General features: G+C 40.6%; 83 protein-coding genes, 3 tRNA genes, 1 pseudogene and 2 riboswitches (2 of these 89 only partly in view). Of the genes and pseudogenes, 50 read left to right on the forward strand and 37 right to left on the reverse strand.

Translation table 11 applies throughout. The features are described from left to right. The 3 genes from AC0SAP_RS00955 to bioA form a co-directional block, all read right to left on the reverse strand. Positions 1-270, reverse strand: partial view of an amidohydrolase gene (locus AC0SAP_RS00955; RefSeq protein WP_473382421.1) — the beginning only. 1,437 nt of this gene lie to the left of the window's left edge; 270 of the gene's 1,707 nt are visible here — the first part of the coding sequence; the start codon lies at positions 268-270; its stop codon lies off the left edge, out of view. Between the two features lie 158 nt (positions 271-428). Next, a complete protein-coding gene (locus AC0SAP_RS00960; RefSeq protein WP_473382422.1) occupies positions 429-1,379 on the reverse strand; it encodes an alpha/beta fold hydrolase in 951 nt (316 codons plus the stop codon). Positions 1,380-1,447: 68 nt separating this feature from the next. Further along, a complete protein-coding gene (bioA, locus tag AC0SAP_RS00965; RefSeq protein WP_473382424.1) occupies positions 1,448-2,821 on the reverse strand; it encodes an adenosylmethionine--8-amino-7-oxononanoate transaminase in 1,374 nt (457 codons plus the stop codon). A 454-nt stretch (positions 2,822-3,275) separates the two neighbouring features. Here bioA and AC0SAP_RS00970 point away from each other — a divergent pair, with 454 nt between their 5' ends. From AC0SAP_RS00970 to AC0SAP_RS00985, 4 genes are all read left to right on the forward strand, one after another. Continuing rightward, entirely contained in the window at positions 3,276-4,631 is a 1,356-nt protein-coding gene (locus tag AC0SAP_RS00970) for an aminotransferase class I/II-fold pyridoxal phosphate-dependent enzyme (RefSeq protein ID WP_473382977.1), read from the forward strand. Beyond that, positions 4,624-5,589: a methyltransferase domain-containing protein gene (locus AC0SAP_RS00975; RefSeq protein WP_473382426.1), complete on the forward strand. Its 966-nt coding sequence runs from the start codon at positions 4,624-4,626 to the stop codon at positions 5,587-5,589. Before AC0SAP_RS00970 ends, AC0SAP_RS00975 begins: the two co-directional genes overlap by 8 nt. A gap of 104 nt (positions 5,590-5,693) precedes the next feature. Next, on the forward strand, positions 5,694-6,413 hold the full coding sequence (gene bioD / locus AC0SAP_RS00980) for a dethiobiotin synthase (protein ID WP_473382428.1): 720 nt from the start codon (positions 5,694-5,696) through the stop codon (positions 6,411-6,413). A gap of 372 nt (positions 6,414-6,785) precedes the next feature. Continuing rightward, positions 6,786-8,066 (forward strand): PLP-dependent transferase, encoded by a 1,281-nt coding sequence (locus AC0SAP_RS00985; protein WP_473382430.1) that lies wholly within the window; start codon positions 6,786-6,788, stop codon positions 8,064-8,066. Positions 8,067-8,099: 33 nt separating this feature from the next. On the opposite strand, the gene AC0SAP_RS00990 is transcribed toward AC0SAP_RS00985, so the two are convergent. After that, on the reverse strand, positions 8,100-8,780 hold the full coding sequence (locus AC0SAP_RS00990; RefSeq protein ID WP_473382431.1) for a response regulator transcription factor: 681 nt from the start codon (positions 8,778-8,780) through the stop codon (positions 8,100-8,102). A gap of 429 nt (positions 8,781-9,209) precedes the next feature. Here AC0SAP_RS00990 and AC0SAP_RS00995 point away from each other — a divergent pair, with 429 nt between their 5' ends. From AC0SAP_RS00995 to AC0SAP_RS01005, 3 genes are all read left to right on the forward strand, one after another. Continuing rightward, complete coding sequence (locus AC0SAP_RS00995) at positions 9,210-9,647, forward strand: TOBE domain-containing protein (RefSeq protein WP_473382433.1); 438 nt, start codon at positions 9,210-9,212, stop codon at positions 9,645-9,647. Positions 9,648-9,896: 249 nt separating this feature from the next. Then, complete coding sequence (locus AC0SAP_RS01000; RefSeq protein WP_473382435.1) at positions 9,897-10,358, forward strand: META domain-containing protein; 462 nt, start codon at positions 9,897-9,899, stop codon at positions 10,356-10,358. Between the two features lie 88 nt (positions 10,359-10,446). Continuing rightward, on the forward strand, positions 10,447-11,064 hold the full coding sequence (locus AC0SAP_RS01005; protein WP_473382436.1) for a class I SAM-dependent methyltransferase: 618 nt from the start codon (positions 10,447-10,449) through the stop codon (positions 11,062-11,064). Between the two features lie 120 nt (positions 11,065-11,184). Here the strand turns inward: AC0SAP_RS01005 and AC0SAP_RS01010 are convergent, their stop codons facing one another. Beyond that, a complete protein-coding gene (locus tag AC0SAP_RS01010) occupies positions 11,185-12,528 on the reverse strand; it encodes an SLC13 family permease (protein ID WP_353623180.1) in 1,344 nt (447 codons plus the stop codon). Positions 12,529-13,110: 582 nt separating this feature from the next. Here AC0SAP_RS01010 and AC0SAP_RS01015 point away from each other — a divergent pair. The 7 genes from AC0SAP_RS01015 to AC0SAP_RS01045 all read left to right on the forward strand — a co-directional run bounded on the left by AC0SAP_RS01015 (position 13,111) and on the right by AC0SAP_RS01045 (position 21,622). Then, complete coding sequence (locus AC0SAP_RS01015) at positions 13,111-13,650, forward strand: HdeD family acid-resistance protein (RefSeq protein WP_286479206.1); 540 nt, start codon at positions 13,111-13,113, stop codon at positions 13,648-13,650. Positions 13,651-13,788: 138 nt separating this feature from the next. Then, positions 13,789-13,913, forward strand: a riboswitch (FMN riboswitch). A gap of 433 nt (positions 13,914-14,346) precedes the next feature. Next, positions 14,347-15,582 (forward strand): bifunctional diaminohydroxyphosphoribosylaminopyrimidine deaminase/5-amino-6-(5-phosphoribosylamino)uracil reductase RibD, encoded by a 1,236-nt coding sequence (ribD, locus tag AC0SAP_RS01020; RefSeq protein ID WP_473382438.1) that lies wholly within the window; start codon positions 14,347-14,349, stop codon positions 15,580-15,582. After that, the gene (locus AC0SAP_RS01025; protein ID WP_473382440.1) at positions 15,583-16,212 is read left to right on the forward strand and encodes a riboflavin synthase; all 630 of its coding nucleotides are present in this window, start codon (positions 15,583-15,585) and stop codon (positions 16,210-16,212) included. Positions 16,213-16,281: 69 nt separating this feature from the next. Beyond that, the gene (gene ribB, locus AC0SAP_RS01030; protein ID WP_473382441.1) at positions 16,282-17,523 is read left to right on the forward strand and encodes a 3,4-dihydroxy-2-butanone-4-phosphate synthase; all 1,242 of its coding nucleotides are present in this window, start codon (positions 16,282-16,284) and stop codon (positions 17,521-17,523) included. A 258-nt stretch (positions 17,524-17,781) separates the two neighbouring features. Next, the gene (gene ribH, locus AC0SAP_RS01035; protein WP_286479215.1) at positions 17,782-18,246 is read left to right on the forward strand and encodes a 6,7-dimethyl-8-ribityllumazine synthase; all 465 of its coding nucleotides are present in this window, start codon (positions 17,782-17,784) and stop codon (positions 18,244-18,246) included. A 180-nt stretch (positions 18,247-18,426) separates the two neighbouring features. Further along, positions 18,427-21,102, forward strand: a complete 2,676-nt coding sequence (acnA, locus tag AC0SAP_RS01040) for an aconitate hydratase AcnA (RefSeq protein ID WP_286479216.1) — start codon at positions 18,427-18,429, stop codon at positions 21,100-21,102. 298 nt (positions 21,103-21,400) lie between these two features. Further along, complete coding sequence (locus AC0SAP_RS01045) at positions 21,401-21,622, forward strand: glycine zipper 2TM domain-containing protein (protein ID WP_473382443.1); 222 nt, start codon at positions 21,401-21,403, stop codon at positions 21,620-21,622. A gap of 130 nt (positions 21,623-21,752) precedes the next feature. On the opposite strand, the gene AC0SAP_RS01050 is transcribed toward AC0SAP_RS01045, so the two are convergent. Further along, complete coding sequence (locus AC0SAP_RS01050) at positions 21,753-22,787, reverse strand: CNNM domain-containing protein (protein ID WP_473382445.1); 1,035 nt, start codon at positions 22,785-22,787, stop codon at positions 21,753-21,755. 295 nt (positions 22,788-23,082) lie between these two features. Between AC0SAP_RS01050 and AC0SAP_RS01055 the strand changes: the two genes are divergently transcribed. Then, positions 23,083-24,546, forward strand: a complete 1,464-nt coding sequence (locus AC0SAP_RS01055) for a catalase (protein ID WP_473382447.1) — start codon at positions 23,083-23,085, stop codon at positions 24,544-24,546. Positions 24,547-24,883: 337 nt separating this feature from the next. Here AC0SAP_RS01055 and nhaA read toward each other — a convergent pair whose 3' ends face one another. Both nhaA and cobB read right to left on the reverse strand, forming a co-directional pair. Next, complete coding sequence (gene nhaA / locus AC0SAP_RS01060; protein ID WP_473382449.1) at positions 24,884-26,044, reverse strand: Na+/H+ antiporter NhaA; 1,161 nt, start codon at positions 26,042-26,044, stop codon at positions 24,884-24,886. Between the two features lie 225 nt (positions 26,045-26,269). After that, entirely contained in the window at positions 26,270-27,061 is a 792-nt protein-coding gene (cobB, locus tag AC0SAP_RS01065; RefSeq protein WP_473382451.1) for a Sir2 family NAD+-dependent deacetylase, read from the reverse strand. Between the two features lie 286 nt (positions 27,062-27,347). Between cobB and AC0SAP_RS01070 the strand changes: the two genes are divergently transcribed. Both AC0SAP_RS01070 and AC0SAP_RS01075 read left to right on the forward strand, forming a co-directional pair. Continuing rightward, positions 27,348-27,527, forward strand: coding sequence for a hypothetical protein (locus tag AC0SAP_RS01070; protein ID WP_473382453.1), 180 nt, complete (start codon positions 27,348-27,350; stop codon positions 27,525-27,527). Continuing rightward, positions 27,484-27,699, forward strand: a complete 216-nt coding sequence (locus AC0SAP_RS01075; RefSeq protein WP_473382455.1) for a hypothetical protein — start codon at positions 27,484-27,486, stop codon at positions 27,697-27,699. The genes AC0SAP_RS01070 and AC0SAP_RS01075 overlap by 44 nt, the downstream gene beginning before the upstream one ends. Here the strand turns inward: AC0SAP_RS01075 and AC0SAP_RS01080 are convergent. Beyond that, the gene (locus AC0SAP_RS01080; RefSeq protein ID WP_473382457.1) at positions 27,696-28,319 is read right to left on the reverse strand and encodes a CopY/TcrY family copper transport repressor; all 624 of its coding nucleotides are present in this window, start codon (positions 28,317-28,319) and stop codon (positions 27,696-27,698) included. The genes AC0SAP_RS01075 and AC0SAP_RS01080 overlap by 4 nt on opposite strands. A 237-nt stretch (positions 28,320-28,556) precedes the next feature. Here AC0SAP_RS01080 and AC0SAP_RS01085 point away from each other — a divergent pair, with 237 nt between their 5' ends. From AC0SAP_RS01085 to AC0SAP_RS01115, 7 genes and pseudogenes are all read left to right on the forward strand, one after another. Beyond that, positions 28,557-29,318 carry a GntR family transcriptional regulator gene (locus AC0SAP_RS01085; RefSeq protein ID WP_473382458.1) on the forward strand — a complete coding sequence of 254 codons (762 nt, stop codon included), beginning with the start codon at positions 28,557-28,559 and terminating at the stop codon, positions 29,316-29,318. Between the two features lie 448 nt (positions 29,319-29,766). Then, positions 29,767-30,576, forward strand: coding sequence for a sulfite exporter TauE/SafE family protein (locus AC0SAP_RS01090; RefSeq protein WP_286479236.1), 810 nt, complete (start codon positions 29,767-29,769; stop codon positions 30,574-30,576). A gap of 859 nt (positions 30,577-31,435) precedes the next feature. Further along, positions 31,436-34,732 (forward strand): helicase-related protein, encoded by a 3,297-nt coding sequence (locus tag AC0SAP_RS01095; protein ID WP_473382460.1) that lies wholly within the window; start codon positions 31,436-31,438, stop codon positions 34,730-34,732. Positions 34,733-34,766: 34 nt separating this feature from the next. Next, entirely contained in the window at positions 34,767-35,441 is a 675-nt protein-coding gene (locus tag AC0SAP_RS01100) for a DUF4391 domain-containing protein (RefSeq protein ID WP_473382461.1), read from the forward strand. A 145-nt stretch (positions 35,442-35,586) separates the two neighbouring features. Then, positions 35,587-37,512 (forward strand): site-specific DNA-methyltransferase, encoded by a 1,926-nt coding sequence (locus AC0SAP_RS01105; protein ID WP_473382462.1) that lies wholly within the window; start codon positions 35,587-35,589, stop codon positions 37,510-37,512. Positions 37,513-37,521: 9 nt separating this feature from the next. Further along, entirely contained in the window at positions 37,522-40,590 is a 3,069-nt protein-coding gene (locus AC0SAP_RS01110) for a type III restriction-modification system endonuclease (protein ID WP_473382464.1), read from the forward strand. 95 nt (positions 40,591-40,685) lie between these two features. Beyond that, positions 40,686-41,104: pseudogene (locus AC0SAP_RS01115) on the forward strand (transposase). A 68-nt stretch (positions 41,105-41,172) separates the two neighbouring features. Here AC0SAP_RS01115 and AC0SAP_RS01120 read toward each other — a convergent pair. The 4 genes from AC0SAP_RS01120 to AC0SAP_RS01135 all read right to left on the reverse strand — a co-directional run bounded on the left by AC0SAP_RS01120 (position 41,173) and on the right by AC0SAP_RS01135 (position 46,381). After that, positions 41,173-42,360 carry a M20 metallopeptidase family protein gene (locus tag AC0SAP_RS01120; protein ID WP_473382465.1) on the reverse strand — a complete coding sequence of 396 codons (1,188 nt, stop codon included), beginning with the start codon at positions 42,358-42,360 and terminating at the stop codon, positions 41,173-41,175. Between the two features lie 143 nt (positions 42,361-42,503). Next, positions 42,504-44,036 carry an AbgT family transporter gene (locus tag AC0SAP_RS01125; RefSeq protein ID WP_473382466.1) on the reverse strand — a complete coding sequence of 511 codons (1,533 nt, stop codon included), beginning with the start codon at positions 44,034-44,036 and terminating at the stop codon, positions 42,504-42,506. 448 nt (positions 44,037-44,484) lie between these two features. After that, entirely contained in the window at positions 44,485-45,288 is an 804-nt protein-coding gene (locus AC0SAP_RS01130) for an integrase core domain-containing protein (RefSeq protein ID WP_473382468.1), read from the reverse strand. Between the two features lie 130 nt (positions 45,289-45,418). Continuing rightward, positions 45,419-46,381: an AEC family transporter gene (locus AC0SAP_RS01135; RefSeq protein WP_473382469.1), complete on the reverse strand. Its 963-nt coding sequence runs from the start codon at positions 46,379-46,381 to the stop codon at positions 45,419-45,421. Positions 46,382-46,811: 430 nt separating this feature from the next. Between AC0SAP_RS01135 and AC0SAP_RS01140 the strand changes: the two genes are divergently transcribed. The 4 genes from AC0SAP_RS01140 to AC0SAP_RS01155 all read left to right on the forward strand — a co-directional run bounded on the left by AC0SAP_RS01140 (position 46,812) and on the right by AC0SAP_RS01155 (position 51,201). Continuing rightward, positions 46,812-47,516, forward strand: coding sequence for a hypothetical protein (locus AC0SAP_RS01140; RefSeq protein ID WP_473382471.1), 705 nt, complete (start codon positions 46,812-46,814; stop codon positions 47,514-47,516). Positions 47,517-47,602: 86 nt separating this feature from the next. Next, a complete protein-coding gene (locus AC0SAP_RS01145; RefSeq protein WP_109201074.1) occupies positions 47,603-47,947 on the forward strand; it encodes an ArsR/SmtB family transcription factor in 345 nt (114 codons plus the stop codon). 137 nt (positions 47,948-48,084) lie between these two features. After that, complete coding sequence (gene arsA / locus AC0SAP_RS01150) at positions 48,085-49,836, forward strand: arsenical pump-driving ATPase (protein WP_473382473.1); 1,752 nt, start codon at positions 48,085-48,087, stop codon at positions 49,834-49,836. Positions 49,837-49,917: 81 nt separating this feature from the next. Next, positions 49,918-51,201 carry an arsenic transporter gene (locus AC0SAP_RS01155; protein WP_473382474.1) on the forward strand — a complete coding sequence of 428 codons (1,284 nt, stop codon included), beginning with the start codon at positions 49,918-49,920 and terminating at the stop codon, positions 51,199-51,201. A gap of 814 nt (positions 51,202-52,015) precedes the next feature. Here AC0SAP_RS01155 and AC0SAP_RS01160 read toward each other — a convergent pair. Beyond that, positions 52,016-52,729 (reverse strand): GntR family transcriptional regulator, encoded by a 714-nt coding sequence (locus tag AC0SAP_RS01160; protein WP_473382476.1) that lies wholly within the window; start codon positions 52,727-52,729, stop codon positions 52,016-52,018. Between the two features lie 29 nt (positions 52,730-52,758). On the opposite strand from AC0SAP_RS01160, the gene lhgO reads away from it, so the two are divergent. Continuing rightward, positions 52,759-53,973 (forward strand): L-2-hydroxyglutarate oxidase, encoded by a 1,215-nt coding sequence (lhgO, locus tag AC0SAP_RS01165; RefSeq protein ID WP_473382477.1) that lies wholly within the window; start codon positions 52,759-52,761, stop codon positions 53,971-53,973. A gap of 201 nt (positions 53,974-54,174) precedes the next feature. Here the strand turns inward: lhgO and AC0SAP_RS01170 are convergent, their stop codons facing one another. The 7 genes from AC0SAP_RS01170 to serC form a co-directional block, all read right to left on the reverse strand. Continuing rightward, a complete protein-coding gene (locus tag AC0SAP_RS01170) occupies positions 54,175-55,122 on the reverse strand; it encodes a magnesium transporter CorA family protein (RefSeq protein ID WP_473382478.1) in 948 nt (315 codons plus the stop codon). 87 nt (positions 55,123-55,209) lie between these two features. After that, the gene (locus tag AC0SAP_RS01175) at positions 55,210-56,160 is read right to left on the reverse strand and encodes a magnesium transporter CorA family protein (protein WP_473382480.1); all 951 of its coding nucleotides are present in this window, start codon (positions 56,158-56,160) and stop codon (positions 55,210-55,212) included. Between the two features lie 164 nt (positions 56,161-56,324). Then, the gene (locus AC0SAP_RS01180) at positions 56,325-57,260 is read right to left on the reverse strand and encodes a magnesium transporter CorA family protein (RefSeq protein WP_473382481.1); all 936 of its coding nucleotides are present in this window, start codon (positions 57,258-57,260) and stop codon (positions 56,325-56,327) included. A gap of 490 nt (positions 57,261-57,750) precedes the next feature. Further along, positions 57,751-57,977: riboswitch (M-box (ykoK) riboswitch) on the reverse strand. A gap of 78 nt (positions 57,978-58,055) precedes the next feature. Further along, entirely contained in the window at positions 58,056-59,903 is a 1,848-nt protein-coding gene (locus tag AC0SAP_RS01185; RefSeq protein WP_473382482.1) for an ABC transporter ATP-binding protein, read from the reverse strand. Between the two features lie 271 nt (positions 59,904-60,174). After that, complete coding sequence (mnmA, locus tag AC0SAP_RS01190; RefSeq protein WP_286479276.1) at positions 60,175-61,272, reverse strand: tRNA 2-thiouridine(34) synthase MnmA; 1,098 nt, start codon at positions 61,270-61,272, stop codon at positions 60,175-60,177. Between the two features lie 313 nt (positions 61,273-61,585). Continuing rightward, positions 61,586-63,754 carry a carboxy terminal-processing peptidase gene (locus AC0SAP_RS01195; protein ID WP_473382484.1) on the reverse strand — a complete coding sequence of 723 codons (2,169 nt, stop codon included), beginning with the start codon at positions 63,752-63,754 and terminating at the stop codon, positions 61,586-61,588. A 416-nt stretch (positions 63,755-64,170) separates the two neighbouring features. Beyond that, positions 64,171-65,271: a 3-phosphoserine/phosphohydroxythreonine transaminase gene (serC, locus tag AC0SAP_RS01200; RefSeq protein WP_473382485.1), complete on the reverse strand. Its 1,101-nt coding sequence runs from the start codon at positions 65,269-65,271 to the stop codon at positions 64,171-64,173. 455 nt (positions 65,272-65,726) lie between these two features. On the opposite strand from serC, the gene clpP reads away from it, so the two are divergent. The 14 genes from clpP to sstT all read left to right on the forward strand — a co-directional run bounded on the left by clpP (position 65,727) and on the right by sstT (position 82,748). Beyond that, complete coding sequence (gene clpP, locus AC0SAP_RS01205) at positions 65,727-66,335, forward strand: ATP-dependent Clp endopeptidase proteolytic subunit ClpP (RefSeq protein WP_094568053.1); 609 nt, start codon at positions 65,727-65,729, stop codon at positions 66,333-66,335. Between the two features lie 170 nt (positions 66,336-66,505). After that, positions 66,506-67,819, forward strand: a complete 1,314-nt coding sequence (gene clpX / locus AC0SAP_RS01210) for an ATP-dependent Clp protease ATP-binding subunit ClpX (RefSeq protein WP_473382486.1) — start codon at positions 66,506-66,508, stop codon at positions 67,817-67,819. Positions 67,820-67,917: 98 nt separating this feature from the next. Then, a complete protein-coding gene (gene rnt / locus AC0SAP_RS01215; RefSeq protein WP_094568055.1) occupies positions 67,918-68,589 on the forward strand; it encodes a ribonuclease T in 672 nt (223 codons plus the stop codon). A gap of 62 nt (positions 68,590-68,651) precedes the next feature. Further along, positions 68,652-70,220, forward strand: a complete 1,569-nt coding sequence (gene gshA / locus AC0SAP_RS01220; protein ID WP_473382488.1) for a glutamate--cysteine ligase — start codon at positions 68,652-68,654, stop codon at positions 70,218-70,220. A gap of 229 nt (positions 70,221-70,449) precedes the next feature. Continuing rightward, positions 70,450-71,499 carry a TerC family protein gene (locus AC0SAP_RS01225; protein ID WP_304441098.1) on the forward strand — a complete coding sequence of 350 codons (1,050 nt, stop codon included), beginning with the start codon at positions 70,450-70,452 and terminating at the stop codon, positions 71,497-71,499. Positions 71,500-71,561: 62 nt separating this feature from the next. Then, entirely contained in the window at positions 71,562-72,881 is a 1,320-nt protein-coding gene (locus AC0SAP_RS01230) for an NCS2 family permease (RefSeq protein WP_109235463.1), read from the forward strand. A gap of 121 nt (positions 72,882-73,002) precedes the next feature. Next, complete coding sequence (locus tag AC0SAP_RS01235) at positions 73,003-75,069, forward strand: FUSC family protein (RefSeq protein ID WP_473382489.1); 2,067 nt, start codon at positions 73,003-73,005, stop codon at positions 75,067-75,069. 188 nt (positions 75,070-75,257) lie between these two features. Beyond that, the gene (mraZ, locus tag AC0SAP_RS01240) at positions 75,258-75,758 is read left to right on the forward strand and encodes a division/cell wall cluster transcriptional repressor MraZ (protein WP_286479298.1); all 501 of its coding nucleotides are present in this window, start codon (positions 75,258-75,260) and stop codon (positions 75,756-75,758) included. A gap of 36 nt (positions 75,759-75,794) precedes the next feature. Then, positions 75,795-76,661, forward strand: coding sequence for a glutamate racemase (gene murI / locus AC0SAP_RS01245; protein WP_473382491.1), 867 nt, complete (start codon positions 75,795-75,797; stop codon positions 76,659-76,661). Between the two features lie 61 nt (positions 76,662-76,722). Further along, positions 76,723-77,256, forward strand: a complete 534-nt coding sequence (locus tag AC0SAP_RS01250) for a hypothetical protein (RefSeq protein ID WP_286479303.1) — start codon at positions 76,723-76,725, stop codon at positions 77,254-77,256. A 325-nt stretch (positions 77,257-77,581) separates the two neighbouring features. Continuing rightward, positions 77,582-80,140 carry an aminopeptidase N gene (gene pepN / locus AC0SAP_RS01255; protein ID WP_473382493.1) on the forward strand — a complete coding sequence of 853 codons (2,559 nt, stop codon included), beginning with the start codon at positions 77,582-77,584 and terminating at the stop codon, positions 80,138-80,140. A gap of 44 nt (positions 80,141-80,184) precedes the next feature. Next, complete coding sequence (locus AC0SAP_RS01260) at positions 80,185-80,784, forward strand: nitroreductase family protein (protein ID WP_473382494.1); 600 nt, start codon at positions 80,185-80,187, stop codon at positions 80,782-80,784. A 137-nt stretch (positions 80,785-80,921) separates the two neighbouring features. Next, on the forward strand, positions 80,922-81,434 hold the full coding sequence (gene ruvX, locus AC0SAP_RS01265) for a Holliday junction resolvase RuvX (protein ID WP_473382496.1): 513 nt from the start codon (positions 80,922-80,924) through the stop codon (positions 81,432-81,434). A gap of 75 nt (positions 81,435-81,509) precedes the next feature. Continuing rightward, positions 81,510-82,748 (forward strand): serine/threonine transporter SstT, encoded by a 1,239-nt coding sequence (gene sstT, locus AC0SAP_RS01270; protein ID WP_473382498.1) that lies wholly within the window; start codon positions 81,510-81,512, stop codon positions 82,746-82,748. Positions 82,749-83,256: 508 nt separating this feature from the next. Here the strand turns inward: sstT and AC0SAP_RS01275 are convergent. The 4 genes from AC0SAP_RS01275 to AC0SAP_RS01290 form a co-directional block, all read right to left on the reverse strand. Continuing rightward, complete coding sequence (locus AC0SAP_RS01275; protein WP_094568066.1) at positions 83,257-84,726, reverse strand: DEAD/DEAH box helicase; 1,470 nt, start codon at positions 84,724-84,726, stop codon at positions 83,257-83,259. 618 nt (positions 84,727-85,344) lie between these two features. Continuing rightward, positions 85,345-89,421 carry an ATP-dependent RNA helicase HrpA gene (gene hrpA / locus AC0SAP_RS01280; protein ID WP_473382500.1) on the reverse strand — a complete coding sequence of 1,359 codons (4,077 nt, stop codon included), beginning with the start codon at positions 89,419-89,421 and terminating at the stop codon, positions 85,345-85,347. 105 nt (positions 89,422-89,526) lie between these two features. Next, positions 89,527-89,805, reverse strand: a complete 279-nt coding sequence (locus tag AC0SAP_RS01285) for a SlyX family protein (protein WP_473382502.1) — start codon at positions 89,803-89,805, stop codon at positions 89,527-89,529. Positions 89,806-89,937: 132 nt separating this feature from the next. Then, a tRNA-Gly gene (locus AC0SAP_RS01290) sits at positions 89,938-90,013 on the reverse strand. Between the two features lie 380 nt (positions 90,014-90,393). Here AC0SAP_RS01290 and AC0SAP_RS01295 point away from each other — a divergent pair. Beyond that, entirely contained in the window at positions 90,394-91,278 is an 885-nt protein-coding gene (locus AC0SAP_RS01295) for a class II glutamine amidotransferase (RefSeq protein WP_473382503.1), read from the forward strand. Positions 91,279-91,371: 93 nt separating this feature from the next. Here AC0SAP_RS01295 and AC0SAP_RS01300 read toward each other — a convergent pair. Together AC0SAP_RS01300 and AC0SAP_RS01305 are read right to left on the reverse strand one after the other, a co-directional pair. Beyond that, positions 91,372-91,447: transfer RNA gene (locus tag AC0SAP_RS01300), tRNA-Gly, on the reverse strand. 153 nt (positions 91,448-91,600) lie between these two features. Continuing rightward, a tRNA-Gly gene (locus tag AC0SAP_RS01305) sits at positions 91,601-91,676 on the reverse strand. Between the two features lie 370 nt (positions 91,677-92,046). Between AC0SAP_RS01305 and dsbD the strand changes: the two genes are divergently transcribed. Beyond that, on the forward strand, positions 92,047-93,879 hold the full coding sequence (gene dsbD / locus AC0SAP_RS01310) for a protein-disulfide reductase DsbD (RefSeq protein ID WP_473382505.1): 1,833 nt from the start codon (positions 92,047-92,049) through the stop codon (positions 93,877-93,879). Positions 93,880-94,026: 147 nt separating this feature from the next. Here dsbD and murA read toward each other — a convergent pair whose 3' ends face one another. After that, on the reverse strand, positions 94,027-95,301 hold the full coding sequence (gene murA, locus AC0SAP_RS01315; protein ID WP_473382506.1) for a UDP-N-acetylglucosamine 1-carboxyvinyltransferase: 1,275 nt from the start codon (positions 95,299-95,301) through the stop codon (positions 94,027-94,029). Beyond that, on the reverse strand, positions 95,301-95,540 hold the full coding sequence (locus AC0SAP_RS01320; RefSeq protein ID WP_473382508.1) for a BolA family protein: 240 nt from the start codon (positions 95,538-95,540) through the stop codon (positions 95,301-95,303). The genes murA and AC0SAP_RS01320 overlap by 1 nt, the downstream gene beginning before the upstream one ends. 450 nt (positions 95,541-95,990) lie before the next feature. Here AC0SAP_RS01320 and AC0SAP_RS01325 point away from each other — a divergent pair, with 450 nt between their 5' ends. Further along, positions 95,991-97,751: a hypothetical protein gene (locus tag AC0SAP_RS01325; protein ID WP_473382509.1), complete on the forward strand. Its 1,761-nt coding sequence runs from the start codon at positions 95,991-95,993 to the stop codon at positions 97,749-97,751. Between the two features lie 257 nt (positions 97,752-98,008). Here AC0SAP_RS01325 and AC0SAP_RS01330 read toward each other — a convergent pair whose 3' ends face one another. From AC0SAP_RS01330 to AC0SAP_RS01355, 6 genes are all read right to left on the reverse strand, one after another. Then, positions 98,009-98,785 (reverse strand): succinate dehydrogenase iron-sulfur subunit, encoded by a 777-nt coding sequence (locus AC0SAP_RS01330; RefSeq protein ID WP_094568074.1) that lies wholly within the window; start codon positions 98,783-98,785, stop codon positions 98,009-98,011. A 45-nt stretch (positions 98,786-98,830) separates the two neighbouring features. After that, on the reverse strand, positions 98,831-100,633 hold the full coding sequence (gene sdhA / locus AC0SAP_RS01335; protein WP_286479328.1) for a succinate dehydrogenase flavoprotein subunit: 1,803 nt from the start codon (positions 100,631-100,633) through the stop codon (positions 98,831-98,833). Between the two features lie 68 nt (positions 100,634-100,701). Continuing rightward, on the reverse strand, positions 100,702-101,103 hold the full coding sequence (gene sdhD, locus AC0SAP_RS01340) for a succinate dehydrogenase, hydrophobic membrane anchor protein (RefSeq protein WP_109235481.1): 402 nt from the start codon (positions 101,101-101,103) through the stop codon (positions 100,702-100,704). 9 nt (positions 101,104-101,112) lie between these two features. Continuing rightward, a complete protein-coding gene (gene sdhC, locus AC0SAP_RS01345) occupies positions 101,113-101,502 on the reverse strand; it encodes a succinate dehydrogenase, cytochrome b556 subunit (protein WP_109235482.1) in 390 nt (129 codons plus the stop codon). A gap of 147 nt (positions 101,503-101,649) precedes the next feature. Then, complete coding sequence (locus AC0SAP_RS01350; protein WP_473382512.1) at positions 101,650-103,671, reverse strand: MacB family efflux pump subunit; 2,022 nt, start codon at positions 103,669-103,671, stop codon at positions 101,650-101,652. After that, a complete protein-coding gene (locus AC0SAP_RS01355; protein WP_473382513.1) occupies positions 103,671-104,870 on the reverse strand; it encodes an efflux RND transporter periplasmic adaptor subunit in 1,200 nt (399 codons plus the stop codon). The genes AC0SAP_RS01350 and AC0SAP_RS01355 overlap by 1 nt, the downstream gene beginning before the upstream one ends. 726 nt (positions 104,871-105,596) lie before the next feature. On the opposite strand from AC0SAP_RS01355, the gene AC0SAP_RS01360 reads away from it, so the two are divergent. Then, entirely contained in the window at positions 105,597-106,499 is a 903-nt protein-coding gene (locus AC0SAP_RS01360) for a hypothetical protein (protein ID WP_473382515.1), read from the forward strand. Between the two features lie 144 nt (positions 106,500-106,643). Here AC0SAP_RS01360 and secA read toward each other — a convergent pair whose 3' ends face one another. Both secA and proB read right to left on the reverse strand, forming a co-directional pair. Further along, on the reverse strand, positions 106,644-109,412 hold the full coding sequence (gene secA, locus AC0SAP_RS01365) for a preprotein translocase subunit SecA (RefSeq protein ID WP_473382516.1): 2,769 nt from the start codon (positions 109,410-109,412) through the stop codon (positions 106,644-106,646). Positions 109,413-109,631: 219 nt separating this feature from the next. After that, positions 109,632-110,780 (reverse strand): glutamate 5-kinase, encoded by a 1,149-nt coding sequence (gene proB, locus AC0SAP_RS01370; protein WP_286479340.1) that lies wholly within the window; start codon positions 110,778-110,780, stop codon positions 109,632-109,634. A gap of 720 nt (positions 110,781-111,500) precedes the next feature. On the opposite strand from proB, the gene leuC reads away from it, so the two are divergent. The 3 genes from leuC to alaS form a co-directional block, all read left to right on the forward strand. Further along, a complete protein-coding gene (leuC, locus tag AC0SAP_RS01375; protein ID WP_473382518.1) occupies positions 111,501-112,907 on the forward strand; it encodes a 3-isopropylmalate dehydratase large subunit in 1,407 nt (468 codons plus the stop codon). Positions 112,908-112,925: 18 nt separating this feature from the next. Further along, on the forward strand, positions 112,926-113,582 hold the full coding sequence (gene leuD / locus AC0SAP_RS01380; RefSeq protein ID WP_094568083.1) for a 3-isopropylmalate dehydratase small subunit: 657 nt from the start codon (positions 112,926-112,928) through the stop codon (positions 113,580-113,582). Between the two features lie 445 nt (positions 113,583-114,027). Continuing rightward, positions 114,028-115,343 carry the 5' portion of an alanine--tRNA ligase gene (gene alaS, locus AC0SAP_RS01385; protein WP_473382520.1) on the forward strand. It continues 1,291 nt past the right edge of the window, so the window shows 1,316 of its 2,607 coding nt (coding positions 1-1,316); it begins with the start codon at positions 114,028-114,030; its stop codon lies beyond the right edge, outside the window.

Consider the following 115,343-nt stretch of genomic DNA (forward strand, 5'->3'; position numbering starts at 1 on the left):
CGAAAGAGATTGATAATCTAAATTGCAGCCTGAAAGTTGTAATCCGCCCCAGAAAGGATGAAGGTGGGAATCGATAATTCCCGGCATTAACATCTTGCCGGCAAGATCGATCTGCTCTGTTTCTGTACTGATATATGGTTTGAGCGAATCTAAAGTCCCTGTAGCAAGTACTTTGCCATCTTTGAAAGCGATTGCGTCGGTGATCTGATTCGCTGCATCTGCGGTAAAGATTGCGCCGTTGTAGTAGATTTTATCTGCGAACTGAGTCATATCGTCTCCCTATTGTTGATCTATTAAGTTGACCTGTTAAGTTCTACTCTATTAGTTATGAGATTATGCGTCATGATCATTAGTTTCATTATTGGTTGATGATGAATTGATTGATGATGACACTATTGTTTTGAGAAATTATTAATCCTTATTAATCCCTATTGGGAGATCAGCTCCTTGAGGAGAAGAATTAACTTTTTAGGGTCTTCTTCTGGTAGAAGATGATCAGCATCAATCTCTCCTCCATTACTACTTTCATTGAGTGCTGAAAAAGCGGCTTGAGAGCTCAGTTGAAAGATAGCCCGTGAATTTTTCCCCCAAAGAATAGTGATAGGAACCCTCTCATTGAGTCTTTGTAACATCTCTGCGGTAAAGGGGAGAGGATCTTTTTGGGTTAAGAGCTTATTGAGGGTATGTCGATTATCCTCCTTAATCTCTTGAATCGACTCCGATTGCTCTTTAAGGGAGAAGGGTGCATTTTTACAGGCGGCTATAAAGTGATCGATCGCTTTCGTCTCTTCATCTCGGCGAAAAGCACGAATGATCGGGCTCATCATCTTGGCGATATCCCGGGTAAATTGTTGATGCATCTCTTCAGAGATTCCGTAACTTGGGATAATCAATTCATAGAGGATAAGCCCGGCAAAGAGCGAGCTCGCAGAGGATAATCGATCTTGCGATTGCGCTTTATGCGCTGCTAAGAGTGCAACATGACAGGCATAAGACCATGCGATAACAATATATTGTCGATGAGGCTTTCCCTCTTTTTCATTGAGTGCTTGGCAAAAGGTGAGTACTTCTTTGCCATGGCGATCGGTATCAAAGGGGATTGCTGTTTCACTATTTTGCCCAAATCCTGAGAGCGTTAAAGCATAACAATCATATTGGGGAAATGCAGTGAGATAAGGTATCCACGTACGCGCATCCCCTAAAATCCCATGAAGAAAGAGAAGCGCCGGCTTCTCATCGCTCTTGACTCCCTGTTGATGGCTTTGACATTGAAGATAGGAGAGGGATAGCTGCTGATGATGTTGCTCATCTTGATTATTTTGACCATCTTGATTGCCTTGAGGATCGATCTCAATTGTTAAAGTCTTAGCATTAATCATTTCGGTTTCTCTTTGAGGTGTGAATGTTTGAGATATTGAGGTTTCTGTTAGCTAGAGAGCATTCACTACTACTCAACAAACTCTGAAAAATCTTCCCGATTGAGGAGATCCACTAAGGCTGATGTCAGCTCTCCGAGCTCCTCTTTATTGGTAATAAAGGGGGGCATAATATAGACCAGACGATTGAAGGGGCGAATCCAAACACCGCGATCGACAAAATATTTCTGAATACGTGCTTGGTTGACAGGACGTTTTAATTCGACAACGCCTATTGCGCCTAAAACACGGACATCTTCAATATGGGGATTCTCTCTCAATGGATTTAAAAGCTCCTCTTTGAGCTGCTTCTCAATGCGGGAGACATTCTCTTGCCAATGACCACCCTCTAATAGGGAGAGGTTCGCATTCGCTGCGGCACAGGCTAAGGGATTACCCATAAAGGTGGGGCCATGCATAAAGCATTTCGCCTCGCCTTGACTAATTGTCTCGGCGACATGGCGCGTTGTTAAAACTGCAGAGAGCGTTAAGTATCCACCGGTTAATGCTTTTCCAAGACAGAGAATATCGGGAACGACGTCGGCATGTTCACCTGCTAAGAAGCGACCCGTACGACCAAATCCGGTAGCGATCTCATCAAAGATGAGCAGTACACCACTCTGATCACAAAGTTCCCGGAGGACTTTAAGATAATTAGGATGGTAGAAGCGCATGCCACCGGCACCTTGTACAATGGGTTCAGCAATGACAGCAAAGAGCTCATGGTGATGTTTTGTAAAGAGCGCTCGTAGATTATCTGCGGCTGAATCGTCCCAAGGTTCATCAAAGCCGATGGTAAAGGTGTCGGCAAAGAGGTGATTAGGGAGATAATCACCATAGATAGAGTGCATCGAGTTTTGTGGATCACAAACAGACATCGCACCAAAGGTATCTCCATGGTAGGCGTGGGAGAGTGAGAGAACGCGATGGCGTGGTTTTTCAGCTCTTCCTTCACGCTTTGCGGCTAAGCTCTCTTTCGCTTGCCAATATTGAAAGGCCATTTTTAGGGCAACTTCAACAGCAACAGAGCCTGAATCGGCAAGAAAGACACACTCCAGTGCTTCAGGTGTTAGCGCGATCAACTTTTTAACAAGATCTACAGCAGGTTGATGGGTAATGCCACCAAACATCACATGAGAGACCTTCTCCAGTTGTGCTTTAATGGCTTCATTCATCACAGGATGGTTATAGCCATGGAGTACCGCCCACCAAGAAGACATCCCATCGATAAGTTCCCTTCCATCTTCTAGGCGTAATTTCACCCCTTCTGCCGAAGTAACCGGATAGCAAGGAAGTGGCTCACTCATTGAGGTATAAGGGTGCCAGATATGTTGGGTATCAAATGTTAAATCGATAGAATCAAAAAACGTATCGTGACCTTGTAAGGATTTTTTTTCTTGTTTCATCTTCTTCTCTTTAGGTTGATGGTTTGTGCTGCGATAAATCATCCACTTATCATCCATTTATCATCCATATGTTATCTATTTATTATCCACTTACTTTCCATGATCAATCTCTGTAAAGAGTGTGGTGTATTGCTGATAGAGCGGAGAGCTAAATGAGATTTACAGCTCAAGTGATAGAGCTCTATGGTACTATAAATAAGATTTTTGATAACACTTTTAGGCTTCAATCTCACCTGAAGAGCATCGTAGGTTAATGCAGGGATCCCATCAGATCCCCTAGGGGTTCATTAGAGATTCATTAGAACTTATAAGGGGTATAAAGGGTTATAGGGGGAATAACTTATCAAGATGTTTTTCAAGATAGCATTCAAGATAATATATTTTTAGGAATCGATAGGAATCGCCATTGATAAACCTTAGCAATGATTGCTAGAGCGTTTTCTCAATGGCTTTTATGGTTATGTGGAAAGAAAGAATTAGAAAAGCGCTCGAGCAACAACGACTCGATGATCGTTATCGGCAGAGAGTTGTCTGTCATGCGCAGGGAAGTAGTATCAATATTGAAGTTGAAGAGGTAACATATCTCAACTTCTCTTCTAATGATTATCTCGGTTTAGCGCACCATCCTCAATTAGTTCTTGCTGCAGCTTATGGTGCAGAACATTATGGTGTGGGAAGTGGTGGTTCGCCTCATGTAACAGGATTTAGTCGCCCACTTGCACTATTGGAAGAGCGATTGGCAGATTGGTTGGGGTATGAAGCTGCGATTGTCTATCCTTCTGGATTTACAGCTAATCAAGCAGTGATCAAGGTGCTGATTGAGAAAGGGGATCTCATTATTGCTGATCGACTCTCTCATGCATCACTTATGGAGGCTGCTATCTTATCTCCCGGACGATTGCATCGCTTCAAGCATAATGATCTGCAATCATTAGAGAGTTATCTCGAACGTTATAGTGTTTCTTCATTTGATCCTTCATCTGACGCTTCATCTCTTGATACTTCCTCTTTACCAACACCACTTAAAACGCCACTTAAACTAGTCGTTACAGAAGGGCTTTTTAGTATGGATGGTGATGGCGCTCCTCTTAGTGAGATAGCGAAGGTAGCGGCTAATTATGGAGCGCTTTTAATGGTGGATGATGCACATGGGATTGGCATTATCGGTGATGAAGGGAGAGGAAGTTGTGATCAAGCCGGCATTAAGCCAGATATTCTTATTGTGACTTTTGGAAAAGCATTGGGTTGCAGTGGTGCGGCGGTCCTTCTCTCTGATGAGCTTGCTGAGTACTTTACTCAATTCTCTCGCCCATTAATCTATAGTACGGCGATTCCACCTATGCAGGCAGAGATCTTAAATGAGGCGATCACCCTTATTCGCTCTGATGAAGGGGAGCAGCGTCGAGAGAAGCTTGCGGCGAATATTGCTTATTTCCGCACTCGTATGGGAGATATGCTTGCTACTTTAAAGGAGAGATTTAGTCGTGATTTTACGCTATCTCCCGGAGTTAATGAGTTTAATGCGCTCCCTTTTCCTTACCTTATTCCCTCCGAGAGTGCTATTCAGCCATTAGTGATTGGGGAAGATTCAGTGGCATTGAAGTTATCAAGACTATTGAAGAATCATGGGATCTGGGTTTCGGCGATTCGGCCACCGACCGTTCCCCCTAAAAGTGCGCGTCTCCGTATTACTATTACCGCAGAACATCAACAATCGATGATCGATTATCTTATTGATCAATTAGAAGAGTCGCTCATTATCCTTTTAACTCAACAGAACGATGAAGCGGTGGGAGTGCTAGATGTGTAGTTTGATAGATCGTGTAGCAAAGCCTGAGGTGCAGAAAAAATTTGGCACCTATGCGGCACAATATGATTCTGTTGCCGTTGTTCAACGGGAAATTGCAGATCGCTTAATGACTCGATACCTATTGCCGGCACTTCTTCCTTCAAGTGATAAGGAAAGTGGTAAGAGCGGTAATAGGGAAGATAAGGTGAGGGAGTCTTCTCATCCCATCAAAATTTTGGATGCCGGTGCCGGAACAGGCTATCTCGGGCGCGCACTGAGGGCCGCATTGGTCACTGCTCCTATCGTAAATTCAAATAGTATCGCAAATAGTATCGAGGGAGCTATAGATACGGATCAATCATCTATTACCGATGATCCTTCTTCGACAAAAATGCTGTTGAAACATCAAATAGAATTGACCGCTTTCGATCTTGCGCCAGAGATGCTATCGATGACAAAGGCGCAAGGGGGCTATCAGACATTTGTGGAAGGGGATATTGAGCAGATCGGCAAGACTTTTTCGGCTGCCTCTTTCGATTTTACAATGAGTAGCCTTGCGGTGCAGTGGTGCCATAGTCTTCAGCAGGCATTGATCGGATTACAAGGAGTGACTCAACAAAGACTCTTTGTGACAACATTGCTCGATGGCACATTACAAGAATTAGAGAATGCTTTTAAGGCCGTTGACGATCAACAACATATCCTTCCTTTTCTCTCCCTTGAGGAGGCGAGTCATATTGTGACGCAATTGGGGGGAGAGTTGGTTCATTATGAGAAGGTGATGTGCTTTCCAACTTTAAAGGCGCTCTTTAAGAGTTTACGTTCAATAGGTGCATCGGCATTGCCGGCGCGTCGAAAGGGGTTGATGGGACGAAATGATTTTTTAAAGATCGATCAATATTTTCAGCAACTCGGTGCCTATCAATTAACTTATCATGTGGCTGAAATTATCTTGCCAGGCAGTAGTGATAGAGATTAGGCTGAGATTAGGAAAAGAAGTTAGGCGAAGAAATTTAAGTTGTAGCAGCGTTAATATCGATAATTACAATATGGAAGAGCAATATGGAAGAAGGGAGAGATAAAATGGCGCAAGAGAAACAAGTAGAGAATCATCAACAATGGTTTATTACCGGCACCGATACTGAGATTGGTAAGACCTATGTTTCAACGCTTCTGCTCAAAGCGCTTAATCGGCAGGGGGCAAAAGCAAATGGTTATAAACCTGTCGCATCTGGTGCCGCTAAGACGCCATTAGGTATTAAAAATCCGGATGCTTATTCATTACTGAGAGCCTCTTATTGTGATCTCGATTATGAGTGGGTCAATCCTTACTTCTTTCCTGAAGAGGAAGCGCCCCATATTTTGGCAGAAAAAGCGGGGAAAGCGATTGAGTTTGAGGTGATGAATCGTGGTTTAGCGCTTCTTGCGAGTAAGGGGAAGATCACATTGGTGGAAGGGGCTGGAGGCTGGTATACACCTTTGAGCTTCAAGCGTAGTTATAGCGATTGGGTCATTGAGAATCGGCTCCCTGTCATTGTTGTTGTGGGTTTAAAGCTTGGTGTGATCAATCATGCGCGTCTAACCTTTGATGCCATTGAGGCGGCTGGTTTAGAGATTACCGGCTGGATTGCAAATCATCTCTCTGATTCTTCCTCATTACCTAACTATATTGCCGGCATTCAAGCATTTACCGACATTCCCATGATTGGGGAAGTTCCCTATCAAGCCGCAACAGATCCGGCAGTGATGGAGAAAGTAGATCAATATTTCGATCTCGATCCACTACTGAAGGGAGTAGCGTGATAGGGCAATCAATAGAGTCGTGAACATATCTTTAAAAGATATTTAAAGAGGATTGATAGTGTTGATTTTATTGCCCTTTTTTTAAAAAATACTTGCATGCTTAATTGATTCCACATACTTTAGATAGTTCTCTTGATAACGCTTTCTTTCACTCGCTATAGGGGAGAGAGGCTCATATCTGGATGAAAAAGGGCGTTTATGATATTGATAGGGTTGATGGGCGCAGTAGTCGATCGCTACTCATTAAAGGAAATGATATCGATAGCTATGCGTGGCGGTCATGGAGTATCAATTGTCAATCAGCGGTTATTAGGCACAATGAACAGAATAATAGAGTCCATTTGAGGATGGGAGTAGGGGGAGATATTAAGAATGACAAAGCAAACAGAAAAAGAACAACAAGTATCTACATTAGGGTTTACCAGCAAAATTCTCAATAGTGATAAAAATCATCCTGATATTCACCGATCAATGAATACCCCTATTTATCGAAGTGCTGCTTATGGATTTCCAAATGCTGAAGCGATTGCGGCTGCTTTCCAAAATCGGGAGCATACCCCCTCACATACCTATTCTCGCATCAGTAATCCTACGGTTGAAGCGTTAGAGAATAAGATTAAAGCGATCTCAGGAGCGAGAGATGTCATGATGCTCAGTAGTGGCATGGCGGCAATTTCTAATACCTTTATGGCACTTGCTTATGCTGGCAGTAATATTGTCACCTCTCCCCACCTCTTTGGAAATAGCTTCTCCTTTTTCCAATTTACTTTGGCGGAATTTGGAGTTGAAGTTCGTTTTGTCAATACAGATTCTCCGGCCGAGATTGAAGCTGCGATCGATGAGAATACCGTAGCATTTTTTTGTGAACTTGTGACCAATCCTCACCTTGAAATTGCCGATTTAACCAAGATAAAGCCAATTTTAGTCCGTAAAAAGGTTCCCTTAATTGTCGATACGACTGTTGTTCCTTGGTGTGATTTTGATGCAAGAGCATGGGGAATTGATATTGAGGTTGTCTCCACCACAAAGTATATTTCAGGGGGCGCGACCAGTGTGGGCGGTGCAATCCTCGATTATGGAACCTTTGATTGGTCAGCAAATAGAAGATTAGCGAAAGTGACAAATCCCGAGCCATTTAGCCCTTTTATGTTTAAAATTAAGCGAGAGATCGCCCGTAATTTTGGGGCCTGTCTCGATGCAGATAGTGCTTATGCCCAAATTATGGGGTTAGAGACGCTTAAATTACGTTATCAGGCGATGGGGGAGAGTGCTTATCAATTAGCACAGTTTTTAGAGCAGGAGGCGCAGGTTAAAGCGGTCAATTATCCCAAACTCCCATCATCTTCTTATAAAGCTTTGAGTGATCAATTCTTTAAAAAGTATCCAGGTGCGATGTTAACCTTCAATCTTGCTTCCAAAGAGGCCTGTTTCCAGCTGATGGATGCCTTAAAAATAATCCGTAGAGCTACCAATCTTTTTGATAATCGTACATTGATTATCCATCCGGAATCGACCATTTACGGCACCTTTTCCCCGGAGTTGAAAAAGTTAATGGGGATTGATGAGACGCTACTTCGTCTCTCTGTGGGGCTAGAAGAGTTAGAAGATCTTAAAGCAGATCTTCTTTCTGCGCTGGCAAAACTCTCTTTATAGATCGGTTGCCTCATACCGACTACTTCATATCAACTATTTCATGAGCTCATGACGAACCGCATAGACAGCCGCTTCAACGCGGCTCGATACGGAGAATTTCTTTAAGATATTTTGGACGTGAACCTTTACGGTACTCTCTGATATATGGAGCGCACGGGCAATCTCTTTATTGCTATCCCCTTTAACGAGGTAGGCTAAAATCTCCTCTTCACGGGGGGTTAGTGTCGCGAAGAGAGAGTGCTTATCACTCTCTTCTTGTGGTGTTAAAATTTGAGTCACCAGATCGATAAAGGCTTGCCGATCGACACTTCTGCTTAAGGCGTAGTAACGCTCAATCGGTGCTAGTTGGTGGCGTATCTTTTCTGAAAGTATCTGCTCATGAGCCGCATCAGTGCTATTTTTCTGTGGGTTTCCGATAGAGAATCTCTTTGTCACACCTTCCACCCAGAGAATAATGACCATATCAGGCGATTGAGCGGTGAGATTTTCAAATAACTGTCGCTCTTTTGCACTATTGAGATAGTGTGCATCGATTAAGAGCAGCTCAATCTCAAACATGGTAGCAGGAAGAGAGGTTAAGGATTCAGCCACGACTACCGATGGGCTATTGATCTCTATCTCATTTCTTAAAAGAAAGTCGATTCGTTCACGAAAGAGACGATTAGGGTCGATTAGAACAATCTTGGGCTCTTGTATCACTACACTCTTTTTCATAATAAATTTGGGATTCCTCTCTATCATTGATCGCTCTCCAATCATCTTAGGTTATTTTCCTTAAATTATTTATTAGATCACCATTAGATCAATTATTAGGTTATCCATTAGATCATTTATGAGATTATTTATGAGATTATTTATTAGTATCATCTCGTAATTTAACAATCTTGGAGTAGCGCCTCTCTCTTATGCTATCTCTTTTCTAAATCAATATTTCTTCAATTTTTTCCATAAGTTATGAGATATCGATCGATTCTGTCATAAAGCGGGATCATTATAACCGATTATTCCCAATCTATAACAGCCTTATTGGAGCGTTATCTATCTATAGGGGATTAGGGAGAGAGATGATATTATTAATGACTCGTATGATATCTCGTATTACATTTTGACTATATCGAATTAGATTGAAAAGGAAGGTTTTATATGAGAGCAGTTTCTGCCCGTAATCAGCTTCGTGGTAAGGTGAGCGCTATTATCGAAGGAAGTGTTAATAATGAGGTGATTATTACTTTAGATAATGGTGATGAGATCGTGACTGTTATCACTAAACAGAGTTGTGAATCTTTGGGAATTGTCCCTAGTAAAGTGGTCATCTCCGTGATCAAAGCACCTTGGGTTGTTTTAGCACAAGCAGATGGCAATCTTCGTTTTTCTGCACGTAATCAGTTCTTAGGGCGCGTTGAGAAGTGTGTGAAAGGCGCGGTTAATAGTACTGTCCACTTTGTCACAGAGAAGGGCCTTGGTTTAACAGCAGTGATTACCAATGAGAGCTTTGATGAGATGGAGATTAAAGAGGGCGTAAAAGTTATCGGCCTTATTAAAGCATCTAGCATTATTGTTGCGACAGAGAAAGAGGCTTAAGTAATATAAAGCGAATATAAAGCGGTAGAGATAGAGGGGGAGAAAGATTCTAAAAAAGTAAAGAGATTGTGTATAATCTTTTATTGCTTTAATCTTTACATATTAATATTAGAGAGCATTAGCGGTTTAGGTGCTATTTTCGATACTAATGATCAGTAAGAGATAGCGTGTTACTACTATTTTATTCGATCAAATAGTTGAATCGGATTGAATCGAATTGAATTATATTGAGTTAATAAGGAATCAGAGATGAAAAAGCTTTTATTAGGTGCTGCGGTTCTCTTTGTTGTAGCGGCATGTTCATCAAAAGGAATTACGCCTATGAGCCAATTAGATACAAAAATTGCAACAGTTCCAGAATTGCAACATCATGATTATCAATTAGTATCTGTGAATGGTAAAGCCTTCGAAGCAGGTAAAAATGAAGCGGCGCCAACAATTGCATTTAGTCAAGATATGCGTGTAACAGGAACAATGTGTAATAACTTCTTTGGTCAAGCAACGCTCTCTAATCGTGGTGTTTTACGTGCTCAAGGTGTAGGAATGACTCGTATGCTCTGCACAGACCCTCTTCTTAATCAACTCGATAGTGACATTGCTCAGCTCTTAGAAAATGGTGCTGAAGCAGTTGTTTCTGCTGATGGTCAATTCTTAAGATTATCAAATACAACGACTCAATTAGAGTTTAAACTCGTTGATAAAGTCAAATAGTTATCGTTTCTAGTTTATGCTGGAAAAGTTAAGTTAATGGGGAGGTGATCTATAATAGATCACCTTTTTCATCAATGAAGGAGTAGATATGAAATCACATTGGAATGAGCGTTTCTCTCAAGAAGCTTATCTCTATGGAAAGGCACCGAATCAATTTATTCGTGAGATCAATCAGAAGATCAATCTTAAAGGGGATATTTTAGCGATCGCAGAGGGAGAGGGAAGAAATGCTCTCTATATCGCTAAAGAGGCTGTCGCCGCCGAAGAGCCGATTAAAATTGAGGTGTGGGATTATTCTGATGTGGCACTAGAGAAGATCAATCAACGCAAGGAGGATCTTCCTATTGAGACAAGAGAGGTGGATTTAACAGAAGTGATCTGGCCGGAAAATCGTTATGATGCGGCGATCTGTGTTTATGGACACTTTGCCAAAGAGATGCAAGAAAAGGTCTTCCAAGGCTTACGTCAAAGCGTTAAATCTGGTGGGTGGATTGTTGGGGAGGTCTATTCAGAAGAGCAGATTCCTTATCAATCTGGAGGCCCTCGAAATCAAGATTATCTCTACTCTCCATCACTCTTTACAAGGCTCTTTGCAGAGGATTTTATTCGCCATCTCTATGTCGGAGAGGTTATGCGTGAAGAGGGAGCATTACATCGAGGAATCTGTCACGTTATCCAATTTGCGATTCAGCTGCGCAAAGCGTAATAAAAAGAGGAGCAATATCATTATTGCTCCTCTCCCGCTTTCTTATAGAGAAGAGCTGATTTAAGAAGAAGGTTAGCGTAGAAATCAGCATAAAAACTCGTATAAAAATTCGTATAAAAATTAGAGTAGGAAGAAGTAAGCATAGATGGTTAAGATACCAACACAGCAGAGGTTGAGAATACCGCCGGCGAACATCATATCGCGCTGTTTTAAGTGACCAGTACCGAAAACAATGGCATTTGGTGGTGTTGCGATTGGCAACATAAAGGCACATGAAGCACCTAAGCCGATCATCAATACTAATACCTCTTCTGGCATTCCCATCTCTGCAGCTACTGCGGCAAATACCGGTACTAAAAGTGCAGCTGATGCGGTATTACTGGTGAATTCAGTAAGGATAATAATAAAGATCACAACAATAAAGATGACCACTAAAGGATGTGAGCGGCCAAAGAGATCAGCAACTGTATTGCCTAAGATCTCTGAAGCGCCTGAGCTTCCTAATACGGCACTTAAGGTTAATCCACCGCCAAAGAGGAAGAGAACTCCCCAATCTGTATTTTCAGAAACCTCTTGCCATGAAGCTAAGCCTAAAACTACTACGGCAATAGCACAGGTAATTGCAACATATGTATCAGGAGAGCTGATCCCGAGATGCTTTTGAATGTAAGAGCCGCTAATCCATGCAATTGCTGTGACGATAAAGAGTACCGTGGCAATAATACGGGGAAGGGTCCAAGGAATAACCTCATCTGTGACATTGATTCGCATATTGAGCTTTGGCTTAAAGATAATGTAGAGCACAATAAACATCACTGGCATTAAGACAACCATCATAGGAATTCCTACTAGGAACCAATCATCAAAACTATAGTTGAGTGCTTTTGCTGCGATCGCATTAGGAGGCGATCCCACCAATGTTCCAAGTCCGCCGATACTTGCGGAGTAGGCAATTCCGAGCAAGATAAAGATAAAAGTCCCGCGCTCTTTAGAGAAATCGAGATTACTCATAATCCCAAGTGCAAGTGGAAGCATCATTGCCGCCGTTGCTGTATTACTAATCCACATCGATAAGCCGGCAGTGACAAAGAAGAGAGAGAAGACGGTGACACCAAGATGTCCTTTGGAGAGACGAATCATAAAGAGGGCGATCTTTCTATCAATTTTTTGCATATGAAGCGCAGTTGCCAGGGCAAATCCTCCAAAGAAGAGGAAGATGATAGGATCTGCAAAACTCGTTAATGAGCTTTTTAGAGTGATCGACTCCGGTACCCCTAACAGAACTGCAGAAAGCGGCACTAGTAGTGCTGTGATCGTGGTATGAACAATCTCTGTTAACCAGAGAGCACCGATAAAAAAGAGAATCACAAGCCCTTTATTAGCTTGCTCTGTAAAGGGAAGAAAGCGATAGATGACAGCACAAATAGCTACTATAATCGCGATCCCCACGACAGATTTAATCACCTTTGCTAGATTGAAACGAGATAGCTCCTCAGCTAGCAAGTCTGGATTTTGTGCGGAACTTGCCACAGTATACTCCTTTAATATTAATAAATAATAGGTATAAAAATAGTCACACCTTACTGATCATTCTATTGAAATAGATATTGTTATTGCTTTAAGCATCGATCTTTATAGTGGATCGTGATCACGATTGCAAACATCTATCTAATAATTTGCCAGAAACTTGCGAAGTATCTATGAGATATTGTGCAATTTTAACGTGAATTTATTACTTTTATGACAGAGAGATCACCGCCTTTATGCTCCTTTATATTCCTTTATGATAAGGTATGAAGCTTATCTTTCGCCTCAATATCTCTGCTATGTTTGACCTTAGTAACAGGTGAAAGAATTATCGCGAATTATCATATATATATCTGTAATAAATTGTTATAATCTACGAATATTTTTATATATCTTTCATATTCGATTTATACGTGACTTATACGTAGTTTATATATGATTTGTATGTGATCTGTATGCACGTGGTGTGCATTTTATCTACATTTTTATAACAGCTATACTCTTAGGGAGTTTTACAAAATGGAAAGAGCAATTAAGAATTGGTGGATGTGGGTCTTGATGGGGATTCTCTACATCATTATGAGTGGTTATCTATTTATCAGCCCCTTAACAAGTTTTATTGTCTTATCACAATTTATGGTAGCGTTCTTCTTTGTAACGGGGATCTTTGAAGTGATCTATTCACTGACCAATAGACATGTAGAAGGTTGGGTCTTCAATCTTATTATGGGGATTTTACAGGTCTTTATCGGTGCTTATCTCATTAAACATGCTAATGAAGGCCTACCAGAGATGATGATGATCTTCCTCTTTATGTTCTGGTTAATCTTTTACGGTATCTCTGCTATCACTTTCTCATTTAGTCTTAAGAAAATGGGGGTTGATAGCTGGTGGTTAACATTAGTTATTGGTATTTTAGGACTTCTTTTAGGGCTCTCAATGTCTTACTCACCGCTTAATAGTATCTCGATTATTACTACATTGATTGGTGCATATGCTTTAGTAGCAGGGATTTATAGCCTCTTCTTCGGTTTTGCAATCCGCCGCCACAGAGCATAATCTTCTTGAGAGAATCCCCCTAAAAACGGGGTAGAAGGGAAGAGTTTTTATAAGAATAGAGCCTCTAATTGCCTCCAATTAATTGGAGGCTCTTTTTTTTTATCGAAAGAAAGGGTATAGTACCTAAACAGGTTTTAAATTTATCTTTGGGGCAGGGTGAGAGAATTTCTCGATTCCCGACCGGCGGTGATAGTCCGCGAGCGTAAGCTGATATTGGTGCAATTCCAAAACCGACAGTATAGTCTGGATGGTAAAAGATAAATGATTTGCTAAAGCAATATTTTATATTGAGTTGTATCTTAGTTGAGTTTATTTTAATCGGTTATTTCAGTGTTCATCTTAATGCTCATCTTGTATGCCCATCTTTCATGGTGAGAGATAGCAGAAAGAGTTGAAATAAGCGTATGATCTTCTCCATGCTCTTAGAGAGTATTATGTATAGAGAGCAATAGAGAACTTGATCTTTCTGATACTATCGTAAGATCCTCTAGGAGATAATCAGCTCTCACAGCTGATAAGATCAATGATCTTAAGCCGTTTTAGCTAAGCGATATCTTCTCAATGACTATAACTTGTTGTTATCGATATCGTCTATTAGAGATTATGTGATAGCCATAGATATAGATATAAGAGACTTTAACAGACATCTATCCCGAATCGTTAAAAGCCCCAAGCAGATTGCAAGGGGCTTTTTTAATGCAAAAATCAGAGCAGAGATCAGATCAGACATCGGTCGAAAGAGATCAGGCGCAATATCAGGCTTCAGGCGAAGCGTTAGAGCAAGAGTTTGAGCAGAATGTCGATCAGAGTTTAAGTCAAAAAGAGATTGATCGTACCTATCTTTTAGAAGCGGTTAAGCTTGCAGAGCGTGGTTATGGTGCAGTCTCACCTAACCCCTATGTCGGGGCATTACTGGTCAAAGAGGGCGAGATCATCGGCCGCGGTTATCATCAATATGCTGGAGGTGCTCATGCAGAAGTGAATGCTGTGCAAGATGCACTTGATCATGGCTATCAACTCGCGGGAGCAACACTCTATGTCACGTTAGAACCTTGCTGTTTTAGAGGGAAGACAGGCGCTTGTACAGATCTCATTTTAAAGAGTGGCATTCGACGCGTTGTCACGGCGATGGAGGATCCTAATCCCGCCGTTGCCGGTAAAGGGCATCAAATTTTACAGGATGCCGGCATTGAGGTCGTTACCAATCTTCTTACTGATCAGGGGGAGAGACTCATTGAAATTTTTAGCCACAATCAGCGCTACCAAAAGAGCTTTGTTACTTTAAAGGCTGCTTTGAGCCTCGATGGTAAATTGGCAACTAAGCGACGCGATTCACAATGGATTACCGGTGAGGCTGCTCGTAAACGAGCGCACTACTATCGAGGATTGCACGATCTTATACTGATTGGGAAGGGAACACTTCTAGCCGATAATCCATCACTGACGGTACGTTATGGTTATGAGACTAAAGCGCCCACGCGACTATTGATGCTCAACAATTTTGTGGGTATTACCGAAGAGATCATCACTCAATATCACTTCTTTAATATCAATTTAGCCCCTTCGCTGATTCTCTATGATGCTGGGAATCCTCCTAGCCACTCATTAGAAGCGCTATTAAAAGCAAAAGGGGTTGAAGTAGTGCCACTTGCCGAGATCACTCCTCAATCCGTTTTAGAATATATCTTTAATGCCGGTTTTATGAGTCTCTTTATTGAAGGTGGCGCCGGCATTTATGATGCCTTTATCAGCGCCGATTGTGTTGATCAATATCTTCTCTTCTATGGACCTAAATTGATTGGAAGCCCAAAAGCTTTAGAGCTGTGGCAATCGAGCAGTATCGAGCAATTAAGCGATGCACCACTTGTAACAATTGAATCAGTTGAACTACTTGAAGAATCATTTTTAACCGTCGCAAGAAGGAGACGTTAGATGTTTACAGGAATTATTGAAGAGCGTGGAAAAATTATCGCAATGAATCATCATCACAATATCTCTAGACTCACCTTCAGTGCAAAAGTGGTTTTAGGGGATGTTAAATTGGGTGATAGCATCGCCGTAAATGGCGTCTGTTTAACGGTGACAGAGTTTGGGGATGATTATTTCAAAGCAGACTTGATGCCGGAGACACTCAAGCGGACAGGATTTGATCAATATCAGGTGGGAACCCTTGTCAATTTAGAGCGCGCCCTTCGAATGGGCGATCGCTTAGGAGGACACATGGTGAGTGGCCATATCGATGGTGAGGCAAAGCTCTTAAGAGTGGATGATCTTGGTGATATTCGCGAGCTCACTTTTGAATTGAAGGATTCCCATGAAGGACTGATTATCCCTAAAGGCTCTATTGCAATCGATGGGATCAGCTTAACGATTATCTCTGTGACAGATCGCTCCTTTAAAGTAGGAATTATCCCTCACACATTTGAGAATACCAATCTAGAGAAGTTGAAGATTGGGGGAAGAGTCAATATTGAGTTCGATATGATCGGTAAATATATTAAGGCACAACAACAAGAGCGTAAAAGCCTGCAATATGAACAACTCTCCAATTGGGGTTATTAAAAGTTTGAACATCATATTTTTATTTTATACACCTTTAAAACACCTTTAGAAAATTAGGTAGGAAACCAGATGGCAACAATATTTCAAGAAGTAGGTTCTGTCGCAAAAGTGAGAGAAGCAATTGAATTTATGAAGAAAGGGGGGATGATCATTGTCACCGATGATGCCTCTCGTGAAAATGAGGGAGATCTCATTATGCCCGCAGAGACCGTTACTCCTGAAGATACTAACTTTATGATTCGTCATGCCGGCGGATTGATCTGCGCACCCATTTCACAAGCATATGCAGATCGTTTAGCGCTCACCCCTATGGTGGTGGATAATCGTGACCCTTATAAAACGGCATTTACTGTTTCGATCGATCTAGCGACAACCCATACCGGAATCTCAGCATTTGAGAGAACAGAGACGCTCAATGCCTTAGCAGATGAGCGTAAAACCGGTGCTGACTTTAATCGCCCAGGCCATATCTTCCCCTTAATTGCGAAAGCAGGTGGTGTGTTAGAGCGTCGTGGTCATACTGAAGCTGCTGTTGATATTGTGACTTTAGCCGGTTTTAAACCCGCCGCTGTTATTTGTGAAATTTTAAAAGAGGATGGGGAGATGGCTCGCGAGAGTGATCTGATCCCTTATGCTAAAGAGCATGGCTTACCAATCATCTCGATTCAGGATATTGTCAATTATCGTTTGATGTTAGAGGATGAATCTCTTCTGATGCCATTGAGTGAAGCGACATTACCTACCGAGTATGGCACCTTTAAGATCTACTCCTTTCCTAATAAAAATGGGGGAGAGCCTCATATGGCGCTCTGTTCAGCTCTTCAAACGCATCAAGCAGAGAAGAATCATCAGGAAGCGACGGTACGAATCCATTCTGAATGTTTAACGGGAGATGTTTTTTCATCACTCAAATGTGATTGCCATGCGCAATTAGCTTTTGGATTGGAAGAGACAGCAAAAGCGGAGAATGGCATTCTTCTCTATCTGCGACAAGAGGGAAGAGGAATCGGTATTGTGGAGAAGCTGAAAGCCTATAAATTGCAAGAAGAGGGGTATGACACCATTGCCGCAAATCAGCTCTTAGGTCATGGTGCTGATGAACGTACCTATGATGAGGCGGCGGCGATTTTAAAGTTTTTTGGTGTTAAAAAGGTCAATCTTCTCACTAATAACCCCGATAAAATTGCTGCGCTTAAAACTGCAGGAATAGAGGTTAAAGAAGGGGGGACGCCTCGATTTGAGACGGCAGAAAATAGTGATTATTTAGATGTTAAGCGAGATCATATGGGGCATAAAGGGCTTACTCGTTAATTAATATAATAAAATATAATAAGTTTATCTCTTGAGTATATTACCTTGAATAAAGAGTATCGTGCTTTAGCGGGATTAGAGAGCTAGATATTAATAACTATCGATAACAACTATCGATAATGACTATTGATTAAGTGTGATAGCTCAAGGGCTAGAGATTAAAATTCGTTTTTAGAAGTTAGAAGTTAGAAGTTAGAAGTTAGAAGCTAGAGATTAGATATTTGAGATTCAATATTCGATATAAAAAGTGAGGAAAAGATGAAAGTATTAGAAGGTCAATTAAGTATTCAAGGTAAAAAGATTGCGATTGTTGCAGGGCGCTTCAATAGCTTGATTACCAAGCAGTTGATTGAGGGAGCAAGAGATGGCTTAGTACGAAGCGGTATCTCTGAAGAAGATATTACTCTCGCCTGGGTTCCTGGAGCCTATGAGATCCCTCTTATTGCGAAAAAATTTGCAGAAAAGAGCGATATTGATGCTGTGATCTGTTTAGGTGCTGTCATTCGTGGTGCTACTGCCCATTTTGAATATGTTGCCGGTGAAGTTGCAAAAGGGGTAAGCCGTGTTGGTTTAGAGAGTGGTAAACCTGTGATGTTTGGTGTTTTAACTGTCGATACCATTGAACAAGCGTTAGAGCGTGCTGGTACAAAAGCAGGAAATAATGGTTTTGCTGCGGCGATGGGTGTTGTGGAAATGTTAAGCCTTATTGATGAAATCATTTAGCATGCAAGAGTGTTTTTAAGGTTTCCTTTTATTGTGTAATCTTGCTATCATGGGCGCGGAATAAGGTGCAATAACAAAGAACAATAAAAGAGAATAAAAACAAAGTTATTGATAAAAGCCTTAATATCAAGTTTTTAAAGGATTTAGCAGACTATTTTTTTATTAACTTAGGAGGTCAACATGAGTAATGTAAACTCATTAAATACTCTCTCTACCTTAAAAGTAGGGGATAAAGAGTATCACTACCACTCAATCAAGAAAGCTGAAGAGAAATTAGGTGATCTTTCTCGTTTACCGAAATCGATGAAAGTTCTTTTAGAGAACTTACTCCGTTTTGAAGATAACGTTACAGTGAATGCTGACGATATCGCTGCAATTGGTGAGTGGGCTAAAAACCGCACATCTAAGCGTGAAATTCAATATCGCCCTGCACGTGTTTTAATGCAAGACTTTACCGGTGTACCTGCTGTTGTTGACTTAGCAGCAATGCGTGACGCGATGGTTAAAGCAGGTGGCGATGCAAAACATATCAATCCATTAGCACCAGTAGACCTTGTTATCGACCACTCAGTCATGATCGATAAGTTTGGTACAGATTCAGCGTTCGAAGAGAACGTTAAGCTCGAGATGGAGCGTAATGGTGAGCGTTATGAGTTCCTTAAGTGGGGTCAAAATGCATTTGATAATTTCCGCGTCGTTCCACCCGGAACAGGAATCTGTCACCAAGTTAACCTTGAGTATCTTTCACAAGTGGCGTGGACCAATGAGAAAGATGGTAAAACTTGGATTATGCCAGACACATGTGTAGGAACTGACTCTCATACACCAATGGTGAATGGTCTTTCAGTACTTGCATGGGGTGTGGGTGGTATCGAAGCGGAAGCGGCGATTCTTGGTCAGCCTATCTCAATGGTGATCCCTGAAGTGATCGGTTTTAAATTAACCGGTAAATTGAAAGAGGGTGTCACTGCAACGGACTTGGTTTTAACAATTGTTGAAATGCTCCGTAAAAAAGGTGTTGTTGGTAAATTTGTTGAGTATTATGGTGATGGACTTAAAGAGCTTCCATTAGCAGACCGCGCAACAATCTCTAACATGGCGCCTGAGTATGGTGCTACGGTTGGTTTCTTCCCAGTAGATCAAATCACACTTGATTATATGCGTCTAACAGGTCGTGATGAAGAGGTTATCGCACGTACAGAAATCTATGCAAAAGAGCAAGGTTTCTGGGGTAATGATCATGATGAGCCGGTATTTACAGATACACTTGAACTTGATCTTGGTAGCGTAGAGCCAAGCATGGCAGGTCCTAAGCGTCCTCAAGACCGTGTCACTTTACCAAATCTTAAATCAGCATTTGATAAATTTGTTGAAGATTCAAAAGAAGATATCACCCTTTCTGCAGATATTACTTTAGATGGTAAAACAGAGACTCTCAATCAAGGGGATGTTGTTTTCGCTGCAATCACATCATGTACGAATACCTCTAACCCAAGCGTTATGATGGCAGCAGGTTTAGTTGCAGAAAAAGCAGCAAAACTTGGTTTGACACGTAAGCCATGGGTGAAAACCTCTTTAGCACCTGGTTCTAAGGTGGTTAGCGAGTATCTTGATAAAGCAGGCTTAACAAAATATCTTGATGAAGTTGGTTTCAACTTAACAGGTTATGGTTGTACGGCTTGTATCGGTAACTCAGGTCCATTAATTAAAGAAGTGGGTGAGGCGATTGATCAAAACGACTTCACAATGGCTGCTGTTATCTCTGGTAACCGTAACTTTGAAGGCCGTATCCATCCACAGATCAAAACAAACTGGATCGCTTCACCACCATTAGTCGTTGCATTTGCGATTGCAGGTACAACACGTATCGATATCTCAAAAGATCCGATCGCTCAAGATAAAGATGGTAATGATGTTTACCTCAAAGATATCTGGCCTTCAAATCATGAGATTGCAGAAGCAGTTGCAAAAGTTGATGGCACAATGTTCCGTAAAGGTTATGAAGGTGTCTTCGACGGTGATGCTCACTGGCAGGCGCTTGATGTTGATAAGACAGAGACATTCCAATGGAATGAGAAATCTACTTATGTTCAACATCCTCCATACTTTGAGAAGATTGACCAACCGGTTGAAGCTGTTAAATCAATCGAAAATGCAAATGTACTTGCATACTTTGGTGACTCAATCACCACAGACCATATCTCTCCAGCAGGGGTAATTATGGCAGGTTCACCAGCAGGTCTCTATCTCCAAGATAAAGGGGTACAACCAAAAGACTTTAACTCATACGGTTCACGTCGTGGTAACCATGAAGTAATGATCCGTGGTACTTTTGCTAATATCCGTATTCGTAACAAGATGTTAACAGATGTTGAGGGTGGATATACGAAGCATATCCCTTCAGGCGAAACAATGCCTATCTATGATGCGGCGGTGCGTTATGCTGAAGAGAACACCCCATTAATCGTTCTTGCGGGTAAAGAGTATGGTTCAGGTTCAAGCCGTGACTGGGCAGCTAAAGGTCCAAACCTTTTAGGTGTTAAAGCCGTTATTGCTGAGAGCTATGAGCGTATTCACCGTTCTAACTTAATCGGTATGGGTATCCTTGCACTTCAGTACAAAGATGGCCAAAATGCTGAGAGCTTAGGTTTAACGGGTGAAGAGTCATTCTCAATTGCGTTAAATGATGATATTAAGCCAGGTCAAGATATCGAAGTTGTAGCACGTAAAGCAGATGGTAGTGAGGTGAAATTCACTGTTCTTTGCCGTATCGATACTCTTAATGAAGTAGATTACTACAAATCAGGCGGTATCTTACATTACGTTCTTCGTGAGATGATCAAAGAGCATAAATAGTCGGTTACTACTTAAACTGGTTATTATTTAGAGAGAAGAGATGCAGATTCTTGCATCTCTTTTTCTGTTTTATGTGATAATATTAAATGAAAGTTAGTCGTAAAATTAAGCATTAAACTCACAGTTAAACTTAACTGTTAAATTCATAGTTAAATTCAGGGTTAAACTCATTATCAAGTAAAGATCTCATAAAAGATGAAGTGATCGATCGAGTCGAGATGAAAGAGAGAGATCAATATCAATCTGTTAGTAATTGAGTAATTTAGGATAATGATAATTAAGGGTAATAAGGAGAAATATGATGAAGTTAATGACAAAAATGGCTTCTTTATTGGCAATCGCTACTGTTGTAACAGCCTGTTCTACTTGGGATGGGATGAGCAGTAAGGAGAAGGGTATGGTTATCGGCACAGGTGCAGGCGCAGTTGCTGGTGCAGCAGTTACAGATACAATCTTAGGAACCGGTATTGGCGCTGCTGTTGGTGGTGTTATCGGTAATGAAGTCGGTAAGGCGCTCTAATATTTTTTAAAATTGATGATTCTTTACTGAATCGATAGTTGCGATTTGCGCAATCAATAAACCCGTAGAGTATCAACTATTCTACGGGTCTATCTTTATGCTGATTATTTCATGATTATTTCACGATCATTTATTGATCTTTATGGGGTAACTCACTATTTTGGCGGCTCTCCCAACGCTTTTTAGCAAGAAGGCGCATATCGGGCACAATATCATGCTCATCAAGAATTTCTTCACCAATCAGTTTCTCTAAGATATCTTCTAAGGTGATAATACCGAGCCATGTCCCATACTCATCATAGATAAAAGCAAGATGTTGCTGCTCATCGAGAAGTTTACGAAATGCATTTTTAACACTGATTGTATCGGGAAAGACTAAGGGCTCTTCTGCAAGATCCATAATTCTTTCTCCCTCTTGCGCAACTTTTAGGAGATCATGCCGGAAGAAGACCCCTAAGGGATTCTCCGCATCATCAATAATGGGGTATCGTGAAAATTGATGCTTCTCAATCAGATCGGTCAAATTCTCAGGGTCGATATCGGGCTTAATTGCAGTTGTCACAACACGTGGTGTCATAATTGAAGTGATATCAACTTCATTGAGATCTAAGACATTAGCGATCACCTGTTGCTCTTTTGTCTCTATCTTGCCAAGCTCTTTAGCAAGTTGTGATAGCGCTTTAATCTCTGCTCGTAGATTGATCTCCTCTTTATGATTACCAATAATACGCAAAATTCGATCAGAGAGCCAGATAAAGGGGCGTAGAAGAAGAATCATCGGATTGAGGATCTTTGGCAATGCCGGCGCTATTTTTCGCCAATATTTTGCCCCCAATACTTTAGGGATAATCTCTGAAAGGATCAGAATCAGAATCGTCATAATCGCCGAGGCGATACCTAAGTAATGGCTACCATAAAGTGCTGTCACTTGAGCGCCAACGCCGGCAGCGCCTGCTGTATGTGCAATTGTATTGAGCGTTAGAATCGCAACTAATGGCCGGTCGATCTTATCTCTTAATGCCTTTAGTGCAATATAGAGCTGTGGCGAGCGACTCTTCTGTTGTGAGATAAAAGTGGGGGTTAATGAGAGTAGGCTTGCCTCTAAAATAGAGCAGAGAAATGAGACTGCAATCGAAATAACAACGATAAAAATGAGTATAACCATAGTGACTCTAAAAAGAAAAGAAGTAACAATTATAACGAATTATTCTCCTATTTGTTGTGGTAATCATCTGACCCCTTTTTTGGCGGAAATCGCTCAGAATCAGCGATAAATAAAAGTTATGAAGATCTTTTTAATAAGATTAAAGAGTGTTATTAATATAATTCATTTTTATAATTGCAGATGAACTATTATGCTATAGTTATTGAGCGATAAGGCTCAATAGTCAGAGCTTAAGTAAAAAGCTTAATTGATGAGACTTAACCGAACTCTTTAACTTCAGCAGAAGGATAACTTTATGAGCGATAAAAAATATTTTACGACCGCAGCAGGCGCACCTGTAGCTAATAACCAAGATTCTTTAACTGCAGGTCGTCGTGGACCGATGTTACTACAAGATGTCTGGTTCTTAGAGAAATTAGCCCACTTTGATCGTGAAGTTATTCCTGAGCGCCGGATGCATGCAAAAGGATCAGGAGCTTTTGGGAAATTTACTGTAACACATGATATTACCCAATATACCAGCGCTAAAATCTTCTCTGAGATTGGGAAAGAGACAGAGATGTTTGCTCGCTTTTCAACAGTTGCCGGAGAACGTGGTGCCGCAGATACAGAGCGTGATATTCGTGGATTTGCACTTCGCTTCTATACCGAAGAGGGGAACTGGGATTTAGTGGGTAATAATACACCGGTCTTCTTCTTCCGTGATCCATTAAAATTCCCCGATCTTAATCATGCGATTAAGCGTGATCCCCATACCAATATGCGTTGCCCTAATGCTAACTGGGATTTCTGGACCTCTCTGCCAGAGGCACTTCATCAAATTACCATTACAATGAGTGATCGCGGTATTCCAAAATCATACCGTCATATGCATGGGTTTGGTAGCCATACCTTTAGCTTTATCAATAAAGAGAAGGAGCGTTTCTGGGTCAAATTCCACTTCCAAACACGTCAGGGAATTGAGAATTTAACGGATAGTGAAGCAGAGAAGATTATTGGTAAAGATCGTGAAGCGAGTCAGCGCGATCTTCATGATGCTATTAAAAAGGGTGATTATCCAAAATGGGATATGTTTATTCAGGTAATGACGCTTGAAGAGGCAGAGAAGATGCCATACAACCCATTTGACCTTACAAAAGTTTGGTATAAGAAGGATTTTCCATTGATTCCTGTGGGTACATTTGAGCTTAACCGCAATCCGGATAACTACTTCCAAGATGTTGAGCAAGCGGCATTTAACCCTGCGCATGTTGTTCCTGGTATCGGTTTTTCACCTGATAGAATGTTACAAGGACGACTCTTCTCTTATGGAGATGCCCAGCGTTACCGCTTAGGGGTGAACCATCATCAGATTCCTGTAAACTCCCCTAAATGTCCAGTTCATAGTTACCATCGCGATGGTGCAATGCGAGTGGATGGTAACCAAGGTCGCCGTATTGCTTATGAACCCAATAGCTATAGTGAGTGGACAGAAGCACGCCATCTTGAAGAGCCAGAACTCGATCTTATTGGACCTGCAACTCGCTGGGACTTCCGTGAGGATGATAATAATTACTTTGAGCAGCCTGGAAAACTATTCCGCTTGATGACACCAGAAGAGCAACAACGTCTCTTTGATAACACTGCTCGTAATATGGGTGATAGTGAAGAGCATATTAAAAAGCGCCATATCTACCACTGCTACCAAGCTGATCCGGCTTATGGTACCGGCGTGGCAGAAGCTTTAGGAATTGATATTAAGAGTGTTATTACAGCATAATTGATGTAAACTAACACGGCTGAGATCTGATCGATTGTTAAATATTTCGCCCTCTCCTCTTTGGATAATTTTAGAAGAGGAGAGATCAGATCCAGGAGTGATTTGAGTGAAAGGGGGATGTAGTAATCCCTCTTATTGGAAATGCCCCATTTCTACAGTAGATCTATTGTAATGAGATGATCTACAGTGGAAAGTGGGGCATCTTTTTATCTTTTCATTTTTATAAAATATTGGCACCAATGAGTAGATGCCGATATTTTAATATGTAGACTCTTAATATGAAGACTTTAATAAGAAATCTATAGTATGAAGCTTGGTATGGAGCTTGATATGGTAGTTACTTCTCTAACTTTTCAGCAGGCGCTTTATGGAAGCGAAGAAGTAGGTAACCTAATACTCCTGAGAGAATGGAGCCTAAGAAGACACCAATCTTACTGAGGTTCTGTAACTCTGCTGAGCTGAAGGCTAACATACTGATAAAGAGACTCATCGTAAAGCCGATCCCGCAGAGAAGGGCGATGCCGTAGACCTGAGTCCAACTCGCACCGCTCGGACGTTGGAATATCCCTAATTTCTCGCCAATAAAGACCATACCAAAAACACCTACCTGCTTTCCGACAAAGAGACCTAAGGTAACGCCTAAAACGACAGGATGTGTCAACATCGAAAAATCGAAGCCTTTCAATGAAACGCCGGCATTTGCTAAGCCAAAAAGCGGAATGATTAAGAAGCTGACCCAATTGCTAAGAGCGTGTTCCCACGCAATAAGAGGTGTTTCCCCTTTTTTATTCTCTTTAACACCATTGAGCGGAATGGTCATCGCTAATACAACACCAGCAAGCGTTGCATGAATTCCTGATTTTAAGACCACAAACCAGAGAATAGCGCCAATGATAATATAGACGAATGGTTGTGTAATTCGACGATAGTTACAGAAGATTAAGATGATCACGCAGACGAGCGCCGCTAAGAGATAGCTAAGCTGTAAGGAGTCACTGTAGAAGATCGCGATAATCAAAATAGCCGCTAAATCATCAATAATGGCTAAAGCGGTTAAAAAGATCTTAAGAGAGACGGGGACACGACTGCCTAAGAGTGCCACGATCCCAAGCGCAAAAGCGATATCTGTAGCTGTGGGAATTGCCCAGCCGTGAAGCGCGACAGAATCTGCACTATTAAGCGCAAAGTAGATCAATGCCGGAACCAATAACCCAGCAAAAGCCGCTAATCCAGGTAAAATACGTTGTGCATTTGTTGCAAGCTCTCCACTAATGAATTCTCGTTTCAATTCGAGTCCAACATAGAGAAAGAAGATCGCCATCAAAGCATCATTGATCCAATGAAGTACCGACAAGCCGGCAATATGGCTCTCTAAAATAGAGACATAGAGGTCTGATAATGCACTATTGGCGAGAATAAGCCCAATAATTGCTGAAAGCATTAAGATAATGCCGCCTGCAGTTGGAAGTGTGAAAAAGTACTTAATTTTTTGATACATCTTGGCTCCTAAAGTGAGTCAGGTGTTTGTAATTTTCATTGATATTTTCAACGCGAAAAATCAGTGTACTAAAATTTTTAGCGACAAAATATGGAAATTTATACAATTTATGGTTAAAAATTAAGCAAAATTGATCGTAAAATTGTATCTAATCGACCATCTCAACTCTCCTAGAAGGAGCTAGCGAATATCCATGCCTCATGTAAATTGCCGATTTTACAAGGCTTAACTGATGATTTTGTTACAATATTGTGGGACAATTTCAGAAGCAGGGCCATAATGAGCTTCATCAAAGAGCGTTGCTCCTTGGGTCGGTTCGAGGTTGAGTTCTACACTATGTGCCCCCACCATTTTCGCAATCTCTACAAAGCCAGCAGCAGGATAGACATTTCCAGAGGTGCCGATAGAGAGAAAAAGATCAGCCTCTTCTAAAGCTTGGTAGATAGACTCCATCTCCAGCGGCATCTCCCCAAACCAAACAATATGGGGACGAAGAGAACCCTTTTGTTGACAGCAAGGGCAGAGACTCTCCTCTGTTACGGCACTTTTCCAATCGAAGATCATTCCACTTGTTAAACAGCGAACCTTAAGTAGTTCTCCATGCATATGAATCAATCTCTTTGATCCGGCACGTTCATGGAGATTATCGACATTTTGTGTGACAAGGAGGAAATGATCCCCTAATTGCTCTTCTAAATGAGCGAGTGCAAAATGCGCTGCATTGGGTTTTACCATTTCCGATTGTAATTGCGCCCGGCGATCATTATAAAATTGTTGTACTAATTGCGGATTTCGCCGAAATCCTGCAGGAGAGGCGACCTCTTCAATAGGATGATTTTCCCATAAACCATCGGCGGCACGAAAGGTGCGAATACCAGATTCTGCTGAGATGCCGGCACCGGTCAAGACAACGATTCTCGGTCTCTTTTGAGGGAAGAGCTTTTCAGATTGTTCGTGACCGATCTTTGTATTCTTGATCTTTTCGTCATTGATCTTTTTCTTCATTATGTTTTCCATATAGACTCTCCTTTCTAAACTTCCGTTTTTCAATTTTAGATTGAGGTTAGCATCTCTTATGGCTTATTTACATATATTCATCTAATTGATAAAAAACACTTTAATTAATTTTATAGCTTTATTTATTAAAATTTATATGTAGGGCAATAGTATTTATTGGGCAAAGATCATTGCCATTGCAATTACTGATCAAACTCCAAATATTGATGAAGTCATTGATGTTGAGGGAAAGTATATCCTTCCCGGCGGTATTGATGAACATACCCATTTAGGTTCCTTTGGTGCTATGGGCTTTGAAACAACCCATGCCGCACTTACCGGTGGTACAACGATGGTGATCGATTTTGCACCGATGCATGAAGGTGAAACATTTAGTGATGCGATTGAAGCGCATGATCAAACCGCGGTGGGGATAGCAAGTTGTGATTATGCCTTTCACTCAATGGTGCAGAAGTGGGCATCTTAGTCGGCAGAAGTTTGTTGAAATTACGGCGACAAATCCTGCAAGATTACTCAATATTCCCCATAAAGAGCGAGCCGATAAGGTCTTTCTACGTGGCCAGCTGATGGCAGAGAAGGGGAAATTTATTGGTAAGAAGGGTGAAGGTAAACGTCAACATGCCAACAATCATATTTAGCCACCGCAACAGCTACTTTTCACTTTGTCGCTCTTGATCTCTTCTGCTCCCAGCTGTTCTTTTTCCGGCTGTAGTGATAAAGGGGAAGATAATGAGGTCGCAAGTGAGTTATTGGCCGTTGCTCTTTGATCTGAATCTTCAACTTGGCTATTGGCCGGGGTTAGGGCATATTTTCGATCTTCTCGTCTGCAGTTACAATTTTTACAGGTACAGGTTCCTGGCGGACAATCACACATCACCTCCTCAACGGCAAAAGCTTTTTTAGCTTCTAATGCCTTTTCAATATTTGCGATATCATCGAAGGAGAGAATGCGGTTTTCGATCATCTCGACAATACGACTCCCCACCTTTCGAGCGCAGATATGGGTGGAACTCTCCCCGATATTTCGGCTACGATCACCTTCTGCGATTGTTGGGAAGTAGACATTATAGCGACCCCGTTTTCGGATACCGACAACACCTTTACTCACTAAACGGGAGAGCATCACCTGAATGGTATTGGGTTTCCAATCGGTCGATTTGCTCAAGATAGTAATCATCTCTTGGCTTGTTGCTTGGTTTTGGGACCATAATACCTGCATGATGGTATATTCTGCTGGTGATATCTTATTTTTTGTCATGATCTCCCTCAATCAGCTCTAGAAATTTATCGGCAATAGATTTGTAAAGACTCATTATAGATCAAAAGTGACCTCTATTGATGAGGAAATAGGATAAGCTTAATATCAGTTTAATATCAGTTTAACTTTCACTCGGTAATGTATGATCGCTTCTATATAGAATCTAACGAGCGTTGAGAGATTTTAAGTTATACTAGCTTTTTTGACTGTCGATCGATGGGAGATTGAATCGAAAATATGCCAATCAATTCATTTCAAGAATTTCTGCACTCATTAGAGCGTGATGATCGCTCTTTACCACTCTATCAGAAGATTAAAGAGTTTATACTCGAAAAGATTGCTATCCGAGAGTGGTTGCCACATCAAAAACTCCCTTCTGAAAATGAGATCTCGGCTATTTTAAATGTTAGTCGAATGACAGTTAATCGAGCTTTTAAGGAGCTTACGGAGGAGGGCTATCTCTTTCGTGAAAAGGGATCGGGTACATTTGTGGCAGAGCCATTTCAGCTTACCCCTTTTTTTGAGCTATTTCCCATCTCCCAAGAGATTGCCATTGAGGGGAATCAATATGGTGTTTTGATTCTTGAGCGCAAACGTCTCGCCTATGATGAGGTCCCTTTTGCCTCGCTCTTTCAGCTTTCTAAAGAGGAGGCGGCAGAATTTCCTTTTCTCTATAGTGAAATTCTCTATCTTAGTAACGGTATCCCGATTCAATATGAAATGCGAACATTATTAGCCGCTTTTGCCCCTCGTTATGAAGAGGAGCACTTTACCCATCATTGTAGTAGTGCCTATCTTCTCAATTTAGTGCCGGCACTCTCCCAAAATCATCGTCTCGAGGCGATGATACCCTCTCCTGAACTGAAGAAAATTTTGAGTATTGAGGGGGAAGAGGCTTGCTTTAAAGTGATTGAAAAACTGCAGATTCAAGGAAAGCTACGCTCCTATGCAGAGCAGTTCTATCCGGCATCCCGATATCAATTCCATAGTAAAATTTGATTTCTATAATCTACTTTTCAAATCCACTTTTAAAATCCACTTTTCAAACCTACTTTGCAAACCTACTCTGCAAAATCTCATCTTCAAAGCTTCATCTTCAAAATCTGATCATTAGAGCCTAATCTTCTAAGTCGAGTATTCATATATCGGTAAGCGATCCATAATCAATCGACAGTAGGTCATTGATATTGCTCAGTTATTTATCACTCTTTGACCTCTATCTCCCTCTTTTTTAAAAAGAGTTGCCGGTAGGGCTTTATTATTTATTTTTTTAGAGCTAGACTATATCCCTATAGTTAACAAGCTGTATAGACAACTAGGTACTATAATCCTGTATATACAACTTATTAAAGATAGGCGCAAAAAACAATAAGGATATAAAAGAGAATATTAATAGCAGTGATTGATCCCTAAAAGATCGATCAAATAGTAGAAATAGGGGACAGAAATGATTGATATTACGTTGCTTGCAGCGGTGTTTTTGGTAGGGCTTAATGGTTCTCTACATTGTGTGGGGATGTGTGGACCGATTGTCGGTATTTTAGGGATGAATACCGATGCGAATACTCATAGTAAGCGTATTGGAACGGCTATTTTTTACAATTTAGGACGAATCTCTACCTATGTAATCTTAGGATTTGTTGCGATGCTTCTTAGTATTGCGATGCAAGATCTCAAGCCATTACAGATTGTGATTCGTTACTTTTCAGGAATTATCATGCTCTTTGTGGCGTTACAGTTGATCGGCTTTCCACAATATCTCGCCTTTATTGAGAAACCGCTCAATAAGCTCTCTCGCCCGATCTCTCAGTTAACGCGCAAATTCTTTCCTATTAAGACCTTAAAAGGGGCCTATGCTGCCGGACTTGCTTGGGGTCTACTCCCTTGCGGTATGGTCTATATGGCATTTGCGATGAGCTTAGGAGTGGAGAATGTTTTAGCAGCACCATTAGTGATGCTCTTTTTTGGATTAGGAACGTTACCGATGATGTTGACCTTAAGTGTCTCTGGAAACTTCTTTGGGAGCTTCTTTAGCTCTCCAAAAGCACGTAAGATTTCCGGATTATTGGTGTTAGCAATGACCATCTTCTACATGGGATCGATGTTGATGAGCGATCTTGGGATCGGCGGCGGTCATGATCATCATGGACATGGTATGGATCATTCAGCGATGGACCATTCACAGATGGATCATAGTGCGATGGGTCATGGGGCAATGGATCACTCACAGATGGATCATGGTGCGATACACCATTAAATAAGATAGGTAACTGATATTAGTTAATTGAAAATTGAGTAAGAGATTAAATCATCGATAGTGAGTAGTGGGTGTAAGGCTCTCGATGAAAAACGATCCCCTAGTAATATTGATAGATTAAGAATGCATCCTATCAATTATAAAAGCCGACATGATGATAACGATCATGCCGGCTTTTCTTTATTCTCTTCTTAATTTTCTCAATGGTGTTTTGCCTTATATTTTTCATCTTATATTCTTCATTCAGTAATATATTATTGAATGAGTTTATTGTTTAATGTGATCTACGCGCCACATATAACAATTAGAGATAAGTTTTTATATTTTTTAGCTCCTTTTGCGCTATTTTTAGGGATATTTACCTTAAGTATAGAAATTATGATGTATGTCAACTTATACCAATAAATGAGAAAGATTTTCCGCTACCTGTGACAATTTTTGTTATGATTTGTTGTTCTGTACGGTAGTTTCACTAGACCCAAACAGCACATATTTTATGTGTTCTAATGGATACTATTTTACAGAAAGGGCTAAAGTGCCCAATATCCTTATTGGTGAATTCCATCACAATTCATCCTACTCATTGAGGATCACTTTCTCCCAAGGTATAAAAAATTGTGAAAATCTGTATCACTACTCATAATCACATCTCTTAAAAACAATAAACCTTAATGGGAGTATCCATTCAATTGCCGGCATAGCGCCGGCTTTTTGTTTTTTTGGGGGGAGAGGGTATTGATTGAGATATTAATATTTAAAATATTATCTCAGCTTTTATGGCTATTTTTATTACATCGATAATTTAACTTTATTACGCTACAATAATTTAAATTTATCTACGGAGTGTTGGGAGAGATCGATGTTTCAGCAGTTTGATAACATTAATGATTTACTGGGTGATGATCTACGAGAAAAATTGACAAAAGGATCTCAATTAAAGATCGCGGCTTCCTATTTTTCAATTTATGCTTTTGAGGCATTGAAAGAGGCGTTAGGTGAGGTCTCTGAATTACAATTTCTCTTTAATTCTCCCACATTTGTTGCTGAAAAGAGTTTAGATGGCTCTAATGGAAAAGCAAAGCGTGAATTTTATATCCCAAAATTAGGGCGTGAAAGAAGCCTTTATGGGACGGAATTTGAAATTGCGCTTAAAAATCAATTGACGCAAAAAGCGATTGCTAAAGAGTGTGCGGACTGGATTCGGCAGAAAGTGACCTTTAAATCTCTAACACAAGAGCGACAAGTACAATCTTTTATTCATCTCCATAACAATAAAGATCATTATGCATATACCCCGATTAATGGCTTTACAACAGCAGATTTAGGCTTTCAAAAGAGTAATGCCATTAGCTTTATTTCGCGACTTTCTGGAGAATCATTTACCGCGCAATTTTTAGAGAGCTTTAAACAGTTATGGAATGATGTTGATTCTACCGAAGATGTGACAGAAACAATCTGCCGGCATATTGAATCAGTATATGAGGAAAACTCACCAGAACGGATCTATTTTATTATTCTCTACAATATCTTTTATGAGTATCTGCAGGAGATGGATGAAGGTTTTCTCCCTGATGAAAAGACAGGATTTACTGAAACAGTGATCTGGAATAAGCTCTTCGATTTCCAGAAAGATGCTGTTAAAAGCATTATCAATAAGCTTGATACCTATAACGGCTGTATTCTTGCCGATAGCGTCGGCCTAGGGAAGACATTTACAGCATTAGCAGTCATTAAATATTATGAGCTACGGAATGCGCGAGTACTAGTTTTATGCCCGAAGCGTCTAGCTGCGAACTGGCAGGAATTTAATCAAAACCTAATCACAAATCCGATCAGTGAAGATCGCTTACACTACACAATATTGGCTCATACTGACTTAGATCGAACAAGTGGCGAATCTTTCGGCATTCAACTAGATCGTTTTAATTGGGGAAACTATGATCTTGTTGTGATCGATGAGTCCCACAATTTCCGCAATAATGAGTTGAATAAAGAGCGAGAAACACGTTACCAAAAATTGATGCGGAAAGTGATTCAAGATGGTGTAGATACTAAGGTACTGATGCTTTCGGCAACGCCGGTCAATAATCGTTTTACCGATCTGCGCAATCAGTTAGCACTTGCTTATGAGGGGAAATCAGAAACGCTCCGTAAGAAGCTCAATATTAATAAAGGTATTGAAACGATCTTTAGCCAAGCACAAGGGGCATTTAATCGTTGGAGTGAGTTACCACCAGCAGAGAGAACCGCAGATACGATTCAATCACTACTAGATAATGATTTTTTTGTACTACTCGATAGTGTAACGATTGCTCGCTCTCGCAAGCAGATTCAAAAATATTACGATATTTCAAAGATTGGTGCATTTCCTAAGCGCCGTAAACCGATCTCCTTTCATTCCCCCATTACGACAGAAAAAGATTGGTTAGACTTTAATGAGATCTTTGAGATGCTCAACTCCCTTCAATTAGTCGTCTATCAACCTTTAGCATATGTTTTCCCAAGCAGGCTGAAGAAGTATGAAGAGCTTTTTGATTCTGCTGTTGAAGGGAAAGGAACCCTCAAGCAGAGTGATCGTGAAAAGGCGCTTGTCGGCTTAATGACAACCAATCTTCTGAAACGACTTGAAAGCTCTGTTCACTCTTTTCGTTTAACATTGAGCTCATTAAAAGAAAAGCATGAAAGTATATTAGATGCGATTCAAGCCTATCGAGAGCATTTTAGTAGCCGTACATCAACCTCTTTGAAGATCGATATTGTTGATTTCAGTAATGTCGAAGAGGATGAGGTTCTTCCCGGCAGTGGGGAAGAATTTTTAGTAGGGAAAGGCGCACAAATCAGTCTTGAAGATATCGATATTGATAGTTGGGAACGTGAGCTTTTAAATGATTTAGAGCAGATTGAGATACTTCTAAATTACCTTGCAGATATCACGCCGGAGAAGGATGCTAAATTACAAGATCTTCTCAATTTAATTCGTAATAAGATCAAAAACCCAATTAATCCCGGCAATAAAAAAATCTTAATTTTTAGCGCTTTTGCCGATACGGCAGATTATCTTTACAAACATATTGCACCGATGCTTACTCAAGAATTTCATCTCCATAGCGCTATGATCACAGGTGGGAACAGTAAGCCAGAGACGACACTAACATTAAAAGGTGCAAACAAGTTAGGACTTCAAGAGGTTCTCACATTTTTCTCACCGCTCTCTAAAGGGAAGGCGGTCGTCTATCCAGATATTGATGCCGAAATCGATCTTGTTATTGCAACAGATTGTATCTCCGAAGGGCAAAATCTGCAGGATTGTGACTATCTCATTAATTACGATATCCATTGGAATCCTGTTCGTATTATTCAGCGATTTGGACGAATTGATCGTATTGGCTCCCCAAATAGTGAGATTCAATTGGTTAATTTCTGGCCCAGTATCGATCTTGATGAGTATATCAACCTCAAAAATCGGGTAGAAGGGCGCATGATTATTACCGATATGACAGCAACGGCAGATGATAATCTTCTCGGCAGTAACAAGCATAATGTCGGCTATCGAGAAGAGCAGCTCAAACGAATGCAAGATGAAGTTGTCGATCTGGAAGATATTAAAGTGGGTGTTTCCATTATGGATTTAGGTTTAAATGAGTATCGTATGGATCTCCATCATTTAATGGAAAAATATGGTGAACCTACCAATGCACCGCTTGGGCTCCATGCAGTCGTACCGGCTCATTTAGAATTAGGCATTCAACCCGGCATTATCTTTGCATTAAGAAATATCAATTCTCCAAAGGATATGGATCGAAAAAATCGTATTCATCCTTATTACCTTGTCTATATTGGAAATGATGGAGAGTTGATTCTTGATCAGTTTAAGGTTAAGGAGATATTCGATATTTTAAGATTGAGTTGTAACGGGATTGATAAGCCCTTTCTTAAAGTATGTGAGATCTTTAATCTCGCAACCAGTGATGGGCGAGATATGCAACATTGTTCATCACTCTTAAGCAAGAGTATTCGTAGCATGGTGGAGGTGAATGATAAAGCAGATATCGATGCGCTATTTAGTATCGATGCTTCATTCTCTAATGATGAAATTCAAGGATTAGATGATTTTGAACTCCTCGCTTTTATTGTGATTCAAGATGCACAATCGTAAAAGAGGATAAGTAGAAGGTAGGTTAGTTAAATTTATGTTATATCAATATTCTCAGCTTATTGCAGAAGCTGATAATCTTTTAAAGAGTAAGCCTTTTATACAACGTCTTCAGTTATCGAGTGATCTAAAGCGCTCTTTGCAAGAGAGTGTAGCTTCCATTCGATGGATTGCTAAAGTCATACCCGATCGCACCTCTTTAGATACCGAAGCAGAATTTAAGGGTTTTCATGTTTTCGCGATTACGCTTAAAGGGGAGTTCCTCGATTCTGAGATTTTGCGTGCGATTGATACTGCTATTCCTTATCCCATTATTTTTGAAGTGATATCAGATGCCGGTATCTATGTTACAGCAACCTATAAAACCATAGAAACAGGGAAGGGAAAAGTTGTATTAAGTAATCCCTATTTTTGTAGTGAGTATTACCCGGCGGATAGCCAACGGCAACCACTGCCGCCAGCCACTTCATTACGTGATCTTTATGAGGCGATCTTTAAAAGTCTTATGCCGGAGAAAGAGAGAGAAGCATGGGGCGGACTTCCTCTATCAGAGATCTTGCTTCGTGTTGAAAAGGCTCAAAAATTGGAGCAACAGTTACAGAAGCTAAAAAATGCCCAACGCCGGGAAAAGCAATTTAAAAAGAAGGTAGAACTCAACCAAGAGATCAAACAGTTAGAGAGGGAGATCGATCGGTTTTATACTCATGAATAACTGTAGTTTGTTCAATTACTTATCATGTTTACATAGTGATCAATCATCATATATAGAGAAATTTGGCATCTAAGACCAATTCGCTCATAATAGTAGAATTTTAATAATTTTTATATTAGTTGGATTGAATCTACTTGGAGTGAGTATGAGTAAGTTAAAGATGATGTCGCCGGATTTAACGGCACAGAATATCGACAAAATCGCCGAACTTTTCCCGGCAGTTATAACGGAGGTTGCAGTAACAGATGAGCTGGGTAATCAGTTGAGGGATGAGGCCGGCAATTTACTACTCCGTAAAGCAATCGATTTTGATTTCTTAAAGCAAGAGCTCTCTTCAACAGTTGTTGAAGGTCCCGTAGAGCGCTATCAGCTTGATTGGCCCGGCAAACGGGAATCCCTCCTTGCTGCCAATGCCCCGATTGCCAAAACCTTGCGCCCCGTGCCGGAAGAGAGTGTGGACTTTGAGAGCACAGAGAATCTCTTTATCGAGGGCGATAATCTCGAAGCCTTGAAATTACTGCAAGAATCCTATCTCGGTAAGGTGAAGATGATCTATATCGATCCGCCTTATAATATGCGAAAAGATTCCAATAATCTAATATATAAAGATGATTTTGCTGAGGATGCCGAAGCGTATTTAGAGCGATCTCTGCAGAAAGATGCCAATGGCGATCGTTTAGTGTCTAATACCGAATTCAATGGGCGCTTTCACTCAGACTGGCTCTCAATGATGCATTCTCGTTTGCGCCTTGCACGGAATTTATTGACGGATGATGGCGTGATCTTTATCTCGATTGATGATAATGAACATGCGAATTTGAAAAAACTTTGTGATGAAGTTTTTGGAGAACAGAATTTCGAATCCGATATTTCTTGGAGAAGAAGACATAATCAGCCTAATGATAAATCTAAAATGATATCTAAAGTTGCTGAAAATATTTTAGTTTTTTCAAAAAGTTCCATTGCCTTATCCGATAAAAAATCTTATTACGGATTACCTTTATCTGAAAATAGGAAGCAAGAATATAAGAATCCTGATAATGATCCAAGAGGGCCATGGACAACAAATCCATGGAAAGCAGCAGTAGGTAGAGGTGGGACTCAATATGCTATTACAACCCCGTCAGGAGCCGTGTTTAATGAAACATGGTATGGGAATTTAGATACTTTCAATCAGCTATTAAATGAAAATAGAGTCCATTGGACAGCAGGAGGACAGGGGTTACCAAGAATTAAAATTTATTTAAAAGATGCCGAGCTATCTGGTCAGACAGCTATAAATTTCTTTACACATCAACAGTTTGGGAGTAATCAGGAAGGTTCAGAAGAGCTCCAGAAGCTTTTTGAAAAAAAAGGGTTATTTAGTAATCCTAAACCACTTAAATTAATAAAATCTTTGTTAAAATTATCCACAAAAGAGGAGGACATCATCCTCGACTTCTTCGCTGGCTCTTCAACGACTGCCCATGCAGTAATGCAACTCAATGCCGAGGATGGTGGGAATCGCAAATTTATTATGGTGCAATTACCGGAAGCCACTGATGAGAAATCGGAAGCTTATAAAGCCGGTTATCAAACGATTGCCGAAATCTCCAAAGAGCGCATTCGTCGCGCCGGCAAGCAGATTTTAGAATCAGATGAAATTCATGAAGATTGGAATCGGGATATCGGTTTCCGCGTCTTAAAGGTGGATAGTAGCAATATGAAAGAGGTCTACTACCAACCGCAGGAGTTAACACAAGCGGATCTTTTAGATCAGGTGGATAATGTGAAAGAGGATCGTACGCCGGAAGATCTCCTCTTCCAAGTGATGCTCGATTGGGGCTTGGAGTTATCCTTACCGATTACTACAGAAGAGATTGAGGGTAAAAAAGTCTTCTTTGTGGCGGGAGATGCGCTGATTGCTTGTTTTGATGCCGGCATTACGGAAAGCCTTGTGCAAACCTTAGCGGCGAAAGAACCGCTGCGCCTGCTCTTCCGGGATAATCATTACCTTGATAATGATACGAAGATCAATGCCGAACAGTTAGTGAAGCAGATTGCGCCGAATACAGAATTGAAATCGATCTAGGAGGGCATTGTGAAGATTAAATTTAAACAATATCCCTATCAATTAGCGGCTGTGAATGCGGTGGTCGATTGCTTTGAAGGGCAACCTTTTAGTACCGGCGTGCAGTATCGCGTTGATCCCGGCACAACGGCAAAAGGGCAGACACAGACTATTCAGCAAGAGGGTGCGTATGATGCGGGGTTTAGAAATGCGCCAATCATGTTGCATGATTATGAGATCTTAGAAAATATCCAAAAAGTGCAACGTCGGCAAAATCTTAAAATTTCCGATAAGTTGATCTCAACACTCCAAGCACGCGTTAATCTTGATGTGGAGATGGAGACAGGAACGGGGAAGACCTATGTCTATATTCGCACCATCTTTGAGCTTAATAAGCGCTATGGTTGGAATAAATTTATTATTATGGTGCCAAGTATTGCCATTCGCGAAGGGATCTATAAATCTTTTCAAATGACGAAAGAGCACTTTCTTGAAGAGTATCAGAAGCAGGCTCGTTTCTTTATCTATAATTCGAGCCAGCTCAATGAGGTGGAATCCTTCTCTACTGATGCCGGCATTAATGTAATGATTATCAATATTCAAGCTTTTAACTCTCGAGGAAAAGATAATCGCCGAATCTATGAGGTATTAGATAGTTTCCAATCTCGCCGGCCGATTGATGTTATTAAGGCAAATAATCCGATTCTGATTCTTGATGAGCCTCAGAAGATGGAAGGCAAGCGAACCATGGAAGCGCTCGAAGAGTTTGAAGCGCCGATTATACTCCGTTATTCCGCAACCCATAAAACGCTTAATAACCTTGTTCACCGTTTAGATGCTGTAGATGCTTATAATCAAAAGTTGGTTAAACGGATCTCTGTACGGGGTATTACTCTTAATACACATGAAGGAACCCATGGTTACCTCTATCTAGAAGGGATCGATCTCTCTTCAAAAAAACCACCTGTTGCAAGACTTTTAATGGAAGTGAAAAGTAGCGGGGGTAAAATCTCTCGTTTAATTCGAAAAGTCGAAAAGGGCGATAATCTCTATCCTCTCTCCGGAGAAATGGAGCAATATAAGGAGGGATATCTTGTAACTGATATTGAGGTCACACCTGATTATCAACGTCTTGCTTTTGAAAATGGTGTTGAGCTAAAAATTGGTGAAGCAATTGGCGATGTATCTGAAGAGGATATGCGCCGAATTCAGATTCGTGAAACGATTCGTGCCCATTTTGAAAAAGAGCAGTTACTCTTTAAAAAGGGGATTAAAGCATTATCGCTCTTCTTTATAGATGAAGTTGCAAAATATCGAGATTATGATGTTGAGGATACTAAAGGTCTCTATGCACGAATGTTTGAGGAAGAGTACAAAAGTATTCGGGATCAATATCTCTCAGAATTACCTTTAACAGAGGAAGAAGAGGCATATCATCGTTATCTTGAGAATGCGAAAGTTGAATCAGTGCATAAAGGTTACTTCTCAGTTGATAAGCAGAATCGCTTAGTCGACCCAAAAGGAAAAGGAGAATCGAATGATGCTAATGACTACGATCTTATCCTAAAAGATAAAGAGCGGCTTCTCTCCTTTGAAGAACCTACACGTTTTATCTTTTCACATTCAGCGCTTAGAGAAGGGTGGGATAATCCTAACGTTTTTACGCTCTGTACGCTTAAACATAGTGATAATACAATTTCACGTCGTCAGGAGATTGGACGCGGTTTACGAATTGCCGTCAATCAAAAAGGTGAACGGCAAGATGATCCGGCAACGGTTCACGATATCAATATTCTTGATGTGATTGCTAATGAATCTTATGAAGACTTTGCGACAAACCTTCAAAAAGAGCTATTAGAAGAGTTGAAAGATCGACCCAAAAAAGCGAGCGTCAGCTTCTTTAAGGGTAAGGTGATACAAGATTCTGAAGGTCAAGAGACACTTATCACAGAAGATCTTGCCGAAGATATTATGGGCTATCTCCGAGAACATCAATATATTCATTTAGCAGATCGAACGATTAGTGAGTATTATCAAGCGGCAAGAAAGAGCGGTACATTAGCCCCGATGGAAGGGGTGCTTGCCGGCAAAGAAGAGTCCGTTGCACAGCTCATTGATATGATTTTAGATCCTAATATGACTCATAAATTATTAGAAGATGCAACAAAATCACGTCAAAATCGGGTAAAGCAACATAATTTACAGCGGAAAGAGTTTTTGGAGCTTTGGAAACGAATTAATCGCAAAGCAATTTATCAGGTCAATATTGATACGAAGAGCCTGATCAGCAATAGTATTACAGCGATCGATAAAGAGTTACGAGTTCGTAAGCTTGAGTATGTGATTCAGCGCGGTATGCAAAATGCAGAAATTTCAGATACTGATATTGCAAATCGTCAACTCATTCAATCGGGCAAAACTAGAAGAGAATCTTATCAACATGAGTTTAGCTCTTCTGTAAAATATGATCTTTTAGGGAAGATTGCTGAAAATACTTATCTCACAAGAAAAACAATTGCGGAGATCTTAACGCGTATTGCAGCAACGGTATTTGCTCAATTCGAGCAAAATCCAGAAGACTTCATTACACAAGCCTCAAGAATTATTAATAATCAAAAGGCACGGATTATTATTAACCAAGTAACATATAACCCTATTGAAGAGAGTTACGAAACAACACTCTTTACTGATGCTCAAGTGAAGATCGATCCTTATAGCGCAAACGGGCCTTTGGAAAAACATGTCTTAGAGTATGCAGTGACAGACTCAAAAATTGAGCGAGATTTTATCCAACAATTAGAAAGTAATGATGAAGTTGTAGTTTATGCAAAATTACCTAACGGTTTTAAAATCCCGACACCTGTGGGGGATTACAATCCTGATTGGGCAATCACTTTTAAAGAGGGGAATGTAAAGCATATCTACTTTGTCGCCGAAACCAAGGGATCAATCTCCACAATGGAGTTCCGTGATGTAGAGAAAGCAAAAATGGAGTGCGCTCGCCGCTTCTTTAATTCCATTAATCCTGGCGATGACTCAATTAAGTATGACGTTGTCAGTAATTACGAGCAACTTTTAGCAATTGTTCGCTCATCATAGATAGAGGACATTATTTCACTTCCAGGATTACTGATAAGTAATCAATCAATATTAAAAAAGCGCTCTTCGGAGTAATGCCAGTCAGTTAACGCTGACTGGTATTTTTTTTTAGGGGGGATTACAATACCTCACTATCGGCCACTAGAGTTGTGAGAGTTTTAGAGCAACTTAAGGAAGAAAGAGGTGTTCCTAGAATGATTCGTGTCGATAATGGCAGTGAAATGACTTCTTCAGCTTTTACAAAATGGTGTGAAAATAATCACGTTAGGATCTGTTGTATTGAGCCAGGAAAGCCAAATCAAAATGCTTATATCGAGCGTTTTAATCGCAGTTATCGAACAGAAGTATTAAACCCCATTTATTCTCTTCACTAGCGCAGGTGCGGGAACTTAGTTGTGCTTGGATGTTAAGTTATAACGAAGAAAGACCTCATGAGTCACTGGGAAATTTACCTCCCAGTGAATTTAAAAAACAATTAACCGAAAAAGTCTCTAGTTATAAACTGTGCGCTTGACGGTAAGCTTACGCATAATGAATAACATTCTGAATATCCTATGATCCGATTATAAAGATCTAGATGTATTACTTAAAATAGTGAGGATATTGCACTACGGCATTCACTAGTAACTGCAATCCTAAACGCATGCCATCTTCATCAATTCCAAATTTAGGGTGATGATGTGGGTAATTGAAATTCATCTCCTCATTTCCGCCACCTACAAAGAGAAAAGTAGAAGGCACGATTTTTGAGAATGCACTAAAATCTTCGCCACCAAGCATACATTTTTCCGTAATAATGGTTGTACCTTCAATATTTTCAGCTACTTGACGCATAAAAGCTGTTTTTTCAGGATTATTATAAGTTACCCCATAACCTACCGTATAATCTACTGTACAAGTAGCGCCATACTCTTCACAGGTAGATTGGGCCATTTTTGTAATATTGCTTTTAAGAATCTCGCGCACTTCATCACTCGAAGAACGTACACTTCCGCCTAAATGGCAAGTATCTGGGATCACATTTAAAGCCTCTGCTCTCCCTGCTTGAAATACTGTATTACTAATGACTGCCGGCTCTTGTGGCGAGACCATACGTGAAACAATCGTCTGCAGTTTTTGGACAATCATTGAACCAATAATAATAGGATCAATGGCCATATCAGGTTGTGACGCATGACCACCCTTACCTTGAATATGAATCTCGTAAGTATCTGAGTTTGAGCTTGCCGGTCCTTCTTTAATATCAATAATCCCCACCGGCATTCCTGACCAGATATGCTGGCCATAGATAAAATCTAATTCATCAAACAGCCCTGTTTTAACCATCTCTTGCGCACCACCAGGAAGTAACTCCTCTGCATGTTGGAAAATAGCCCATACTTCCCCTGTTAATTCCTCAAAGTGGTCATCAAAATAACGACAAGCCGCGAGTAACATTGAAGTATGAATATCGTGACCACAAGCGTGCATTACCCCATCGTTTTGAGAGCAAAATGGTAACTCTGTCCGCTCTTCTTTAATCGCTAAGGCATCAATATCTGCACGAAGCCCTATCTTTGGCCCTGGTTTTCCAGTGACAAATTTCACTAATACACTCGTGCCAACAGGCCGAATAATCTCGGCGTGTTTTAACTGCTCCATTTCACTAATAATGTATTTCGCGGTTTCATACTCCTGAAAAGAGAGTTCAGGATTCGCATGAAGATGACGGCGATTCTCCACCATCTTAGCTTCATAGGGTTGTAATTCTGCCTGTGTAACTAATTTCATGATACGCCTCATAGTAATAATCTATTTATTGTAAATAACGTGTAATAAATATGTATATCTAGTTGAAGACCATCACCTACAATAGTGTGTTAGGAGATGATCTTCGGTAATGTAGATATCATTTGTAACTATCTTTTATTCCATTAGAAATATTGTTGCTCAAGATGAATCGGACCACCTGGACCTACCGGTAAACCTGTCCAGTACCAGATTAAGACAAAGATTGTCCAAATCAGACCTAATGCTAATGTATAGGGGAAGAGATTCGAGATTAGGGTTCCTAATCCCATATTCTTATCATACTTCTTCGCAAAAGTAAGAAGGAGTGGTAAATAAGCCATCATCGGCGTAATGGGATTGGTAATAGAATCTCCGATACGATAGAGAATCTGTGTAAATGCAGGATGATAACCTAAGAAGAGGAACATCGGCACGAAGATTGGTGCTAATAACGCCCATTTAGCCGAAGCACTCCCGATAAAGATATTGATAATACTAGTAATAAAGATAAAGCCAATAATGAGTACAAAGCCACTTTGATGTTCAAGTAATGAAGCTCCTTTTATAGCGATAATGAGTCCTAAATTACTCCAAGCAAAAATAGCGATCATCTGTGCTGAAAAGAAGACAATAACGATAAATGTACTCATCCCAGCCATAGAGCGATTAATCATCTCGACAATATCTTTAGAACTTTTTGCTTTTTGAGTAATTACCGCATAGATCAGACCTGGTACAAAGAAGATCACAGCAATTACAACAGCAACTCCTTTAATTAAAGGCCCATCAATTAAACTGCCAGATTCAGGATTACGCAAGAAACTCGACTCAGGAATGGCTAATAGTGTAATCAGTACTAAAATCGTCATTAAGGCATAATTCGCCCATTTTAAGCCCTTCTTCTCTAGATCTGTTAAATCATCAATCTCATGAACAGCATCTACAGATTCATAGGTTCCTAATCGAGGAATAATAACTTTATGAGTAATAAAAAGAATGACAAAGAGCAGCAGAAACATCGATGCGGTCATAAAATACCAGTTCATTGCAATATTGACCGGCACATCCACATCGATTGTTTTAAGACCTGCTTCGGTAAAGGAGAGTGCTAATGCATCAGCCATTCCAATCACAACGTTAGCTGCAAAAGCACCTAGAGCAGCCGCATAGGCCATCACTAATCCTGCAATAGGATGATAGCCTAAACGCAAAAAGATCATTGCAGCTAGTGGTGGCACAACAATTTGTGAAGCATCGCCGGCAACTGTTCCTACCATCGCCACTAAAATAATCACAGGCATTATCAATTTAGTAGGTGCTTTTTCTACAGTGAAGATCATCAATGCTTTAAAATAACCACTATGTTCAGCAACACCAATCCCGAACATCACTACAAGTACTACCCCTAATGCCGGAAATTCTGTAAAATTAGAGGTGGCTTTATTAATGATCTGTGTTAATCCTTCAATAGTTAATAGATTAACTACCTCAACAGTCTGCTTAGTGACAGGATTAAAAGCCGTCACATCCATCATATGTAAAATCGCCGAGGCAACCACTGTTAATACCGATAATCCAATAAAAATCATCACCGGATCAGGCAGTTTATTCCCCCAATACTCAATCCTATTCAAGAGTCTCATAAACAGACTCGGCTTAATTACTTCCGCTGCCATAATCGCTCCTTTAATTAATTCTCATCCCCTGATAGGGACTATTTCTTTATAGTTATTTATATTTATTGTTATTGCCATTGATGTTTTCATCACTATTTCATTGTTATTTCATGCTATTCAATCCACACCAATGATCTCAGGTCTTCACCCTTGTTATTCTTAGGTATAACAGATCTTCTTCAAAAATTAAATTTCTTTCTAATTTTCTACTCAATCAGCAATAGTATATTTATATAACATAAAATATAACATTTTGATGTATATTAACTATTGTCTCTCAACTTATTAAAATAGTATGTGTAATATCTCTTTCAGATCATTTTGAATTGAATATTTACAAAAATATATCAATGCTATAAAATTTCCTAAAATATTTTACGGATAAGATATCTAACTGATACTAATAAAATAATTATAGGTTATTATTTGTAAGAAAAGGGAGCGTTGTTTACACTTCCTGTTTAAAATAAAAATCTAAAACTTCATAAGGCGTTGAGCCATTTAATCCCTTATGAGGTTTTACCATGTTATAGAAATTTAAAAATCTTTTGAGTTTTGATTTTCGATCATTACTATTTAAAAACTCTTCTTTTTCATACCACATTTCCATTAATGTACGGATGACCCGTTCAGCTTTACCATTCGTTTGTGGTCTTGCTGGTCGTGTAAATTTCTGATTAATATGGTTCAATCTACACAGGTTAACAAAGGCATGATCTATCGTTCCTTTATATTCTCGTCCATTATCAGAGTAGACGCAATCAATAGTATAAGGGCATTGGGCAAGAATATCTTCCTGAAGAAACGTTGCCGCACTAAATTGTGATTTATCTTCATAAATGCCGGCATATAGTTCTCTTGAGAAATCATCGATACCCACAAACAGGTATTCTCTACGACCTGTTTTAAGCTCTCCTTTAAGCAATGGTAGCCTTTTGGTATCAACATGAACCATTTCACCAGGATAGGATTTATTGTAACGTTTAGCTTGCCTTTTTAGGCGATCTTCTATTGATTTTTCAACCTTTACAAGTCTTTTAATACCGTATTTGATGGTTTTAAAGCGCTCATTAGTGCTAGTCTGTGGCTTAAATAGCCCAAGTCTGGAGAGCCTAAGAGCTTTGTAAATAGTGGGACGACTGACATTAAATCTTTGCGCAAGATAAGTAACAGTCACTTTTTCTTTGGTATAAAGACGCCAAATCTCTTCACGATGATAAGGCGTTAATCTGGTATTTTTATGCATATTCATAACAGTATTTTCTCCGAATACTGTAAACAATGCTAGTAAATCCTACATATAAGCTAATGAATCTTCTAGAATACTTATCATAAAATCTTAAGATGATCATTTCACTTTATAGATTTTTGTATTTAGAGATCTATATCACCAATAGATAGATAAACCCACCGATGGTTAGTGGCGACAAGATAGTGCTGAGTAATAGTGCCGAGGGCATATTTTTTTCTGCGACCTTATATTCAATCGCAAAAACTACGATGATCGGCATTGCCGGAATTGCCATTGTAATCACTGCTTGAGCGACAGTTTTATGATCGAGTCCCAATGCAGATGCCGCAAAATAGATCGCTGCCGGTGCCGCAATATTCTTTAATATGACAATAAACCATGTTAAAAAATCTAATCGAATTTTGTAGGCCGCTAACATAATCCCGGAAGCAAAAAGGGCGACTCCGGAGGCTGATGATCCCAATAAATTGAGGGATTTACCAAAAAGAGAGGAGAGATCGAGGCCTGAAAAGACAATAATAACAGCAAGAATTGGTGCCCATACTAAAGGTTTTTGTACAGTCTCTTTTAAGTGCTCAATAAATATAGAGCCGGCATCTTCTATCTCTTTATCATTTTCTGCTTGCTCACTCTTCATTTTTCCGACCGTTAAAAGATAAACAGTGAAGGGGACGATCGTAACGTTAATGACGATACTACCGATAGCCATCGGTACTGCACCAGATGTGCCGAAAACACCTTCAAGAATTGCAGGACCAAAAAAAGGAACGGCAGGTCCGGAAACAGCAACCGCCACCAATGCGCTAGCGCTAAGGGATAATCTTAGTAAGAGGCGAGAGATAAAATAGACAACAATATAGGTAATAACAACACCTGCAGTAATTGTTGTAAATAAGGGGAGACTTTCAATTAAATATTCGCGAGAAGTACTGATTGTTCCGGCAAAAATTGCCATCGGAACGGCATATGTTAAGACCATTCGATTTAAAATCGGCGCATCACTACTGGTGAAATCATGATGCCATGCAGCGAAAAAACCGAGTAACAGCGTTACAACTATAGGGAGCGTTGTATCTAATACAGTCATCATCATATCGATCACCTTATTTGGGAGTGGTAGCTTCTTGTGGTAGCTATTTTACAGATCTTTATAAGATCTCCTCTTTATAATTTTTATAAAATATTTTTGCAAATGTTTTCCATCTATTTTTGTCCATCTATTTTTGAATATGCATGAATGTATATTTAAAAATAGATATTCCAGTTGATGTTTAAGTGATGTTTAAATGATATTTAAGCGATGGCAGATGGAGGGTTTGTAGTGCTACTCTCTCAAAATGGGGCTTAAATCTTCAAAAGTGGTTGATCTATATGTAATTATTGAGTTTTATCATAGACAATATTCCTAATAACCCGTTAATATTGTATCTGGTAGATCAATTTGAGAGGCAGGGTATCGCTACTGCCGTTTACATTAATTTCTCAATCATTTCAATACATTGATATCTTAAAAGAGAGGATTTATGGGCGCTTCCGCTGCTGCTGGTGGTTTTATTATTGTTATCTTTATTGCCATCCTTGGCTTTCTACTCTTTTTAGGATTGTGGATCTATCGCCGGCGTTATTTACGAGGATCGAGAGAGATCTCTAAGCTCAAACTCTTTGGAATCAATCTATCGATGGTGATTACGGTTTTCCCGGCAGTTATGCTTCTTTGGACCATCTTTGTTACAGAAATTACCGATTTAATCGCTGAAAAGCGAGCTTTAGAAGCGCTTAAAGAGCGTTATTTTCAAGTAGAAGAAGATTTAAGTTTTGGCGAGATAGTGATCCCGGCACAATCATGGATTAATCTCGATTCTCCCACAGATTATCCATTAGAGAGCCTAAAAGATATCCGCCAAGGCATCGATAGTGTCCGTTTTTCAACACCCCAAGCGATTCATCATCTTCCAACTTCCGCCTTTGAATTCAACTATCAAGGAGTCGCCCTTGAACTTGCCGAGGCGTATCAATATGAGAAGGATGGTGAGATTCATCATTGCGATAAAGGATGGGTTGTGATGCTCAACTATCCAGAAGGGATCGATTGGCATACGCGCTATAGAGAAGAGAGTGATCAATGGTTTAATCCTTCAACCTGGAAGATCGATAACTGCTTTGAGATGACAAATGGCGTCGCTGTCTTCGGCGTGGGTGAATATGGGCTCTATTTGTTGTTAAAGTGATATCGTAAATTTATTGTTGTTTGGGCTATTAGAAAAAATCAGATAGATTGTTTGCATCATTTCAATAGAAGTTATAGTATCAAAATATGGAAAAGAAGATTGCAATAAAAATGTTTGAAGCATTATCGTCTGAGGTCAGATTGGATGTATACCGCTTATTAGTTAAGTATGGTGATTCAGGTTTAGTTGCAGGAGAAATAGCAACTCTACTGGATATTCCTAATACTAATTTATCCTTTCATTTAAAGGCTCTTGTACACGCTGAAATGCTATATGTAGAGCAAGAAGGAAGGTTCCTACGTTATAAAGCTAATATTGATTTAATGTTATCTTTAGTAGAATTTTTAACTGATGAATGTTGTTTTAATAACCCAAACCATTGTTTATCTATTCGAGAGAAACATCCCAAACTTAAAAATGTTTTAAGATAATTTTAGGATGCTGTAAACATGGATACTCATCTAATATTTCAATAGTTGTTGAATAGTTGCTTTGTTAGAGTTTAAAAGTTATCCTCAAGAAAAGATCTGTTAGCGCTTTTATAGCCGTTGAACTAGGAGTTATTGATATGAATTTTATTAAACATGCCTCTCCCTTTCTATTTTTTACCGGTAAAGGCGGTGTTGGAAAAACATCTATTGCCGCCTCAACGGCTGTAACGCTGGCAGATATGGGAAAAAAGGTATTAATTGTTAGTACGGATCCTGCTTCTAATATTGCTCAAGTATTCGGGCAAAAAGTAGGTTCACATATTACTGAGATAAAAGTTGTTTCGAATCTTTCAGCGATTGAAATTAATCCTCACGATGCAGCTGAAGCTTATCGTAAAAAGATCATTGATCCTATTAAAGGCACACTTCCTGAAGATGTTATTGCCGGAATAGAAGAGCAATTATCAGGAGCATGTACCACTGAAATTGCGGCATTTGATGAATTTACAGCACTATTAACAAATAGTGATATTAAGCGTGAATTTGACCATATTATCTTTGATACAGCACCCACAGGTCATACTATTAGAATGTTATCGTTACCAGGTGCTTGGAGCGATTTCTTAGAAGCTTCACCTGAAGGCGCTTCTTGCTTAGGACCTTTAGCGGGGCTAGAAAAACAGAAAACTCAATATAAAGCTGCGGTTGATGCCTTAGCTGATGAAACAATGACAACGATGGTTCTTGTCTCTCGAGCGCAAAGAAGTGCTATTAATGAGGTATCTAAAACTTTTGATGAACTGTATGCTCTTGGAATTCATAAACAATATCTCGTGATCAATGGTTTATTCCCTAAAGAAGAAGCGCAGAAGGATGAACTAGGGGCCACAATTTATGAAAGAGAGCAGAAAATTTTAAAAGCCATCCCATCAAATATTGAGAAATTATCGATTGATTATATCCCTTTAAAACCCTTTAATTTAGTGGGGGTTGATCACTTAAGGTTACTGTTAAATCGTGAGAGTCTCTCGTTTGAAACATTGATAACACCCGAAGCAATCAATGTTACTGTTCCCGATTTAGCAACTATGGTAGAAAAAATTGCTCAAAAGGATACAGGATTATTAATGCTAATGGGGAAGGGCGGTGTCGGGAAAACAACGATGGCCGCAGCAATTGCCGTTAAATTAGCGCAAATGGGGAAACAGGTTCATCTATCGACATCTGATCCTTCAGCACATTTAGCATCGACTTTAAATGATGAAGCGTTGAGCAATTTAACCATCAGTCGCATTGATCCTATTGCGGAAACTGAAAGATATCGTGGGGAAGTGATGAAACGCCATGGGGATAATTTAAGTGATAGTGAAAAAGCTGTTTTAGAGGAAGATTTAAGATCACCTTGTACCGAAGAGATTGCGATTTTCCAAGCATTCTCGAGAATTATCAGAGAATCTAGTAAAAAGATTGTTGTGATGGATACAGCGCCAACAGGGCATACACTACTATTATTAGATGCAACCGGCGCCTATCATAATGAGGTGATTAAGCAAATGGGTAGTAAAGGCGTTACAACGCCGATGATGCAGATTCAAGATCCCGATAAAACAAAGATTATTCTTGTAACACTTGCGGAAACAACGCCCATTACAGAAGCTCAGCATCTTGAAGAAGATTTAAGTAGAGCAGGAATTCAACCATGGGGCTGGATCGTCAATAATAGTTTAGTCAATCATCCTACTCGATCAGGACTCCTAAAAGAGCGAGCCTTGAAAGAAAAAGAGGAAATTGAAAAGGTATCAAAACGTCAAGAAAACTTAGCGCTTGTTAGGTTACAAAATGATGAGCCTGTGGGCATAGAAGGATTAAGTAAACTTTCTCATCACTGATAAGCATTATTTTTATAAATAAATCATATATTGATAAGCTCCTTTATTAGGGGCTTATTGATCTTTTTTAGGAAATTACTGATGATAGCAGCAATTATTATATTTATACTGACTTTGGTGTTAGTCATATGGCAACCCAAAGGTTTAGGAATTGGTTGGAGCGCATCTATTGGCGCTATATTAGCACTTTTATTTGGGGTGATTACCTTTGAAGATATTCCCCTCGTTTGGGAGATCATTTGGAATGCGACGATTACTTTTATCGCCATTATTATTATTAGTTTAATTTTAGATGAAGCAGGCTTTTTTAAATGGTCGGCCTTACATATTGCTAGATTTGGTAACGGTAATAGCCGAAAACTCTTCACCTATCTGATTCTGCTCGGGGCTTTAGTTGCGGCATTCTTTGCCAATGATGGTGCGGCTCTCATTATTACGCCAATCGTTATGGCCATGCTTCTATCTTTAGGCGTTAGCCGAGCAACCACACTCGCATTTGTGATGGCGGCTGGCTTTATCGCTGATACAGGAAGTTTGCCATTTATTGTTTCGAATCTTGTTAATATTGTTTCAGCGGATTATTTTGATATTAATTTTACACGTTACGCCTCTGTTATGTTGCCGGTAAATATCGTTTCTGTTGTCGCAACATTAATTGTGCTCCATCTCTTTTTTAGAAGAGATACAAAATTTTCATATAACGTTCATCATCTTGAAATGCCGAAAGATTCTATTGTGGATTTAGCGACATTTAAAGCAGGATGGGGGATTTTAGTTTTCCTATTGATTGGCTTCTTCACATCTGATTATTTAGAGATACCTATCAGTTTAATCGCCTCTACTGCGGCATTAATTTTGGCATTGATTGCTTATCGAGGAAAGAAAATCAACCTTAAAACTGTTGTAAACGGCGCTCCTTGGCAAATCGTGATATTCTCTCTAGGCATGTATCTTGTAGTTTTTGGATTACGAAATGCAGGATTAACAGATTATATTACCGATATACTCAATCATCTTGCGGATAATGGGTTATGGGCATCCATATTTGGAACAGGGGTTCTCACCGCTATTTTATCATCTGCGATGAATAATATGCCTACAGTATTGGTCGGTGTACTCTCTATTGATGCGAGTACGGCGGCAGGACTGACAGAAGAAGCGATGGTTTATGCAAACGTGATCGGTAGTGATTTAGGCCCTAAAATAACGCCAATAGGAAGCCTCGCAACACTACTTTGGTTACATGTTTTATCTCAGAAGAACTTAAAAATTACTTGGGGATATTACTTCAAAGTCGGTATTATTTTAACCATGCCAATTTTATTGGTCACTTTAGCTGCTTTGGCCATCAGGCTCTCTTTCTAATTCGAGTAGAAATTGAATATAAATACTTTTAATGAAACCTCAAGATTTATTCTGAGGTTTCATTATGTAAGCTTACGATTAATATTAATTTGGGATCGTCATTATGAATCTATAAGAGATAGATATTTATGAGTTAGGACTGTATAAACAAATTATTTAACATAATATATAGAATCAGACATTCTATATATCTCTCATATATAGATAGGTGAGTACCCTCTTTAAAGCTTACTACCCATTTTGATCCTTATTCTTTTATCTTATGTTCCTATTTAAGCCTATTTAAGATTTTAGACTTTAGACTTTAGACTTTTAGTATGACCATCATTGGATTTAGATGAAGATGACTTTGAAACCTTTAAAGACTTTAAAGGCTTTTAAGACTCTGAGGCTTAAGAGAGATTCTCTAAAATTTATATCTTAGTAGTTTATATCTAGTGCGTTTAGATGAAATGCTTTTGATCTATTTTGAAAAGATCCGGAATAAAGATAGAAAGACCCGTTCTAAATAAGCATGATAGACCAATAGCTGAAGATTAATCGCACCAATTTTACGACTGATGGTTCATATGAAATCTATTAAAGATAGGCGTTAAAAAAGGATCGGGAGAAATTCCACAATCCTTTCGATGGGTTTGATTAGTAATCGCTCAAAATTGTTCAAACATCGCTATCTATCTGCTCTATTGGGGAAGATTACTCAATGGCGATCTTTTAGATATATTACACATTGCGTGTTGCATGCAACTACCACATATGATAAAAATACCATTAAGCTAAACGAATTGATAAGTAAGGAGAGATCTTTAAAATATTACTGTTTATGAATCCAGGAGAACTGTTCGAGAATATCGGTATCATTCCAATTTTCACGGCTATTTGATTCTTGTGTCACTAAGAGACGTGCGGTATTGATAATATGGCGCTCCATCTCTTTGCCGGCATTATCTGGGTCACCATTTAGGATCGCTTTATGTAATCCTTGATGATCCTCAAAAGCTTCAAGACAGGTGCGAGAATGAGGAATAGTACTCGGTCCCGATAGTAAAACGGTATTACGGGTATTATCGATAATGGTCAGCGCCCTTTCGACGGCGGCAATTTTAAGAAGTGCTGAGTGATACTCTTTATCTGCTTGAAGTGTTGCTTTTGCATCATCTGCCTCTGCTGCTTTAAAGAGGTTATGATAAGCAATATTGAGCGCTTTAAGGTCATCTTCGGTCCGAATCATTGCCACTTTTCGAACTAATGGTACTTCGAGCATCAGGCGAATTTGGAAAGATTCTAGAAGATCTTTTAAAGAGGTCGGAAGGATACGAATACCACGATTACGCTCAATACGGACCAGACCGATATTGGCCAGTTGTTGGGCGGCTTCTCGAATGGGGGTTCTCGATGCACCGACCCACTCCCCTATCTCAGTTGCTGAGTAGAGTTTTCCTGGTTCTAACACATTGTTAAGGATCGCTTCACGTAAGAGTTCAAACGCTTGATCAGAGAGACTTTCTATTTTTTTTAGTTTTTTCATATTCAAGTATCGTAATTAAGGAGATAAATGTGTCAACCATCAACTATGCAGTGATTGGAGGAGGAATCAACGGACTCTCCGTTGCAAGACAGCTTCTCATCGACTATCCCGATGCCAATGTGACCCTTTTTGAAAAAGAGTCGGAGGTTGCAAGACATCAAACAAGCCATAACTCCGGCGTGGTGCATGCAGGATTATATTATGCAAAGGGTAGCCTAAAAGCAAGATTATGTCGACGTGGTGTGGAGCTTGTTCGTGATTATTGTCAAACGAATAATCTTCCTTATGATCAGTGTGGAAAAGTGGTGGTCGCCCTCAATGAGATTGAAGAGGAACGATTAAAAAAGCTCTATCAAATCGCCCTCGATAACGAAGTACCCAATGTTCGCATGCTCTATGGCGATGAGATCAAAGAGGTGGAGCCTAACTGTATTGGTGTTGCTGCCCTTCACTCTCCTGAAACGGCGATCGTCAGTTATGAAGCGATTGCAAAACGCATTGCCGAAGAGATTCGGGAGCGTGGCGGTAAGATCGAACTCAATAGTCCGGTTGAATCGATCACCAATCGCTCTGATGGCAAGATTAAGATCACACTTGCCGGCAATCGTGCTATTCCTACAGAATTTGATTATGCGATAAGCTGTGCCGGCTTGCAGTCAGACCGATTAGCGAAGAATTCAGGTGATATCGATACGCCTAAAATAGTCCCCTTCTTTGGGCAATATTTTGTTTTAGATGATCAATATACAGATGATGTTAAAGGGCTTATCTACCCTGTTCCTGATCCTAAATATCCATTTTTAGGTGTCCATTTTACCAAGCGTATCGATGGGAAAATGACAATAGGCCCTAATGCTTTTCTCTCTAAAGGACGAGAAAATTATGATGGTAAAGGATTTAATTTGCGCGATATTAAAGAGTATCTCCTCTATCCTGGTTTTTGGCGTTTTGCTTTCCGTAATATTCCTGCCGCTATGCGCGAATCAAAGACGGTTTTTAGCCAACAAAACTTTATTAATGAAGCGACTAAATATGTGCCGAGCCTCGCTAAAATGACAGTAAAACCAGCAACAAGAGGGATTAGAGCGCAAGCAATGGAGGCAGATGGAACGTTAGTTGATGACTTTGTGATTCGTCGTGATGGGAATATTACCCATATCCGCAATGCACCATCACCGGGAGCGACCTCTTCTATGGCAATCGCAGAGTATATTGTGCGAGAAGTGATGCCGGGGAAAGCATAAGATTAGAGTGGCTCATAAATCTCAAGTAACTACTAAAGTAATTATCATTAGAGCATTAGAGCATTAGAGCAATATAATATCGATCGATATTATAAAGTTTTAAACCTTAAAACTTTAAAGCCTTTGATACTGATAAGTATCAAAGGCTATTTATTATGAGTTATATTTATTATGGGTTAAATTAGTGATGATTTTTGAGTTTTAAAAGAATCTCTTCTTGAAGAAGATGCCGGCAATTACACCACTGAGTACCACCATGATTGCGATCAGTAACATAAATGCTTCCGGTTCATCTTGATATGGCAGGGGAACATTCATCCCATAGATGCTCGCAATTAATGTTGGAATCGAGAGTACAATCGTCATTGCCGTTAAAAGCTTAACTACATGACTGACATTATTTTGAATAATATTGCCATAAGCATCCATCACATTATTGGCATTGAGTTGGTTGATCTCTGCAACAGAGTAAGCCTGCTCAAGCTCGACAATAGTGTCATCAAATAACTCTTGTCCATCTGCAATGAGCTCTAAGTGATGCTCATGATTAATCTTTCTCATAAGATGTAACATCTGTTTAAGAGAGATTGTCATATCGAGTAATCCATCGTTGAGGTAGAGTAACGTATAGAGCTCTGAATTGCGATATGAACGGGAGAGCTCCTCCTCTGCTTCTGCGATCTCATGCTCCATGGTATGCATCAATTTTAGATAGCGTTGTGCAGTGTGATGAAGGAGATCGAGCGTATTTTGAATAAGCCGCTCTGCCCCTAAACCTTGGCAGTTTCGAATAAAATTCTCCCGTAATTGTGGCGTCTCGACATCACAGATTGTTACAAGGTGAGAGCCGGTCAATACGATACCAAATGGCACTGTACGGTAACGGATACCATCGCTATTTTTCTCAATTTCCCGATTCACTGTTGGCACATGAATAATAATGTAAGTGATCCCGGCACTCTTCTCAATCATGGGTCGAGTATTAGGATCGAGCGCTTCGGCAATAAAATGGTTAGAGATCCCAAGTTGCCGATTCATCTTGAGTCGCTCTGCCGCTGTGGGGGCAATCACCTCTACCCAATTCTCTTGCGTGATCTCTGATTCATGGTAGTAGCTATTGCGAATAAGGTTTTTATAGATCTGCATCATTGTGATACCTCCGATATTGTTGGCTGTTTCTTCTGTTCTGCTTATATCTTCGAATTTTTTCTTCAATCTCGATTCCCGACCTTTCGATCAATGTAGGCGAAGATAACGCTTAAAGTAGAAAAAGAGTATGAGCAGTAGACTCAATCCCGCCATGATGGTGGCGACGATAATGGTAGTCGTAGGATCATCTTCATTCGGTAGCGCAACATTCATTGAGAAGATCGAACCAATCATCGTAGGAATAATCATCACAATGGCGATAGCGGTGAGCGCTTTTAAAACGGTATTGAGATTGTTATGTACAATTGCAGCATAAGCATCCATTAGGTTACTAAGGCTCTCTCGTCGCATCTCGGCAACTTCGGCTGATTGTTCAATATCGACTAAAATTGTATCGAGCAGTTTTCGATCAGATTCTTGAATTTTGAAGGTGCGTCCTTGCATCATCTGGCGATAGAGAATGGCCAAGGCGGAGAGCGAAGTTGAGAAGAAGACTAGACTCTTACTCAATTCGATTAAGCTAAAGAGCTCTCTATTTTGGTAAGAGGCACGTAATTTTTGTTGCAATGCTGCCGCGGCATCATTGATATACCCTAAATGATCATCATATGCTTTTGCCACCGCTTTAAAGAGCAGTAGCGTGATGCGAGTCTTCATCTCTGTCTGGAAATCGCCACACTCTCCATTGATGAGTTGTTCAATAAGAGGATGATGCTGACGACTTACTAGAATGAGATTACTATCGGTATGAATGATCCCTAAAGGTTGAGTGATATAGGGCGGTTCATGTTTCTCCCCTGCCTTGGGATTTTTAATCGGAAGATTGAGAACAATAAGATACCCATGCTCATCTCGCTCTAAACGGGGTCGCTCATCTTGATCGAGGGCATCGGTAAAGAATTTTGCCGGCAATTGAAAATGGCGCGTCATCTGATTGATCTCATCCACATTAGGATCGATCAAAAGAAGGAGATGGTTAGGACGAATGACGGATTTTTGGATTAAGCGCTCATCGCTATTTTTGTAGATGGTTAACATGATGTTACTCCTCTATCTAGGCCGATTTATAATGTTCGGATTAAATTTGATCTCTCACGAGATTGATTATTGCTGATTATTACTGATTGTTATTGGTTATTATTGACTATTATTATTGGTTGCTATCGGATGCTATTGAGTATTATCGATTATTGCAGGTTGCCTTAAAGCATCTTTTTAACCTTAAAGATGAGTAGTGCTCCCACGATTAAGATGCCGGTGATGATGCTTAAGAGCGTTAGGGCGTAAGGTTCATCTTGAAATGGCAAGGGGGTATTCATGCCGTAGAGCGCAGCAATCGACATCGGGATTGCTGAGATGGTGATAAAGATCGTTAAATATTGCACTGAAAGGCTGAGATTATTCTCAATCAGTGCAGAATAAGCATCCATCAAGTTACGCAAATTGGCATTATAGACACGAGCTAAATTCTCTGCTTGAGCCGTCTCTACAATAAGATCAGAGAGCTGCAGATCCTGCTCATAATCTGCTTTTAGAGTACTCTGCTCATAAATCAGGTTGAGAAGTTTATGATTATGCTTTAAAGCTTTTGCAAAAAAGAGGAAACTTTTATTGTAATTGAGAAGTTGATAGACAGATTGGTTGTTAAAAGCGCTTTTGAGCTCATCTTCCATCTTTGTTGTCTCCCTCTCAACCTCTTTGGTTGCAAGAATAAAACTCTCCGTAGTTAACTCTAAAAGGCGATAGACAAAGCTTGTCACATCGGCAAAAGCCCACGTTACCAAATATTCATGCTCAAGATGCATCAAGAGCGGTGTTTCATCCTCTAAAATAGTGATCACTCGATTCCCTTTAATGAGAATTGTTAAAAGGGTCATTTGGTAAGGGATGGCAGAATATGGGAGATTTCTTTTAGGAACATGAAGCCTTAAAAGAAGAAGATCGCCAATCTTTTTCTGCAGACTACCGCGAGGCTGATTGAGGGTATCGAGTGGTAGATTGAGCGAGTGAAGGAGTCTATCGACCTTCTCCTTACTCGGCGCGACTAGATTGACCCAAAGCGTTGTTGCTCGTTGTGCTTCTTGAGATCTGTTGGCGTTATTGAGTAAAATTCCATGCTCTGCTGGATAGATCGTCATTATAAAACTCCTTTTTGCGAATGCCTTTGCTCTCTTTCTCAATAACGCTTAAAGTGCGTCACTGCCCTTTTGATAAGTATTGAGGGAGAGAACAATTTTGATAATCAGTTAGGTAAGGCTAAGTGCAATTGAGAGCAGCAATAATTGAGAGCAATCAAATGATCAAAGTTAATAAAAGCGCATATCAAAGCGTATATCCGAATATCCGAATATCCGAATATCTAAACGGAATACACGAAATATATAAAACATATGGATATAAGCTAATAAAACTTATCGAGGGTAACGCATCTTATCTGTTAAAACTTAATTTTAAAGCTTAATTTTAAAGCCTATTTTTATAGCGATAACGCAAAAAAGCGTACCCTCAATCATGAAGGCACGCTTTCTAGAGAGATAGTATCAAGATACTGATCTCTGTTATACGTTTTTAATCGACTCAGAAGAGATCGATAGAGAGATTATCTCTACCAATTGATCTGAAAGTCTGATCGTCCTCCATTCATTGAGCTTTAGCACTGTACGGCATAAGATCAATCAGATATCAGGAGAAAGTGAGAGGAAGGTAACCCCTACTTTATTCTATCTATCTCAATTGACTAGCTACGTTATAAACCACCTTAATTCGATAGTTTCTGTTCAAACCCGTTGGCGTCTTTGGACGTTTCTGGGCAGTAGCATATCTCCGTACAGGAGCCTCACCTAACGAGGTATTTCTAATTTGTTGGAGCAGATCATAGACTCAATAGTGCATCGATGTCAACTCTTTTCATAAAAAGAATTTTACTCCAAGCGCTATTTCTCCGTTTCATCCTCTTTCATCTTGCCTGCTTGCATCTCCCAAAAAGAGGCGTAAAGCCCCCCTTTTTTCAGTAATGATTGATGGGTTCCCTGCTCTATAATCTTGCCATTTTCCATCACAATTAAACGATCCATTTTGGCAATGGTGGAGAGTCGATGGGCAATGGCGATTACTGTTTTCCCAGCCATCAATTGCTCAAGATTCTCTTGAATCACACTCTCCGATTCAGAGTCGAGTGCAGAGGTTGCTTCATCGAGAATCAAAATCGGCGCATTTTTAAGTAAGACTCGCGCTATGGCAATACGTTGTCGCTGCCCACCTGAAAGTTTTACACCACTTTCTCCGACTAAAGCATCTAATCCTTTCTGCCCATATTGATCTATCAACTCTCTGACAAATTGATCTGCATGGGTTTTTCTTAAAGCTTCATAGAGCATCTCATCTGTCGCATCAGGATTGCCATAGAGCAGATTATCTCTGATAGAGCGATGAAATAGCGTCGGCTCCTGTGTGACAACGCCAATTTTTTGCCGTAAAGAATCTTGCGTAAAGTGACAAATATTCTCACCATCAATTAATATTTCACCGCTATCGATGTCATAGAGTCGTAGCAGTATCTGTGTTAATGTTGTTTTGCCGGCACCCGATGGCCCTACTAGTCCAATTTTTTCTCCTGGATGAATCATTAAATTGAGATTCTGATAGATCGGTTTCTCCTGATGATAATTGAAAGAGACATTACGAAAAGTGATCTCACCTGTCACATTTTTTAACATTCTGGCGTGAGGATGATCTTGTACTTCTCGCGATTGGGCTATCACTTTAATTCCATCTTGAACATTACCAATATCTTCAAAAATATGGCTAATCACTCGCATCACCCAGCTTGACATGGTATTGATTCGAATAACAAGACTCATAGTAAATGCGATTGCTCCGGCAGTGATTAAAGAGGCACCCCAGAGATAGATAGAGAGCATGATCGTTGTCGCAATTAAGAGGCTATTTAGAATCATCAGAGTGAGATCCATCATGGTTGAGAGCTGCGTTGATCGAAGAGCAGCATCGGTCTGTTTCTGCATCACTGATTTTGCATCATTCTCATCTTTTTCAGAATGGGAGAAAAGTTTCAATGTTGTAATATTGCTATAACTATCGACAATATGGCCCATTAGACGAGAGCGTGCTTTTGCAGAGATATGGGAACGGTGACGTGTTCTTGGGAGAAAATAACGTAAAATCAGCGTATAAAGCAGAATCCAGATTAAGATAGGGAGTGCGAGCCAAGGATTCATCTCAAAGAAGAGAATAATCGTTGTAACCGCATAGATTACTATGCGCCACATGGAGTCGGTAGACATAATCACCGAATTGCGGATCGATTGACCGGTATTCATAACGCGACTTGCAATCCCACCAGAAAGGCTACTATGAAAGAAGTTAAGGCTCTGTTTAACGACATAACGGTGCTGTTGCCAGCGAATCATCGATGTAAAGTTGGTCGTTAATGATTGATTGATCAGAAGATTATGCAAAAATGAGGCTAAAGGACGGAAGAGTAGAATAACCGATAGCATAAGAATAAAGGTCCAATGGTGCTTCTCCCAGAGCTCTGCAGGCGTATGAACACTATCGACAAGATCAACAATCTCCCCAATATATTTAAAGAGAAAGATCTCCAATGTTGAGACAAAAAATCCTGTCACAAGGAGTGCAACAAAGACCCATTTAACCTGGCTAATATAGTGCCAATAGAAGGCAAATAACGTTTTAGGGGGCGCCTTATCGGGGTGTGATTTAAAAGGGTCGATAAGGGATTCAAAACGTTGGAGAATTTTCATAAAGGGCCATTATAAAAGTACTAAAAATAGGGGCTAAAAATATTCGATCAATAATATTCGACTGATAGTTGATAGAGTACCTTATTTGATATCCGTTATCAATTAGAGGGTAAAGAATAGGTGAAGAGTCGGTGAAAAGTAACTAAAAATGAAAAGGCGACTTAGAATGTCGCCTTTTTTATGTCCAGCTATCGATTATTTGTGATAGCAATATGTGATAATAAGTATCAATAAGTGATAATTGATAATAATAGGTGATTAAAAACTTTGATTAGGTAATTTTGCGCTCGATAAAAGCGCCCCCTAAACAGATATCTCCATCATAAAAGACAATCGATTGCCCGGGCGTGATGGCTCTTTGTGGCTCTCTAAAATCGACGCGGATTTTGCCCTCTTTCTCCAGTGTCACCTCACATTTAACATCTTGTTGGCGATAGCGAATCTTTGCCGTTAAGCGAGGGTTGACCTCTTCCCAATTGATAGGATTAATTTGATGGAGCTCGCGAGCGATTAGACCCCTTCCATAGAGCTCCTTTTGATCCCCTTGCACCACAATCAATTGATTCTTCTCAAGATCTTTATCTGCCACAAACCAAGGCTCACCTGTAGAATCTTTACGCCCACCAATGCCTAAGCCTTGTCGCTGACCGATAGTGTAAAATGCTAAACCTTGATGTTGCGCTACAACTTCACCATTAGGCATGACCATATCACCGGGCTCTGTGGGGAGATATTGCATGATAAAATCGGTAAAATCTCGCTCCCCAATAAAGCAGATCCCTGTAGAATCTTTTTTATCAAAAGTGATCAGGCGATTATCGAGAGCAATTTGTCGCACTTCGCTCTTCTCATAATCTCCGATCGGAAAAAGAGTATTGATTAGCTGTTGTTGATTGAGTAGATAGAGAAAGTAGCTCTGATCTTTATTATTATCGATACCTTTTAGGAGATAGGCTTTACCATCTTCCCGGCGAACACGAGCATAATGCCCCGTTGCGAGATAATCTGCGCCCAACTCTTCTGCATACTCTAAAAAAGCTTTAAATTTAATCTCTTTATTACAGAGAACATCGGGATTGGGGGTTAGCCCATCTTTCAACGTATCGATAAAGTAGTCAAATACTCGCTCTTTATAATTTTTAGCGAAATTGACACGGTGAAGTGGAATGCCGAGTGTCTCACAGACCGCTTCTGCATCTTTAAGATCATCTTCCGCACTACAGTAACCTTGGTCAAACTCCTCTTCCCAATTCTTCATAAATACGCCATGAACATCAGCGCCCCGCTCTTTTAAGAGAAACGCTGCTACAGAGGAGTCGACTCCACCGCTCATTCCTACAATGACACGTTTACCTCTTATATCTTCCATCTCTTAGCCTCTCAACTCTTTTAGCCCATTACTATGAATGGTACAGATCTAAATAGTATAAATTTTAATGATATTTTAATGATATAAATCATCGATATAAATCATTAATGTAAATTATTGATATAAAATTAATGATACAAACTTTGACAGTCCGGATTTCCAATAGTACGAATTTTAGTATGGCTGATCCATCATACTGGCCGCTGTAAAAATAAATGGTTAGCATTCTATCGAATAATATAAATAGAAGGCTAACCATTTTTATAGCTGATTTTTATCGCTGATTTCTATCGTTGATTGATACAGTATATCGTTACTGTTTATCGCTCTTCTTTTCATCATCGAGAAGATCGATATAATCACGGAGAATCAATAATCCCTCTTCAAGTAGAAGGTCTGTCTCTGTTTCTTTTAAGAGCTTTGTATATGAACCATCTTCATTGCGGAACTGCTCAAGTGTTAATGGTTCATAGTCGTAGAGAACTCTCATTCTATTTTGCAATTGAAGATTCTCTTCCTCTTCGCGCTTAAGCTTCTCTTTGCGCTTATCAAGATTGAGGCTCATCTCATTGATCTTCCAGAGCTCTAATGTTTTATTCGCCTGTTTTTTAAAGATCTGATGCTTCTCTTCCTCTTTAAAGCGCTCTTTACTCTTATTTTGCAACTGAGAAGTCACTTCTTCTGTAATAACGACAGAAGGTTCATAATCCGGAGCTGCATCGATAGTATCCCAAGCCATAACATAGAGCTCTTTCGATTCACCAATCTCATTAGGATCATAAATTGAAGGGAGCGTTACATCAGGCTCAACTCCTTTCTCTTGTGTCGATTCCCCATTTGCGCGGTAGAACTTCGCAATAGTGACTTTCGATTGTCCTGGTTTGGTCGATTTTGCTAAAATTCGGCTAAGATCGATCATCGTCTGAACGGTACCTTTACCAAAAGAGGTTTGACCAGCAATGATTGCTCTCCCCTGATCTTGCATACTGCCGGCAAAAATTTCAGAAGCTGAAGCACTTAAGCGATCGATCAGAACCACCATTGGTCCATCATAGATCAACTCTTCATTAGGACTCGATTGTGCATCTTGCTGACCATCAAATCCTCGCGTTTGAACAATGGTCTTATCACTACCGATAAAGAGTGCAGAGAGATCGATCACCTCCGTTAAAGATCCACCACCATTACCGCGTAGATCAATTAAGAGTCCATCAATATGCTCATCATTGACCAACTTAAGTAGTAATTTTTTAACGTCACGTGTTGTACTCTTGAAGTCTTGAATCCCTTTTTTACTACCTTCAAAGTCACTATAGAATGCCGGAAGTGTAATAACGCCTAAGGTATATTCCTCTTCACCATTTTCAGAAGGGAGTTGATAGACCTTCGATTTCGCTTCCTGCTCTTCAAGTTTGACCGTATCACGAACGATCTTAACAATTTTTTCTGCGCCCTTTCCTTTATTGCCAATCATCTGTAGACGGACAACGGTATCTTTTTCGCCGCGAACCATCTCAACCACTTTATCAAGACGCATCCCAACAATATCGACAAACTCACCATCTTCTCCCTGCGCAACACCGATAATCTCATCACCGATCTGCACCTGGCCAGTCAAGTCTGCAGGTCCTCCAGGAACGACCTCTACAATCTTGATGGAATCATCATCTTGGCGTAAAACCGTACCGATTCCTTGCAGTGAAAGACTCATACTAATATTAAACTGCTCCATCTGTTTAGCGGAGTAGTAACCAGAATGGGGGTCAAAACTGAGAGAAACTACATTCATAATAAGACTAAAGAGTTCTCCCTCTTCCATATCATGAATACGTTTTTGACGTGCATTATAACGCTTCTGGAGCTTCTCTTTTGCCTCTTCAAGGGTCAAGGCATCATCTGTGACCATGAGGTTAATCAGCTCATTTTGTAGACGATCTTTCCAAAGTTGACGCATCTCGGTCTTATCTTTGGGGAAATTTTCATCTTTGCGCTGAATGAAGAGACTCTTATCTACATCGAAATCAAAATCTTCAGCTAAGATCTCGGTGACCATTGCATACTGCTCATCCATACGGATCAGGAGTTGTTGGTACATCTCATAGGGAATCTCTAATTGTGAGCGGCGAATGAAGTCATCAAAGCTATACTTATATTGCTCAAATTGTTCGATATCTGATTGAACGAAGAAGACCTTCTGTGGATCGAGCGCCTTAAGGTAGAGTGTATAGATACGCTCTGATAGTGCATCATCAATAGGGATACGATCATAATGATATTGTGCCAAGATTGCCGTATGGGCAGAATTGATCAGTTGCTCATTATAGGAAGGCTTCGTGATAATCGGCGTTTTTGGTGTATCGGTTGCGGCGATTGTCGATTGGCCAAATAGAAGTGCTGACGAGATAAAGAGTCCACCGACTAATTTGGCAAAGCGGCTTTTGATGAATTTTTTCCCATTAACCATTACGTTTTCTATATCCATTGTCTGTTTGATTAGTTCGCAAATGTTTGCTGATCAAAAATCTATATATTTTATATATCTATCTATATATCTTTTTGCTGAATACTTTTTGCAATCAGTGCGATAAGAGATATCCCTACCATCGAGAGTATAAGGAATATGATCTGTAAGAGTGACCAATAAACACCCTTATCAGTTCCATTTCAATTGATAAAACTCGTTTTAGTATAGCGGAATCGAGCTTTTTTGTTTAACTTTTTTGCCTACATTACTTAGAAGTAATCGGTAGTGCTGAAGATCATCATAATTCAATAAATCCCAATAAAACTCAATACAAACCCAATAAAAGAGAGCCCTATAACTTTAGGACTCTTGTAGGACTCTCTTAGAGATACTCATTACGAATTACGAATCACAAATTATGAATAGAGTGCGGACTATGAGTAGTGACGATCTTCAAAGTCTTTCATAAAGTTCGTCAAAGCGATGACGCCTTCAATCGGCATTGCATTGTAGATACTTGCCCTCATACCGCCAACACTACGGTGTCCTTTAAGGTTGATTAGATGATTCTCTTCTGCTTCTTTTAAGAAGAGTGCATCTAAGGTAGGATCTGCGAGTGTAAAAGGAATAGTCATATTTGAGCGAGCGTCAACATCCACACGATTACGATAGAGGCGACTATTATCGATAGTATTGTAGAGTAGGAATGCTTTTTTATGATTAAGCTTCTCGATCTCCTCTAAGCCACCCTTCTCCTTAAGCGCTTTAAGTACCAAGCTCATAAGATAGATTGCAAAAGTTGGCGGTGTGTTGAGCATTGAATCATTTTTAGCCTGTAGCGTATAGTTCAGTGCATCAGGAACATAGGGGGAGGCATTTCCTAATAGATCTTCTCTTACAATAACTAAAGTTAAACCTGCAGGACCAATATTTTTTTGTGCGCCGGCATAGATCACGCCATATTGACTTACATCGATCTTACGGGAGAGGATGTTAGAGCTCATATCTGCAACAACAGGGATGGGGCTATTTTTAATATCGTAGAAGAATTCAACACCATTGATCGTCTCATTTGAACAGAGATGAAGGTAAGCACTATTGGGATTAGGGGAGATCTCATTCTCTCTTGGTATAGAGATATAACCCTCCTCTTTTCCACTATAGAGAATATTGTTTTTTGCGTAACGAGCGCCTTCAGCGGCTGCTTTTTTGGACCAGATCCCCGTCTCTATATAATCAACGGTGGTTTTACCATCACCAATACGATCACCTAATAGGTTGAGAGGCACTAAACCAAATTGTGAAAGGCCGCCTCCTTGGAGAAAAAGAACCTTGTAGTTTACCGGGATATCGAGCAACTCACGAAGGTCTGCTTCACACTCTTTTGCTAATGCTACAAACTCTTTACTACGATGGGACACTTCCATCACAGAAGCGCCCTGCTTCTGCCAATCGAGAAGTTCTGCTTGCGCCTCTTTTAAGACTTTATAAGGCATTGTTGCTGGACCTGCACAAAAATTGAATGTCTCTCTCACTGCGATTAATCCTCTGTTTCTGCTTTAATTAGTGACTTAAATAGTTACTTAAATAGTTACTTAAATAGTTGCTTAAGTAGGTTGTTCAAATTAATGAAAATTGCGCTTAAGTATCATAACTTCATGGCTATAAGGTGTTGAATACTTAAGGCACTAAAAAGATGCTACAAATAAAAAATGGTACAAAAGTTATCTAAAAAATCACCCCTATCTTACTACTAAGGGCGAGAGATTTCAGAGATATTTTATCCATAATTGAAGTGGAGGAATGGGATCTTTAGCTCTCTTTAGGGGAAGATAATTTTTGCGAAATTTCTTAAGCAGATGCAGATTGAAATGATATTTGAGAATATCTGAATATTATTCATAATGCTTTTTGCTTTTCTGCTAAAATGGCTCGTTTGAAAGAGATTAATTGAGATTAATTGGTTTAAACCACAGAGGGAAAATTCGTAATGTCTTCTATTATCGATACTGAAATGGCGCGTTTAGTGCCTATGGTTGTTGAACAAACTGGTCGTGGAGAGCGTTCATATGATATCTACTCGCGACTTCTTAAAGAGCGGATTATCTTTATGGTCGGTCAGGTGGAAGATCATATGGCTAACCTAATTGTGGCGCAGCTCCTCTTTTTAGAAGCGGAAGATCCCAATAAAGATATCCATCTCTACATCAATTCTCCAGGAGGATCTGTCACTGCCGGCATGTCGATCTACGATACAATGCAATTTGTTAAGCCTGATGTATCAACAATGTGCTTAGGACAAGCTTGCAGTATGGGAGCATTCTTATTAACTGCCGGGGCTAAAGGTAAGCGTTTTGCCCTTCCTAATTCACGGGTGATGATCCATCAACCGCTTGGAGGATATCAGGGGCAGGCGTCTGATATTGAGATCCACACGCGTGAGATGCTTAAAATTAAGAAGCAACTCAATACTCTCCTTGCGCATCATACCGGCAAAACAGTTAAACAGATCGAAAAAGATACCGATCGCGATAACTTTATGAGCGCGGAAGAGGCGATGAAATATGGTTTGATCGATCAGGTCGTCACTAAGCGTTAATTGGATTAATATCATGAGAAGTATCATGATAAATATCACTTAAATTGAGCTCAATCGGGTTAAATCGAGTCATTCAGATCTATAAAGAAGTCTCTGATATGCGATATGCGATATTTAAGAATGATGATATCAAGCGTTGATAAATGAAAGAATTGGAGTGAATTCACACAATGAGTAATAAAACTGATAAACCCACAAAAAGTATCGAATGCTCCTTCTGTGGTAAAGATCAGAGCGAAGCAGAACGCCTTATCTCAGGAAATGGTGTCTATATCTGTAAAGAGTGTATTGAGCTCTGTAATAATCTTGTAGTAGAAGATGTTAAAGCTGAGCTTGAAGCGGAGTATGAGAGCCTTCCTACCCCAAAAGAGATCTTTACACACCTTGATGAGTATGTGATTGGTCAAGAAGATGCAAAGCGCACCTTAAGTGTAGCTGTTTACAATCACTATAAACGTCTAGAGAGTGAGCGTTTTTCTGATACGAAAGAGGTTGAGCTTAGTAAGAGTAATATTCTCCTTATTGGTCCGACAGGATCAGGAAAGACTCTTCTTGCAGAGACTTTAGCAAAAACGCTCAATGTTCCTTTTGCCATCGCTGATGCAACGACACTGACGGAAGCAGGTTATGTCGGGGAAGATGTTGAAAATATAGTTCTTCGTCTTCTTCAAAACTGTGACTTTGATGTGGAGAGTGCGGAATCTGGAATCATCTATATCGATGAGATCGATAAGATCTCCCGTAGAAGTGAAAATCCTTCTATTACCCGCGATGTCTCCGGTGAAGGGGTGCAACAAGCGCTTCTTAAAATTATTGAGGGAACAACTGCTTCCGTCTCCCCTACCGGCGGACGTAAACACCCAAATGCAGAGCTCATTGATGTTAACACTCGCAATATTCTCTTTATCTGTGGTGGTGCATTCTCTGGCCTTGATAAGATTGTGCAACAGCGCCAATCGAAAGGGGGGATCGGTTTCGGCGCAGAGGTAAAAGCGAAAGATGAACAGAAAAATATCTCCCAACTCTTATCTGAGGTGGAATCGGAAGATTTAGCGAAATATGGCTTAATCCCGGAGTTTATTGGCCGACTGCCTGTCATCACAACGCTTGAAGAGTTAGATGAAGATGCACTTGTCAATATCTTAACGGAACCGAAAAATGCTTTAACAAAGCAATTCTCTTATCTTTTTGAGATGGAAGATGTCTCATTAGAATTTACAGAATCTGCTTTAAGAGCGATCGCTAAAAAAGCGTTAGCACGTAAAACAGGAGCGCGAGGCTTAAGAAGTATTATCGAACACCTACTTTTAGATACGATGTTTGAACTCCCATCACTCGATAATGTTGCTAAGGTAATTGTCGATGAGAAATGTGTGACAGAAGGTGTTGCGCCTGAGATTGTTTTTCACAAAGATCATCAAAAGAGTGATGAGAAAGAGATTTCAACGGAGAGCCCCTCTAAAAAGAGCGCCTCATCGAAGTAACTTATCAGATTAGATCAAGTGTTGATAATCAACTTCAGACTGATCCAAACCGACTTAAAAGATTTAATAGAAAAGGAAGAAGAGACTCTTCAAAGATTATGGCAGATCATTTACAATCCCCTCCCCCCATCTCAATGCGCTTTCGTGGTTTTCTTCCCGTCGTTATTGATGTGGAAACAGGTGGGGTTAACCCACGAACAGATGCCCTCTTAGAGATCGCTGCTGTTGTGATCGATATGAATGATGAGGGTAGACTCACCATGGCAGAGAGTGTTTCTGCACATATTGAGCCAGAGAAAGGGCTTCTTCTCAATCCTGAGTCGATGAAGATCAACGGCATCAAGATCGATAACCCTTTCCGCTTTGCAATCTCTGAAAAAGAGGCGCTGAAAAAGGTCTTTGCTGTTGTTCGTGCTGCGTTGAAAGAGAAAGGATGCACTCGTGCTATTTTAGTGGGGCATAATGCCCATTTCGATCTTGCATTTTTAAATGCAGCAATCGAACGGACCGGCATTAAAAACTCCCCTTTCCATCCCTTCTCCGTCATCGATACGGTAAGCCTTGCCGGCCTTGCTTATGGGCAAACAGTGCTTGCACGGGCGATTCAAGCTGCCGGCATTGAGTGGGATCATAGTCAAGCTCACTCCGCACTCTATGATACAGAAAAGACGGCAGAGCTATTTTGTAATATAGTCAATATATGGCAGGAGAAAGTCGGCTTTAATCTCGCCCTGTTTCAACCTAATGATGACCCTATTGATGCCCGATAGGCGCAATAGATGCAATAGAATCAGAATGAACAACCCCGTAGTACCGATAAGAGAGCGTTTGCATGGATAATTTACTAGACCGTTTAGAGAAAAATCTGACACTCCTTGGAAAGCATCAATCCTCCCTCAAAGAGGTTAATATTGGGCTCGAAAGAGAGACTCTTCGAATCAACCCAGAGACAGGCAGAATTAGTGATAAAGGGCATCCAAAAGCGATCGGCTCGGCATTAACTCACTCCAATATTACCACTGACTTTGCAGAATCCCTGCTTGAATTTGTCACGGATCCTGTGGATTCTCCTGAAAAAGCATTGGCGGACCTCAGTGAGATTCAACGATTTGTCTTAGAGAAGTTAGATAATGAGATCTTTTGGCCTAATTCTATGCCCCCGTTCATTGAATCGGAAGATGAGATCGAAATTGGTCATTATGGCAATTCAAATGATGGCAAGATGAAGTCCCTCTATCGTAAGGGATTGAGCCTTCGCTATGGCAAAATGATGCAGGTTATCTCCGGCATTCACTATAATTTCTCCTTAAAAGATCATCTCTTTGATGCATTTCAAAATGCATTTGACCGTCAAGAGATAAAAGAGATGAGCTTACAGCAGTTTAAGACAGATCGTTATCTCCATGCTTGTCGTAATATCTCTCGCTATGGCTTTGTGATTCCTTTTCTTTTAGGGGCATCGCCGGTAATGGATAAGAGCTTTCTTCGTGGGAAAGAGAATCCTTTTGCGTCGCTTAATGCAACAGATAGCTATCTTGACCAAGGGGAATCGCTACGTCTTTCTGATATCGGTTACGGCAATAATAAGTGCCACTTTGATGTCTCATTCAATACGATTGAAGAGTTTACCAAAAATATTCAATTTGCGATTACCACACCATGCAATATCTTCTCGCAAATTCCGGTGGTAGAAAATGGCGAATATAACCAGATCAACAATCACATTTTACAGATCGAAAATGAGTATTACGCAAGTGTTCGTCCAAAACAGATTATGCGCCCTGGTGAAAACTTCTTAACAGCGCTCAATCGCCGTGGGATTGAGTATATTGAGTTGAGATCGATCGATATTAACCCGCTCGTAGCGGAAGGCATTGGAATCGATGAGATGCGCTTTGTACAACTCTTGATGACAGCTTCTATCTTGACCGATGCGCCAGAATTATCGCAAAAAGAGTATGAGCATAATCAGAAAAATATGAAAGCAGTTGCTAAGCGAGGATTAGATCTCGCTCAAGAATTTAATGTTGCCGGAACAACTCGCACTCTTAAAGCTTCTATTTTAGCGGTATTAGAGTGGTTAACACCTTTGGCCCCCATATTAGGAGAAGCATATCAAGCAGCTCTTGAGAAGATGTATGCGCGCGTTGAAGATCCTTCCCTACTCCCTTCACAACAGGTTTTAACTGCGCTCAAAGAGAGCGGCACTCCTTATCAGACATTTTTCTTAACGCAGGCGAAAAAGCTCTATCAAAAAGAGCTCAAGCCTTTAGATGAGAAGAGTCGCGTTGCATTTGAGGAGAGTGCCATCAAATCTCTGGAGAAACAGCAAGCAATTGAAGCTTCACCTCAAATCCCATTTGCGCAATATCTCGATCACTATTTCCAATTTGAATCTTAAAATTTAAATAACTTAAATGGTTTGGATCTAAAGATTTGAATCTAGAATTATCTATGTAGCTAGCAGTCAATTTGGTAGATATCTTTCGCGCAATTAGTAAGATTAATTGCGCGCTTTAACCTCTTGAGGGACTTCTTAAATTACCTTTCACTAAAGATATAGACCTTGATAGCAAAATCCCATAAACTTACGCTTTATTTATCTACCCTTTTTTTAGAGGTATTTCTCAGTGACTGAAGTTGTCGCACAAACAATCGAATCTACTGCGCATATCGCGCAGGAGGTTCACTCCTTAGGTTCCCCCCTTCTCTATACTATCTTTGCCATTGTTGTTGCCGTAATGATCCTTATCGACATGTTTGCACTCAAAGCAAGTGGCGATCATCGTGTTAGCGTAAAAGAGGCTTTGATCTGGACGCTCATCTGGATCACCGTCGCGCTACTCTTTATGGCAGGAATCTGGGGCTATATTCGTTATATGCTGCCACCAGAGATCCTTATTCCTAGTGAATTTGCCACAACGAGTGAATATGCAACAAGTAAAGCGCTTGAGTTTTTAACCGGTTACATCGTTGAAAAATCACTCTCGATCGATAATATCTTTATCTTTCTCCTCATCTTTAGTTTCTTCAAAGTTCCTAATATCTATCAGCGTCGCGTCTTAGTTTATGGCGTTTTAGCAGCGGTCTTTTTACGGGTTGTGATGGTGTTGATCGGTAGCTTCTTGATCTCTAAGTTTGAGTGGATTCTCTACGTCTTTGGCGCATTCCTCCTCTTTACCGGGATCAAGATGTGCTTTGGTCATGACGATGAAGCAGATTTGAGTGAGAATAAGATCGTCAAATGGACTAAAAAGTTTGTGAAGACAACTGATGAGTATCAAAAAGAGCACTTCTTTATTGTCAAAGAGGGCGTTCGTTACGCAACACCGCTCTTTATCGTTTTAGTTTTGATTACCATTTCCGATATTATCTTTGCAGTCGATTCCGTGCCGGCGGTCTTCTCTATCACCGCTGATCCTTTTATTGTGATGACCTCTAACGTCTTTGCAATTTTAGGATTAAGAGCCATGTATTTCCTCTTAGCAGATATGGCAGAACGCTTCCATCTACTACAATATGGTTTGGCGATTATCTTAATCTTTATCGGTATTAAGATGTTAGTACTCTATTTCGACTACCATTTTCCGATTACGATCTCTTTGACAATAATTTTAGGAACTTTAGTGGGTTCGATCATCTTATCGCTGATGATCCCCCCTAAAAAACGATCTTCTTAACCCCATAAGTCTCGTACTACCTGCGAGACTTTTTTCATTTCTCTTCGCAAAAAGGACGCGTCATGTTAGAGAAACTCTTTAAACTTAAAGAACACGGCACAACGACTCGAACAGAGATCATTGCCGGAATTACGACCTTCTTAACGATGTCATATATCATTTTCGTAAATCCAAGCCTGCTCTCAACTACAGGGATGGATCACGATTCTGTCTTTATGGCTACCTGTCTTGCTGCCGCAATTGGTACTTTAGTGATGGCATTTGTTGCAAACTATCCTGTTGGACTTGCACCGGGAATGGGGCTGAATGCTTTCTTTGCGTTTACAATTGCAGCTCCCGTTGCTGCGGGTGGTTTTGGCTACACTTGGCAAGAAGCTTTAGGAGCTGTTTTTGTCTCCGGTGTGATCTTCTTTGCACTCACTATTACCGGGCTTCGTTCATGGATTATCAATGGTATTCCTAAATCATTAAGAGCTGCTGTCGGTGCTGGTATCGGCCTCTTCTTAGCGTTCATTGGTCTTTCTAATCCTGAAGTAGGCATCATCAAGGCGAATTCAGCAACGCTTGTAAGCTTAGGTGATCTCTCATCTCACGGTGCGCTCTATGCAATTTTAGGATTCTTCTTAATTGTAGTGTTAGATAACTTTAAGATTAGAGGTGCGATTCTTTTAAGTATCTTGATTGTCTCTGTGATCAGTGCTTTAGCAGGTCACACAGAGTTTAAAGGTGTGATTTCAACGCCCCCCTCTATTGAACCAACCTTCTTCCAGTTAAGTTTTGAAAAGGTCTTAAGTGGCAGCTTTGTACAGATCTTAATTGCGCTGGTACTTGTTGAACTCTTCGATGCCACGGGCGTTTTAATGAGTGTTGCTAAGCAGAGTGGATTACTTGATGAGACAAAAGTGCCGGATGCGAAAAAACGCTTCAATCGTGCGCTCTTTTCAGATAGTACGGCGATTCTTTCCGGAAGTCTGTTAGGAACGAGTTCTGTAACAGCTTATGTAGAGAGTACTGCCGGCGTTCAAGCAGGAGGACGAACAGGTCTTACAGCACTTGCGATTGCTGCTTGTTTTATTCTCGCGATCTTCTTCTCACCATTAGCGAATTCAATTCCCGCTTATGCAACGGCTCCGGCATTAGTCTATATCGCAGGCTTGATGTTAAGAGAGTTAACAGAAGTTGAGTGGGATTCCCCTACCGATTCAATTCCAGCGGCACTCTTAGTGTTAGGTATTCCTTTTACCTACTCAATTGCAGAAGGTTTCGCTTTTGGTTTTATTAGCTACGTTGCATTAAAACTAGGAACAGGAAAATTAAAAGATATTCATCCTGCAACCTATATCATTGCGATTCTATTTTTAGTAAAATTTGCACTCTTCTAGGATCTTCCCCTTTTCTCGGGTAAAGATGCTAACCTAGAGATGAGCATTGAAATAGGCATCAGTACGCCATATTAGAGCATGATCTTTAATATGGCGTTTTTAAATGTGGGGTTTTAGAAGTATGAATCACTTTATTACAGTAACTTATCGATTCTTTTTTAGTAGCGACTTTGCCATGGGGGTAAAGATGGCGCTAGGGATCTTTCTGCCTGTTGCGCTTTTAGCCCTCTTCTCAATTCCCTTAGAGATCTTAATGATTGCCGGCTACGGTAGTCTAACCATGTCTATTGCCGATCAAACCGGTACCTTAAAGCATAAACGCAATGAGATGCTCGGCACCTTTATTGCGATTGTGATTATTACCCTGCTCTTTATCTTTCAATCACCAGGGCTCCATCTTCTAAAGATCGTTTCACTCTCACTTATCTCATTTGTCGTAGCCTTCATCTATGCTTTTAAGGCTAAATTTATCGCTCTCGGATTTATCGTGGGCTTTACGGCCCTTCTTGCCGCATCTAATAGCGCTGCCACTCCCGCGGTCTACCTCTTCTTCTTCTCTTTAGGGGCTCTTTTCTATTTTGCCTTTAGCATGGCGGTGACGAAGATTTTTCAGATCTATATTGTGCGGCAGAATCTCTCCGGCATCTACTTTCTCCTGTCGCGCTATCTTAAAGCACTCTCAAAATGTTACCGTCAAAATGTAGTGATTGAGAAAGAGTTTAAAAACTTTATCAACTCTCAAACTGAACTACTTGAGGAGTTACAGGTGATGCGAGACCTTCTCTTTAGGCTCGATTATGAGAAGGATCATCGTCTTAACCAGATGGTCAATGAGTTGTTACTCCTAATTGAAACTCGCGAGATTGCAACTATCCCATTGCAAGATTTTGTCATTATTCGTGAAAACTATCCCAATAGTGATCTACAGATCTTCTTTCGTGATAGTTTCTCTAAGGCGGGAATCAATCTTGAAGAGATGGGGATGTATTCAATGCGCGCCGGCGATATGTTAAAGCGTCTCGGCTTTAAAGCGGAATTACGAGCATTAGAGTATGAATTAGAACTTCTACGCCGGCAAGATTTAGAGGGTGAAGCGTTAGAGGCCTATCAAATTGTAGCGAATCACTTTCGTAAAGTTTGGTCACTTTCCCGTAATTTAGAGCGTATTCGCTCATTCTTAGTCGATGATGTTGCCCTTGAGGGGAGCTTTCCAAAGCATAAATTGAAAAAATTTCTCTCTCAATCCCACTGGTCTCATGATTATATTACCCAAAACTTAACCCTCCAGTCACCTGTGTTACGTTTTGCAATTCGCTCTTCACTGGCGATGTTTTGCGCACTCTCAATTGTGAGTATGACTGACTTTCTCTCTCACGGTTTCTGGATTGCCTTTACACTCTTAAGTCTTATGCGACCAGGATTTAGTCTCACTAAAGAGCGCAGTAGAAATCGAATTATTGGCACCATTATTGGCTGTATCGTTGGGGGGATCTTAATCTCCATGGAGATCTCAACTTTAGGGTTACTCTCCATCCTCTTTGTATCGGTTATTCTTAATAATGGTTTAATTCGTATCCATAACCCACTTAGTGTCACTTTTACGACAGTCTATGTCCTAATTATTCTCAACATTAGTAAAGACTTAACGATGTTCCAAGGGATATCTGTCTCTATTGAGCGCATCATTGATACCCTAATTGCCGCTGTTATTGCGATCGGCTTTAGCCATTTTCTTCCAAGTTGGGAGAAGGTAAATCTTCCGCGACTTACTAAAAGTGCGAGAAAAGATCTCTTTACGGTGATTGAAGAGATTGAGAAATGGCAAATTACGAAAGAGAGTGAGGACGATGCTGATCTTAAATTAGCGCTCCGCCGAGCTCAAGTCTCTATTGTTTCTCTCTCAAATTCTCTAGAGCGGATGAAAGATGAGCCGATTAAGAATAGAGAACGAGATATCTCAACGATTAATGATGAGTTGATTGAGATGCAATCTGTGCTCTCTCAGCTCTCCTATTTAGCATCTCTACTAGAGGGGAAAGATGCAACAAAGATCCCGGAATTTAGGGAGATTTTCCAAGTGATCAAGTTCCGCATGGATCCCAAAATTCACCAGCAATGTTCTCCCCGTATTCCTCGGTTTATGATGCGAGAATTAAAACCACTTATCTGGTTGGTAGAACCGAAGTAAACAACTAAAGTGGTGAAATTATGAAGATGACTATGAGTATTACGCAAATAGGTAGTTTCTGCCGATAAAAGGTTGGCATTTATCGCTGATAATCGTATTATAAAATGATCTTATTCCACTTTTTTAAGGCGGAATATGATCAATGGGTGGAATATCTTCATGATCAATTGTAGGCACAGGTTACAAATATGTATCAGTTTTTAGGGGAATATGAGTTAAAGGTCGATGCGAAGAATCGTATCGCGCTCCCTGCCGCCCTTAGAAAACAGTTTAATGGCATGAATCATTTTGTCATTAGCCGTGCGCTCGATAAATGTCTTAACTTCTATCCGATCGAAGCTTGGCGCCAAGTTGAAGAAGAATTAGAAAAACTAAACCCTTTTGTAAAGAAAGAGCGTGACTTTGCACGCTTTGTTCGAGGTGGCGCAACAGAAGTTATCTTAGATGCTCAAGGCCGAATGGTCCTACCGAAGAGGTTGATGCAATATGCCAATATCGAGAGTGATCTGATTCTCCTAGGCAATGGTAATCTCTTTGAGATGTGGGATCTTATCACCTACGAAACGATGCTTGATATCGATCCTGAAGATTTCTCTCTTTTAGCAGAAGAGGTGATGACAAAAGAGGAAGAGGTTGAAGAAGCACCTCTCTTAGATCCATCTATCGTTGTTCCTTTAGGGCGCCGATAGATCTATTAGTAGAACAGGGATAAAAAAGGGAGAGGTGTGATAAAGATTGGTTTAATCGATTCTGGTATTGGGGGATTCTCTATTTTAAATGCTTTTTTAGCAGCTCCCCCACTCAATCGAACACAATTTATCTATATTGCTGATTCTGGCCACCTTCCCTATGGTGTGAAGAGTGATGCTTATATCCATGAACGAATGGAGCGCTTAACAGCGGAACTTCTATCCCGAAAGATTGATGCGTTAGTGATTGCCTGCAATACTGCAACAGCGGTAAGTGCTGAGAAGTTACGAGAAAAATACCCCGATCTTATTATTATCGGTATTGAACCGGCTATTAAGTTAGCGGCAACAGCGACAAAGAGCGGTCATATTGCTGTCGCAGCAACGCTTTCTACACTCCATAGTGAACGATTAAAGAGCCTTAAAGAGCGCTTTGCAAAAGCGCAGACACTCCATAAAATTATCGGTTCGGAATGGGTCGATTTGGTAGAGAAACAGAAGCTAACGCTAGCTGATAATCAAAAGATTCTAGAAGAGACATTAAAACCGCTATTCCAATATCCGATCGATCAATTGGTCTTGGGTTGCACCCATTTTCCCTTCTTAATACCGGCACTTAAGGCGCTTCTTCCAAAAGAGATCACTATCATCGATCCGGCAAATGCGATTGTCCAAGAGTGTTATAGCCAAATAACCATGCGTTACCCCCATCGTATTACGACGTTTTATAGTGTTAACGATGTGGAGACTACAGTTAGTAAGGAAAAGAGCCATAGCATTAAAGCATTACCTCTTAAAACATTACAGCTTTTAACTACGGGGGAGCTTAAAGATTTTCAAAGACAACTCTCTCTTTTAGATGCGGTAGGAGTTCCCATTGAGATTGCAAAAATCGATACTTAACCACTGTCGCTAGATATGTTAGAATCGATCCTATTATCGACAAAAGATGCTAGGATTAACCATGAACAAATTATTAAAAGCAACTATCGCCTTAGGCGCAATGATGATTTTAGCAGCATGTGGTGACTCACTAAAGAGCCTCTCCCCTGAGGATCAGCTCTTTACGATGAAGGTCAGTGAGCAATTTCAAGATGTAATGGATAAGAAAGATGCGATTGTCGCCGTCCGTTTAGAGGGTGCTCCTGCGGAGAACATTACACTACTTCAAGCTAAAGAGGGAGATATTGAGAAAGATATCCTCTACGCTGTCACGATCGATCTGCCTGAAGGGGTTGTGATCACCCTCTCTGAATTTGAAGAGGTGATGAATGAGCAGATGGATGCGATTAATGAGATTGTCGATTTTAAAGTAATGCCTGTTAAAGAGAGTGATACCCAGATCAACTATATTGCTGAGACGCGTCTAAATAACGTTCCCTATTATGAATATTGTCGTATTGCGGTAGAAGAGCAAATTACCACCATCTGCTTAGGTACTACCAATGATACAAAAGGGGCGGAAGCTGCCATTAACAGTATTCAATTTAAAAAATAGCTCCCGATAAGCGCTATTTCCCGAAAGAATTATTGAAATATTTCTCGAAAAATTTAATATCTCGATCCGCTAATTTGTGTAATATTTCACTACAACCTTCTGTTGTAGTAACGCATTAGCGGATTCTTATTGAGAGTACTCAATGATTTAATTACCTGTTTTATACTCATAAGTCATAAACTCATTTTTTACTCTAACTGTTTGCTGAAACAGTTTACTATAACCGTTTATATAACTGTTTATCTATAACCGTTTACTCTAGTGACTATTCTAGTTGTTTGAAGGTTGCCTCCTAAAGCGTGCGACCGATAGAAAGGATCTCTCTATGCCATTTACGCCCCGTTCAGATCAGCAGATCTATCGTTTAGATTATCTTGCTCCCACCTTTACAATTCCCCATTTAGATCTCCATTTCTCTCTCGACCCTAAGGTTAGCAGAGTGCGCTCTCAATTTAAGGTGATTGTAGAAGAAAATATCGATCTACCCCATACTATCAAGCTTCATGGATCAAAGATGTTGTTTGATATTCAATTGAAGATCGATGGGAAAGAGGAAGATATCAGCTCATTGTTAGATGAGGCAGGTAATCTGTCATTAACTTTAAATGCACGTGAGCAACTGATTGAGATCAAAAATAGTGTCTCGCCGGCGGCGAATAGCGCGTTAAGTGGCCTCTATCTTTCAAGAGGCATTATCTGCTCGGACTGTGAGCCTCAAGGCTTTAGAAACATCACGCTCTTCCCTGATCGCCCTGATGTGATGGCACAATATCGCGTCACTTTAGAAGCGGATCAATGCTACCCTATTCTTCTCTCTAATGGCAATCTGATAGAGAATGGAGTTCTTGATGAAACGCGTCATTATGCCATTTGGGAGGACCCCTATCCTAAACCCACTTATCTATTTGCGATTGTTGCCGGCGATCTGCAATTTATCGAAGATCAACATATTCGTCCTGATGGTCGCCCCGTACAGCTTCGTATCTATGCATCTAAAGAGAATATTGGTGCCTGTGACTTTGCGCTTGAAAGCCTCAAAAAAGCGATGCGTTGGGATGAGGATCGTTTTGGATTAGCATGTGATCTCGATTTTTATAATGTGGTCGCAGTGGATGATTTTAATAGTGGTGCAATGGAGAATAAGGGGCTTAACCTCTTTAATACAAGCTGTATTTTAGCAACAAAAGAGCAAGCGACCGATCGTGACTTTCGTTTCGTTGAAGCGGTCATTGCTCATGAGTATTTTCATAATTGGACGGGGAATCGTATCACCTGTCAAGATTGGTTTAACCTCTCATTAAAGGAGAGTTTAACGGTCTTTCGTGAGCAGGAGTTTATGTCGGAAGTAGAGCCCGGCATTCGTCGTATTGAAGATGTCAATTTTCTCCGTTTACATCAATTCCCTGAAGATCAAGGCCCTCTCTCACATGCGGTCCGCCCCGACAAATTGGGGTCAATTGAGAATATCTATACCACAACAACCTATGAAAAAGGGGCAGAGATTATTCGCCTCTATCAAACCATTTTAGGTCGAGAAGGCTTTGATCGAGGCTTTGCGCGCTATATTAAAGAGTTTGATGGCATGGCTGTGACTGTCGATGATTTCTATGCAGCGATGAAGATGGAAAATCCTCGTCTTTTTGAAAACTTCCCCCTCTGGTACTCTCAAAGAGGAACACCCAAGATTCAAGTCGCCACTGAATATTATCCCGATAAACGAGAAATGCGCCTCTCATTGAAGCAATTTCTCTTCGATCCTGTCACTAATGAGCTACAAGAGCCGTTGCCGATCCCGATTAAATATGCCTTTTTCAATCGTCAAGGAGAGATGCTGCTCGAAGAGACCTATACATTGACGATGGCGCATCAATGTTTAATCTTCCACAATATTGATGAAGTGCCGGTGATCTCACTATTGAGAGACTTCTCTGCACCTGTTATGGTCGATTATCCACAATCGATCGATGATCTGAAAATCCTGATTCAATATGAGCGTGATTACTTTGCAAAGTGGGATGCTGCTCAAAAATTAGTAGAGCGCCTTCTTTTCAACCGAGAATTGGCACGAGAAGAGCAGATCAAGATGATAGGTGATGCATTCGCACCTCTATTTGATTATGCTTATCAAGAACCTGGATTTGCTGCACTACTCTTAACCTTGCCCGATAATGATCATCTTTTCGATCGCTTAGAAAGTGAAGAGATCTTACCACTCTATCAAATCAAAAGAGAGGTAGAAGTGGGTCTTGCTACTCGTTTCCAGAAACATTGGCAAGCGCTTTATGATCGATTCCAAGAGGATTCTATTGCAGCAAGAGCGATTAAAAATGTGGCGTTGCACTATCTAAGTCGTCTCCCCCATGAGAGTGAGTTAGCAGTAAGAGAATATGAGAAAGCAGATAATATGACCGATATCAATGCGGCATTAACAGCACTGCTTTCTAATCAAAATCCAAAAGCAAAAGTGATTTTAGAGAGCTTCTATCATCGATATGAAGATGATGCGCTTCTCGTAGATCGCTACTTCTCTCTGCTAGGACGTAATCCGAACTTAACGATGGATGATGTGGCGATGATCAGTAACCACCCGGCTTTTGATCTTAAAAATCCTAATCGAGCAAGAGCAATTGTGGGATCCATTGGGCGAAATCGTATTGCTCTTGCCAGAATAGGCGCCCCCCTCTATCGATGGATAGGGGCAGAGATTGTAAAAATTGATAAGATTAATGCCGTAACAGCGGCACGCCTTGTTACACCTTTTGCCAAACTCTCCCGATTACCGGAACCTTTAAAAGAAGAGGTCAGAGCAATTTGCCAAGAGATGCTCAATATCGGGGAGATCTCTCATAACTTATCAGATCAATTGAAGAGGATTTTATTATGATGAATAAAAATGAATCGTTGGTAGACCCAAATTTATCAAGGGAAATGTCAGAGAGCGCTCTTGAGCAGAGTCAGGATCGTGGGGATCTTTTCGAACAGAGAAAGTTAGCTGAATTAATGATTGCTCGCCGGACAATTCATCATTTTGAGCCGACTGAAGTTTCGCTTGAGCCTGTTAAACGAGCATTAGAGCTTGCTGTTTATGCCCCTAATCATCACCATACCCATCCTTATCGATTCTATCTTATGGGAGAAGAGATCAAATCTCGTTTTCTCGAATATGCGAAAGAGGCTTTCTCTGAACGTGATCCAGCTTCTGCTGAAACAAAACTCGCTCGTTGGAAGAGAATTCCTGGGTGGATCTTAGTGACTCGAAAAAAGAGTGACAAGGAGAAGGTTGCCCATGAAGATTATGCCACCTTGAGCATCGCGCTCTATATGATGATGCTCTCATTAACAGCGGAAGGAATCGGCACTAAATGGTCTACAGGCTCTCTTCTCTTCAATGATGAAGTCTATAAAATCTTTGGGCTTAACCCTCAAGAAGAGGCTATTGAAGGGCTCTTTTGGTATGGCTACCCTGAAAAGAGACCGCTTCCCTTCCCTAAACCGCAATTTGATCAGTATGTGACGGAGCTTAAGTAGTTTCTGTTGCACTTCGTATTTGAAGAATCTGCGTATTATTAAATCACAGATTGAATCAACGATTTAATCATTGATCTAGTCAATCATTGGGGTGTTCAGATTAGCCTCAAAACTCTATTAATCAACTCTACTAAATTATGCAAAATAGCACTCAATCACTTCATTCGCTTCAATCATTAATCGTGAAAGAAGATAACAGAGATGATAATAGCCCCTATTTGGGGGCATTTAGAGAGGGGGAAGCACCCTCAATTGTCTTAGGATTTGACTTTGGCACACAAAATTTAGGGATTGCTGTCGGAAACTGTTTAACTCAAACGGCACAACCCTTAACGATCTTAAAAGTTACCCATAATCAGCCCCGCTGGGAAGAGGTAGAGAAACTTCTCAAAGAGTGGCAACCTAATGCATTTATTGTGGGAATGCCCTATACAAAAGATGGCACTGTTACTGAACATCTTAAGATTATTCAAAAATTTATCAATCGCCTCCATGGTCGATTTGGCCTGCCAGTTTTTATTGTCAATGAAGCTTATAGCTCACAAGAGAGTGAGCGCTATCTTAAGCCATCACAGCGCCATAAAAAGGGGCAACTCGATGCGATCTCTGCAGCGATTATTGTTGAGCGTTGGCTACAGCAAGAGATTTAACCTGGCACAGGACTTGTCAGTCCGTAAGTCCTGCGCTATTCTCAAAATGTCATACCATATTAGGACACTTCACAGATGAAAACTTTTTTTCAATTTATTAATCGATTTAGTTTAGTTCAACAGATCATCGTTGGCCTTATTTTAGGGGTTATCGTTGGTTTCTTCTTCCCTCTTCATGTTGCCCAGTCAATCGGTATTATTGGTCAATTTTTTATTGGAGCATTAAAAGCGATTGCTCCTGTTTTGATCTTTATCCTCATTATTGCGGCAATCTCTAACTACCATAAGCAGGAGAGTGGTAATGGTGCCATGCAGAAGGTGATCCTTCTCTATATTTTTGGCACCTTTCTTGCGGCATTAGTGGCGGTCTCTATCAGCTTTATCTATCCGGTTGTTGTTCCTTTAGATATTCCGGCAGCAGAAGCACGAGGACCGGCAGATATTACGGATGTTCTTCGCACACTCTTTATGAATATGGTGGATAATCCTGTCAATGCCTTAGTCACTGCTAACTATATCGGTTTAATCTCTTGGGGTGTTCTCTTTGGTTTTGCATTAAGATCGACGAATGCGTCAACTCGCAATCTCTTTCAAGACCTTGCACAATTAGTAACAAGTGTTATTAAAAAAGTGATTCTTATTGCGCCGCTCGGGGTCTTTGGTCTTGTCTCTGTCACTATTGCAGAAACTGGTTTTGAAGGGATTAAATCTTATATTGAATTGGTCGTTGTTCTCTTAGTGGCAATGGGGATTGTTGCTTTTGTGGTCAACCCACTCTTGGTCTATTGGGCTATTCGTCAAAACCCTTACCCTTTAGTATTACGTTGTATTAAAGAGAGTGGTATGACTGCCTTCTTTACTCGTAGTTCTGCAGCCAATATTCCTGTTAATATCGAGTTAAGTCGTAAGCTTGGTGTTCGCGAAGAGACCTATTCTGTCTCAATTCCTTTAGGGGCGACCATCAATATGGCGGGAGCTGCGATTACTATCACAATCTTTACGCTTGCGGCGGTTCATACTCTAGGAATTGAGGTGGATTTCTTCTCTGCACTTCTTTTGAGCATATTTGCGACAATTGGTGCTTGTGGTGCTTCAGGCGTTGCCGGCGGTTCGCTTCTTCTGATTCCGCTTGCCTGTTCTCTCTTCCAGATCGACAATGATATTGCGATGCAGTTAGTTGTCATTGGCTATGTAGTAGGGGTCATTCAGGACTCAACAGAGACCGGTTTAAACTCATCAACCGATGTTCTCTTTACGGCAGCCGCAGATTTCTCTGCAACAGGTATTGTTCCTAAAGAAGTTTCAAATAAATAATCATTCATATAATCATTCATGATACCTATCGGTTAATGATGATTCATCACAATAGAAGCGTTATCTTAATAAAAGGTGGCACTTTTTTATTGCAATAGAGAATTCTTAAGAAGAATCTGGAGCGGCGGGAGCCAATTATTTTGCTCTTTTCAACGGTGCATGCTCGCAGATCGGGGCATCAACAATACCGAGGAAATAGTATCAAATTGATGCCATTTACAAGCGATAAGATCATTCACTGCCGGCGCGTGATTCATAAAAAATGCGATAGCGAGATCCGGCTGCATTCAGCCTTTTTGTTTCAATATCAAGAAACAAGCCATAAATAAAAATACCCTCCTCAATCCAGAGCCATAAATTGATGGAGGATTGAGGGTATCTTTCAGTTTGATTATTGAATATTGAATCTCATCGAATATTAATAGAGTTCAATATTTTTTATTTTTTGATCATTGGAGAAAAGAGATAAAAGTTTCTCTTTAAATATGATCTATCTACAGCCTATTAATTAGACCGCGGCACTGCGACTTGATGAACGACGTGAAGGGCGTGCGCTACGATCTGTTGTGCTACGACGCTCATTACGAGATTCATTGCGACGACCTTCGCTACGTGGTGCTCGACTGCGATCGCGATCTCCGCGACCTTCTGAACGACCCTCTGTACGGCGTGAAGAACCTTCTCTTCTACCACCACGTGAGTCATTTCTACGACCAGCACCGCCACCAGGACGACGACGGCCACCTCTTGGTGCGCCACGTAATGGCTCTTTCTTAGGCTCTAAACCTTCGATCACATTCGCTTTAATCTCTAATTGAATGAAATCTTCTACTGCATCAAGAAGACGCTTATCTTTGAAGTGAACAAATGTTACAGCTGTTCCTTCACGACCCGCACGACCTGTGCGACCGATACGATGAACATAATCTTCTGGCTGTCTTGGTACACCAACGTTAAAGACATGAGTAATTGTCTCGACATCGATACCACGAGCGGCAACATCTGTTGCTACAAGGATCTTGATTTTACCGCGACGGAGATTATCGAGACAACGATTACGAACACGTTGCTGCATACCACCGTGGAGGTAATCGACAGAGAGCCCCATCTCTTTTAACTCATCTGCAATCTCTTCTGCATCAATCTGAGTTGGAACAAAGACAACAGTTTGATCGATTTTTGCATTTTCCAACCAATGGAAAAGGAGCTTCTTCTGATGTTCACGACCATCTGCCCAATGAAGGATCTGGGTAATATTCTTATTGATAGTATCTTTAGGTGAGATCTCGATACGGAGAGGATGATTCATCATTCCTTCCGCTAATCTCATCACTTTCGGTGGGAAAGTAGCAGAGAACATCAATGTTTGACGATTATTGATACAGCTCTTATGGAGTGTTTCTAAATCTTCAGAGAAGCCCATATCGAGCATACGGTCAGCTTCATCAGCAATAAAGAAGTGGACATTATCAAAGCTAATCTCTCTCTGTTTATAAAGATCGATTAAACGCCCAGGTGTTGCGACTAAAAGCGTGACATTTTGTAGTTCGCGAATTTGACGACCATAAGGCATACCACCTACAACAGTTGCAACGCGGAAATCACGATGAGCCCCCTTTAAGAGAATAGCCTCTTGCGCTACCTGCAACGCAAGCTCACGCGTTGGACACATCACAATTGCATGGGGTGCCGGCATCTTATAAGCAGGTTGACGACCACGACGACCTTTACGAGGTGCAGGACGCTCTTCAGGTGCGCTCTTCTCTTCTAGCTCTTTCGCATCCATAATTTGATGCAAAATAGGAAGGAGGAATGCTGCTGTTTTACCACTACCTGTTTGGCTTGAGACCATAACATCTTGGCCACCCATTGCAACAGGTATAACACGCGTTTGCACTTCTGTGGCACTGTCATAGCCCATTTTTTGGACGGCAGCTAAGAGAATAGGATTTAAATTTAAATCAGAAAATTGAGACATAAAGATACTGATCCCTAATTAAGAGAGGGATTTCCTTTTAATATAATATTTATAGGGAATGCGCTTGAACATTCAGCCAAAAACATGCATCGACCGAATCTCAAATAAGCGTCAAGTACACTTATGTCATAGTTCTTAACTATGAACCAACAGGGCGATGAAGAGGGAATATCATACCCTCTTTCTATTTTTTTGCAATCTATTTTCACGCAAATAGCATAAAATGGGGGTAAGCCCATCATTATTAATGCTTTACCATTGCTTATATTTTCTTTCCTAAAGAGACCTTTCTTAAAAAGAGAGGGTAAACCTAATATAAGAGGAATTTAAGAGTAGAATTTCATTTCTATTTCATCTCTATTCTCGTATAGATCATATCATTTCCCACTACAGACTAGATCAGTCTGGGACTTAATATAAGACTTAAACAAGAGACTTAAATATGAGCATAAGCTAAGCAAGTGTGAATACTATAACACTATTAATGTCCCAGCCCTAATAACTTATTATTTATATTCTTTTAACCCTCTAACCCTCTGGCGCCCTAATTTTTTAGTTGCAGCTTCATTAACGTCTCCCCCCCATTAAGGAAGGGGGAGATTCTATCTTTAATTGTGTTTAATGATAACTACTATTTTTGATTAAAAGATCAATTTCATCCCAAAGTTTATTGAGTCGCTTCTCTGATACCGTCATCTTAGTTCGCATCGGTTGGGCAAAGAAGGAGACGGCCATCTCTTCAATCATCCAACGATACTCTTCTAACATCGCAGGCAACTCTTCCCTATCAGCAAAGAATTTTTGCGCTTTAAGATAATTTTGCCAATGCTGCTCAATGACACCATTTTGCTCATTATCTCGTGTTATGTTTTGAGGAAAACGCTCAATTCTTACAACCATCGCTTCTAAAAACCGGGGAATTTCATCTCGCCATACTTTAGGCGTCTTGCTGATAAAATCGGGATAGATTAAACGATCTAAGGCAGATTTGATCCGTTTTTCTGCTAGAGCACGATTCATCGGATGAAGCTGATTGAGCGCTTCCCTTACCTCATTAACTCGCTCAAAAATTGTGACTATTAAACGGCTAAGATCGGTCGCATCAGAGACCATCTCCCGGCGCATTTTTTCGATCACCTTCTGAAATTCTGCGGCATCTCTAGGCAGAGATGAAGATTCTTCAAGTCGATCTTTAATAATCGCGCGCATGAGATCTTCTCGCAGAAGCTCTTCATTTCCCACTTGTCGGAACATTAGTGCTAATTTACCAAATTGAGGCCACTGTCTGCGCAGATATTTTACCTGTTCATGGAGTGTTTTTAATATCAGTGTTACTAATGTGTTGAGATGCACCTCTTGAGCTGCATGAGGACGATCATAGAGCTGTTTTCGGAGCGTTAAAGGTTGCTCTTTATCGATCAAGAGCGCGGTATATCCCTTAAGCTCGATACCATTTCGGACAAAGCGCTCTTCTGGTGCAATCTTCCACTGATCTACTGAAAAGCAGATCTGCTCTTTCGCCTCTTGATCGGATGCTATCGAGTTATCCTCTCGTCTTCTAGAGTGTGGCTGAGCACCCTCTCTTGCTCCCTTCTCGTCACTGTTTCTCGCTTTTTTCTCTTTTTTGCCGGCACCAAAGCTTGAAGCAAGTTGCTGGAAGGCATTTTCGGCTCTTCCTCTCAATTTTTGAGTCAGTTGTTGAAGATCTCTCCCCTCTGCGATTGTCTTGCCACCGGTATCAATCACTCGAATATTGATTCGAAGATGCTTATCAAGAAGATTCTCATCGAAGAGATGAGGCTCAATCTTAATGCCGGATCGTCGCGTTAAAAACGCTGCAATCTGAAAGTAGAGATTCCCCTCACCGAAGCTCAATTTTTCTAACATCTCATCGACAACATTAGGAAGTGGAACAAAGTTTTTACGCAATGCTCGCGGTAAAGATCTTAAGATCTCTGTAATCTTTTCTCTCAATAATCCCGGCACTAACCAGTCGAGACGAGTCTTATCGAGTAGATTGAGCGCTGCTAAAGGCACCATTAAGGTCATTCCATCATCTTCAGCAGCAGGATCAAAGCGATAGACTGCATTAAGGCGAAGCTGACCAAAAGAGATGGTGGTGGGAAAGTCTTCTAAGTTGAGCTGATCATCATTATCTAAGATATCAGACTCACTAAAGATCAATAATTGATTATTTTTAGGGTTTTTACACCATTTTTCGAGTGATGCGACAGAGTAGATATCTTGCGGTAATCGTTCGTTGTACCACTCAAATAACTTCCACTCCTCAATTAAGATATCCCGGCGGCGGGTCTTTTCTTCCATCTCGGCAACTTTTGAGATCGTTTTTCTATTAACGCGATAAAAGGGAGCTCGCGTCTGAATCTCCCCTTCGACTAAACCTTCTCGAATCAAGAGTTCCCGAGATATTTCAGGTTTAATGCGCCCAAAACTGACCGTGCGATTTTTAATAATCGCTAAATTGAAGAGGCGGATTGTCTCATACGCCGCAGCTTGTCCTTGCTGTTTACTCCAGTGAGGTTCTGTATACTCCCGTTTTAGAAGGTGCTCTGCTAAACGCTCTAACCATTCGGGGTTGATCGCGGCATTCATGCGGGCAAAAACTTGGCTTGTCTCTACAATTTCAAGAGACATTAGCCATTTAGGTGGCTTACGGTAGAGCGCAGACCCTGGGAAGATCTTAAACTTGCGGCCATTAGCACCACTGTAGAACTTCTCCTCCCCTAATTCGCCAATCTGATCGAGAGAGCCGACCAAAATCGCTCGATGAATCTGATCCTCATTAAAAGATGGGAAAAGATACTCCCCTTCCTTAACGCCTTTAGGCTGATTCTTCTCCTCACTTTTAGGAAATGGGTTCCACTTTAGGGATAATGATTGATAGATCCCCTTCAGTTGCTGATAGAGATCGAACCATTCTCGCATGCGCATAAAATTGAGGAAGTGAGCCCGACACACTTTTCGCATCTGATTTTGGCTCTCTTTTCGTGCGCGATCTTGATACCATGCCCAAAGATTGAGTAACGTAATAAAATCGGAGCGCTCTTGTCTAAAGAGGCGATGCTTCTCATCAGCTTGCTGCTGAAACTCTAAAGGACGTTCCCGAGGATCTTGAATAGAGAGTCCTGCCACAAGCGCTAAAACTTCATGGCCTACCCCCTCTTTTTCACCTTGGATAATCATCGCCCCCAATTTAGGGTCGATCGGAATTTTGGCTAAAGTCCGCCCTAGTGGCGTCAATCTTCCCTCATCATTAACCGCTTTTAGCTCTTTTAAAGTCTGAAATCCTTCCCGAATCTGCCGCATCTCCGGCATCTCAACAAAGGGGAACTCTTCAGGATGCCCAAGGCGTAGATGCCCCATCTGTAAGATCACCGAAGCAAGGTGGGTTCTTAAAATTTCAGGATCTAAAAAGAGGGGGCGACTATTGAAATCCTCTTCACTATAGAGACGAATAGCGATCCCTTCCGCAACCCGTCCGCAACGTCCTGATCGTTGATTCGCGGCGGCTTGTGAGATCGGCTCAATCAAAAGACTCTGTATTCTAGAGCGAGCATTATAACGACTCACTCTTGCGACACCGGTATCAATGACGTAACGGATACGCGGGACCGTGATTGAAGTTTCTGCAACGTTAGTTGAAAGAACAATACGACTTCTGCCTTTAGGAGAGAAGATCTTCTTCTGCTCTGCCTGACTCAAGCGTGAAAAGAGGGGTAAGATATCGTAATGTCGAAACTCTTTACGAAGCAGATCAGCCGTCTCTAAGATTTCTCGCTCACCGGGTAGAAAGATTAAGATATCCCCCTCTTTTTCGCTCTGCAATTCATTAACGGCAGCGATAATCCCCTCTTCTATCTCAATAGGATCATTCTCCTCATCAAGATGGAGATCGCGATAACGAATCTCCACAGGATAAGTTCGGCCTGACACTTCAATAATAGGCGCCTTTTCTGGTCCACCAAAATAATTTGAAAATGTTTCAGGATCGATGGTTGCAGAGGTAATAATCAGCTTTAAATCGGGTCTTCTCGGTAGAATTTTCTTTAAAATTCCTAAAAGAAAATCGATATTAAGGCTGCGCTCATGCGCCTCATCGATAATGATCACTTCATACTGATTAAGATAGCGATCATGCATTAATTCTGTTAAGAGAATTCCATCGGTCATCAGCTTTAAGACGGTTTTATCACTGATCTCCTCATTAAAACGCATCTTGTAGCCAACAAAATCCCCAAGCGGTGTATCAAGCTCTTCGGCAATTCTCTCTGCAACAGAGAGTGCCGCTAAACGACGGGGCTGGGTATGGCCTATCGTCCCTCTTGCCCCTAACCCCATCTCTAAGCAAAATTTAGAGAGTTGCGTTGTTTTACCGGAGCCTGTCTCACCACAAACAATTAAAACTTGATGCGATTTCAGCGCTTCTATAATCTCTTCTCGCGCTTGATAGATCGGCAATTCAGTCTGATAATTAAGTTCAGGAAAAGCATTTAAGCGTGCTTTTGTCTCTGAGGCTGATTGCACAATCTGCTCTTTAAGTTTTAAAATTGTCTCTTTTGAGGGAGATCTTTCTCGCTTTAAAGCAAAGAATTGACGACGTAACTGATGTGCTCGTTCAGTACGAATATAGGGTAAAAGGGCTTCTAATTGCGCAATCTCTTTTGGAATATCCATTATGCTCTTTTCTATATATTGATGATAGTTCGTTGATAGTTCGTTAACAGATCATTGGCAGCTTATCTATGGATCATTTTAAGATCATTGATAATCATTGATAGATCAATAGTGTGGTGGGATCTCTTCTTCTGGCGTCCAGCTCTGCTCTTCACTCTTTGGCATCTCTTTCATCTTTTCTATCAATTGTTGAGAGACTCTCGTTAAACGATCGAGCATCTCCTGCTGAGCAATAATCGTTTGATTTAAAAGCTCAACCGTATATTCATGAAAAGCCTCACGACTCTCCAGTTCGTCAATACGAGCGGTGAGATCTTCGATTCTCTCTTCTAAACTTTGATCATTACGCCCATTTTTCTCTGGAGTTTCTGATATCTCTGACATCTTTTGATTCCCTTTTTTACTGATTCTATAAGATCATTCACTCAAATTAATGGAGATATGATAGCAAGAACGATGGAGAAATTATGGAATAAAAAAAGCCGAACTTCTATAAAAGTTCGGCTTTTAATAATTTGGAGCGGGAAACGAGACTCGAACTCGCGACCCCAACCTTGGCAAGGTTGTGCTCTACCAACTGAGCTATTCCCGCAAAAGAGGAATACAATTATAAGGTAAAATTAAAATCTGTCAACTCTCTCTTTGATGAAAAAAACAGCAAACCTAAAGGGGTTTCTTGAAGAGCCGATAAGGAGCAGTATAGGAGATCATATACTTCATAATGAAGTAATATAAAGCTCTTAAAATAAGCTCTTAAATAGACTTATATGGTCGCTGAGGCTAGAATAACAGATTAAATACCTATAACTCCTATAGGAGTACAATGGTTTAACGTTCTAGCAATCAACGATTTAAACTATTTAAATATTTAAACTATTTAGTAACTGACTATCGAGTAGTTAATGATCAATAACTAATGATCCAATAAGCTTATCAGAACAATTATCAATAAGTGAGCAAATGGGGGATTCAATGTGCCAACTATTAGGAATGAACTGTAATACACCAACTGATATCCTCTTCTCCTTTGAAGGATTTCGTAAGCGAGGGGGTGAAACAGATATTCATACAGATGGTTTCGGAATCGCCTTTTTTGAAGGAAAAGGAGTTCGTATCTATCAAGATGATAAACCATGCGCCTCCAGCCCTGTTGCGGATCTTGTAAAGAGCTATCAAATTAAATCTAAAAATGTGATTGCCCATATTCGTAAAGCGACTTATGGGCAAGTCTCTCTCGCAAATACCCACCCTTTTATGCGAGAGATTTGGGGTGAGTATTGGCTTTTTGCTCATAATGGGCATCTCGACTGCCAACGCCTCTTCTCTCATCCTCTTTTTCAAAAAAGAGAGGATGACTTCTATACACCTGTCGGCTCTACCGATTCAGAAGCTGCATTTTGTGCAATATTAAATGCGCTTCGGAGAAAGTTCCCTCAAAAGCCAACTGCAGATATTTTATTCCAGGAGATTAATAGATTAACAGCAACCATTCGCAAGAAAGGGATCTTCAATTATCTTCTCACTAATGGGGAGTGGATGATTGCTCATGCAAGTACGCTTCTTCACTATCTTCTTCGCCAAGCACCTTTTGGTGAAGCGACGCTACTCGATGATGATGTCAACGTGAACTTCGCGGCAGTCACAACACCTTATGACAAGGTCGCCGTTATTGCAACGCTCCCACTTACTACCAATGAAGTGTGGCAGCAATTAGCTAAAGATGAGATTGTAATGTTCCAAGAAGGGGAGATTATTGCACGCTACGCCCCGGATCCAGATCGCTACTTTACAGTTGAGGAGGCATTAGCATTAGCTGTTAAAGTCGGTGCGGCCGCCGCAGAGAGTGATATCTTCTAGAAGATATCTTGGTGTAGATAAAAAGAATAAAAGAGATAAGAAATAAGAGATAAGAAAAGAGCCTGATAACAATGTTATCAGGCTCTTTAAATTTGGAGCGGGAAACGAGACTCGAACTCGCGACCCCAACCTTGGCAAGGTTGTGCTCTACCAACTGAGCTATTCCCGCTAGGAATGGTGAGTATTATACTCTTTGAAATTTCATTGTCAATCTTGTTATCTGTAGAGATTTTATTCAGCTACTTTTTATATCGTAGACTCTGATTGATTATCTCAAGTACGAAACAGATACATACACAGAATATTTCTGTTAGATTGATTTTGGAGCGGGAAACGAGACTCGAACTCGCGACCCCAACCTTGGCAAGGTTGTGCTCTACCAACTGAGCTATTCCCGCAAATCAATGATCGCATAAGTATAAGCTTTTTTTTCATAGTGTCAATTACTGGACTATTTTTTACACAATGGGACTCATCAAGGAGTGAATGAATCACAGTTAAGATCAGTTATCTCTATCGTATTATGTGTAATAGTTACTCTACCATTAGATAGAATGAGATATACCCCCTTGCCCTCTTATGGTATCTTGCCCTCATTATCCTATTTATAATAGAACTAAATAAAACTGAGATAAAACTTAGATAGTACTTAGATAAAGCTAGAATAAGTAGAGAGCTACAAACAATAAAAAGCAATAAAGAAAGCAATAAAGCAAGTCATAAAAAAGTCATAAGAAAGTAACACGATTATCGCAAGGGTCTAAAAGGATGTTAAAAATCAAAACAATTCAAAATTGGTTGTTTGTCTTACTGCTCATTGTGACTGGAATACTCTTTCAGCCCATATCAGCACAGACACTCTTCAATCAGTCTCAAGGTATTACTCCCCCTAAGATTGGTATCGATCCGACAAAGTTGCTCAAGCCGACTGAAGCCTTTATACCGAAAATACATCTACAACAGAGCGATCGCGAGGGAGGAGAGCATCAGCTTCTTCTCTTATGGGAGATCAATCCTGATTACTATCTCTATAAAGAGAAGATCGATCTACAGCTTAAAAATGGCAATGGAGAGATCATCGATATTGTGCTTCCTCGAGGGGTTGAGCATGAAGATGAATTTTTTGGGCAACAAGAGATCTATGATAGTGCCACCATTATCCCCTTTACCGTAAAAAGTGATGGGATCAATACCGGTTACTTTAATATTGAGGCACAAGGATGTGCGAAGAGCGGATACTGCTTTGCACCACAAAATTATGAAATAGCGTTAGAGATCGATCCTTCCATCGATAGAGATCTTGATCAGATCAGAGAGGTTGCTACTAAGTTTAAGAGTGAATCGATCCCGGAGATTACCTCAGAACATGACCGTTTAACGCAATATCTCTATGATAATGAGTATTTAGCGATCCCTCTCTTCTTTCTTTTAGGTCTACTTCTCACCTTTACTCCTTGTGTATTGCCTATGCTTCCAATTCTCTCTGGAATCTTGACTCGAAGTGGCAATCTCTCTCCGAAAGAGGGGTTTACCATCTCGCTAGTCTATGTTTTAGCAATGGCATTGGTCTATACCCTCTTAGGACTATTAGCCGCCTACTTCGGCAAAGGATTAGCTGCTTACCTGCAAAACGCTTATGTCTTAATCGGTTTTGGCTTACTTTTTGTACTACTTTCACTCTCGATGTTTGGTCTCTATCAACTCCAGATGCCGGCAGCCATCCAGTCAAAATTGAGTGCGCTGAGCAATAAACAATCCAATAAAAATAGTTATTGGGGTACGGCGATTATGGGAATGCTCTCTGCGTTAATTGTAGGCCCCTGTGTTACCGCGCCGCTCATTGGCATTATCACCCTTGTTGCTCAATCACAAAACTACCTATTAGGTGGGGCTGCACTCTTTGCAATGAGCTTAGGTATGGGCGTGCCGCTCCTTATTTTAGGCGCATCTTCAGGTCATCTTCTTCCTAAAGCAGGTCCTTGGATGGATAAGATCAAAGTATTATTTGGATTTATGCTATTGGGACTTGCAGCCTATTTTATCGGTAGAACCCTGCCTTTCTATTGGGAGCAGACGCTCTATGCCGTTATTGCATTGGCAACCTTTATCTGGCTAATGGTCACCGTTGTAGAGAGCGGACCTAAAGCACGCCTCTTCTTTGGAGCATTAGCATTAGCAACCCTCTTCTTTGGTATCCATTCCATCCATGAGTCAGGGAAAAAGATAGAGACAGCTCTCTTTACCCCTATTAAAGGAATTTCTGGCCTTAATGAAGCTCTTTCAGATAACAATCAGCGCGTGACGATGTTAGAGTTTAATGCGGATTGGTGTGTTGCTTGTAAAGAGATGGAGAAATATGTCTTTAGTGATCCTGAAGTTAAGAGTGAGATGGCTAAAATCAATCTCTTAGTAGCTGACATTACAGAAAATGATCGTCATGATCAGAGATTGCAAGAACATTTTGAGATCTATGGACCACCAGCGATGCTCTTCTTTGCACCTAATGGTGAGGAGATTCCTCAGTTACGAGTGATGGGAAGTGTACCGAAAGAGGAGTTTTTAAATCATCTTCGAACAATCATCAATCATTACAATAATTAATAGAGTGACATAAAAAGAGCCTCAAAGATTTATCTTCGAGGCTCTCTTTTTGCGCGGAATAAGTGCAAATGAGTCATTTATGATCAACTATAAATAGCACTTATTTATAGATAGCTCTTCACAGAGACAGAGATACTGATAGAATCCTCAATCAATGACAACTCGCTCGATTTTCGCACCTAAATTCGTCAATTTCTCTTCAATAGAATCATATCCTCGATCTAGATGGTGTAGTGCGCCGATCATCGTTGTCCCTTCGGCCACCAATCCTGCAAGAATTAATGCCGCTGAAGCACGGAGATCTGTTGCTGTAACACTCGCTCCAGATAATCGTGAAACGCCCTCAACAAGCGCTAAGCGATTGTTGATCTTAATATCTGCCCCCATACGGGCTAACTCATTAGCATGCATAAAGCGATTTTCAAAAATGGTCTCTGTAATTGTTGATGTTCCCTCTGAAATCGCTGCCATCGCCATAAATTGAGCCTGCATATCGGTTGCTAAGAGTGGATAGGGTGCTGTCTTAAGTCGAAGTGCTTTTAATTTCGGCTCTCCGGCATAGACTCTAATGGTAGATTCCCCCACTTCGACATTAGCGCCCGCTTGTCTTAATGCCGCAGTGACAGCTTCAAGATGCTCTGGGATACAATCGATAATTGTCACATCTCCAAATGTCATCGCCGCAGCGACCATATAGGTACCAATCTCAATACGATCAGGCATAACACTATATTCACCGCCACCTAGCTTCTCAACACCGGTAATTGTTAAACGATCGGTTCCGATCCCTTCAATTTTTGCACCAATACTATTGAGCATATTGGCAAGATCACTCACTTCCGGCTCTTTTGCGCAATTATCTAAAACAGTTACGCCATCAGCAAGTACAGCTGCCATTAAGACATTTTCAACACCGGTGACTGTTACTACATCAAAAGTATGATGCGTTCCCTTAAGGCGTTTCTCTTTTGCTGTTGCTAAGACATAGCCATGCTCAATTTTAATATCAGCACCTAATGCTTCCATACCTAAGAGATGTTGATCTACAGGGCGACTACCGATCGGACATCCGCCCGGCAAGGAGACCTCTGCATGGCCAAATTTTGCCAACATGGGACCTAAAACTAATATCGACGCTCGCATCTGAATAACAAGGTCATGATTTGCTCGTGTCTTTCTGATCGAACGCGGATCAACAATTAATGTCGACCCGTCAAATTCTACCTTAGCCCCTAAATCTTCCAATATTTTTGATAAAACAATCACATCTTGAAGTTTAGGAACATTCTTTAATACAACCGGCTCTGTTGCTAAAATTGTCGCAGCAAGAATAGGAAGAACGGCATTTTTAGCCCCACTTGCGCTCACAGAGCCCTTTAGCGGACCATTGCCTTCTACTAGAAGTCGCTCTTTTCCACTCATTATTTGCTCCATTCAGATGGCTTGTAGGTTTTTAATGCTAATGCATGAATCTCTTCCGTTTCAAGACGATCACCTAAGGCGGAGTAGACCAATTTATGCTGCTTCAACATCGATAACCCTTCAAACTCTGGGCTGACAATAATCGCTTCAAAGTGAACACCATCATCCCCTTTAACCTCAATGTAATCACACTGAAGACCCGCCTCAATAAGCTCTCTCACTTTATCTTTTGTCATCATCTTTAATATTCCTTATACCGAATTAAACGTGATGGAATGTGATTTTTACCCACTTTCTGCTCACAACATTGAAAAACATTTCCCCCTATTATGCCATGATCCCAATGATGAATGGCATATATCGATCAAATTAATACACTCCTTCCCCACTCTTCCCCTACCCTTGCTCTCAAAGAGGTAATCAAGCGGATAGTGCAAAGAATCTTCTTTATGGCCCAACTCAAATAGTTACATTGAAAAAGGGGGAATTGCATTTGAAATAGAGCAAGAAATTGTGCAAAAGCCTCTTCTAATAGAATCCAATAGAGCGCTACTGGTGGTTAAATTTTGATCAAAATAAAGCTTCAGATTAGGAAAAAGGGCGAGCTCTTTGTTAACATGAGTAATCATTGTACGCTTAGATCAACTCTCTAGCGTTATTAGAGAATCAATTATATGAAGGATCAACCAATGCAATATAGAGCGTTATCTCAACACTCTTCTTCTAAAAAAACCTCCACTTCTACCCTTTTTCAGGTTATTTTCAGCCTAATACTGATTATTACGATCGGTTTAACACCCCCCCTCTCTGCACAAGAAACAATTGCTGAAAATGAAGCTTATGCCGTTTTAGAGGCGACTGAAAAATCGATTATTGATACTCAAGAGAAGATCAATGAAGCTAAAAAAGAGCTCACATCTGCCGACTCTGAAGAATCAGCGGCCGCAATTAAAGAGCGAATTGAACAGCTACAATCTCGCCTCAATCAGGCCAGAAATGAGTTTGAAAAATATGCTTTAGGGGGAATTGATCTTCACTATATTAAAGAGAAGGAGAATATTACCGATCTCAACTACGATTGGCAGGCGGAATTACTTCAGATTGTTCAGCCGGTCTTTGCCGAGATTCAGAGATTAACGCAAAACTCTCGTGAGCGCGATACCCTAACTCGTGATCTCTCTCTCTACAATGAAAAAATTGAGCAACTCGAGAAGGGGTTAGAATTTTTACAGAAAGCGCCTTTTGAGCAACTTACACCCGAGTCACAAAAGCGATTAGAGGTGATTCAGAGTAATTGGGAAACCTTTTTAACTGATCTTCTGCGAGAGCGTGATCGGACCCAAACGCTTTTAGATGCAATGGTAACCGATAAGAGCTTTATGGAATCCCTCAAAGATGGATTGCTCGATTTTATTAAAGGGCGCGGACTTATTCTTGTCGTCTCCTTTTCCACCTTTATTTTAGTACTCTATCTCTTAACAAAAGGGATGGATCTTCTGATTGCAAGAAGAGCTAAAAAAGAGCAAGGGATGATTCAACGGGTTAATTTAAAGGGTCGACTACTTCTACTCGCCTATCGTGTTTTTTCCGTTGTTGTCTCTGTTATCGCTTATCTTATTGTTCTCCACGCTATGGGCGATATGGTTCTCTTTGGAATTGCGATCTTAATTCTATTGGCGCTTATTTTCGCTTTTCGTAATTATGTTCCTAAATATTTTTCGGAGATTCGTCTTTTTCTCAACTTAGGATCAGCCCGACAAGGAGAGCGTGTTATCTATCGGGGTATTCCCTGGCGTATTGAAAGGATCACACTCTATAGTGCAACACTTGTCAATCCTGCAATCGATAATGGTCGCATTCGCCTAATGTTGCCGGAGCTAGCAACATTAACCTCTCGTCCACTACAAAGTGATGAGATCTGGTTCCCTGCTAAAGTAGGTGACAGCTTTATTCTGCCTAATGGTGTCTTTGGAGAAGTTAAACGAATCACGCCAGAGTCGGTCTATCTCAACTCATTTAATAGTACGATTATCTACCCTGCTCCTGACTTTATTGCCGGAGCACCGACAAACCTCTCTTATGGTTACTATGCAGTTGCTGATTTTGGGCTCTCTTATAAACACTTTGCCACACCTGTTGATGAGATCTTTACAAAATTGAAAGCCTATATTGAAGAGTTTCTCTCTCATACAGGGATGCATGATCAATATAACTCTATCAGTGTAGAATTTAGACGTATCAATGAGGGGATCTCTCTCGTCTATACCGTAATTGTGGCAATGAAAGGCTCAGGTGCCGGCTACTACTTCCAGTCAGGAAGGCTGTTACAAGAAGCTTGCCTTCGTTGTGCGCAAAAAGAGGGCTGGAGTATGCCTTTTACCAATATTGAGATGCGAGATAACAATCATCGCGTGATTGATGTAACACCCCACTCGGCAACACTCTCATAGTCCAGCACTCGATAGCTCGATATCTTAAAACTTAAGTCATCGAATTATTTAAGGTCAAGCTAAATACTCATTATCATAAGCAATAGTAAATTGTAAATGGTAAACAACAAATAACCAATAGCTTAATAACAGATAGTATAGATAGTGTAATAAAAAAGCGATAAAAAAAGTGCCGATCATCTGATCGGCACTTCTATTTTACTTTCCCTTTTAATGATGGCGTTTCAATTTCACGCCTTCATCATCTTTCATCATTATTAATGTCTTGCAACCATTAACTTCTTAATTTCTGCAATCGCTTTTGCAGGATTCAAGCCTTTCGGACAGGTATTAGTACAGTTCATGATTGTATGACAACGATAGAGCTTAAATGGATCTTCTAACATATCAAGACGCTCCCCTTTGTACTCATCACGCGAGTCAGAGATAAAGCGATATGCCTGAAGTAATACTGCAGGACCAAGATATTTATCAGAATTCCACCAGTAGCTCGGGCATGAGGTAGAACATGATGCACAGAGGATACACTCATAGTAACCATCAAGCTTACGACGCTCATCGATTGATTGTAATCGCTCGCGTGGTGGTGTCGCTGTATCTGTCTGCAACCATGGTTTAATCGATGCATATTGCGCATAAAAATGTGTTAAATCTGGAACTAAGTCCTTAACAACATGCATATGCGGTAATGGATTGATGGTCACTTCGCCATCTTTAACAGAGCTAATTGCCTTTGTACATGCAAGCGTATTAGTACCATCAATATTCATAGCACAAGAACCACACACACCTTCACGGCATGAACGACGAAGCGTTAAAGTTGGATCCATTGTGTTTTTAATAAGAAGTAACGCATCAAGAATCATCGGACCACAAGCGTCAAGATCAACTTCATAACGATCATAACGTGGGTTTTCACCGGTATCAGGATTCCAACGATATACTTTAAAGACTCTTTTATTGGTCGCATTTTCGTTTTTAAAGAACTTACCTTCTTTAACAACCGAATTTGCGGGTAATTTAAATTCAGCCATAATCTTTTCCTTTCTATTTAACCTTTCTTCACTAATCTGTTGCTATTAGTAAGTACGTTCTTTAGGTTCGATATACGCTACTTCATCAGTTAACGTATAGGTGTGAACAGGACGATAGTCGATCTTCACATCACCATTTTCATCAACCCACGCATATGTGTGCTTCATCCAGTTAACATCATCACGATGAGGATAATCTTCACGGGCATGCGCTCCACGTGATTCTGTACGATTGATTGCAGACTTCACAGTTGCAACTGCACAGATTAAAAGGTTAGATAACTCAAGAGTTTCAACTAAGTCTGAGTTCCAGATAAGACTTCTATCATGCACTTTGATATCTGCAAATTGTTTAAATGCTTCATCAACACGTCTGACACCATCTTCTAGAGTCTCTTGCATACGGAATACAGCAACATCTTCCTGCATTGCACGTTGCATCTTATCGCGTAATTCAGCCGTTGGGATACTACCATCAGCGTGACGAATTTTGTCGAAACGATCTAAGATATCGATTACTTTTTGATCATCTAATGGTTTGTGCGCTGCGCCTGGCTCTAAAATTTCTGCTGCACGATTCGCTGCTGCACGACCAAAAACAACTAAGTCTAAAAGGGAGTTAGATCCTAAACGGTTAGCACCATGTACTGATACGCATGCTGCTTCCCCAATTGCCATAAGGCCGGGAACTACTGAATCTGGATCGCCATCTTTTAATGTTACAACTTCACCATGGTAGTTGGTTGGAACACCGCCCATGTTGTAGTGAACTGTTGGAATAACAGGAATCGGCTCTTTACGAACATCGACGTCAGCGAAGATTCTTGCACTCTCAGCGATACTTGGAAGACGCTCTTCAATCACCTCAGGACCTAAATGCTCAAGGTGGAGGAAGATGTGATCTTTTTTAGGACCGACACCGCGACCTTCACGAATCTCGATCAACATAGAGCGTGAAACAACGTCACGTGATGCAAGGTCTTTTGCGTTTGGTGCGTAACGCTCCATGAAACGCTCGCCATTAGAGTTAGTGAGATAACCCCCTTCACCACGAACACCTTCTGTAATTAAGCAACCTGCACCATAAATACCTGTTGGATGGAATTGAACGAACTCCATATCTTGCAGTGGTAAGCCGGCACGTGCAACCATTCCGTTACCATCTCCTGTACAAGTATGTGCTGAAGTTGCAGAGAAGTATGCACGACCATAACCACCTGTCGCTAAAACAACCATCTGCGCACGGAATACATGCATTGAACCATCAGCTAAATCCCAAGCCACAACTCCACGACACTCACCTTCATCCATAAGAAGGTCAATTGCAAAGTACTCAATGTAGAACTCTGCATTATGTTTGAGTGACTGTTGATAGAGCGTATGAAGCATTGCATGCCCTGTTCTATCTGCTGCCGCACAAGTTCTTTGCGCTTGGCCTTCCCCAAAGTTGGTTGTCATTCCACCAAATGGGCGTTGATAAATCTTGCCTTCTTCTGTACGAGAGAAAGGAAGACCATAATGCTCAAGCTCTAAAATTGCAGGAATTGCTTCACGACACATATATTCGATAGCATCCTGGTCACCTAACCAGTCAGACCCTTTAACCGTGTCATACATATGCCAGCGCCAATCATCTTCACCCATGTTACCAAGCGCTGCTGATACACCACCTTGTGCCGCAACAGTATGTGAACGGGTTGGGAATACTTTTGTAACACAAGCGGTTTTTAAACCTTTTTCTGCCATACCGAGCGTTGCACGAAGGCCTGCGCCACCTGCACCTACAACGACAACGTCATAGACATGCTCATGAATCTTATAATCTTTATACTCTTTTAAGTTACTCATCGATTAAAACTCCGAGAATTATTATTCTGTAAAATTTCTACATCTTCTAGATATTAGTGCATACACAATTAGTGCATCATCATGGTGCTAACGATAAATCCAACGCGGATAATAGCCCAGACAATTGCAACACCAATCACAGATAAGATCACACGCATCGCACTTAAAATAACAATGCGTTGGCAGGTCTTACTGACATAGTCCTCGATAAGAACTTGAAGGCCTAAAATAGCGTGATAGATTCCTGCAACGACTAAAACAACCAAAAGAACGGTATTCATCGGAGTTCCCACCCAGAATAATACCTCTTCAAAACTTTTACCATATAGGCTTGCAAATGAGAAAGCGAACCAGAGAAAGAGCAGTGCTAAAACAACAGCAGAGACTTTTTGTGCTAACCAAGAGACAGAACCTGCATGAGCTGATCCTAAACCTTTAACGCGACCTAATGGGGTTTGATATCTTTTCATAACGCTTCCTTATGCTGCAAAACCAACAATAAGAATAAGAACCGCTAAAACAGGAGCAGCGATCTGTACGATCTTCGCGCTCTTTTTAGCTGATTCAATATCCACACCTTTTCCGGCATCCCAAAAGAGATGACGAATGCCGTTACAAAAATGGTAACAAGCAGCGAATGTTCCAAGAATAACAAGGAGCACTACAAAAGGATTTTTTAAGAAAGCGGTCATTGTGGCAAATGCACTTGGACCTGCTGCTAAACTTACCAACCAAGCACCAATGACTAGTAGAACTAACACCAACGCAACGCCGGAGGCACGATGCAAAATACTCATTACCGAAGTAACTTGCCATTTGTATCCGCTACCGAGCATAAATGGCGATAAAGGCCGTTTATTTTGACTCATAGATAGACTCCAATTAATAAAAAATAAAACATACAGATTAAACCTAAGTTGCATCAGTTTGCCAAGTTATGACAAATATTTCAATCTCCCATTCATAAATAGGTGAGATATTGTTGAGATATTGCGCAGATTGCTGATAGATTCAGCTTAGGAACGCTCTAATGCTTCTATAGGTGCGAGCTCTGCTGCCTTTTTTGCCGGGAAGAAGCCAAAAAGGATCCCGATCAAAAATGCAGCAATAAAGGAGAAGATAATTGAGGGTAACGAAAAGCTTAATGGAATCATTCCTCCTAGTTGTTTTAATATAAACCCTGTAGAGAGCGCTAAAGCGACCCCTACTACTCCTCCAATAAGGCAGACTAACACCGATTCAATAAGAAACTGTTGAGATATATCACTTTTACGAGCGCCAACCGCCATGCGCATTCCGATCTCTTTAGTTCTCTCAGCAACAGAGACTAAAAGAATATTCATGACTCCTATCCCACCAACTAGTAGAGAAATTAACGCAATTGCCGTCACTAAAATTCGCATAATTAACGTTGTTGACTCTACCATCTCCTTAATGGCATCCGCGTTATAGATAAAGAAATCCTTTTTTCCATGCAGATCAGTCAATAGGTCGGTAATACTATTTTCTGCTAATGCCATATTGACATCATCATCGACCCTGACTGTAATATTTCTAAATGATGTCCCACCGGTTAGGCGATGCATTGCACTTGAGTAGGGAATCCAGATAGTCATCGTATCACTACTAAACATTCCTTGGGATTTCGAAGTGGCAACACCAATCACTCGAACAGGTAATTGCCCTATAATAATGACCTCACCAATAGGACTCTTCCCTTCACTAAAAAAGGTTTTCACGCCATTTTCATCAATCACAGCTTCAAGTGCGAGTGACAGTTCACTCGCTTCATCAAATGCGATTCCTTCAGTTATCTCATAACCTTGCACATCAAAAAATTGCGCACCTACCCCTTGAATCTGAGTATTGATTGCCGATTGATTACCATATCGCGCTTCAACTACAGTTGAGACAACAGGGGTCACACTATGAATAAAGGGGAGTTTTTTAAGTGCCTCAACATCTGCTGGGCGTAGCGACTGCACACTCTGAGAGCGTCGATCCCCAAAGCCGGTGCCAGGATAGATTGTTAATGTATTAGTCCCCATCTGTCGAATATCTGCAATAATCTGATCTGTCGATCCTCGACCTAATGCGATCACCAGTACAACTGCGGCAATCCCTATAATAATCCCAAGCATCGTTAAAAATGTTCGAAGTCTCTGCATCAACATAGAGAGAATCGCCATATTAAAGGCATTACTGATACGTAGGCCAAGATGGGAGAGTCCCGAAGCTCGCTTCCAGCTCTTCTGCTCTTTTTGAGTCGCTTCACTCTCCGATTCTACGTTATTTTGAGCAGTATTTTGGGCGGAAATTTGTCGCTCATCACCAATAATCAGTCCATCTTTAATCTCGATAATACGATCTGCATGACTTGCGACATCAGGATCATGCGTCACCATAATAATGGTATGCCCTGCATGATTGAGATCTTTTAAGATACCTAATACCGCAGCACCACTCTCGCTATCTAATGCGCCCGTCGGCTCATCTGCAAGAATGATCTCTCCCCCATTCATAAGCGCTCGCGCAATACTGACCCTCTGTTGTTGCCCACCTGAAAGTTGGGTTGGATAGTAATTGACTCGCTCTGAGAGCCCTAATTGCGTTAATAACTCTTCTGCCCGTTGATGGCGGAGCGACCCCGGCATTCCCGAATAGATCGCCGGCATCTCAACATTTCCTTTAGCAGTTAAACTATTAAGAAGGTGGTAACGCTGAAAGATAAAGCCGAAATGCTCCCTTCGAAGCTCAGCAAGCTCATCATCACTATAGTGCGCTATATCTCTCCCTTTAAAATAATAACTCCCGGCAGAGAGATAATCTAATCCCCCTATAATATTCATTAGGGTCGATTTTCCTGAACCTGAAGCACCCATAATCGCGATAAACTCACCCTCTTCAATTGAGAGTGTGATCCCTTTTAAAACCTCAACAGAGAGATCCCCCGATTGAAATGAGCGACGAAGGTCCCTCAATTGAATGAGTGGTTCTAAAGATCCTTTTGAAGATTGCCCTAAATCATCCCTATTCATTACCGTCTTCTTCCCATCATTCCCATGCTGCCGGCATTATTATAGCCGGTAGATTCTGCTGTGATAACACGATCTCCCTCTTGAAGCCCTGAGATGACCTCCACAGAGATACTATTAGAGAGCCCTGTTTTAATCGTCCGTGGCACGATCTTACCACTCTCTTCATCTTCTAGGACCCAGACAACTCGTTCCCCCTTTGGAGCTGTTACCGCCGGCATTGTTGATGGCTTAAAGCGAAGGGCCGCCATAGGGATCATCAAAACATTCTCTTTCTCTTCCAAAATAATATGCACTTGCGTCGACATACCGATATAGAAGAGATTGTTAAGATTTTCTACATCGAACAGACCATTATAGTAGACCGCTTCATTAAAATTGGTGACAACATTACCAATGGTTGTCTGAAAAGATTCTGTTGCCGGCTCAATCTGACGTAAAATCGCCTCATAACGCTGGTTAGGCTCCCCTAAAATAGTAAAGTAAGCTTTCATTCCAGGATGAAGTTTTGTCACATCCGCCTCGGAGATTTGCGCTTTTATGGTCATTGTCGAAAGATCTGCAACTTTAACGATCGTCGGTGCAGTCTGGGTCGAGTTAACTGTCTGTCCCTCTTTAACAACGGTCGCGACAACCATTCCATCAATAGGTGAAGTGATCTTTGTGTAATCGAGATTAAGCTCAGCAGTATCAAGGGCTATTTGCGCCTGCGCTATCTGTGCAATGAGAGCATCAACTTCCGCATCTAAAACCTTTAAAGTAGCCTCTGCCTGATCAAGTTCATTTTGAGTTGTAGCACCATTTCGGATCAATTTCTGTTGTCTCTCCAAATTGATTCGAGCATTGAGAAGTTGTGCCTCTTTAGCCGCTTTGGAAGCGATCATATTTTTTAAGCGAGCTTCACTATCTTTGACTGCATTTTGTTGTGGAAGGTCATCAATCTCAACTAAGAGATCGCCTCGAGCTACCTGATCGCCTAATTTCACATACATCTTTTTGATCTGTCCTGAGACTTGCGCTCCCACATCAATCTGATCAGATGCTTCCATTTTGCCATAAGCTAAAATACTCACCTCTAGATCCCCTCGCTCAACAGCTGTTGTGAGATAGGCAACTCGTTTTTCTGGTGCAAAATAGAGATAAGCAGAGAGAGCAAGAAGAATCAGAAGCGCACCGATAAGGTATTTTCGATATTTTTTCATAGTAATTATTTTGTTATTTCCATCTTAGAAGAGTGATTGCATCGAGTGATCAGGCGAAATGTCGATAGTGATACAATCAATCACCAACAATCTAATATTAGTACAAATTAGTACAATGAAATAGTACAACGAATCTCGAGATTAATGGAGATTTAATAGATTAATAGAGAGTAATAGAGATCAATGGAGATTAAAGGGTCTAACTCTTTAGTGAAGGTGCCTACCTAACTCAATGAAAAGTTAGATGTGAGGTTAGATAAAAATCATTCCTCAATAAAAAAGCATTGAAGGCATTCTCCTATTTATACTAAAGCACTATTAGCCCACTACTCCATTGACCGATTACAATCTTGGCATCTCTCTACTATTCTCTATTCTCTATTCTCTATTTTTCTCTACTACAGCATCGTAAAATTATCACAGTAAGATCCACTATACACAATATATCTAAATATAGAGTGTATAGATATAACGCATTTAATAGAGTCCATTTAATAGAGTTCATTTAATATGGTGCATTTATAATCTTATTTGATAAGCCTTGATCATCAATCTTATCGATGCCCCGCTCCCTCTTCGCTTGAAAGCTCCTAGCTGAAAGATCTTAAGTACAAACTCCTCTTTATTGAGCGGATCCTTTGCTTTTCCCCCTTAGTCGGTCGTACAATGAGATATTAACCTTTTAATCACCCTTTATATATCAGCAAGGATACAAGCAAGGATATTATGGATAACAGACTTCGTACAATTGATCTTGCGGTCGTCATTCAACATACTTCAAAAACTGAAGATGAAGCGCTCTATCTTGATAAAGAGGCTGCAACTGAACTTCTTCAAAGTATTGGGCAAAATATTGCAAGCCATTTCCCGGAAATTCAAAACTTCGGTCTTATCGGTGTTGGTTCAATCTACCATCTCCATCAAATCATAAGACCTGGATTCCCTATCTATACACAGCTCTTTGAGCTCTCCAAAATTCACTTTAGAGAGAAAAACTTTAAGCCTTCTATTATCGGTATCGGCACGGCTGAAGAGCAATTTGAAGTCTTTCACTTCAATAAAGAATTGAGTGAATTTGCCGATGTTTTAGAAGTTCTTCCCTTTACCGTAGTGATGCCGGAGACGCCGGAGGCGGCAGATTTTATTGAGAAAATGGAGCGTGAGCTCATTACAAAAGCACACCTCAATGGCAAGATTGTTAGCGATTTTCAGAATGCTTTTGAGCAAGATATCCTCAATATGTCTATTGTGACGCTCGCAGATCTCAATGGACTCTTTGCTTCTCAGTTGATTCAGATCGGATTAGAAGAGCTTTGGGAGATCATGCAGGCGGTAATTTTTGATCAAACAGAAAAACTCAACCAGTTAGGAAGTGGCCATATTCTCTACTGGAAGCTCGATGAAGTTGCTCTCTATGTTGCACATCCATCGATCTACGATGAAGCGATGAAAGATTATCTGCAGGACTACAAAACTTATGCATTGACAACAGATCGCCTTGAGCATCTCTTTAAGATGCATAAAATTCCTTACAGCAAAATTGAAGTGATGAATCCAGATTTCTTTAAAGAGCCTTTAACTGTCGATAACGCTAGAGCGCAGCTTACCACACATATTAAAGCGCTTTAATGTGATTTATGATTTATGATTTATGATTTATGATTTAAAGCAGTCTTGTATTTAGAGCCATTTAAATCTATTTAGATAATAAAAAAGACCTTGCAGTTTAAATTGCAAGGTCTTCTTTTATCATGCTATTGGCAATCTCTCAATTTAAGAGATCTTACCATGACAATCTTTATAACGCTTACCCGATCCACATGGGCATGGCTCATTTCGGCCTACCTGAGCAAAAGCGCCAGAATCGATATCAGCTTTAATTGCCGCTTCAGTTTCAGCAATATTTTCTTCTTTAATATTGCCAATCTCATCGATTAAACGCTCTACATCAGCAGCATTAGTTACAGAACCTTCAATCACCTTCTTCTCTGCATTTTCTGGCGCTGATAGTGCCTCTGAGAGCTCTTCCGGCGTCTCTACACGAATGACAATATTACTTAAGAAACGGATTGTTTTATAGTGAATTTGATCTAACATCGCTTCAAAAAGAATGAAGGATTCACGCTTATACTCCTGCTCAGGGCGTCGTTGACCATAAGCACGAAGTTGGATCCCTTGTCGTAAGTAATCCATCGCTGCCAAATGTTCTTTCCATTGACTATCGAGCACTTCAAGTAAAACAGATTTTTCAAAACGTCTAAATTGAGAAGGGTCAACATCTGCATTCGCCTGTTGTTTCTTCTCGGCATATTGGCGCTCACTCTCGGCGATAATCTCGTTATAGATCTCCTCTTCTGTTAAATTCGGATTCTCTTTTAACGCCTTCTCAAAATCGATCTCAATTCTAAACTCATTTTTAAGGACATCCATCAATCCGACAAGATCCCACTGCTCGGCATAACTTTGAGGGGGGATATATTTCTCGACCAGATCACCAAAGACCTGCTCACGCATCATATTAATTGCATTAGTGATATCATCTGCACGAAGAATATCATCACGCTGTTGGTAGATGATCTTACGTTGATCATTAGCGATATCATCATATTGTAAAAGATTTTTACGGATATCGAAGTTATGACCTTCAACCTTACGTTGTGCATTTTCAATAGAACGGGTAATCATGCGATGCTCTAACGCTTCACCATTCCCCATTCCTAAACTCGCCATCAAATTACGCATCTTAGGATTCATAAAGATACGCATTAAATGGTCATCAAGTGAGAGGTAGAAGCGAGAAGATCCGACATCTCCCTGTCGTCCGGCACGACCACGAAGCTGATTATCGATTCGACGAGACTCATGACGCTCTGTCCCGATAATATGTAAGCCGCCTAATGCTAATACCTGCTCTTGACGCTCTTTCGCACGAGCTCTGAGTTCTTCAAGATCTTTCTCTGTTGCATTAGGATTAGATTCTAAGAAGAGCTGCTCCTCTAACTTAACATTTCCCCCCAAAACAATATCGGTCCCACGACCTGCCATATTGGTTGCAATTGTAATTGCGCCGGGGATACCTGCTCTACCAACCACATATGCTTCTCTCTCATGCTGCTTTGCATTGAGTACTTCATGCGGGATATTCTGTTTTTTAAGAAGATCGGAGATCAATTCAGAAACTTCAACTGAAGCTGTCCCCACTAATACGGGCTGTTTACGCTCATAACAGTCGAGAATATCTTTAATAATCGCTTCATATTTCTCTTTCTGTGTGAGGTAGATTAGATCACCGTAATCCTTTCTCTGAACCGGCTTATGCGTTGGAATTACAACAACTTCAAGTCCGTAGATCTCTAAAAATTCTGGTGCTTCCGTATCGGCAGTACCGGTCATACCCGCAAGTTTTTCATAGATACGGAAATAGTTTTGGAAAGTGATAGAGGCTAATGTCTGATTTTCAGGTTTAACCTCAACACCCTCTTTCACTTCGATTGCTTGATGCAAACCATCAGACCAACGGCGTCCTGCCAAAGTTCGACCGGTATGCTCATCAACAATGACGATCTCCCCTTTTTGTACAATATAGTCAACATCACGTTGGAAAATATAGTGCGCACGCAGACAGTTATCGACATGATGATAGAGCTTAAGGTTATTACTATCGTAGAGGCTATCTCCCTCTTTTAAGAGACCAGCCTCAACAAGAAGTGATTCAAGATGCTGATGCCCTTCTTCTGTTAAGTTAACCTGTTTATCTTTCTCATTAATCTCAAAATCAACAGGCCCCTCTTCCGTTGGCTTTTGAAGATGAGGAATTAATTTATTAACAGCATGATAGAGATCTGCTCCCCCTTCAACCGGCCCTGAGATAATAAGCGGTGTTCTCGCTTCATCAATTAATATTGAGTCAACCTCATCGATCACCGCAAAAGAGAGGGGTCTTTGCACCTTTTGACTCATGTCATAGACCATATTATCGCGTAGATAATCAAACCCTAACTCATTATTAGTTGCATAGGTAATATCTGCTTGATAAGCCGCCTTCTTCTCTTCAAGACTCTGATTAGAGACTACAACGCCTACAGAGAGTCCTAAATAGTTATAGACCTTTCCCATCCACTCCGCATCTCGGCGAGCAAGATAATCATTCACCGTTACAACATGTACCCCTTTGCCGGCTAATGCATTGAGGTAGACCGCCAATGTTGCAACTAACGTTTTACCTTCCCCGGTACGCATCTCTGCAATACGGCCTTGATGCAACATATAACCACCAATAAGCTGCACATCGTAATGACGCATTCCCATCACTCGACTCGAAGCTTCTCGCATTGTGGCAAAAGCCTCTGGTAAAAGATCATCTAGAGTCTCTCCCTTTGCTAAACGCTCCTTAAAGAGAGTGGTCTGCCCCTTTAACTCCTCTTCCGACATTGCACGCATCTGCTCTTCTAATGCGTTAACCTTCGCCACATAACCTCTCGCTTCTTTAATGAGGCGATCATTACGTGTACCAAATATTTTTCGGATCAATTTATTAATCATCTGAGACCTTTAACCAAATCAAAAGTTATATGTAATTTTGTACGTAAATTTTGTACGTAGTTTTGTACGAATACGATTGTACAAATAGGAATAAATGTTGTACGAATTGTTGTATCAAGACTATCGGCTTAACGATAAGGTATTGTTAAATTTACAAGCCCTCTATAATACCCGAATTTCTCTTAAAATTTAATTGTTATCTATCAATATGGTTGTAAATTATTGTGTTTCAACCCAGTTATTTCGATGAATTAATTCATCGGTGATGATATATCCCAGCTTATTAACGATCTCATGAGATGGTGTTCGGAGAATCGACTCCACCTCCATTGCGTGATAGTTGGTCAATCCTCGCCCTACCTCTTCTCCTTGCTGATCAAGACAGAGAATAATATCCCCTCGATCAAAAGCTCCTTCAACAGAGAGGACTCCAATCGGTAGAAGACTTTTACCATCTTCCAAAAGCGCCTTAACGGCACCATCATCGATCACAATTCGTCCTTTGATCTGTTTCTGTCCAAGCATCCACCGTTTTTTAGCTGTCAAACGAGTTCCATCGGCATTTAATTTTGTCCCGATTCGTTCTCCTCTTGCAATTCCAAGCAAGGCATTTTCTCGATCCCCTTTGACAATATAGGTGGTTGTTCCAGATGTTGCCGCAATATGGGAAGCCATAATTTTGGTATACATGCCGCCGGTACCAAATCGACCACCTTCACTCGTTACCATGCTCAATAAACGCTCATCATGCGCATCTGCTTCTTCAATCATCTTAGCATCAGGGTTCTTTCTAGGATCGCTCTCATAAACGCCCTCTTGATCGGTGAGAATAATATAGACATCTGCCTCAATAAGGCTTGCAACAAGGGCTCCGAGCGTATCATTATCCCCAAACTTAATCTCTGAAAAGGAGACTGTATCATTCTCATTAATAATGGGAATCGCTTTATAATCGATCAATGTATGGATCGTATTTTTAATATTGAGATAACGTTTACGATCAGATGCATCCTCATGGGTTAAAAGGATCTGCCCAACATTGAGATCAAAAGCATTAAATCCTTTCATCCAAGCATTAACTAAGGAAGATTGACCGACCGAGGCCGCAGCTTGTAACTCATTTAGAAACTGGGGACGCTCCTCCCACTGAAGAAGCTTCATACCTTCGGCAACGGCACCCGAAGAGACCACCACAACATCGATCCCTTCCGCTTGAAGCTTACTAATCTGCGAACACCAATGGTGAATCCTTTCAGGATCGACGCCCTGCCCATCATTAGTAATCATCGCGCTGCCGATCTTAACGACCCAAACCTGTTTCTCCTGTTCAGTCTGCTTCTCTTCTCTTCTATTATTTTCTGATGCCATACCCATCAAATCCTCTTCTCAATCAATATCTCCTAATAGTAACGACGAATCTACTACTCGGACGCTTCGATATCTATCCGCTTATATTTCTGTTCTTAAAATGTTTCTCTAATCTAATAGCACTAATCTAATGACGATTAAAAACAGCCATTAAAAGTGGCAACTATTCTACCATCCTCTCACAATTTATTTGATAATATCATCTAAATGTATTACTGCTATTGTAGCGGTAGATCGAAAGTGATCATTTTTTATAATCCCCTCCCACAAGGAATCGATATCGATTTAAAAGAGTATGCTATACCCTAGTGACTCTTTTTCTACTCTTCACAAAAGAGCGTTGAAATAGATCGATTATTTCATTGCCCGTTTATAACGCATAATCAATAGTATTGCGATACCATTGGATCGATATTATATGAGGGTCAATGAGCAAGACCATTGCGCAAAAGTAGTGGAGACAATGTTAGCGTTAACAGTGCAGAGTTAACAATGTAGAGCTAATCATCATTCCGACCTTAAAATCGGACCGATCATTAAATAGTAGTGATTAAATATTGATAGTTATATATTGATGGTTAAATATTGATGACTAGATACTGATGATTAATAATCAGTGAACAGATAAATAAAGGGCCAATTTCCATAAAAATAAGATTTAAGTAAGATTTAAATCAGATTGGCGAATGACTTACTAAAGCAGATAGTGGATAGAAATAGATGACAGCAAAGACACTTTACGAAAAAATTTGGGATGATCATGTCGTACGAACAGAAGAAGATGGTACGGCGCTTCTCTATATTGATCGTCATATTATTCATGAGGTAACGAGTGCTCAGGCATTTGAAGGGCTAGAGAAAGCAGGTCGAAAGCTGTGGCGCAAAAATTCAATTGTCGCAATGGCTGATCACAATACACCGACAACAAGTGATATCGATAATATTACTGATCCCATTGCGCGTCTTCAGGTCGATACACTTCATAAGAATGCAACTGAGCATAACCTTGCCTACTTTCCCATCGGCGATATTCGTCGAGGAATTGTCCATGTTGCCGGCCCTGAACAGGGAGCAACACTTCCAGGAATGACGATTGTTTGTGGGGACTCACATACTGCAACCCATGGTGCCTTTGGCGCAATTGCCTTTGGTATTGGTACTAGTGAAGTTGAGCATGTCATGGCGACAAGCTGCTTAGTGCAGAAAAAATCAAAAACAATGAAGATCGAGGTTGTCGGAGAGTTACAACCTAATGTGACGGCTAAAGATCTTATTCTTGCCATTATCGGAAAGATCGGTACAGCTGGCGGTACCGGCTATGCAATTGAGTTCTCCGGGGAAGCGATTCGCAATCTCTCTATGGAAGGTCGTATGACGATCTGTAATATGGCGATTGAAGCGGGTGCTCGTGTCGGTTTAGTAGGCGTTGATGAGACAACTATTGAATATGTTAAAGATCGCCCCTTTGCGCCGAAAGGAGCCGATTGGGAGAAAGCCGTTCAATATTGGCAGACGCTTCATAGTGATGAAGATGCCCATTTTGATAAGGTGATTACTATCGATGCTGCAAAAATTGAACCACAAGTGAGCTGGGGAACAAGCCCGGAGATGGTGATCGGTATTAATGAGTTAATTCCAGATCCTGAAAAGGCAAGCTCCTCTGTACAAAAAGAGAGCATAGAGAAAGCGCTCAATTACATGGGCTTAAAACCGAATCAATCCCCTAAAGAGATTAAGATCGATAAGGTCTTTATCGGCTCTTGCACCAACTCAAGAATTGAAGATATTCGCGATGCAGCACGAATTGTTAAGGGTAAAAAGAAGGCTGATAATGTTAAGTTAGCTATGGTGGTTCCAGGTTCTGGCTTAGTCAAAGCAGAAGCAGAGGCTGAAGGTTTAGATAAAATCTTTATTGAGGCAGGTTTTGAGTGGCGTGAACCGGGATGCTCAATGTGTCTTGCGATGAACCCAGATCGACTAGAGCCATATGAACATTGTGCTTCTACCTCCAACCGTAACTTTGAGGGGCGTCAAGGTAATAATGGCCGCACCCATCTAGTGAGCCCCGCAATGGCAGCCGCGGCAGCGATTGCCGGCCATTTCGTTGATGTTCGTGAATTTAATTAAGATTGAGGAGTCAAATATATGCAACCTTTTGTAACCCATACTGGAATTGTTGTTCCTCTTGATCGTGCAAATGTGGATACCGATGCGATTATCCCCAAACAATTTTTAACGAGCATCTATAAAACGGGATTTGGCCCCAACCTCTTTGATGAATGGCGTTATCTTGATCGTGGTGCGCCGGGAATGGATAATAGTCAACGCCCTCTCAATATGGAGTTTCCCCTTAATAAGCCACAATATGAGGCAGCAACAATCCTTCTCGCTCGTGATAACTTTGGCTGTGGCTCCTCTCGAGAGCATGCGGTTTGGGCTTTAACAGACTACGGTTTTCGCGCTGTAATCAGCACAAGTTATTCCGATATCTTCTTTAATAACTGTTTTAAAAATGGCTTTCTTCCCATCCGCCTCACATCGGAAGAGGTCGAAAAACTCTTTCAACTTACAGATAACGTGGAAGCGCTTGAGATTGCAATCGACCTCCCTAACCAGAGTGTCACGGCAAAATCGGGAGAAGAGATCCTTGCTGGACCTTTCCATTTTGAGATCGATCCTTTCCGGAAGCACTGCTTAGTCAATGGACTTGATGATATTAGCCTTACCCTAGAGCATCAAGATGAGATTCGTGCTTATGAGAAAAAGAGAGCGGAACAAGCGCCTTGGCTCTTTAGAGAGTAATATAGAGCTAGATATATAGCGCTAGACGTATCAAAGCAGAAGCACAGAGTTAGAAGTATAGAATCAGATGCCGGCATAAAAGAGCCGGCATTTTTATACAAAAAGAGTAAGTGGTTGATTGCCATTTACCATTAATTTGTGGCTAACATTTTTGTCTAGTTCCTACTGTTATTAACAGTGTTATTAAAATCAATAGAGCTCAATAGGTGTCAATAGAACTCAATAGAGAACAATAGAAAACAATTGAGCGCAATTCATTTCCAATTAGTGCGTTAGCCGTATAAAATTGATAGGATATATTTTTAGATATTTTGGGTGATGAAACTCAAAATAGACTCAGAGTAAAAAGAGTTCAATATCATCAATATTCGAAATATTCGATATTAATATATTAATCACCCCATCAACCAACTAGTTAAATTATTTAAATAAAGTAAACCAATCCATGAAGACTAATGAAATTCGCCGTAAATTTATCGACTTCTTTGTCAGTAAAGGGCACCAAGAAGTTGCATCGAGTTCACTTCTTCCCGCTAATGACCCTACTCTTCTCTTTACTAATGCGGGAATGAATCAATTTAAAGATTGTTTTTTAGGGTTAGAAAAACGCCCTTATCAACGAGCAACGACCTCACAAAAATGTGTCCGTGCCGGTGGTAAACATAATGACCTTGAAAATGTCGGCTTTACAGCTCGCCATCACACCTTTTTTGAGATGCTCGGAAACTTTAGTTTTGGTGATTACTTCAAGCTTGATGCTATTAAATATGCATGGGAGCTTTTGACAAAAGTCTATCAATTACCGGAAGAGAAGTTATTAGTCACCATCTACCATACCGATGATGAGGCTTTTAAGATCTGGAATGAAGTGATTGGAGTCCCGGCGGAAAAGATCATTCGTATCGGCGACAAAGAGGATGGTTCTTCTGACAACTTCTGGCAGATGGGTGATACAGGTCCTTGTGGTCCCTGCTCTGAAATTTTCTATGACCATGGTGATCATATCTGGGGAGGTCCTCCAGGATCAGCTGAAGAAGATGGCGACCGTTTTATCGAGATCTGGAATCTCGTCTTTATGCAATTTAATCGTGATGAGAGCGGTGAACTTCATCCCCTACCTAACCCCTCCATCGATACCGGAATGGGCTTAGAACGAATTGCCGCAATTTTACAAAATGTACATAGCAATTATGAGATCGATCTCTTTGTAAAACTGATTAAAGCCTCAGCAGAAGCAGTCGGCACAAAAGATCTTGAGAGCAGCTCCTTAAAAGTATTAAGTGATCATATCCGTTCTGTCGCTTTCTTAATCGCAGATGGTATTCTCCCTTCCAATGAAGGGCGTGGTTATGTGCTTCGCCGTATTATTCGTCGCGCGATTCGTCACGGCTATAAATTGGGACAGAAAGAGCTCTTCTTCTATAAACTCGTTCCCACATTAGTAGCGGAGATGGGAGATGCTTACCCACAATTAAGAGAGAAACAACAATTTATTATCGATACGATTAAGGATGAAGAGAAACGTTTCTCTACCACTTTAGAGCATGGCCTTAAACTTCTTGAAGCAGATATTGCCGAGCTTAAGGGAGATGTGATTCAGGGAGAGACTATCTTTAAGCTCTATGATACTTATGGTTTCCCGGTAGATCTCACCAATGATATTGCAAGAGAGCAGAATCTTACCCTCGATATGGAAGGTTTTGAACGCTGTATGGAAGCGCAAAGAGAGCGTGCTCGCGCAGCAAGTAATTTTGGTGCAGA

This window comes from Ignatzschineria sp. PL_is040, assembly GCF_055813795.1.

Bases quoted from the DNA above. Each gene is read 5' to 3' on its own strand.
- AC0SAP_RS00960 (WP_473382422.1), bottom strand. From the start codon at position 1,379: ATGATTAATGCTAAGACTTTAACAATTGAGATCGATCCTCAAGGCAAT.
- bioA (WP_473382424.1), bottom strand. From the start codon at position 2,821: ATGAAACAAGAAAAAAAATCCTTACAAGGTCACGATACGTTTTTTGAT.
- AC0SAP_RS00970 (WP_473382977.1), top strand. From the start codon at position 3,276: ATGGTTATGTGGAAAGAAAGAATTAGAAAAGCGCTCGAGCAACAACGA.
- AC0SAP_RS00975 (WP_473382426.1), top strand. From the start codon at position 4,624: ATGTGTAGTTTGATAGATCGTGTAGCAAAGCCTGAGGTGCAGAAAAAA.
- bioD (WP_473382428.1), top strand. From the start codon at position 5,694: ATGGCGCAAGAGAAACAAGTAGAGAATCATCAACAATGGTTTATTACC.
- AC0SAP_RS00985 (WP_473382430.1), top strand. From the start codon at position 6,786: ATGACAAAGCAAACAGAAAAAGAACAACAAGTATCTACATTAGGGTTT.
- AC0SAP_RS00990 (WP_473382431.1), bottom strand. From the start codon at position 8,780: ATGAAAAAGAGTGTAGTGATACAAGAGCCCAAGATTGTTCTAATCGAC.
- AC0SAP_RS00995 (WP_473382433.1), top strand. From the start codon at position 9,210: ATGAGAGCAGTTTCTGCCCGTAATCAGCTTCGTGGTAAGGTGAGCGCT.
- AC0SAP_RS01000 (WP_473382435.1), top strand. From the start codon at position 9,897: ATGAAAAAGCTTTTATTAGGTGCTGCGGTTCTCTTTGTTGTAGCGGCA.
- AC0SAP_RS01005 (WP_473382436.1), top strand. From the start codon at position 10,447: ATGAAATCACATTGGAATGAGCGTTTCTCTCAAGAAGCTTATCTCTAT.
- AC0SAP_RS01015 (WP_286479206.1), top strand. From the start codon at position 13,111: ATGGAAAGAGCAATTAAGAATTGGTGGATGTGGGTCTTGATGGGGATT.
- ribD (WP_473382438.1), top strand. From the start codon at position 14,347: ATGCAAAAATCAGAGCAGAGATCAGATCAGACATCGGTCGAAAGAGAT.
- AC0SAP_RS01025 (WP_473382440.1), top strand. From the start codon at position 15,583: ATGTTTACAGGAATTATTGAAGAGCGTGGAAAAATTATCGCAATGAAT.
- ribB (WP_473382441.1), top strand. From the start codon at position 16,282: ATGGCAACAATATTTCAAGAAGTAGGTTCTGTCGCAAAAGTGAGAGAA.
- ribH (WP_286479215.1), top strand. From the start codon at position 17,782: ATGAAAGTATTAGAAGGTCAATTAAGTATTCAAGGTAAAAAGATTGCG.
- acnA (WP_286479216.1), top strand. From the start codon at position 18,427: ATGAGTAATGTAAACTCATTAAATACTCTCTCTACCTTAAAAGTAGGG.
- AC0SAP_RS01045 (WP_473382443.1), top strand. From the start codon at position 21,401: ATGATGAAGTTAATGACAAAAATGGCTTCTTTATTGGCAATCGCTACT.
- AC0SAP_RS01050 (WP_473382445.1), bottom strand. From the start codon at position 22,787: ATGGTTATACTCATTTTTATCGTTGTTATTTCGATTGCAGTCTCATTT.
- AC0SAP_RS01055 (WP_473382447.1), top strand. From the start codon at position 23,083: ATGAGCGATAAAAAATATTTTACGACCGCAGCAGGCGCACCTGTAGCT.
- nhaA (WP_473382449.1), bottom strand. From the start codon at position 26,044: ATGTATCAAAAAATTAAGTACTTTTTCACACTTCCAACTGCAGGCGGC.
- cobB (WP_473382451.1), bottom strand. From the start codon at position 27,061: ATGGAAAACATAATGAAGAAAAAGATCAATGACGAAAAGATCAAGAAT.
- AC0SAP_RS01070 (WP_473382453.1), top strand. From the start codon at position 27,348: ATGGGCTTTGAAACAACCCATGCCGCACTTACCGGTGGTACAACGATG.
- AC0SAP_RS01080 (WP_473382457.1), bottom strand. From the start codon at position 28,319: ATGACAAAAAATAAGATATCACCAGCAGAATATACCATCATGCAGGTA.
- AC0SAP_RS01085 (WP_473382458.1), top strand. From the start codon at position 28,557: ATGCCAATCAATTCATTTCAAGAATTTCTGCACTCATTAGAGCGTGAT.
- AC0SAP_RS01090 (WP_286479236.1), top strand. From the start codon at position 29,767: ATGATTGATATTACGTTGCTTGCAGCGGTGTTTTTGGTAGGGCTTAAT.
- AC0SAP_RS01095 (WP_473382460.1), top strand. From the start codon at position 31,436: ATGTTTCAGCAGTTTGATAACATTAATGATTTACTGGGTGATGATCTA.
- AC0SAP_RS01100 (WP_473382461.1), top strand. From the start codon at position 34,767: ATGTTATATCAATATTCTCAGCTTATTGCAGAAGCTGATAATCTTTTA.
- AC0SAP_RS01105 (WP_473382462.1), top strand. From the start codon at position 35,587: ATGAGTAAGTTAAAGATGATGTCGCCGGATTTAACGGCACAGAATATC.
- AC0SAP_RS01120 (WP_473382465.1), bottom strand. From the start codon at position 42,360: ATGAAATTAGTTACACAGGCAGAATTACAACCCTATGAAGCTAAGATG.
- AC0SAP_RS01125 (WP_473382466.1), bottom strand. From the start codon at position 44,036: ATGGCAGCGGAAGTAATTAAGCCGAGTCTGTTTATGAGACTCTTGAAT.
- AC0SAP_RS01130 (WP_473382468.1), bottom strand. From the start codon at position 45,288: ATGAATATGCATAAAAATACCAGATTAACGCCTTATCATCGTGAAGAG.
- AC0SAP_RS01135 (WP_473382469.1), bottom strand. From the start codon at position 46,381: ATGATGATGACTGTATTAGATACAACGCTCCCTATAGTTGTAACGCTG.
- AC0SAP_RS01140 (WP_473382471.1), top strand. From the start codon at position 46,812: ATGGGCGCTTCCGCTGCTGCTGGTGGTTTTATTATTGTTATCTTTATT.
- AC0SAP_RS01145 (WP_109201074.1), top strand. From the start codon at position 47,603: ATGGAAAAGAAGATTGCAATAAAAATGTTTGAAGCATTATCGTCTGAG.
- arsA (WP_473382473.1), top strand. From the start codon at position 48,085: ATGAATTTTATTAAACATGCCTCTCCCTTTCTATTTTTTACCGGTAAA.
- AC0SAP_RS01155 (WP_473382474.1), top strand. From the start codon at position 49,918: ATGATAGCAGCAATTATTATATTTATACTGACTTTGGTGTTAGTCATA.
- AC0SAP_RS01160 (WP_473382476.1), bottom strand. From the start codon at position 52,729: ATGAAAAAACTAAAAAAAATAGAAAGTCTCTCTGATCAAGCGTTTGAA.
- AC0SAP_RS01170 (WP_473382478.1), bottom strand. From the start codon at position 55,122: ATGATGCAGATCTATAAAAACCTTATTCGCAATAGCTACTACCATGAA.
- AC0SAP_RS01175 (WP_473382480.1), bottom strand. From the start codon at position 56,160: ATGTTAACCATCTACAAAAATAGCGATGAGCGCTTAATCCAAAAATCC.
- AC0SAP_RS01180 (WP_473382481.1), bottom strand. From the start codon at position 57,260: ATGACGATCTATCCAGCAGAGCATGGAATTTTACTCAATAACGCCAAC.
- AC0SAP_RS01185 (WP_473382482.1), bottom strand. From the start codon at position 59,903: ATGAAAATTCTCCAACGTTTTGAATCCCTTATCGACCCTTTTAAATCA.
- mnmA (WP_286479276.1), bottom strand. From the start codon at position 61,272: ATGGAAGATATAAGAGGTAAACGTGTCATTGTAGGAATGAGCGGTGGA.
- AC0SAP_RS01195 (WP_473382484.1), bottom strand. From the start codon at position 63,754: ATGGATATAGAAAACGTAATGGTTAATGGGAAAAAATTCATCAAAAGC.
- clpP (WP_094568053.1), top strand. From the start codon at position 65,727: ATGTCTTCTATTATCGATACTGAAATGGCGCGTTTAGTGCCTATGGTT.
- clpX (WP_473382486.1), top strand. From the start codon at position 66,506: ATGAGTAATAAAACTGATAAACCCACAAAAAGTATCGAATGCTCCTTC.
- rnt (WP_094568055.1), top strand. From the start codon at position 67,918: ATGGCAGATCATTTACAATCCCCTCCCCCCATCTCAATGCGCTTTCGT.
- gshA (WP_473382488.1), top strand. From the start codon at position 68,652: ATGGATAATTTACTAGACCGTTTAGAGAAAAATCTGACACTCCTTGGA.
- AC0SAP_RS01230 (WP_109235463.1), top strand. From the start codon at position 71,562: ATGTTAGAGAAACTCTTTAAACTTAAAGAACACGGCACAACGACTCGA.
- AC0SAP_RS01235 (WP_473382489.1), top strand. From the start codon at position 73,003: ATGAATCACTTTATTACAGTAACTTATCGATTCTTTTTTAGTAGCGAC.
- mraZ (WP_286479298.1), top strand. From the start codon at position 75,258: ATGTATCAGTTTTTAGGGGAATATGAGTTAAAGGTCGATGCGAAGAAT.
- AC0SAP_RS01250 (WP_286479303.1), top strand. From the start codon at position 76,723: ATGAACAAATTATTAAAAGCAACTATCGCCTTAGGCGCAATGATGATT.
- pepN (WP_473382493.1), top strand. From the start codon at position 77,582: ATGCCATTTACGCCCCGTTCAGATCAGCAGATCTATCGTTTAGATTAT.
- AC0SAP_RS01260 (WP_473382494.1), top strand. From the start codon at position 80,185: ATGTCAGAGAGCGCTCTTGAGCAGAGTCAGGATCGTGGGGATCTTTTC.
- ruvX (WP_473382496.1), top strand. From the start codon at position 80,922: ATGCAAAATAGCACTCAATCACTTCATTCGCTTCAATCATTAATCGTG.
- sstT (WP_473382498.1), top strand. From the start codon at position 81,510: ATGAAAACTTTTTTTCAATTTATTAATCGATTTAGTTTAGTTCAACAG.
- AC0SAP_RS01275 (WP_094568066.1), bottom strand. From the start codon at position 84,726: ATGTCTCAATTTTCTGATTTAAATTTAAATCCTATTCTCTTAGCTGCC.
- hrpA (WP_473382500.1), bottom strand. From the start codon at position 89,421: ATGGATATTCCAAAAGAGATTGCGCAATTAGAAGCCCTTTTACCCTAT.
- AC0SAP_RS01285 (WP_473382502.1), bottom strand. From the start codon at position 89,805: ATGTCAGAGATATCAGAAACTCCAGAGAAAAATGGGCGTAATGATCAA.
- AC0SAP_RS01295 (WP_473382503.1), top strand. From the start codon at position 90,394: ATGTGCCAACTATTAGGAATGAACTGTAATACACCAACTGATATCCTC.
- dsbD (WP_473382505.1), top strand. From the start codon at position 92,047: ATGTTAAAAATCAAAACAATTCAAAATTGGTTGTTTGTCTTACTGCTC.
- murA (WP_473382506.1), bottom strand. From the start codon at position 95,301: ATGAGTGGAAAAGAGCGACTTCTAGTAGAAGGCAATGGTCCGCTAAAG.
- AC0SAP_RS01320 (WP_473382508.1), bottom strand. From the start codon at position 95,540: ATGATGACAAAAGATAAAGTGAGAGAGCTTATTGAGGCGGGTCTTCAG.
- AC0SAP_RS01325 (WP_473382509.1), top strand. From the start codon at position 95,991: ATGCAATATAGAGCGTTATCTCAACACTCTTCTTCTAAAAAAACCTCC.
- AC0SAP_RS01330 (WP_094568074.1), bottom strand. From the start codon at position 98,785: ATGGCTGAATTTAAATTACCCGCAAATTCGGTTGTTAAAGAAGGTAAG.
- sdhA (WP_286479328.1), bottom strand. From the start codon at position 100,633: ATGAGTAACTTAAAAGAGTATAAAGATTATAAGATTCATGAGCATGTC.
- sdhD (WP_109235481.1), bottom strand. From the start codon at position 101,103: ATGAAAAGATATCAAACCCCATTAGGTCGCGTTAAAGGTTTAGGATCA.
- sdhC (WP_109235482.1), bottom strand. From the start codon at position 101,502: ATGAGTCAAAATAAACGGCCTTTATCGCCATTTATGCTCGGTAGCGGA.
- AC0SAP_RS01350 (WP_473382512.1), bottom strand. From the start codon at position 103,671: ATGAATAGGGATGATTTAGGGCAATCTTCAAAAGGATCTTTAGAACCA.
- AC0SAP_RS01355 (WP_473382513.1), bottom strand. From the start codon at position 104,870: ATGAAAAAATATCGAAAATACCTTATCGGTGCGCTTCTGATTCTTCTT.
- AC0SAP_RS01360 (WP_473382515.1), top strand. From the start codon at position 105,597: ATGGATAACAGACTTCGTACAATTGATCTTGCGGTCGTCATTCAACAT.
- secA (WP_473382516.1), bottom strand. From the start codon at position 109,412: ATGATTAATAAATTGATCCGAAAAATATTTGGTACACGTAATGATCGC.
- proB (WP_286479340.1), bottom strand. From the start codon at position 110,780: ATGGCATCAGAAAATAATAGAAGAGAAGAGAAGCAGACTGAACAGGAG.
- leuC (WP_473382518.1), top strand. From the start codon at position 111,501: ATGACAGCAAAGACACTTTACGAAAAAATTTGGGATGATCATGTCGTA.
- leuD (WP_094568083.1), top strand. From the start codon at position 112,926: ATGCAACCTTTTGTAACCCATACTGGAATTGTTGTTCCTCTTGATCGT.